The organism is Agriterribacter sp. (genome assembly GCF_035497235.1).
Lineage (GTDB): Bacteria > Bacteroidota > Bacteroidia > Chitinophagales > Chitinophagaceae > Agriterribacter.
Window position 1 is genome coordinate 1 of record NZ_DATJEB010000049.1, and the last position, 115,343, is coordinate 115,343.

Annotated in this window: 83 protein-coding genes and 1 tRNA gene (1 of these 84 running past the window's edge); 28 read left to right on the top strand and 56 right to left on the bottom strand. The window is 43.3% G+C overall.

Annotated elements, in window-relative coordinates; genetic code table 11:
* Positions 1-275: 275 nt before the first annotated feature.
* Complete coding sequence (locus VL121_RS16250) at positions 276-2,528, bottom strand: patatin-like phospholipase family protein (RefSeq protein ID WP_325407253.1); 2,253 nt, start codon at positions 2,526-2,528, stop codon at positions 276-278.
* Positions 2,529-2,767: 239 nt separating this feature from the next.
* Between VL121_RS16250 and VL121_RS16255 the strand changes: the two genes are divergently transcribed.
* Positions 2,768-4,621: an ABC transporter ATP-binding protein gene (locus tag VL121_RS16255; RefSeq protein WP_325407255.1), complete on the top strand. Its 1,854-nt coding sequence runs from the start codon at positions 2,768-2,770 to the stop codon at positions 4,619-4,621.
* A gap of 117 nt (positions 4,622-4,738) precedes the next feature.
* Positions 4,739-5,167, top strand: a complete 429-nt coding sequence (locus tag VL121_RS16260) for a DUF3276 family protein (RefSeq protein WP_325407257.1) — start codon at positions 4,739-4,741, stop codon at positions 5,165-5,167.
* A gap of 143 nt (positions 5,168-5,310) precedes the next feature.
* Here VL121_RS16260 and pgi read toward each other — a convergent pair whose 3' ends face one another.
* Entirely contained in the window at positions 5,311-6,963 is a 1,653-nt protein-coding gene (gene pgi, locus VL121_RS16265; protein WP_325407260.1) for a glucose-6-phosphate isomerase, read from the bottom strand.
* 239 nt (positions 6,964-7,202) lie between these two features.
* Positions 7,203-8,264: a threonine aldolase family protein gene (locus tag VL121_RS16270; protein WP_325407262.1), complete on the bottom strand. Its 1,062-nt coding sequence runs from the start codon at positions 8,262-8,264 to the stop codon at positions 7,203-7,205.
* A gap of 387 nt (positions 8,265-8,651) precedes the next feature.
* On the opposite strand from VL121_RS16270, the gene VL121_RS16275 reads away from it, so the two are divergent.
* The 5 genes from VL121_RS16275 to VL121_RS16295 all read left to right on the top strand — a co-directional run bounded on the left by VL121_RS16275 (position 8,652) and on the right by VL121_RS16295 (position 13,970).
* Positions 8,652-9,509: a sigma-70 family RNA polymerase sigma factor gene (locus VL121_RS16275; protein WP_152266679.1), complete on the top strand. Its 858-nt coding sequence runs from the start codon at positions 8,652-8,654 to the stop codon at positions 9,507-9,509.
* Positions 9,510-9,791: 282 nt separating this feature from the next.
* Positions 9,792-10,739 carry a thioredoxin-disulfide reductase gene (gene trxB, locus VL121_RS16280; protein ID WP_325407265.1) on the top strand — a complete coding sequence of 316 codons (948 nt, stop codon included), beginning with the start codon at positions 9,792-9,794 and terminating at the stop codon, positions 10,737-10,739.
* A 102-nt stretch (positions 10,740-10,841) separates the two neighbouring features.
* Positions 10,842-11,201, top strand: coding sequence for a dihydroneopterin aldolase (gene folB, locus VL121_RS16285; protein WP_325407267.1), 360 nt, complete (start codon positions 10,842-10,844; stop codon positions 11,199-11,201).
* 39 nt (positions 11,202-11,240) lie between these two features.
* Entirely contained in the window at positions 11,241-11,993 is a 753-nt protein-coding gene (locus tag VL121_RS16290) for a hypothetical protein (protein WP_325407270.1), read from the top strand.
* Between the two features lie 48 nt (positions 11,994-12,041).
* Positions 12,042-13,970: a M1 family metallopeptidase gene (locus VL121_RS16295; RefSeq protein WP_325407272.1), complete on the top strand. Its 1,929-nt coding sequence runs from the start codon at positions 12,042-12,044 to the stop codon at positions 13,968-13,970.
* Positions 13,971-14,281: 311 nt separating this feature from the next.
* Here VL121_RS16295 and rpsA read toward each other — a convergent pair whose 3' ends face one another.
* Positions 14,282-16,219: a 30S ribosomal protein S1 gene (rpsA, locus tag VL121_RS16300; RefSeq protein WP_325407274.1), complete on the bottom strand. Its 1,938-nt coding sequence runs from the start codon at positions 16,217-16,219 to the stop codon at positions 14,282-14,284.
* Positions 16,220-16,535: 316 nt separating this feature from the next.
* On the opposite strand from rpsA, the gene VL121_RS16305 reads away from it, so the two are divergent.
* Positions 16,536-17,000: a DUF1572 family protein gene (locus VL121_RS16305; RefSeq protein ID WP_325407276.1), complete on the top strand. Its 465-nt coding sequence runs from the start codon at positions 16,536-16,538 to the stop codon at positions 16,998-17,000.
* 36 nt (positions 17,001-17,036) lie between these two features.
* Here the strand turns inward: VL121_RS16305 and VL121_RS16310 are convergent, their stop codons facing one another.
* The 7 genes from VL121_RS16310 to VL121_RS16340 all read right to left on the bottom strand — a co-directional run bounded on the left by VL121_RS16310 (position 17,037) and on the right by VL121_RS16340 (position 29,320).
* Positions 17,037-17,198 carry a PIN domain-containing protein gene (locus VL121_RS16310; protein WP_325407278.1) on the bottom strand — a complete coding sequence of 54 codons (162 nt, stop codon included), beginning with the start codon at positions 17,196-17,198 and terminating at the stop codon, positions 17,037-17,039.
* A gap of 142 nt (positions 17,199-17,340) precedes the next feature.
* Entirely contained in the window at positions 17,341-18,540 is a 1,200-nt protein-coding gene (locus VL121_RS16315; RefSeq protein WP_325407280.1) for a M20 metallopeptidase family protein, read from the bottom strand.
* An 11-nt stretch (positions 18,541-18,551) separates the two neighbouring features.
* On the bottom strand, positions 18,552-19,448 hold the full coding sequence (locus VL121_RS16320; protein ID WP_325407282.1) for a phytanoyl-CoA dioxygenase family protein: 897 nt from the start codon (positions 19,446-19,448) through the stop codon (positions 18,552-18,554).
* Positions 19,449-19,663: 215 nt separating this feature from the next.
* Positions 19,664-23,251: a VCBS repeat-containing protein gene (locus tag VL121_RS16325; RefSeq protein ID WP_325407285.1), complete on the bottom strand. Its 3,588-nt coding sequence runs from the start codon at positions 23,249-23,251 to the stop codon at positions 19,664-19,666.
* A gap of 98 nt (positions 23,252-23,349) precedes the next feature.
* Positions 23,350-25,113, bottom strand: coding sequence for a RagB/SusD family nutrient uptake outer membrane protein (locus VL121_RS16330; RefSeq protein WP_325407287.1), 1,764 nt, complete (start codon positions 25,111-25,113; stop codon positions 23,350-23,352).
* Positions 25,114-25,145: 32 nt separating this feature from the next.
* Positions 25,146-28,436 carry a SusC/RagA family TonB-linked outer membrane protein gene (locus VL121_RS16335; RefSeq protein ID WP_325407289.1) on the bottom strand — a complete coding sequence of 1,097 codons (3,291 nt, stop codon included), beginning with the start codon at positions 28,434-28,436 and terminating at the stop codon, positions 25,146-25,148.
* Positions 28,437-28,543: 107 nt separating this feature from the next.
* Entirely contained in the window at positions 28,544-29,320 is a 777-nt protein-coding gene (locus VL121_RS16340; protein ID WP_325407291.1) for a glycoside hydrolase family 16 protein, read from the bottom strand.
* A gap of 325 nt (positions 29,321-29,645) precedes the next feature.
* Between VL121_RS16340 and VL121_RS16345 the strand changes: the two genes are divergently transcribed.
* Positions 29,646-32,558, top strand: a complete 2,913-nt coding sequence (locus VL121_RS16345; RefSeq protein WP_325407293.1) for a two-component regulator propeller domain-containing protein — start codon at positions 29,646-29,648, stop codon at positions 32,556-32,558.
* A 116-nt stretch (positions 32,559-32,674) separates the two neighbouring features.
* Here the strand turns inward: VL121_RS16345 and VL121_RS16350 are convergent, their stop codons facing one another.
* From VL121_RS16350 to VL121_RS21735, 12 genes are all read right to left on the bottom strand, one after another.
* Positions 32,675-33,901, bottom strand: a complete 1,227-nt coding sequence (locus tag VL121_RS16350) for a sialidase family protein (RefSeq protein ID WP_325407295.1) — start codon at positions 33,899-33,901, stop codon at positions 32,675-32,677.
* 42 nt (positions 33,902-33,943) lie between these two features.
* Positions 33,944-36,232 (bottom strand): TonB-dependent receptor, encoded by a 2,289-nt coding sequence (locus tag VL121_RS16355; protein WP_325407297.1) that lies wholly within the window; start codon positions 36,230-36,232, stop codon positions 33,944-33,946.
* Positions 36,233-36,308: 76 nt separating this feature from the next.
* On the bottom strand, positions 36,309-36,677 hold the full coding sequence (locus VL121_RS16360) for a hypothetical protein (protein WP_325407299.1): 369 nt from the start codon (positions 36,675-36,677) through the stop codon (positions 36,309-36,311).
* Positions 36,678-36,809: 132 nt separating this feature from the next.
* Positions 36,810-37,952: an SGNH/GDSL hydrolase family protein gene (locus tag VL121_RS16365; protein WP_325407301.1), complete on the bottom strand. Its 1,143-nt coding sequence runs from the start codon at positions 37,950-37,952 to the stop codon at positions 36,810-36,812.
* Between the two features lie 8 nt (positions 37,953-37,960).
* On the bottom strand, positions 37,961-38,935 hold the full coding sequence (locus VL121_RS16370) for a hypothetical protein (RefSeq protein ID WP_325407303.1): 975 nt from the start codon (positions 38,933-38,935) through the stop codon (positions 37,961-37,963).
* Positions 38,936-39,004: 69 nt separating this feature from the next.
* Positions 39,005-39,976: an IPT/TIG domain-containing protein gene (locus tag VL121_RS16375; RefSeq protein WP_325407305.1), complete on the bottom strand. Its 972-nt coding sequence runs from the start codon at positions 39,974-39,976 to the stop codon at positions 39,005-39,007.
* A gap of 46 nt (positions 39,977-40,022) precedes the next feature.
* Entirely contained in the window at positions 40,023-41,780 is a 1,758-nt protein-coding gene (locus VL121_RS16380) for a RagB/SusD family nutrient uptake outer membrane protein (RefSeq protein ID WP_325407307.1), read from the bottom strand.
* A 21-nt stretch (positions 41,781-41,801) separates the two neighbouring features.
* Positions 41,802-45,224, bottom strand: a complete 3,423-nt coding sequence (locus VL121_RS16385) for a TonB-dependent receptor (protein WP_325407309.1) — start codon at positions 45,222-45,224, stop codon at positions 41,802-41,804.
* Positions 45,225-45,400: 176 nt separating this feature from the next.
* Positions 45,401-46,561 carry a FecR family protein gene (locus tag VL121_RS16390; RefSeq protein ID WP_325407311.1) on the bottom strand — a complete coding sequence of 387 codons (1,161 nt, stop codon included), beginning with the start codon at positions 46,559-46,561 and terminating at the stop codon, positions 45,401-45,403.
* Between the two features lie 66 nt (positions 46,562-46,627).
* Positions 46,628-47,230: an RNA polymerase sigma factor gene (locus tag VL121_RS16395; RefSeq protein ID WP_325407313.1), complete on the bottom strand. Its 603-nt coding sequence runs from the start codon at positions 47,228-47,230 to the stop codon at positions 46,628-46,630.
* A 223-nt stretch (positions 47,231-47,453) separates the two neighbouring features.
* Positions 47,454-48,209 (bottom strand): copper resistance protein NlpE N-terminal domain-containing protein, encoded by a 756-nt coding sequence (locus VL121_RS16400; protein ID WP_325407315.1) that lies wholly within the window; start codon positions 48,207-48,209, stop codon positions 47,454-47,456.
* A gap of 6 nt (positions 48,210-48,215) precedes the next feature.
* Complete coding sequence (locus tag VL121_RS21735) at positions 48,216-48,437, bottom strand: urea transporter (protein WP_414635428.1); 222 nt, start codon at positions 48,435-48,437, stop codon at positions 48,216-48,218.
* A 91-nt stretch (positions 48,438-48,528) separates the two neighbouring features.
* Here VL121_RS21735 and VL121_RS16405 point away from each other — a divergent pair, with 91 nt between their 5' ends.
* On the top strand, positions 48,529-48,864 hold the full coding sequence (locus tag VL121_RS16405; protein ID WP_325407317.1) for a hypothetical protein: 336 nt from the start codon (positions 48,529-48,531) through the stop codon (positions 48,862-48,864).
* Between the two features lie 97 nt (positions 48,865-48,961).
* Positions 48,962-49,684: a hypothetical protein gene (locus VL121_RS16410; RefSeq protein WP_325407319.1), complete on the top strand. Its 723-nt coding sequence runs from the start codon at positions 48,962-48,964 to the stop codon at positions 49,682-49,684.
* Between the two features lie 280 nt (positions 49,685-49,964).
* On the opposite strand, the gene VL121_RS16415 is transcribed toward VL121_RS16410, so the two are convergent.
* The 7 genes from VL121_RS16415 to VL121_RS16445 form a co-directional block, all read right to left on the bottom strand.
* Positions 49,965-50,051 (bottom strand) — tRNA-Ser (locus tag VL121_RS16415).
* 39 nt (positions 50,052-50,090) lie between these two features.
* A complete protein-coding gene (locus VL121_RS16420) occupies positions 50,091-52,037 on the bottom strand; it encodes a cytochrome b N-terminal domain-containing protein (protein WP_325407321.1) in 1,947 nt (648 codons plus the stop codon).
* The gene (locus VL121_RS16425) at positions 52,030-52,776 is read right to left on the bottom strand and encodes an SCO family protein (protein WP_325407323.1); all 747 of its coding nucleotides are present in this window, start codon (positions 52,774-52,776) and stop codon (positions 52,030-52,032) included. The genes VL121_RS16420 and VL121_RS16425 overlap by 8 nt, the downstream gene beginning before the upstream one ends.
* Positions 52,777-52,853: 77 nt before the next feature.
* Positions 52,854-54,521 (bottom strand): cbb3-type cytochrome c oxidase subunit I, encoded by a 1,668-nt coding sequence (locus tag VL121_RS16430; protein WP_325407325.1) that lies wholly within the window; start codon positions 54,519-54,521, stop codon positions 52,854-52,856.
* A gap of 17 nt (positions 54,522-54,538) precedes the next feature.
* Positions 54,539-55,459, bottom strand: a complete 921-nt coding sequence (locus VL121_RS16435; RefSeq protein WP_325407327.1) for a c-type cytochrome — start codon at positions 55,457-55,459, stop codon at positions 54,539-54,541.
* Positions 55,460-55,483: 24 nt separating this feature from the next.
* On the bottom strand, positions 55,484-55,669 hold the full coding sequence (locus tag VL121_RS16440) for a hypothetical protein (RefSeq protein ID WP_325407329.1): 186 nt from the start codon (positions 55,667-55,669) through the stop codon (positions 55,484-55,486).
* A gap of 160 nt (positions 55,670-55,829) precedes the next feature.
* Positions 55,830-56,534, bottom strand: coding sequence for a Crp/Fnr family transcriptional regulator (locus tag VL121_RS16445; RefSeq protein WP_325407331.1), 705 nt, complete (start codon positions 56,532-56,534; stop codon positions 55,830-55,832).
* Between the two features lie 176 nt (positions 56,535-56,710).
* On the opposite strand from VL121_RS16445, the gene proB reads away from it, so the two are divergent.
* The 3 genes from proB (at position 56,711) to VL121_RS16460 (ending at position 60,772) form a co-directional block, all read left to right on the top strand.
* A complete protein-coding gene (proB, locus tag VL121_RS16450; RefSeq protein ID WP_325407333.1) occupies positions 56,711-57,745 on the top strand; it encodes a glutamate 5-kinase in 1,035 nt (344 codons plus the stop codon).
* A 9-nt stretch (positions 57,746-57,754) separates the two neighbouring features.
* Entirely contained in the window at positions 57,755-58,996 is a 1,242-nt protein-coding gene (locus tag VL121_RS16455; RefSeq protein ID WP_325407335.1) for a glutamate-5-semialdehyde dehydrogenase, read from the top strand.
* 276 nt (positions 58,997-59,272) lie between these two features.
* Positions 59,273-60,772 carry a tagaturonate reductase gene (locus VL121_RS16460; protein WP_325407337.1) on the top strand — a complete coding sequence of 500 codons (1,500 nt, stop codon included), beginning with the start codon at positions 59,273-59,275 and terminating at the stop codon, positions 60,770-60,772.
* A gap of 142 nt (positions 60,773-60,914) precedes the next feature.
* Here the strand turns inward: VL121_RS16460 and VL121_RS16465 are convergent, their stop codons facing one another.
* Complete coding sequence (locus tag VL121_RS16465; RefSeq protein ID WP_325407339.1) at positions 60,915-61,922, bottom strand: Smr/MutS family protein; 1,008 nt, start codon at positions 61,920-61,922, stop codon at positions 60,915-60,917.
* A 198-nt stretch (positions 61,923-62,120) separates the two neighbouring features.
* Between VL121_RS16465 and VL121_RS16470 the strand changes: the two genes are divergently transcribed.
* A complete protein-coding gene (locus VL121_RS16470; RefSeq protein WP_325407341.1) occupies positions 62,121-62,288 on the top strand; it encodes a DUF6728 family protein in 168 nt (55 codons plus the stop codon).
* Here VL121_RS16470 and lpxB read toward each other — a convergent pair.
* From lpxB to surE, 3 genes are all read right to left on the bottom strand, one after another.
* Entirely contained in the window at positions 62,263-63,366 is a 1,104-nt protein-coding gene (gene lpxB, locus VL121_RS16475) for a lipid-A-disaccharide synthase (RefSeq protein ID WP_325407346.1), read from the bottom strand. The two genes, VL121_RS16470 and lpxB, sit on opposite strands and share 26 nt — an antisense overlap.
* 97 nt (positions 63,367-63,463) lie before the next feature.
* The gene (locus VL121_RS16480; protein ID WP_325407348.1) at positions 63,464-63,763 is read right to left on the bottom strand and encodes a hypothetical protein; all 300 of its coding nucleotides are present in this window, start codon (positions 63,761-63,763) and stop codon (positions 63,464-63,466) included.
* Positions 63,760-64,548, bottom strand: coding sequence for a 5'/3'-nucleotidase SurE (surE, locus tag VL121_RS16485; protein WP_325407350.1), 789 nt, complete (start codon positions 64,546-64,548; stop codon positions 63,760-63,762). Before surE ends, VL121_RS16480 begins: the two co-directional genes overlap by 4 nt.
* A 329-nt stretch (positions 64,549-64,877) precedes the next feature.
* Between surE and VL121_RS16490 the strand changes: the two genes are divergently transcribed.
* Entirely contained in the window at positions 64,878-65,633 is a 756-nt protein-coding gene (locus tag VL121_RS16490) for an XRE family transcriptional regulator (RefSeq protein WP_325407352.1), read from the top strand.
* Positions 65,634-65,819: 186 nt separating this feature from the next.
* Here the strand turns inward: VL121_RS16490 and VL121_RS16495 are convergent, their stop codons facing one another.
* The gene (locus VL121_RS16495) at positions 65,820-65,957 is read right to left on the bottom strand and encodes a hypothetical protein (protein WP_325407354.1); all 138 of its coding nucleotides are present in this window, start codon (positions 65,955-65,957) and stop codon (positions 65,820-65,822) included.
* Between the two features lie 481 nt (positions 65,958-66,438).
* Between VL121_RS16495 and pbfA the strand changes: the two genes are divergently transcribed.
* On the top strand, positions 66,439-67,794 hold the full coding sequence (pbfA, locus tag VL121_RS16500; RefSeq protein WP_325407356.1) for a (R)-1-hydroxy-2-aminoethylphosphonate ammonia-lyase: 1,356 nt from the start codon (positions 66,439-66,441) through the stop codon (positions 67,792-67,794).
* Between the two features lie 67 nt (positions 67,795-67,861).
* Here the strand turns inward: pbfA and VL121_RS16505 are convergent, their stop codons facing one another.
* The 15 genes from VL121_RS16505 to VL121_RS16575 form a co-directional block, all read right to left on the bottom strand.
* The gene (locus VL121_RS16505) at positions 67,862-68,722 is read right to left on the bottom strand and encodes a GNAT family N-acetyltransferase (RefSeq protein WP_325407358.1); all 861 of its coding nucleotides are present in this window, start codon (positions 68,720-68,722) and stop codon (positions 67,862-67,864) included.
* 24 nt (positions 68,723-68,746) lie between these two features.
* A complete protein-coding gene (locus VL121_RS16510; protein WP_325407360.1) occupies positions 68,747-70,015 on the bottom strand; it encodes an MFS transporter in 1,269 nt (422 codons plus the stop codon).
* Between the two features lie 135 nt (positions 70,016-70,150).
* Entirely contained in the window at positions 70,151-71,881 is a 1,731-nt protein-coding gene (locus VL121_RS16515; RefSeq protein WP_325407362.1) for a PQQ-dependent sugar dehydrogenase, read from the bottom strand.
* Between the two features lie 220 nt (positions 71,882-72,101).
* The gene (locus VL121_RS16520; RefSeq protein ID WP_325407364.1) at positions 72,102-72,872 is read right to left on the bottom strand and encodes a 3-ketoacyl-ACP reductase; all 771 of its coding nucleotides are present in this window, start codon (positions 72,870-72,872) and stop codon (positions 72,102-72,104) included.
* Between the two features lie 13 nt (positions 72,873-72,885).
* Positions 72,886-74,031 carry a Gfo/Idh/MocA family protein gene (locus VL121_RS16525; protein ID WP_325407366.1) on the bottom strand — a complete coding sequence of 382 codons (1,146 nt, stop codon included), beginning with the start codon at positions 74,029-74,031 and terminating at the stop codon, positions 72,886-72,888.
* Positions 74,032-74,216: 185 nt separating this feature from the next.
* Positions 74,217-75,050, bottom strand: a complete 834-nt coding sequence (locus tag VL121_RS16530; RefSeq protein WP_325407368.1) for a sugar phosphate isomerase/epimerase family protein — start codon at positions 75,048-75,050, stop codon at positions 74,217-74,219.
* Positions 75,047-76,414: a glycosyl hydrolase gene (locus tag VL121_RS16535; protein ID WP_325407370.1), complete on the bottom strand. Its 1,368-nt coding sequence runs from the start codon at positions 76,412-76,414 to the stop codon at positions 75,047-75,049. The genes VL121_RS16530 and VL121_RS16535 overlap by 4 nt, the downstream gene beginning before the upstream one ends.
* 445 nt (positions 76,415-76,859) lie before the next feature.
* Positions 76,860-77,717 (bottom strand): lysylphosphatidylglycerol synthase transmembrane domain-containing protein, encoded by an 858-nt coding sequence (locus tag VL121_RS16540; RefSeq protein WP_325407372.1) that lies wholly within the window; start codon positions 77,715-77,717, stop codon positions 76,860-76,862.
* Positions 77,686-78,645 carry a glycosyltransferase family 2 protein gene (locus tag VL121_RS16545; protein WP_325407374.1) on the bottom strand — a complete coding sequence of 320 codons (960 nt, stop codon included), beginning with the start codon at positions 78,643-78,645 and terminating at the stop codon, positions 77,686-77,688. Before VL121_RS16545 ends, VL121_RS16540 begins: the two co-directional genes overlap by 32 nt.
* Before the next feature lie 9 nt (positions 78,646-78,654).
* Positions 78,655-80,328, bottom strand: a complete 1,674-nt coding sequence (locus tag VL121_RS16550) for a glycosyltransferase family 39 protein (RefSeq protein ID WP_325407376.1) — start codon at positions 80,326-80,328, stop codon at positions 78,655-78,657.
* A gap of 164 nt (positions 80,329-80,492) precedes the next feature.
* On the bottom strand, positions 80,493-82,637 hold the full coding sequence (locus VL121_RS16555; RefSeq protein ID WP_325407378.1) for a chitobiase/beta-hexosaminidase C-terminal domain-containing protein: 2,145 nt from the start codon (positions 82,635-82,637) through the stop codon (positions 80,493-80,495).
* 161 nt (positions 82,638-82,798) lie between these two features.
* Positions 82,799-83,824, bottom strand: coding sequence for a twin-arginine translocation signal domain-containing protein (locus tag VL121_RS16560; RefSeq protein WP_325407380.1), 1,026 nt, complete (start codon positions 83,822-83,824; stop codon positions 82,799-82,801).
* Positions 83,825-83,865: 41 nt separating this feature from the next.
* Complete coding sequence (locus VL121_RS16565) at positions 83,866-85,320, bottom strand: DUF1501 domain-containing protein (RefSeq protein WP_325407545.1); 1,455 nt, start codon at positions 85,318-85,320, stop codon at positions 83,866-83,868.
* A gap of 6 nt (positions 85,321-85,326) precedes the next feature.
* On the bottom strand, positions 85,327-87,648 hold the full coding sequence (locus tag VL121_RS16570) for a PSD1 and planctomycete cytochrome C domain-containing protein (RefSeq protein ID WP_325407382.1): 2,322 nt from the start codon (positions 87,646-87,648) through the stop codon (positions 85,327-85,329).
* Positions 87,649-87,862: 214 nt separating this feature from the next.
* Entirely contained in the window at positions 87,863-90,172 is a 2,310-nt protein-coding gene (locus tag VL121_RS16575; RefSeq protein ID WP_325407384.1) for a PSD1 and planctomycete cytochrome C domain-containing protein, read from the bottom strand.
* A gap of 442 nt (positions 90,173-90,614) precedes the next feature.
* Between VL121_RS16575 and VL121_RS16580 the strand changes: the two genes are divergently transcribed.
* The 11 genes from VL121_RS16580 to VL121_RS16630 all read left to right on the top strand — a co-directional run bounded on the left by VL121_RS16580 (position 90,615) and on the right by VL121_RS16630 (position 110,229).
* Entirely contained in the window at positions 90,615-90,842 is a 228-nt protein-coding gene (locus VL121_RS16580; RefSeq protein ID WP_325407386.1) for a hypothetical protein, read from the top strand.
* Positions 90,843-91,065: 223 nt separating this feature from the next.
* On the top strand, positions 91,066-91,611 hold the full coding sequence (locus VL121_RS16585; protein WP_325407388.1) for a dihydrofolate reductase family protein: 546 nt from the start codon (positions 91,066-91,068) through the stop codon (positions 91,609-91,611).
* Positions 91,612-91,729: 118 nt separating this feature from the next.
* Positions 91,730-92,335 carry an RNA polymerase sigma factor gene (locus VL121_RS16590; protein WP_325407389.1) on the top strand — a complete coding sequence of 202 codons (606 nt, stop codon included), beginning with the start codon at positions 91,730-91,732 and terminating at the stop codon, positions 92,333-92,335.
* A gap of 78 nt (positions 92,336-92,413) precedes the next feature.
* Entirely contained in the window at positions 92,414-93,601 is a 1,188-nt protein-coding gene (locus VL121_RS16595) for a FecR domain-containing protein (protein WP_325407390.1), read from the top strand.
* 125 nt (positions 93,602-93,726) lie between these two features.
* Positions 93,727-97,146, top strand: a complete 3,420-nt coding sequence (locus VL121_RS16600) for a TonB-dependent receptor (RefSeq protein WP_325407392.1) — start codon at positions 93,727-93,729, stop codon at positions 97,144-97,146.
* 13 nt (positions 97,147-97,159) lie between these two features.
* The gene (locus tag VL121_RS16605) at positions 97,160-98,779 is read left to right on the top strand and encodes a RagB/SusD family nutrient uptake outer membrane protein (protein ID WP_325407394.1); all 1,620 of its coding nucleotides are present in this window, start codon (positions 97,160-97,162) and stop codon (positions 98,777-98,779) included.
* Between the two features lie 76 nt (positions 98,780-98,855).
* Positions 98,856-100,004, top strand: a complete 1,149-nt coding sequence (locus tag VL121_RS16610) for a formylglycine-generating enzyme family protein (RefSeq protein ID WP_325407396.1) — start codon at positions 98,856-98,858, stop codon at positions 100,002-100,004.
* Positions 100,005-100,051: 47 nt separating this feature from the next.
* Positions 100,052-101,365 carry a fibrobacter succinogenes major paralogous domain-containing protein gene (locus tag VL121_RS16615; protein WP_152267063.1) on the top strand — a complete coding sequence of 438 codons (1,314 nt, stop codon included), beginning with the start codon at positions 100,052-100,054 and terminating at the stop codon, positions 101,363-101,365.
* A gap of 138 nt (positions 101,366-101,503) precedes the next feature.
* Positions 101,504-103,954, top strand: coding sequence for a DUF6259 domain-containing protein (locus VL121_RS16620; protein WP_325407399.1), 2,451 nt, complete (start codon positions 101,504-101,506; stop codon positions 103,952-103,954).
* 163 nt (positions 103,955-104,117) lie between these two features.
* Positions 104,118-107,048, top strand: coding sequence for a glycoside hydrolase domain-containing protein (locus tag VL121_RS16625; RefSeq protein WP_325407401.1), 2,931 nt, complete (start codon positions 104,118-104,120; stop codon positions 107,046-107,048).
* Between the two features lie 52 nt (positions 107,049-107,100).
* Positions 107,101-110,229, top strand: a complete 3,129-nt coding sequence (locus VL121_RS16630; protein WP_325407403.1) for a baseplate wedge protein 53 — start codon at positions 107,101-107,103, stop codon at positions 110,227-110,229.
* Between the two features lie 141 nt (positions 110,230-110,370).
* Here the strand turns inward: VL121_RS16630 and manA are convergent, their stop codons facing one another.
* The 6 genes from manA to VL121_RS16660 all read right to left on the bottom strand — a co-directional run.
* Positions 110,371-111,579, bottom strand: a complete 1,209-nt coding sequence (gene manA, locus VL121_RS16635; RefSeq protein WP_325407405.1) for a mannose-6-phosphate isomerase, class I — start codon at positions 111,577-111,579, stop codon at positions 110,371-110,373.
* 21 nt (positions 111,580-111,600) lie between these two features.
* Complete coding sequence (rnhA, locus tag VL121_RS16640) at positions 111,601-112,074, bottom strand: ribonuclease HI (protein ID WP_325407407.1); 474 nt, start codon at positions 112,072-112,074, stop codon at positions 111,601-111,603.
* A gap of 62 nt (positions 112,075-112,136) precedes the next feature.
* Positions 112,137-112,925 (bottom strand): PhzF family phenazine biosynthesis protein, encoded by a 789-nt coding sequence (locus VL121_RS16645; protein WP_325407409.1) that lies wholly within the window; start codon positions 112,923-112,925, stop codon positions 112,137-112,139.
* 96 nt (positions 112,926-113,021) lie between these two features.
* Positions 113,022-114,650: an acyl-CoA carboxylase subunit beta gene (locus tag VL121_RS16650; protein ID WP_325407411.1), complete on the bottom strand. Its 1,629-nt coding sequence runs from the start codon at positions 114,648-114,650 to the stop codon at positions 113,022-113,024.
* A 26-nt stretch (positions 114,651-114,676) separates the two neighbouring features.
* Entirely contained in the window at positions 114,677-115,057 is a 381-nt protein-coding gene (locus VL121_RS16655) for a Dabb family protein (RefSeq protein ID WP_325407413.1), read from the bottom strand.
* A gap of 184 nt (positions 115,058-115,241) precedes the next feature.
* Positions 115,242-115,343: the 3' portion of a peptidase associated/transthyretin-like domain-containing protein gene (locus VL121_RS16660; RefSeq protein WP_325407415.1), read on the bottom strand. The gene runs 216 nt beyond the window's last position; the window shows 102 of its 318 coding nt (coding positions 217-318); its start codon lies off the right edge, out of view — the gene reads right to left on this strand; the stop codon is at positions 115,242-115,244.

Consider the following 115,343-nt stretch of genomic DNA (forward strand, 5'->3'; position numbering starts at 1 on the left):
TTAGTTTTATAGTGCGATAACAATAAGTTTCGCAATTTGTAACAACTAAAAACATGCACTATGCCTACAACAAATTTATCAGAAACAATTGACTTTAATGGTCAGGAATTTTTTGTTGGACTTGATGTTCATAAGAAGTCCAGACTGCGTACCCAATATGTTCTTCCGGGACTCCGTCCCGAAAAGTATTAAGATGAACATGCGGTCTGACGCTCCCCTGTCGCATACCAACCGCACGCAAAGCCTTCATAAAAGCTATACAGGCCGGGTCATGATCAAAAGCTGATGCCCAGGCTAACGTAAGAGGTTACCTTCCTTAACTGGTCACTGTACATGGCGCTCACCTCAAGAGGGCCTAACGCGAAGTTATAACCGAAAGTAAGTGCATATCCCGAGAAAAAATCGGGGTTGTTAAAAAACACGCTCCTGCTCACAAAATTGGTACACAGCACATTGGCCCGCCCGGTAAGGTAGGTATTGGATAAAAACTCGTATCGTAATCCGCCCATAAAAGCCGCAACGGAGGAGGCATAGGTTGTAGCTTCGGGTAATCCTGCAAAAACAATCTGGTTATTGTATAAGGGTATCATACCCCCTATAGCAAACTCGTTCATTACATTATTGCTGTAATTGAGGTTAATGCCCGATTGCAGGGAAGTTAGCAATGTAATTTTACCTGAAACAGGATTATAGTTTTCCATATTCAGTGAAGCTCTTTGGTAAGGATGCGTAGCTATAGGATATTCCTCGGCAGGGGTGGGTTGGCCGTTTTTAAGAATGACAATATTTTCATGCTGCTTTAATACCCGGCCAACTTCCAGGTCAAGCTTCATGCCCCGGGTAGGAAAACCCGGCTTGTTCAGTGTATTGTATTTCAGGAAGGTGAATACGGTGGGGAAACTACTGCTTCCGTCAATTTCCAGTACACCGGAAATGACAGGTTTGTAATTAAAGAATTCTATTCGGAAACCCAGCCCGGTTGCCAGTTTCCTGTTAGATGAAAAAGTTGTTGTGGCGTAGAGTTTTGAATACTGCCGCTTATACAAACCCGTTTCGCGGTAAGCGTTCTTTGTTTGATACATATCATAGGCGTTAACGTCCAACCTGTCATATTGAGCCCCCAGGGAAGAAGAAAAATTTTTGTGCCGTCCTATATACTGCAGATGCTCGGCCCTGGCGCGAAAATTGTCGCCGATATTTACGGTGAGCAGGCTCCGGGAATTGGTAGTAATGAAGTTGCGGCTGGTGAAATTAACGATAGCACTGATACCGCTGAATTTATCATAATGCAAACCCAGCTTGGCAAAGGTCAGCGGGTTCTCTACCACATCAAAAACTATTTTATAACTGCCATCAGGCTGTTCATGCAGGGAATATAATATGCGGTTATAATACCGGGTGCCAAATGCATGGCGGATCATATTCGAAATATCCTTCGCCGAATACCACCTGTCTGTAAACAAATTGAGGGTATTGATAAAAAACTCAATGGTAGTATTCTTCAGTCCGCTTAATTCAAAGGAGGTTATTTTAACCTTTTGCATTTCGGGCAGCCTGTTGCGCTTAAGCGGAGTGGTACCATATACCGCGTTTAAAGAATCGGCAAGCTGTTTCAGGCGGGGATACAACTCCTTACCCTTTTTAATTCCTGCTTCTAATATATCCTCTGCCTGCCCGAAGCTGCCCATATTATATTTCTCCAAAGGATAGTTCACATAAATATCACAAAGCGGAACTTCATTGAGCTGATCTGCCGCTTCCCTGAAAAAAGCTACCTGCAAAAGTACCTGTATTACATTACGCACTTTATCGGATGCAAGGAGTCCCGTGGAAACATTACTGCCTATAACTATATCGGCCCCCATTTTTTTTACATCCTGAACAGGGAAATTGCGTACAATGCCCCCGTCTACCAGGTGCTTATCGCCTGCTTTTACCGCAGTAAAAAAAGAGGGTATGGCCATGCTGGAACGCACAGCCGAAACAATTTCGCCATTTTCCAGTACTACCGCTTCACCACTTCCCACATCGGTGGCAATGCATTTAAACGGAATGCTAAACTGTGAAAAATCTTTGATATGACTTACCGGGAAGAATAATTCTGAGAACTTCAGCCATAATTCCTGTCCTTCCAATATACCCGTGGGCAGGGTAAACCGGTGATTTACCCAGGGCAGTTCTACCACGTATTTTGAATATTCTTCCTTTTCGTCCATGAATACACTGCGAAGGGATGACTGGTTACTTAATAAAAGTTCCCAGTCAATGGTTCTTGCAATTTTTTCTATGGTATCGGCCGAATAACCAATAGCATATAAACTACCAATTACACCGCCCATACTTGTGCCGGTAATATAATCAATGTTAAGCCCTGCCGAATCTATCGCTTTTAGTATGCCAATATGAGCAAGCCCCTTGGCTCCGCCACCGCTTAAGGTTAATCCTATTGTAGGCCGGCCTGGTGGTTGCTGGGCCTGCCCCCGATTAAAGAACAAAAGAAATATGACCGCTATACAGAGGAGTCTCATAGTTTTAAAACTGCTTTTCACACAGACAAAAAATATTCCACTTTCGTTGCCGGAATAACCATAAAAAGAAATCCCCTCATTGCCGTGGCATTATGGGTTAATAGCAGCGTGTTCGTTTCAAATATACCAACATAAAATCTATTTAAGCGTAATGCCTCACATTTGATTTGTCAGCTTTGTATGCTTCTCCCGGCCGCACTAACCTCCTTTTACTACATTTGCATAAATTAAAAATTGCATTGAAGCATTTAAGAGCTGTTAACAAATATTTCGGGAAGTACAGGTGGCGTTTTTTGCTGGGCATCATTTTCGTAATCGTTTCCAACTATTTTGGCATACTGGCGCCGCAGGTAACGGGCTATGTAATGGATAAGGTGCAGATAAAAATAAGCCAGCTCAGCGAAGAAGAGCAGGTGTACACAAAAGCCTTTTCAAAAGAATACGACCCGCTTGTTAAGGCTTTCATCAACCAGGCCGAACAACGCATACAGGCGCACGATTTTACCTGGCTGGTAATGGTGTGCGGCATTACTTTACTGGTGCTGGCTTTATTAAGAGGCGTTTTTATGTTCTTTATGCGGCAAACTATTATTGTAATGAGCCGCCTGATAGAATACGACCAGAAGAACGAAGTATATGAGCATTACCAGAAGCTGGATACCGCTTTTTATAAAGCGCACAGCACCGGCGATTTAATGAGCCGTATGGCTGAAGACGTAAGCCGCGTTAGAATGTATACCGGCCCGGCCATGATGTATTTTATCAACCTTGTTGCGCTTATTGGCCTTAGTCTTTTTTATATGTTTCAAAAAAACTGGGAACTCACGCTCTATGTGCTGGCGCCGCTGCCCATTTTGGCCATAACTATTTACATCGTTAACACCATTATTCATAAAAGAAGCGAAAACATACAGGCGCAGCTCAGCACCCTTACTACCAATGCCCAGGAATCTTACTCCGGTATAAGAGTAATTAAATCATTTGTGCAGGAAAGCACCATGGAACATTTTTTTGAGCGAAATAGCGAAGCCTACAAAAAAAGCGCCGTTAACTTAGCTAAGATCGAAGCTATTTACTTTCCTTCCATAAGCCTGCTGATTGGCTTAAGCACCCTGCTTACCATTATGATAGGCGGCTTATACCATATCCGCAACCCGGATGATATTACTATTGGAACCATTGCCGAATTTGTGGTGTATATCAATATGCTCACTTTTCCGGTAAGCTCTATTGGCTGGGTGGCCAGTATGGTGCAAAGAGCATCCGCCTCGCAAAAAAGACTCAATGAATTTTTAGATACGGTTCCTGATATTCAGAACATTGCGGCCCCTTTGCCGGTTCACCTGCGGGGACATATCCGCTTTGAACATGTAGACTTTACTTACCCGCATACGGGTATCAGGGCACTAAAAGATTTTTCATTAGACATTCCAAAAGGCAACAAGATAGCCGTTATTGGTAAAACAGGCAGCGGCAAGTCAACTATTGCACAGTTGCTGCTGAGAATGTACGACCCTACTCACGGTAAAATTCTGATGGATGGAACCGATATCCGCCAAATGGATGTACGTCAAATGAGAGCGCAGATCAGTTATGTGCCCCAGGATGTTTTTTTGTTCAGCGACAGTATAGCGGGTAATATTGGCTTCGGACTAGATAAGGCTACAGAAGAAATGATTCATACAGCGGCCCGGCAGGCCGGCGTAGAAAAGGAGATTGGCCGGTTCCCGGAAGGTTTTCAAACAATGGTGGGTGAACGTGGCGTTACCCTGAGCGGCGGTCAGAAACAACGGATATCTATTGCCCGCGCCATGATCAAAGACCCTGAGATTGTAGTATTTGACGACTGCTTGAGCGCCGTGGATGCCAGAACGGAAAAGGAAATTATTGGTAACTTATACGCTTTTTTGAAAGATAAAACCGCCATTATCATTACCCACCGCATTTTCAGCCTTTTTTCATTCGACAGCATAATAGTAATGGATAATGGCAGAATCCTGGAAAAAGGTACACATGAAGCGTTGCTGATGCTCAACGGACACTATACCGAAATGTACCGCCAGCAGCAGGAACAGGAACAAAAGGAAGAATAAAAACCTGTCCAAACTGCCAATATAAGAGTTTGGTTAAAATTTTGTCAATTCAAAAACAATTTTATCTTTGTTCCTCTTAAAACAAGGAACAAGTTAAACCTTTAAAAATTTATTACTGTGGCGTACGACAACAACGACAAAAGGATGGAGAGTGTGTACAGCAAGCGCATCCGTGCAGGAAAACGCAGAACATATTTCTTTGATGTAAGAAGCACCCGCAACCAGGATTACTATCTGACCATCACTGAAAGCCGCAAGCGTTTTAATGACAACGGATATGACAGGCACAAAATTTTCCTGTACAAGGAAGATTTCAACAAATTCATTAAAGCGCTCAATGAAGCCGTGGATCATGTTAAAACCGAGTTGATGCCGGATTTTGATTTCGATGCTTTCAATCATGACACACCCTTTGGTGAGAATGAAGAAGTGGAAATTGAAACAATTACGGATGAAGCTGTAGCTGTGGTAACCGAAGTGGCTCCCGTTGCTGAAGAAGCGCCCGTTCAAAACAACGGCGCCGATGAAGAAGTAGATAAATGGTAGTTTGTTTACTGCCTTATTTTATTTAATGCACTTACATATTGAAAGACCCCGGAACTGCCCGGGGTCTTTTTTTGCTGCACTGCTGTTAAGTTGAGCGTAAAATATCATACCTTATTTTATGATGAACATAACACAGCTCCAGGTTACCCTTTCCTCATTTCCTTGTACCGGTTAATGAGGCCGTTGGTTGAACCATCGTGTGCACTTACCTGTTCGTTATGCTGCAATTCCGGCAAAATGGTGCTGGCTAATTGCTTGCCTAACTCCACGCCCCACTGGTCAAAGCTGAAAATATTCCATATTACGCCCTGAACAAAAATTTTATGCTCATACAATGCAATGAGCTGGCCTAAACTGTACGGTGTAATTTTTTTTATTAAAAAAGAATTAGTGGGCCTGTTTCCCTCAAAAACCTTAAATGGTATAAGCTGCTCTTTTTCCGCTTCCGGTAATTTGCCCAGCTCACTTTCTACCGCCTCTTTTGTTTTGCCGTTCATTAAGGCCTCGGTTTGCGCAAAAAAATTGGACAATAATTTCAGATGATGATCCCCTACAGGATTATGGCTGATGGCCGGCGCAATAAAATCGCAGGGAATAAGCACAGTACCCTGGTGAATGAGCTGGTAAAACGCGTGCTGCCCGTTGGTACCCGGCTCACCCCAAATTACCGGCCCTGTTGAATACGCGGTTTTGTTTCCATTGCGGTCAACATGTTTACCGTTGCTTTCCATATTGCCCTGCTGAAAATAAGCGGCAAAGCGGTGCATATACTGGTCGTAAGGAAGGATAGCCTCGGTTTGGGCGCCAAAAAAATTGGTATACCATAAACCCATAAGCGCCATAACTACCGGTATATTTTTTTCAGATGCCGTATGCTGAAAATGAAGATCGGCAGCATAAGCGCCTTTCAGTATCTGTTCAAAATGATTATACCCAATGGTGAGTACAATAGACAGTCCTATAGCACTCCACAGGCTGTACCTGCCGCCCACCCAATCCCAGAATTCAAACATATTGGCTTTATCAATACCAAAATCCTCCACCGCTTTTTCATTGGTAGAGAGCGCTGCAAAATGTTTGGCCACCTGTTTTTCATCTTTGGCGGTTTGTAAAAACCAACGCCTTGCCGTATGGGCATTGGTCATGGTTTCCTGCGTGGTAAAGGTTTTGGAAGCAATAAGAAACAGCGTTTCTTCCGGTGTTACTTTTTTTAAGGTTTCCGCAATATGCGTACCATCTACATTCGACACATAATAGGTTTGTATACCTTCCACCCAATAGGGCTTCAGCGCTTCCGTTACCATTACGGGGCCGAGGTCGCTGCCGCCAATACCTATATTAACGATGTATTTTATTTTTTTACCTGTATACCCTTTCCATTCGCCGCTGTGTATCCGGTTAGCAAAGGTTTTCATTTGCAGCAATACCCGCTGTACAGCAGGCATAACATCCTTACCGTCAGACAAAACCGGCTCACCCGAAAAATTACGCAGGGCGGTATGCAGCACAGACCGGTTTTCGGTTTGATTGATCTTGTCGCCGTTAAACATCGCGGCTATAGCGTCTTTCAGCCCGCACTCCGCTGCCAGGTTAAGCAGCAATGAAAATGCTTTTTCATCAACAATATTCTTGGAATAGTCGAACAATATATCTTCAAAAGCAATGGAATACTGTTCAAACCTGGCAGGGTTATCTTTAAAAAAGTCTTTTATTTTCTTGCCGCGCATCGTGGTATAATATTCGCCGAGCGCCTTCCACGCCGCAGTTTGGGTAGGATTTACATGGGGGAATGACATATATTACTGATTTGTCCAAAGATAAGAAGTCCTGCAATTACCCGGGAGAAAAGCATCAAAAAGCAAATTACAAGAACCAGATTAATACAGATGGTTCGTGCCTCACCATGAAAGGCAAAATCCGAAGCGAAATGCAACCGTAAACTATAAACCGTAAACTATAAACTAAAAAATTCAGGAGTGAGAAGTGAAAGGGCATAAGTTACAGGGATGCATCCTGAGACCTGAGACCTGCAACCTCATACCTGCCCCTCAAACCCAGTATTTATTCCGCTTTCATCTAACTGCAAACCGGCCACAACAGCACAGGTTGTGTTTACCATAGCCGGGGTAATACCGAGATGCAGCACCATACGTATACGCGTAGGCGAAATAGCGTATACCAGCACACCGTGCTCTTTTAGTTTTTGGGTAAGCAGCAGGGCGGTATAGGGAGGATTTACTTCAAAAATGATAATATTCGTTTCTACAGGCATCATACTTTTTACAAAATCCTGCACCTGCAAGGTTTCTGCTATTTGCTGCGCATGCCCGTGATCTTCGCTCAGCCTGGTTACATGATGCTGCAATGCATACAAGCCGGCAGCAGCCAGATACCCCGCCTGGCGCATACCTCCGCCTAAAATTTTTCTTATACGCCGCGCTTTATGTATACATTCCTTTTTGCCCAGCAAAATACTGCCTACCGGCGCGCCTAAACCCTTGCTCAGGCAAATGGAAATACTGTCAAATAACCTTCCGTATGCCTCCGGCGTTTCGTTGCGGGCTACTAATGCGTTAAACAGCCTGGCGCCGTCTAAATGCAATTGTAGTTTTTCGCGGTTGCATAATTCCCTGATCTTTTCTATCTCCCGAATATCGTAACAGCTTCCCCCGCCACGGTTTGACGTATTTTCAAGGCTCACCAGCCTGCTGGGCGGTTTGTGTATATCGCTGGGGTTGATGACCGCGCTGATCTCATCTGCGGTTATGCGTCCCCGGTTGCCATCAATAAGCTTTACCTGGCATCCCGAATTAAAAGCTATACCGCCGCCCTCATACTGGTAAATGTGTGACTGCCCTTCACAAATCACTTCATCAGCGGGTTGTGTATGGCATTTTATCGCAATCTGATTGGTCATGGTACCGCTGGCGCAAAAAATACCGGCTTCCATTCCGAATATACCCGCTGCAAAAGCTTCGAGGGCGTTTACCGCCTCATCTTCTCCAAAAACATCATCTCCCACATTCGCCTTCATCATGGCTTCCAGCATGCCCTGCGTTGGCCGGGTAACCGTATCTGAACGAAAATCTATGATCATACCACGAATAATATTTAAAGAAAGGATAGAATTGTATTGCTAAAGAAAAGTTAAATACGAATTCCAATCACACTATTCAACCAAGATGCTACAGGATGCCCGCAGCAACACAATCGTTTGCATTCCACGAAAATGTTAATTATACAGTTTATTTTATCTTTTTTTTGCGTCTTTTCTTATAAACATTATGAGATGAAAATTTTGCGTATTACCTTTACCGATCGTCTCAGACACAGCTCTCGGGAATAAATAACATATCGTTTGCACCCATTTTGCAACTCTTTAGCCCGCAAACCTGTCTCTATCCAGACGCACTTGGCAATTTAGCTAATTCGTTATCAATACGTAATATTTTTTATAAAATCATTTTATACTAATTAAAAGGATATGAGACAACTAAAAATTGCAACGCAAATCACTAACCGCGATTCACAGGCGGTGGAAAAGTATCTGCAGGAAATATCTAAAATTTCGATGATCACGCCGGAAGAAGAAACCGTGCTGGCACAACGCATTAAAATGGGTGATCAGAGAGCTTTGGATAAATTAGTGCAGGCTAACCTCAGGTTTGTTGTTTCCGTTGCAAAACAATACCAGCACCAGGGATTATCACTGAGCGATCTGATTAATGAGGGCAACTTAGGCTTAATTAAAGCTGCACAGCGATTTGATGAAACCAAGGGCTTTAAATTTATTTCTTACGCCGTATGGTGGATCCGCCAGTCTATTTTACAGGCATTGGCCGAACAGGGTCGTTTGGTACGTTTACCTCAAAATAAAATTGGCACGTATAATAAGGCCAATAAAGCCTATATGGCATTTGAACAGGAGCATGAACGCGAACCAAGCACCGAAGAACTGGCCGAGCTGCTCGAAATGAGCGAAACAGAGATCAACAATATTTTCCAGAGCAATACCCGCCATACCTCTTTAGATGCGCCTGTGCATGAAGCGGAAGATGTGGCAATGGGCGACCTGCTGGAAGGTGGCTCAGAAACCGATGACGATGTAATGAAAGATTCTTTACGCAATGAAATTCGCAGGGTACTGAAATCGCTAAGCCCACGGGAAGCTGAAATTGTGAATGCCTATTTTGGATTAGACGGCGAAAACGGCGTTACTATTGAACAGATTGGACAAAAGTACGACCTTACCAAAGAACGCATCCGCCAGATTAAAGAAAGAGCGATTAAACGCCTGCAAAAAGCGCGCTACAGCAGCTCACTGAAAGCATACTTAGGATAATAATTGATTTTTAGAATAAGCCAGAAAGTGTTCCCGGTATTTGAAATATTCAGATGCCGGGATTTTTTTGCATTATACCACTAAAACAATGTGCTTCTCCTTCATTCCTTATTATGCCGTATGGTAATATTTCCAGAGAAAAGGCGCCGGTTATTCACATGATATGCAACGCTTAGCACAAGGCTGCTGCCAATTGGAGAAATACAGTTAATTTTGCAGGATTTATTTTAATAAAGGATATGTGGTGTATAACACAAGACAAAATGATTAAAAGGAAGCATTATGGATAATACAGCAGCGGAAAAAGTACATTGTTTAATTATTGGTTCCGGTCCGGCCGGATACACAGCAGCTATTTACGCGGCACGCGCTAACCTGAAACCCGTTTTATACCAGGGCATTCAGCCGGGCGGACAGCTCACCATTACTACAGAAGTTGAAAATTATCCCGGCTATGCCGATGGCGTGCAGGGACCGGAAATGATGGTTGACTTTGAAAAGCAGGCCTCCCGTATGGGTGCGGATATTCGTTTTGGGCTGGCAACTAAAGTTGATTTTTCGGCACACCCGCGCAAAGTATGGATAGACGATGAAAAATTAATAGAAGCCGATGCGGTAATCATCGCTACCGGGGCCTCTGCCAAATGGCTGGGGTTAGCAAGCGAAGAACGCCTGAATGGCTTTGGCGTAAGCGCCTGCGCGGTATGCGATGGATTTTTCTTCCGCGGAAAAGAAGTAGCAATAGTAGGCGCCGGCGATACCGCTGCTGAAGAGGCGTTGTACCTTTCCAAGCTAACCTCCGTTGTACATATGTTTGTGCGCCGCGATGAGATGCGCGCTTCGAAAGTGATGCAGGAAAGGGTTTTTAAAACACCCAACATTAAAATATACTGGAATACCGAAACGGAGGAAATATTGGGTGAACATAAAACAGAAGCCGTACGTATTAAAGATATAAAGACCGGCCAAACGCAGACTATCCGGGTTAGCGGATTTTTTGTGGCCATAGGGCATGAGCCCAATTCCGCTATCTTTAAAGACTGGCTGGAAATGGATGAAGCAGGTTACATTAAAACAGTACCCGGTACCACCAAAACCAATGCAGAGGGCGTATTTGCTGCAGGCGATGTACAGGATAAAATATACCGCCAGGCGGTAACAGCGGCAGGCACCGGCTGTATGGCCGCCTTAGATGCAGAAAGATGGCTGGGAGAGAAAGGATTGCATTGAGAGGGGTGGGAGGAGAGAAATAAGAAATAAGAAATAAGAAGTAAGAAGTAAGAAGACAAGGATAGACGTTGTATTAGCTCATAGCTGAAACCTGAAACCTGTATGCTAAAAATTTCTCTCCATCACTTAAAATTTCATGCTTTTCATGGCTTGTATAAAGAGGAAAAGGCAACGGGCAATAATTTTGAAGTGAATTTAGACGTATATTTTACCGAGCCTGCGCAAATGATCACTAAGCTGCAGGATACTATTAATTATGCCGTTTTATACCAACTGGTAAAAGACAGGATGCAAATTCCGGAGCCATTGCTGGAAACCATTGCCATGGATATTGCCCGGCAAATTAAAAAGCAATTTCCCGTTGTGCGGGAAATTAACGTTTCTGTGAGCAAAATTAATCCGCCCCTGCTTAATTTTCAGGGTGAAACCAGTGTTACCTACCATAAACAATATTTTCATTAATACAACATCTATGCGCATCATCCAAAACCAGGTTTATTTATGAAATACGGCATTTTATCTGTAATAGCGTTGCTGTTTGCCTGTATAGTATATACCCAGGATATGGCGCCTCTGCTGGAGGAGGCCGCAAAGCTGGAAAAGAACTTAAAAGAAACGGAAGCATTGGAAGCGTACCAATCGGTACTGAAGATACAGCCCGGCAATATTATCGCCTTATGTAAAGCGGCAGAGCTAACAGGAAGAATAGGCGGCAGGCTTAAAGATAACGATCAAAAAGCCACCTGGTTTACCACAGCAAAGGCTTACGCTGAAACGGCGCTGAAACAAAAGCAAAATTATGCAGATGCTTTTTATGTAATGTCTTACACCGCTATGAAGCTGGCTACGGTAACAAAAGGTAAAGACAAGGCAGCAAATCTCAGAGATATGAAGTACTACGCCGATTCTGCCCTGCTGTTTAATCCCGCGTATGCCGGGGCTTTATACATATCCGGCAAATGGAATACCGAAATTTATAATTTGAATGTAGCGGAAAAAGCCGCTGTTAAAGTGCTATTTGGAGGAATGCCCAAAGCTTCTCTTGAAGCCGCCATCCGGCATTTTGAAAAAGCCCGTACTGCCAATCCGTGGATGCTGGTTAATTATCTGGACCTGGCTAATACCTACGTACAAAATCACAGCACCGGTAAGGCAATAGAAATACTCAGTAAAATGGTAAAGATGCCACCCCGCACCGGCGATGATGAATTGCTGAAAGCGGAGGGCAGAACCTTGCTGGCGTCATTACAATAACAAAACAATACGTTGATGATGAAGAAAGCTTTATTAACATGCATTACAGTGCTAACATTTTCCGGGCTAATAGCCCAGGTAGCGCCGGCAACGGGCCCGGGCTTTGATTACCATACTCTTTTCTCCCCGCTTTTTTATACTTATAACGGTAATGAATACCGTGCGGCAAATGGGGCACCCGGCGCCGCATACTGGCAAAACAGGGCCAACTACCGGATCAACGCCGCCTTAAACGACAGTAAGAATGAAGTAACGGCAACGGTTACACTCGACTATAAAAACAACAGTCCGCAGCAGCTTGCCTATATATGGCTGCAGTTAGATCAGAATTTATTTAATGATACTTCAAGGGGACATGCGAAATTACCGGCGGGCGGGCATAGCCGTTATGGCGATGCGGGCAGTGCGTTTAAAGGCGGATTCCGGTTTCAATCCGTTATGCTGGTTAACGGGCAAACAGAAACCAGGGCAAACTATCTAATAAGCGATACGCGTATGCAGGTGCGATTAGACAGGCCAGTTGCGGCAAAGGGTGGTGAACTGAAGCTAAAAATGACCTACACGTATACGATACCGCAGTACGGTGCAGACAGGACCGGCATTTTAACTACACGCAACGGAGATATTTTTTCTGTGGCGCAATGGTACCCCCGCATGTGTGTATTTGACGATATAAGAGGATGGAACACCGATCCCTATCTTGGCGCCAGTGAATTTTACTTGGAATATGGCGACTTTGACGTAAGCATTACAGTTCCTTCCGGTATGATTGTAGCAGGCTCCGGTGAATTACAGAACCCTAAAGAAGTATTAACCGCACAGCAACTGCAACGGTATAACCAGGCTAAAGAAAGCGACAAAACGATTATTATTCGTGGAAAAGATGAAGCGGCTAAAGCAAGCGCGCAGCCGGGGAAATCAACGCTTACCTGGAATTTTAAGATCGCTAACGCACGTGATTTTGCATGGGCAGCTTCCCGCTCATTTATATGGGATGCCGCAAAAATGAATCTTCCCGATGGCAAAAAAGGATTGGCCATGTCGGTATATCCTGTTGAATCAGACGGAAATAATGCCTGGGGCAGATCTACGGAGTATACTAAAGCTTCTATAGAAAATTATTCTAAGCGCTGGTTCCCTTACCCTTATTATTCCGCGGTAAATGTAGCGAGCAATGTAGGCGGTATGGAGTATCCTGCTATTGTTTTTTGCGGGGCAAGAGCTACTGCCGCAGGATTGTGGGGCGTAACCGATCACGAGTTCGGGCATACCTGGTTCCCGATGATCGTAGGTAGTAATGAAAGAAGGTACGGCTGGATGGATGAAGGCTTCAATACCTTTATCAACGGCATATCTGCATCCGACTTCAACAACGGTGAATATAAATCGCGGAAAAGAGATCCGCACCAGATCGGGTATATGTTTGGCCCGCAATCGGAAGCCATATACAATACACCCGATGCTATGAAGGAAAGAAATATCGGCAACCTCTTATACTATAAACCCGGTTATGCGATGGAGCTATTACGCAACCAAATTCTGGGACAGGACAGGTTTGATTACGCGCTTAAGCGCTATATCAGCGACTGGGCGTATAAGCATCCTGCCCCCTGGGATTTTTTCCGCAGCATGGAAAACAGCGCCGGTGAAGATTTAGCGTGGTTCTGGAGGGGCATGATCCTGAATAATTATGCTTTAGACCAGGTTATTAAAGGTGTTGAATATGTAAACGGCGATCCCAAAGAGGGGGCGTTGATCAGTATAGAAAACGCTAACCAGATGGCAATGCCGGTAATTGTGGAATATACTGTGGCAAGCGGAAAAACAGGCAGGATAACCCTTCCCATTGAGATATGGCAGAATAATAATTCATGGACGTTTAAAGTAAATACCAATGAAGCTTTAAGCAAAGTGGTTATTGACCCTGATCATGTATTTCCGGATATTGATGACTCGAATAATACCTGGGCAAAATGATTGGCGCGATGTGTGGAATGGAGACCAGTTTGTTCAAATAAAGCACATAGACACAATAGGAGCATAGGAGTACAATAGAAGATTTAAAACCTATGTGTACCTATGACCCTATGTATTCAAAGAAAAAACACATGGGTACAATAGGAAATCCCAGGGGTTTGTTGCTGCATGATGTCTCTGACCGCAGCAGACTGTAACCTGCAAGTTTTGATTTAGCGATTTACAAAATGCTTGTCTCCATAAAAAAATCCGTCATGCTTTTGAACATGACGGATTTACAATTTTATTGAAACCGTGGATAGGAGGGAGGATTACTCTGCTGCCGGTGTTTCTCCGGGAGTTTGGCTTCCACCCTGTTCCATCTTTTTCTTGAGTTCTGCCAGTACGCCAAGATCACCTAAGGTTGTTTTTTCAACTTTACCCTGTATGTCTTTAACGGCTTTTTTGGTTTTAGCAGCTTCTACTTTCTTTTCTTTGTTCTCGGCTTCTTTTTCATCGGCCTTTGCCTGTTCCCAAATGCGGGTATGGCTTAGTACGATGCGCTTCTCGTTCCTGTCGAATTCAATTACTACAAACTGGCTGGTTTCGTCAGCGCCAACTGTTTTCCCATCTTCTTTCAACAGGTGACGGTTGGGTGCAAAACCTTCGAGCCCGTAAGGCAACTGAACAATAGCGCCTTTTTCATCTTTACGGGTTACAGCACCTTCGTGAACAGAACCTACCGCGAAAGTATCCTGTAAAGCATTCCAGGGATCTTCTTCCAGTTGCTTATGTCCTAACTGAAGTTTGCGGTTGTCTTTGTCAATACCCAGGATCACTACGTCTATATCCGCGCCTACTTTAGTATATTCTCCCGGATGGTTAAAGCGTTTCAGCCAGCTCAGGTCGCTGATATGGATCATTCCGCCAATACCGGGTTCCAGTTCAACAAATACGCCATAAGGAGTGATATTTTTTACCAGGCCTTTGTGACGGCTGTCAACCGGGTACTTGTTCTCAATTTCATTCCAGGGATCGGGCGTAAGCTGCTTAATAGACAAGCTCATCTTCCTGGAATCTTTATCAAGCGTTACAATTTTAGCTTCATGCTCATCGCCCAGCTTAAAGAATTCCTTAGCATTAATAGGCGTATTAGCCCATGTAATTTCACTTACATGCACCAATCCTTCCACGCCCGGTAATATTTCAAGGAAAGCGCCATAATCTTCAATATTTACTACTTTGCCTTTCACCACTTTGCCCTCGCCTACGGCTTCAGGCAACGTGTCCCACGGATGTGGCGTAAGTTGTTTCAGTCCGAGGCTAATACGTTTTTTATCATCATCAAAATCAAGCACAACCACATTCAGCTTCTGATCCATTTTCAGTACTTCGCTTGGGTGGCTGATACGTCCCCAACTAATGTCGGTGATGTACAGTAATCCATCCAGTCCGCCAAGATCCAGGAATGCGCCAAAGTCTGTAATATTTTTAATTGTTCCTTCCAGTACCTGACCTTTTTCCAGCTTGCTGATAATTTCCGCACGTTGCGCTTCAATATCGCTTTCAATAAGTGCTTTATGAGATACAACAGCGTTTTTAATGGTTTCGTTGATCTTAACCACTTTAAACTCCATGGTTTTGCCAACAAACTGATCATAATCCGTAACGGGTTTCACATCTATCTGCGAACCGGGCAGGAAGGTTTCCATACCAAATACGTCTACAATCAATCCACCTTTGGTTTTGCTGGTAACAATACCGGTTACCACTTCACCTGTTTTATGTATTTCTACAATGCGTTCCCACGCGCGTGTAATGCGTGCCTGCTTACGGCTCAGGTGCAGGTGTCCTTCCCTGTCTTCCTTTTCCACCACCATTACTTCTACTACATCGCCAACTTTTAATCCGGATAAATCGCGGAACTCATTTAAAGAAACCAATCCATCGCTTTTAAAACCAATATTGATTACAACATCGGTTTTGGTAACGCCAACCACAATACCTTCCACCATTTCATTGTCTGAAATAGCCTTGAAAGTACCTTCATAAACGGTATCATACTTTTCCTTTTCTTCCTGGCTATAGGAAGAAACATTCCGTTTGTCAATGCTCCAGTCAAAATCATCATGCGCGGTTACCAGTTCTTCGGCTACCGCTTTTACAGGTTCATTTGTTGTCGCTGCAGGCTCATGGGCAACCTCCTGTATATCAGCGTTTGTGCCTGCCTCGCCGGTAGGCAGGTTAATAATTTGATTTTCTTCTGACATGATATAAACCCAACGGTTTTAAATTGGGTCGGCAAAGTTAGTACATAATGCTGCAACAGGCAAGGATTTTACCTTTTTTTTGGGCCCGCTTCAGATATGTGAATCATGTATATACAAGGCATTGTCAAAAGATTATTGAAAATTTGTTACTGTTTTTTAAAAAAGAAAATTCAAATTTGCAAATCCATGCCATTGCGACAAGCGCGTTAAGTAAAGCTGCTTTGCCCAAAGACATGGTACAGGATTTGATAGCGAAACACATCAAAATAAAATTTTTTTAAAACAACGACGTTTGTATCTCACAACATAATCAAGTATGATCACCAAACATCTCATCCCTCTTTTTCAAAAAGATCTCGACAAGTTAAAGGAAGAAATCAGCCTGTATCCCAAAGACGAGCAGTTATGGCAAATAAAGGAAGGGATCAGTAACAGCGGGGGTAATCTCTGCCTGCACCTCACCGGCAATCTTCAGCATTTCATTGGAGCGGTATTGGGCGATTCGGGTTATGTACGCAACCGGGACGCCGAGTTCAGGGTAAAGAATATTCCGCGCAGCAAACTTTTAGAAGATATTGATACTACCCGGTCTGTTGTAACAGATACCCTGGAACAGCTTTCTAAAATTGATTTACAAAAAGATTATATACTACCGGTGCTGGATGAAAAAACAAATACCAGCTACTTTCTGATCTATCTCCTATCCCATTTAAATTATCATATCGGACAAATTAATTACCACCGCCGGATCATAACCGGAGCTTCCACTTCAACTGTTTGAAATTAATTTGGACGCATTTTAAATTTTCGCTTTGTTTTACAAATCGTGTGGGGCAAAGATTTTCAGTTCATCAATGTTGTTAAAATCGTTATCGCTTGTAATAAGGGTAAGGTTATAGATGATGGCTGTTGCTGCAATGATAGCATCTGGCATTTTTACTTTCTTGTTCCGCCTTATTTTCACGCATTGGGCAACCACATCGCAGAAAAAAACTGCGGATATGCTGGGTAATCAGCGGGAATCTTATTTAGCAATGCAGGTTATTAAATAGTTGCGCAGATGAAAGTAACCTGCGCATCTGCTGTGCCATTCATTACAAAATAAGTAATAGTGATGGTTTTTAAATAGTCTCAGCGGCAAAGCCCAGTTGCCGTACCGCTATGTAAGCCATGAGCCCGGTACTGAGCGCCAGCGCGTTTTCGTCAATATTAAATGCCGGCGTATGAAGCGCGGAATGGATTTTCTTTTGCGCATTGCCAACGCCCAGAAAATAAAAGCAGCTATCTGCTAACTGGGAATAACAGGCAAAGTCTTCCGAAGCCATCCAGGTATCCACATCAATAATATTTTCCTCACCCAGGTAGGCGCCGGCAAACAGCCGCACCGCTTCCGTTAGCTTTTCTTCGTTAATGAGAAAGGGGTATCCGCGGTTAATCATAAATGCACAACTACCACCCATACTTTCCGCAATGCCTTCCGCTATTTTTTTCATTTGCACATGCGCTTCGCTGCGCCACTGCTCATTTAATGTACGAAATGTGCCTTCCATACGCACTGTATCAGGAATGATATTAATAGCGCCATCGGCCACAACTTTTCCAAATGACAAAACCGTTGGATTATTGGGGTTGGCTATACGGCTTACAATTTGCTGCAGGGCAATAATAATATGTGAAGCGATCAAAACAGGGTCAATATTCTGGTGAGGCTGCGCCCCGTGACCGCCTTTACCCCTTACCGTTACCAGCAGTTCATCCATTGAAGCCATGAGCTTTCCTTTGCGTATGCCTATTTTACCGCATTCAATGGAAGGCATTACATGCTGCCCGATTACCACGTTTGGCTTGGGATTATCCAATACCCCTTCTTTGATCATCAGGCTGGCGCCACCGGGAAGCTTTTCCTCACCGGGCTGGAAGATAAGCTTTACTGTTCCGCCAAATTTGCTTTTCAGGGAATATAATATAGCTGCTGTGCCCAAAAGGGACGAGGTATGGGCATCATGCCCGCAGGCATGCATAACGCCCTTATACTGTGAGGCATAATCTACAGTATTAGTCTCCGTAATGGGCAGGGCGTCCATGTCGGCACGCAGGGCAACTACCCTGTTACACGGCAGCTCCCCCTTTATAAGCGCCACCACGCCTGTGCCGGCTACCGCGTTCCAGGGTATACCCAGTTCGCTGAGCCGCGCTTTTACAAAGGCAGCGGTTTGATGTTCCTGAAATGACAATTCGGGATGTGCATGCAAATATCTTCGGTTATTGATTACCGTTTGATGCACGTCTTTAGCCAGTTGCGCTATTGCTTCCTTTAGCATACTAAAAGCTATTAACCGATAACTGCCGGATCAAAGAGCAGGGGGAAGAACTGCCCCTCCATTTTTTTGCCTTTACCCACAACAGGTACGCCCTGCAGGAGTTCTTCATCGGTATTGGATAAGGTGCCTTCCTTAAATACATTGAGTACAAAAGCCCTTCTTGACCGGTTCGACCGGTTCTCATAAGAACCATGCACCATTAGCGGGTGATGGAAAGTGGCATAACCGGCTTTTAATTCAATGGGTACAGGTTTAAAGGCTGTTTTTTGCGCTTCTGTTAAAAACTGCATCAGCCCGTTCATTTCTCCTGCCAGCTCGGGCTTTTTGAGCAAACCCCATTTATGACTACCCGGTATATAATATAAGCAACCGTTTTCCGTGGTGGCATCGTCTAATGCAGTCCAGCAGGTAAGATGCTGTATAGGGCCGGTTCGTGTCCAGTAAGAATAATCCTGGTGCCAGGCCACTACGCCGCCATGGTGAGCCGGCTTGCAAAAAAGCTGGTCGTGCCAGAACCTTACCGCCGCGTTGCCAAATAACTGGCTTGCGGCCATTACAAAAGCCGGATTCCAGAGTACATCGTGAAAGCCGGGCGTTATGCGCCAATGCCCCAATGCATGGAATAATACTGTATCGGGGTCTGCTGATTCGTTGGAATGAAATTCATGAAAAAGCCTGTTACCCGGGTGAGCCGGGTCAGTTATTTCAGCCAATTCCTTATTCAGTTGTTCAACCTGTTGGCTATCAAGCAATTTGATGCCGCTGACATAACCATATTCATTAAAAAAATCTACCTGTTCCTTCGAAAGTTTGTATGGCTCCCACCCGGAAGGTGTAGATGGCCATTTTACAAAATCTGAAACGGGCGAAGAAGTAATGGACAGGTCTTTTATAATGGCATGACTCATATTGCGGGGTTTTTATTTGTGATAACAGTATACGCTTATTTCTGCCCCTAAAATAAGCCTTTCAGGTGGAATTATACCAGTTGGTGCTGAATAGTGAATAGCTGGGCGGGCAGCAGATTGAAAACAACGGGGTATTAAAAAGAAGAAAGGCAGGGAGTGAAAAGGCAGTTTGCTTATATGCCCGGGTCTGAACTTTCATTCCTTCAGGTAAAACATTATTCCTTCCTGCTTTCTCCTTTGTTATTAAAAATAATTACCTCGGTAACCTGATCGTTTATGGTTAAAAACCTTGAGGATTGGGAAAGAAAAGAAGCTCCGTAGTTAAATTCTTCTTTACGCAACTTTCCATTCTTCAATTTTACAATAGCATATTGGTCATTGGAATGAACAGATACTAAACGTAGGATGTTTTTACATAACAAAGCCGTTAACGGACCTTTATTTTGCCCTGCTATAAGAAGATACTGGCCGGAAGCAGTTTTAAGTTTTATCAATGATTTTTCATTACCGGTAAGGAAGATGCCACTTTCTGAAATCTTAAGCGTACTAAATTCCCGGTTCCCTTTCCCTTTTAAAAAAAGACCGTTCATGGCGTCATATCTTCCCACAGATACTTCTGTGCCATAATCGTTCCCATTTACTACGATATCAAGATTGCCGTCTCCGTCAAAATCATCGGCTGCCACGCCATTTATATATGATAGCTGCGCTTCAACAGGAAGTGGTATCAACTCAAATTTACCATTGCCTTTATTGTGCATGAAACAACTGGCAAAAGTATTGGCTTCCAGCACCACAGCGTCTGTAAGTTGTTCGGGAGAAAGCAACTTACTAAAATCAGCGCTTCCAAAAGCATCATAGGTTCTGAACTTGGCTCTCATCTCTATCATCTGCCGCATAAGATCATCGCGTGTTTGTGCCGGAAATTCTTTTCTTGCGCTATTGGCATTATAGCCGGGTAAATACAGTGAAAGCAAGGCGTCATAATTTCCATTATAATCAAAGTCTTTCCCATACGCCCGAACCGGCTCTTTTTCACTTGCCCGGTAAAAGGAATTGAGACCCAGGTTGCCGAGTACATAATCCATATTGCCGTCATTATCAAAATCGCCGGACATAATACTGTTCCACCAGCCTTTTTGATGTGCAATACCTGTTGAAGCAGTTATGTTCTTAAATATTCCCTTTTCATTTTTCAAAAAAATTACGGGCATCCATTCGCCGGTTATTATAAGATCAACCCAGCCATCATTATCAAAATCCGTCCACACAGCGTCTGTTACTAATCCAATATCAATTAAATCTTTTGCAACGAACGCCGTCACGTTTGTGAACTTAGCCCTGTCTTTTCCGGAATCGTTGCGGTATATAAAAGAAGAAACAGGTTTTGGATATTCCCGGGGACTAACCCTTCCTCCCACAAAAATATCCAGCTTACCATCATGGTCAAAGTCGGCGGCCCTTACGCAGGATTTACTGGTAAAGTTATTGGGCAACGCAATGGTATCCATTTTAAAATTTCCATTGCCGTCATTGATCCATAGCCTGTCCCTGCAATTTTCACTGCCTGGCGTAAATTCATAACTGCCACTGCTGATGTACAAATCATTGTCGTAATCATTATCCGCATCAAACAGCAGGATGCCCATATCTTCCTGCCGCTTTGTTTGCTGTGTTGCCCCGGCAATGAGTTCCTTTTTTAAAAACCTGCCATCAGGTTGCTGCAGTAATATTGTGGTGCTATAGCCAAAAGCGCCGCCCATTACCACATCATCTAATCCATCGCCATTTATATCTGCGGCTGCTAAGCCGGGTCCGTACTCCGAAAGTTTATGCGGCAGGAGTTTTTGAATATTAAAATCCAGGAAATCATCTTCATGGTGCAGTATGTTGATGCCCAGCGAATCGGTAATGTCTTTAAATAAAGTATGTTGAGTTAGCAACGGCTGTAAAAAAATATGTTCTTCAACGGCACGCTCCTCCCGGAGAATTAGTAACTGATCAGCTTTTACAGAATGCAGCGTTTGTTTTTTACCGTTAGTCCATATGACCACTAACGAATCAATACCTGTATAATTTCCCAGTCCGAAATGCGCAATCGTACTTACTGAAGACAGGTATCCCCGGTAAGGCGTATGCTCATACGCCTGCGTTTTGTTTGAATCGTAATATAAATGAACTATTGCCCCGATGCCATCAGGGTTAGGGTATAGTCCTTCAAATTTTAGCTGTAAATAATGATTGAACTGGCTACCGGCATTATTGTTAAGTGTATTTTGGAATACAAAAGCGCTGTCATTAATATTGTTCATCACACAGTCTAAATCGCCGTCATTATCCAGGTCGGCGTATGCTGCGCCATTTGAATAAGAGGGTAATCCCAAGCCCCATGTATCTGACACGTTGGTAAACCTGAGATTACCATTATTCCGAAAAGCGTAATTAGGTATCTTCACTTCTGGTATCTGGTCAAGCAATTGTTGTTTTGAAACAATGGAAGAAGCCTTATCGCGATAAGTGATAAAGTCGTGATCGGAAATATCTTTACGAAAGCCATTGGTAATAATAATATCCCTCCAGCCATCATTATCAAAATCAGCTACCAAAGGTGCCCAGCTCCAGTCTGTTTCTGCTATACCACTAAAAAAGCCGATCTCACTAAATATGGGATCACCGATGCTGTCGTTTTGCAGTACCCGGTTTCCCCTGTTTAGCTGAAGCGTGTTTCTGCCATACTGATACTGGTAATTGTAATAATCAAAATACTGGTTGTTCTGATAATTGTTGGGGTTAAGCATCGTCTTCTTCCGGTAATTATCTTCAGGGTTCATATCTAATTCTATAATGTCGGCCAATCCGTCATTATTAATATCTGTTACATCATTGCCCATTGCGGAATAACTGGTATGCTTAAAGTATTCCGCGGCTTTATCGGTAAAGGTTCCGTTTTTATTATTGATCCACAGCAGGTCGGTGGTGATGTAATCGTTACTTACGAAAATATCTTTCCAGCCATCATTATTAATATCGGCAATATTTACACCCAACCCATATCCTTCAAGATTTATACCCGCTTCAAAACTTACATCGGTAAACCGGGGAACGCCATCACTGCCAATGTCATCATTGCGAAAAAGCTTATCTGTGTTGAACTGTGCTTCCTTTCTGTTTTTGGGACGATATTTATTGGGATAACTGCCTTTCGGTATTTTATCAGCGATCAGCAAATACATATCCAGGTCGCCATCATTGTCATAATCAAAAAAAGCAGCCTGGGTAGCGTAGCTGGTATCTGCCAGCCCATATCGTTCGGCTTCTTCATTAAATACAGGGAAGCCGTTTTTATCAACCCCCTTGTTAACATAGAGCATATTCCTGCGTTGTAGCGGATCACTGCTTCGTGATGCGCAAACATAAATATCCGGCCACCCATCTGCATTAATATCCGCTACGGCCACGCCTGTACACCATTTGCCCTGTCCATCTGTACCCGCTTGTTTGGTAATATCCTCAAACTTCATTTTTCCCCGGTTTAGGTATAAGCGATTACGCACCATATTACCGGCAAAATAAATATCAGGCAATCCGTCTTTATTAAAATCGCCAATACCTACGCCGCTGCCATTATACACATACTCATAATCAAGAATATTAATGCTATCGTTTTCCGAAATAGTATTGGAAAAATGAATGCCCGACTGATCAGGCAGTAACAGCCGGAATAAGCTTTGTTTTTTTGAGGCGCAGGAAAAGAACAGACCGGTACTGATGAGGCAAAGGGTAAGAGAACGGGCGAATAACATACTTCTGTATTTTAAAATAATCCCAAATCAAATATAAAAAGGAAGCATTTATTTATTAAAAAACAAATGCCTCCTTGTTGAATGTTTACCAGCAACGATTAATAACCGCTGTTTTGGGTAAGGGTGGGTGTGCCATCTTTAACGCTCAGGTCAATCTGTTCCAGAGGTATAGGGAAATATTCATTTTTATTAGCAGTGAAAACGCCACTTTGAACATCAGCAGCAAATTGTTTTTCAAATGTAAAATAGGTGTTCAGGGTTGTTGCAGCAATACCCCACCGTACCAGGTCAAAAAAACGATGCCCTTCCATCGCCAACTCAAGTTTTCGCTCAAAATAAATCATCTTTAGCGCCACCTCTTTACTCGTAAATGTGCCATCAGCATAAGGATTAATCTTATAATTTGCCGCAGGCGTGGTAGTAACTCCGTCCAATGGGCTTGAAGGATCTATATACTTATAAACAAAAGTTTCAGGCTTAGCTGCCCTGTTTCTTACTTCGTTTACATACTCCAGCGCTTTATCTAAAGATCCCGCCTGGGCTTCTGCTTCGGCAGCCATTAATAAAACATCCGCAAAACGAATAATGTTTATATTGATAGCTGATCCGGGCGCCCATGATGACTTATCCCAGTATTCATCGGCAGTTTTCTGGGGGAAGATATTTTTCTTGGGAGCATAAGGACCTGAATAGTTTTGATCACGGATCCATTTTTGACCAGGATGGTTACCCCAGTCAAGGTAAGGTATTCCCCTGCGGCCAACAGTTCTGTCTAACCGGGGGTCAAGCGTACCGCCATAGGGAGTAAAGGAGGAGTCTGACGAAATACCCATATCGTTGGTTACAACAGTTGAATTATAATTGTCTATGTAAGGAAGCCCGCTGGCATCCGTACGGTAAGAATCCACAAGGTCTACGGAGGGCTGATAAAATCCGCAACATCCGAAGGGACTATCTCCATAAGGAAAGTTCAGCATATCGCCCGCATTGGCATTACTGATACCGCCTGATCCATCTTTTGCCGACATCTGAACAGCAAATACCGATTCCTTGCCATTTTTATGTGCCGGATCAAAGTTATCTGCGAAATTATCGAACAAGCCATAGGATTCTCCCTTTGAAGTTTTACCCTGGTTGATTACATCGGAAAAGATGGTAATAGCTTCAGTGTATTTTTTTTCATACAAATAAGTTTTACCTAAATATGCAGCAGCGGCCCATTTATTAGCTCTTCCAACTGCAGGAGCTGTCTCATTTAAATGGGTATAGGCAAAATTAAAATCATCTTCAATCTTTGGCCAAATATCCTGATCATTTGGTATTTTCAAATCTTCAGTTAGTTCGTCTACGTAAGGCACCATGTTAAACATCTTTTTCAGATCAAAATAATAGTGCGCTCTTAAAAAACGTGCCTCTGCAATAAATATCTGTTTCTCAGCATCCGATATATCTGTTGCTTTTTCTACCATACGCAAAACAGAATTACAACGGGCAATCCCTTCATAGTCTGCTCTCCATTTTGCATTAAAAAATCCATTGCTCGGATCAGATTTTCCTGTACCAATAAGGTCAATGGGAGGCTGGTCGCCCGACCAGCTTCCTTTATGCGCATCGGCGCCTGCAACACTTCCGTAAATCCAGTTGTCCGGAGATGATTCCCAGGTTCCACCACCTACATTTTGTCCATCCAAAGCTGCATACGCTCCCACTAAAAGCCCCATTACTCCCCTCTTATTAGCCAGTACGTCTTCACTTAATGCGCCCAATGCCGGTTTGTCTAAAAAACTTTTGCTGCATGAATACAGGATCCCTCCCATTGACAGCAGCAAAAAAAGCATGATTTTACATTGTATTCCTTTCATCTTACTCAGTTTTAAAATAATAGATAATGTTATCAGAACGTCACATTTAAGCCAAAAAGAAATTGCTTTTGTGACGGATAGGCGCCCTCATCAATACCCAGTTCAACACTTCTTCTGTCGCCACCCTCCTGGCTAACCCCAACTTCCGGATCAATGCCTGTATATTTAGTAATGGTAAACAGATTGGCGCCCTGCACATATATTCTTACCCTGCTTATACCGGCTTTTTCCAATAAAGAAGCGGGCAGCGTATAGCCAATTTGCATATTCTTAAGTCTGAAATAAGAACCATCTTCAACGAAATAAGAATTGGGAACGCTCGTGTTGCTGAAGTTTCCCGAATTTTCAAGTATGGGCGCTTTTGCATCCTGATGATCCGGAGTCCATGAATCGTACATTGCTGTTTTACTTAATCCACCACCAAAAGAAGGGTAGAAATCGGTCCACCATCTTACCTGGTTCCATATTTTGTTGCCTGAAACACCGTAGAAGAAGGCACTCAAATCAAATTGTTTGTAACTTACACCTATGTTTAATCCATAAGTAAACTTAGGAACAGGATTTCCCAGGAATGTTCTGCTTGCAGGTGTTACAATCCCTTTCCCAAAATCATTATAACGAAACCTTCCTATTCCGGCATCAGTCTGGAATACAGCATCAGGGTTATTAGTAGCTTTCTGGGCTTCAATATTAGCCGCATCTATCTCTTCCTGGGAATCCCAGAACCCTACAATCTCATATCCATAAAATGAACTTACAGGGTGCCCTACCTGGTTTCTTATAATAGCGCTACCATTAAAGCGACGGCTTTGTCCGTCAAAATAATCAATACCATCCGACACCCTTAGTATTTCATTTTTGTTGGTCGTAAAGTTTGCTGTCAGATCAAATTTCCAATCCGTGCCCACATCAAAATGACTACCTGCGGAAATATCGAATCCGGCATTTTTCATCTGGGCTGCATTCACATAAGGAACGCCTGCAGCACCTGCAGTACCCGGAAGGTTGGGGTTAAACAACAGATCATTAATGTCTTTGCGGTAATAATCAACGGTAAGGTCCAGTTTTCCATTGAAGAATACCGCATCAAAACCAATGTTTGCATTAATATCGCTTTCCCATTTCGCATCAGGATTGCCAATCTGAAGTTGACGAAAACCCTGAACAATGCTGTTACTTGTTCCATTGATATCATAAAAAGAAGACCCTTTATCAGAATCATAAGTAGTAAATGAATTGCCGGAGCTAACGTTGAACTGATTGCCCATAATGCCCCAGCTACCGCGAATTTTTAAATCCGTTAGCCAGGTAATACTTTTCATGAAATTTTCGTCTGAGATACGCCAGCCGGCACTGATGGCAGGAAAAACACCATAGGTATGATTCAAAAACTTTGAAGAGCCATCCCTGCGTATGGTTCCGCTCAGCAGGTATTTACCCATATAGCTATAATCAATACGACCTATTAAAGAAGTAAGCGCATCTGCATACCTGCTGGAAGTATGTGTAGGATCACTCGCACCAGTGCCAAGCGTAGTGTAATTAGGGTCAAAAGAAAAATAATCCTTGGTGTTGCCTTCAAAATAATTACCGGTATTATTGTATGCTTCAGTACCTGCAACAACTTTTATATCATGACTTCCAAAAGTATGGTGGTAGGTTATAGTATTCGTCCAGGTCCAGTTATAACCAGTACCCCCATTTTCTGAATAAGAATTCGAATTACTATTCTCTGCATTTTCATAAGTTGGATAATTAAACCAACGACCTCTGAATGAATAATTCTCTCCACCGAAGCTGCTTCTTACGGTGAAATCTTTAAAAAGATCTATTTCTGCAAACACATTTCCAAATAATCGGTAACCCAGCCCTTTATTATTTGTCGTGCGCTCCCGCTGAGCTACAGCATTTACAGCCTGGCCTAATTGAGCGCCATTTGTACTAAAGCTGCCTGCATAATTACCCATAATATCATGCACCGGAACAATAGGCTGCTGACGATAGGCCATACTTACTGCATTGCCTTCACTCAATATGGTTATGCGCGGATTATCTATTACTGAATATGACAGGTTTTCGCCTACCCGTATGTTTTTTGTGACATTGTACTGGGCGTTAGAGCGGATGGTATATCTTTTATTATAAGTTTTGATCAGCGTTCCCTGCTGGTTGAAATAATTAAATGACATCAGGTAATTTCCCTGGTCTCCTCCTCCTGAAACACTGATATTATGACTTGTAATTGGGGCATTTTTAAATATTTCGTGATACCAGTCTGTTCCTGCCTTATTCGCTTTAGAAATTCTGTAAAACGTGGCATATTCATCTGAGCTTGTATAATTGGGGTTAACATTATACTTAGATTGGTCAACGCCCGGATCGCCTTCTTTCAATCCTGCGGGAGCAATATAATCCGGAAGAACAGGCGCAGCACCGGTGCCATACAATCCATCGCTATAGCTCATTGTACTATCGGGGTATAAACTGTAAAATGTGTTTGCCAAAGCCTTCCATTTAACCTCAGCCATTTCCTGTGGTGAAAGTATGTCCCAAACATTGCCACTTTTGGGAACCTGTACACCATAATACCCATCATACGATACCCTTATTTTACCTTTTCCTTTCTTCGTAGTGATGATCAGTACTCCGTTTGAAGCACGGGAGCCATAAATAGAAGCCGCGCCTGCATCTTTCAATACCTGGATACTGCCGATATCATTAGGGTTAATATCATTAATATTTTCCGTAGGCACGCCGTCCACCACATACAGTGGGGAATTATTACCAAAAGTATTGGTGCCTCGGATTCTAATTTGGGGCGCTTCTCCAGGCGAACCGGAACTTATTACATTTACACCGGCGGCCCTGCCCTGTAATAAATTGGGAACATCTGCGGTAGGCTGTTTTACCATATCCGCCACATCTACTACTGCTACGGAACCCGTAAGATCTCTTTTCTTCTGGGTAGCATATCCTGTAACGATCACTTCATCAAGAGCACCTGGTTTTTCTTTTAATGCTATTTCAAGAAAATTCTTTCCGCTTACTGAAATCTCTGTAAGATCAAATCCTACCGAAGTAATGATAAGTGTAGCCTTATCATTTGGAACAGTAATGGCAAAAGTACCTTCCTGGTCAGAAATAGTGGCAACCTTTGATCCTTTAATGTTAATAGTAGCGCCTGGTATAGGTTGTCCCCCTATACTGTTGGTAACTTTACCGGAGATTTTTCGTTCCTGGGAAAATAAAAAGGTGCTGCCCAGCAGCATCCAGGCAAGGAATAGTATCCTTGCTAACCGGGGAGTTAGTTTTGCAAGCTTCATGTTTTTGGTTTTATTTTAAAATATAAATAACACAACGCTGTACAGATCAGTAAAAGCTGCTTCCCGGATGTGCAGGAAACCTGAATTTTAAGTAATTGCGCTTTCACTTACTGGTAAACCCGCACATAATCCACTTCCATTGTTTGGGGAAAAACAAATTCATCAACACCCATCTTTCCTCCCCAGTTACCACCAACTGCAATATTCAGCAGCAGGTGGAACCTTTTGTTGAAGGGCCATTCTCTGCTGCTTTGCTTTTCATTGGCAAATTCAAAATATTGTTCCTTATCAATAAATATCCGGATGCGATCCTCATCCCATTCCATCGCATACACATGAAATGCAGACGCCAGATTTTTCCTGAACACACTTTTGGTTTTTTGCGTGCCGGTCATGTGATTATAGGCGGCGGTATGCACTGTTCCAAATACCGAGTCCGGCAAATACCCTACATGCTCCATAATATCTATCTCCCCGCTTTTCGGCCAATCTCCATATTCCCAGTCTGTAGGCAGCATCCATATGGCAGGCCATAACCCCCTTCCCTGAGGCATTTTTGCCTTAACTTCTATCCTGCCATATTTCCAGTCGCCCTTGTTTTTTGAAACCAGCCGGGCAGAAGTAAATTTTGCCTCTTTATAATCTTCCTTAATTGCTTTTATGCTTAATATGCCGTTGCTTACCAGGGCATTCTCCTTTCTTTTCGCGGTATAATACTGTAGTTCGTTATTTCCCCATCCATGATTACCGGTATCATAACTCCATTTGGCGCTATCGGGCAAGCCGGAATATTCAAATTCATCTGCCCAAATCAATTTTTTATATTGTGCCTGTATATAAAAGGGAATACCCGCCAACATTAACAGAACCATTGATCTAATCATATATTATTATGTTTAAACCATAGCTGTTTAATACTTATGTTTAGGATGAATAAGTTTGACAGACATGAAAGAATAGTCGGCCATAAAAAGCGGGGGAATTTAAAATTCATAAGCAAATCGTTTTTTTGTGGTTACAGAGGTGGAAGCCTGAAGCAAAAAATATTTATAATAATATTAACAAATTAAAATTAGCGTAATAGAAAAGCAAAAGTCAACTTTCCTCCTACATCACTACTACATCATACCCCTTAGTTTCGCAATAAATACCCACTTCAATAATACATCTAAGTATTTTTTCTTAACTTAGTTTTAACTTTTTGCTAATATGAAGCAAACGTTTGCGTTGATTTTTACTTTGCAGTTATGTGCATGGGGAGCTTGTCAAAATACCATTGGACTTCCGGATATTATCAATTATTCGAAGCAAGTTTATAAGGCAGGTACCCAAAACTGGGACATTTGCCAGGATGTAAACGGACTTCTTTATTTTGCCAATAATGAGGGTCTTTTAAGTTTTGATGGAAACTACTGGAATATATACCCCCTCCCTAACAAAACAATTGTTCGCTCCATAGCCATCGGTACTGATAATAATATATACACAGGAGGGCAGGATGAAATCGGTTATTTTTCACCTGACAGGGCGGGTACACTTACTTATCACTCCCTGAAAAATATTATTCCTGAGCAGAACAGGTCTTTTGCCGATGTATGGGATATTATATGCAGGGGTAAGCAGGTGTTTTTCCGTTCTAATAAACAAATATTTCAGCTCTCAGACAGCAGCATTACAGTATACCCGTCTGCCAACTGGCTATTTATGGGAGCCACAACAGACCTTTTTATAGCGCAGGACTTTCAAACAGGCATACTTAAGTTCGGGAAAGATGTATGGACTCCGGTTGCAGACAAAGCAACCCTGCCTCCCGGCTTCCTGGTTACTGCGGTGTTGCCTGCCGGGAAAGACAGCACTTTCATAACCAGTTTAAAACATGGCATATATCTGTACACTAAAAACCGCCTCACCCCGGTTGCATCACCCGCGCTTAAAAAAATTGCGGAATATAATATATACAGTGCCACTGCTATTGACAAAACTCACTATGCCCTTGCCACCACCACAAAGGGCTGCATCATCATAGATAAAAAAGGTAGTATCATTCAGCAGTTTTCTACCCTGGAAGGATTGCAGAATAATAACGTATTGAGTATTTTCCCGGATAAGCACAAAAACCTTTGGCTGGGACTTGACCACGGTATTGATTTTATTGCCTATAACAGCGCCATCAAACATATCTTTCCGGATATCTATAGCGGGGGAGCAGGTTATTCCTCCATTATTCACAATAAACATTTATACATTGCCACTACCAATGGATTGTACCAGGCGGCTTTGAATGAAAATGAAGACCTGAGCTTTGTAAAAGGCAGTTTTAAACTGGTTGAAAATACCAGAGGTCAGGTATGGAACCTTTCAGAGGTTAACGGGAAATTGCTGGTAGGTCATCATGAAGGCTTTCGCGAGGTTAATGGTAACAAGACCATTATTCATGATAATAGTACGGGTTTCTGGGCTTTTTTACCCTTTTATTCCACGCTCCCTTCTCCTGTTATGATAGCGGGTACTTATTATGGGATACGATTTTACAATTATCAAAACGGGCAATTCAGCAAAGCGCATATTGACGCCGATTTTGAGTCGGCCCGTTTCGTAGCCGTCTCTGGTAACAGCGTTTGGGTATCGCACCCCTATAAAGGCATATACAGGGTACAGTTGCAGCCCAGTGGCGAACCCCTGGTAAAAGCATATGGTAAAAAACAGGGTTTGGGACTAACCACTAACGGTAATTATATTTTTAAGGTAAAGAACCGGGTTGTAGCCACCACTGAAAAGGGCATATACGAATACAATGAACAGTCTGATACATTTGAACCCTCTGCGTATTTTGAACCGATTTTCGGACAAACTATTGTACGCTACCTGAAAGAAGACCCATCCGGCAATATCTGGTTTGTATTTGATAAAAATATTGGTGTAGTAGATTACTCGGCAGGCACCCCCCGTATCATTTATATCAGCGAGCTTAACAGGAAGCTGGTGAGTGGGTTTGAACAGGTATACCCTGCAGATGAGCACAATATTTTCGTAGGGTCGGAAAAGGGATATTTTCACATTAACTACGCCAAGTATAAACGTAATCATCCTGCATTACAGGTACAGTTGCGCAAAGCCATAGCCATTGGTCCAACAGACAGTCTTTTATTTAACGGCTATTTTAAAAAAGTTAACGAAGCGCAACAGCAGCACATTACACCCGTTGTTTCATACAAATGGAATTCATTTCATTTCGAGTTTTCATCGCCGCTGTATGAACAGCAATCCAATATAGAATACAGTTGCCTGCTAAAGGGATATGATAATAAATGGTCGGAATGGAGTAATAAAACAGAAAAAGAATACGTGTACCTTCCTGCAGGTACTTATCATTTTGAAGTAAAGGCCCGTAACAACCTGAGAGATCAATCGGCGGTGTACATGTATTCATTCGTTATACTTTCTCCCTGGTACCAGGCCTGGTGGGCATATATTTTGTATACCTGTGTGCTGGCATATGGATTGTATATGATTTACATCCGGCAGAAACAAAAATTCATAAGGCAGCAGCAGCGGTACGAAGAAAGACAAAAGCAATTGCGTAGCCTGCATCAGCTTGAGCTCGAAAAAAACGATAAGGAAATTATGAGATTACGCAACGAAAAGCTTGAAGCCGAAATACATCATAAGAACAAGGAAATGGCATCGGCCACTATGCACCTGGTAAAAAAAGGAGAACTGATGACCCGGATAAAAGATGAACTGACACGCCTTACTAAAAATACAGAAGAGGAGCAATTGCTGGATATCCTGAAAAAAATGATCAAAACCTTAGGTGAAGAAGATAAAGCAGATGAGGTTTGGGATCAGTTCACCGTTCACTTTGACAAAGCCCATAACGATTTTTTTGTTGCCCTAAAGCAAAAGCACAGCAATCTTACCCCCAACGAGTTAAAATTATGTGCTTACCTGCGTATGAATCTCAGTACCAAAGAAATGGCACAACTAATGAATATTTCCATAAGAGGCGTTGAAATAAGCCGCTACCGGCTCCGGAAAAAACTTCAAATCCCGGGTGAAATGAATTTATTTACTTATTTACTCGACTTTCATAGCAATGGCGAAGCAAATAAAGAAACATAAACTAAAATGAATACGGTTTTTGAATGCAAAAGAAGAACCGTGCAGGGAATGGTGAGAAGGAGCAAGATTACAAGTTGCAACCCTGTCTTCCAACCTGACACCTGATACCTGACGCCTTACTCCAGCATCACCTGCTTAAAAGCAACGTATTCATTATCCTTTATTCTTTCCGTATAAGCGATTAATGCCTTATTTGCATTAATTGGATATATAACAGGGAATGAAGCATTACTATTTTCCGGAGTGATATATGCTTTGTTAACGGGATATCCGCCTGCATTCCTTCTTTCCATACCAATTCTGCTACTGAAGCTTTCGCCCTGCTGAAAACTTTCATTCCAAACAATCACGATATCGTCATTGGCAAGAGATGTGATCTGGCAATGTTTGGAGTACTTGCCGCTTACACTGTTGCGGGTTGAAAAAGATTGTTCGTTATTAAGCGCATTGTTATAAAAAATGCCGGCGCCGGTACCGCCAGAAAACCAGGTAAAATGCAGTCCCTTTTTATTTTCCGCCATTGCCGGACCGGTATGCGGACAGCCACTGATCACCCAGTTATCTGCACTTATTCTTTTGGGTGATGAAAAGGAGTGACCATCATCTGCAGACATAATGTGTACCATATCGCGTATGCTGTCATTAATAATTGCCCTGTATAATACGTGTATGTTTTGCGCTTTATCAATAAACAAATCTGTACGGCAGCACTGGCAGCATGGCTCACTGATTAACCGCTCCTCTTCAAACCCATTATTGCCTTTCGTTAAAGCATAATATAGCCCCGAACCTTCTTTTTCAGACCGCTTCCTGTTATCTAACCAAACAATGCCCGCTTCACCACCGGGCAACAAGGCCACATCAAAATAGCGCTGATCAAAACTGGCGGTATCCTTCGTTAAACGCACTGGCTTCGTCCACGTTTTACCGTTATTAAACGACTGTGCGTAATATACTAATCCGGAATACGCGTTTTGTGGATTGGGATTGGCGGCGCCCCATACTGCAATGATCTCACCGGATGGTTTAAAAATTACTTTAGGCATGTTCTCGCCATGGGGCTGCACATCCTGGCTGCCCGGTATATCAACGGGGCTGCCAAAGGTTTTCCCTTCATCTATTGACACGGCATAACAAAAAACAGATGCGGCCGTACCCGTTTTCTTAATCCAGCTTAAAACAATATTATTGTTGTTGTCTTTTGTAAGATAAGGGCAGGAGCCCCGGGCTGTACCTGCCAGCTTTTCCTGTGAAGCGGTAACAACTGATGTGCCATTGCCGGTTTCACATCCGTATATAAACGCGGTAAACAGCACAGCTATGAATAAAAATTTCTTTTTCATGTTTTTGAATTTGAAAAGCAGCGGTTCATTCCTGAACCCTGTTTACTCTTTATTACTGAAACTATACGACAGCCCGATATTTACGGTTCTTAACTGTCCCGGCCGGTAAGCAGTACCATAGGCGCTTTTTTCCACCGTAACCGCATAAACCTTGTTGGCAACATTGAGGCAGTTGGTCCAAAGCTCAAATCCCCTGAAACCATAGCCCGCCCTTATATTAAAAACAGCAAATCCTTTATACGTAGCCGTGTTTTGAGGATCGGTATAGTAATTGCTCATACCCTGCAATTCCGCTGCTATTCTGAAGCCTTTGCAATATCGGGGCCTGTAGGTAATTTCGCTATTATAGATATAAGCAGGCGCCTGCGCCATCCTGTTACCCGAAAAGTCTTTTCCCTGCTGTATATAATTAATGTACCTGTGTTCGGCATAAGAACCCGCTGCACGAATAGCTATATCTTTTACAGGAGTATATTTTACATTTACTTCTATACCCTTGTGGCTTGTTTTTCCGGTATTTTGATTCTGATAAAAACCATCCGCAAGCCGTACGCTTACCATTTCATTTTTACCGTTCAGTTTGTATACAGAAAGTTCCGCGTATCCTTTACCGGTAGCAAACGACATCCAGCCTCCCGCTTCATAGTTATGATAAGAGGCGGCTTTTAATACGGGTACCTGAACGCCGCTGTACAGGTCGGTAATATTGGGCGGGGCAAACCCCACGCTGTAATTTATATAAGCACCTTTATTTTTTCCAAAGTCGTACGTGATGCCTAATTTGGGTGTAAAATTATCGAAGTGGTCTGTAGCATCCGGCGCACCGGTATATGCACCCGGCAGTAAATGATTATTGAACCGGTAATCCAGCCTGTCGTAACGGGCAGCGGCCACTACTTTCAGTTTTCCTGCTGGCCGATATTCCAGCTGCGTATATATGGCGCTGTTAAATAGATCCACATTGTAATGCGTGAGCAAGCTGTCTACCGCGGTATAGTTATAATACGTCCCATTTGCATCCCGGTCAATATCGGTGAACCGCGCATAATAAGTGGCAGGACTGTAATCCATACTTACCCCTGAAATAAACCTGGCATTTACAAACTTCAATGCCGCGGTATGCTGCAACACCATGCCGTAACTGCTGAAAGCATCTTCATTAATTTGCCCTTTTGCCTTTGCCGTATTGCCCGCTATATTGCTGATTGAATAGAACGGGTTTTGACCAATTGCGGAGTTCCGGTAAAAAATGGTAAGGTTCGTTTTATGATAATCATTCCATTCTTTATATAACGTAGTTCTTAGGCGCAGGGCATCCACTTTTCTATAGGTGAAGCGGTAAAAGCTGGTATAATCCTTACTGTAAAAATGGGCACTGTCCAAACCGCCTTTCTGATCTGTTTTATAACGAATGTAGTCAGCAACGGCAGTTAATTTTAACCGGTTGCTAAACCCATAATCGGCTCTCCATGTCAGCGCTGTTTTTTCAAAATCATTATGCTCCCGGGCTGGCTCATCCTGGCGGGCATAATAACCACCTGCATATAAGCCCAGCTTTTTGTGTGTATTGCTTATATTAAAATCCGTACGCTTATAACCCCTGCTTCCTGCTTCCACCTGTATTTTCCCCGACAAAAATGGAGAAGGCGCCTGCGTTATAAAGTTGATAGCGCCACCTACCGCCTCACTTCCATATAATGAAGAGGCGGGGCCTTTTATAACTTCTATACGCTGGAGTGATGCCTGGTTAATTTCTATCAGCGCATTATGATTGAAATCGCCAACGGTCCGTATCGGAATGCCATCTTCAAGATACAGGAACAGGTTTTTTGTACCCATAGGCTGGCGCATGGCCATACTATGCTGTTCATTGCCCAGGTCAACCATAAATACACCCGGAATTTTATTGACCAGCATATCAAGCCGGGTGGCTTTTGTATCATTTATGGCAGATTTGGAAATAACATGAATAGCTACGGGCACTTCCGTACGCCGCTGGGCACTCCTGCTGCCTGAAACCACAATTTCATTAAGGCTGGCGAAAGATGGCGTTAGCAAAACAAAGCTTGCCAGGTTGAATACCGGGATACTGCTGGATTCATATCCCGCCGAAGTAAATCTTATGCTATCCTGTTTTGAAGCGGAATACAGTTTGAAATTTCCCTCTTTATCTGTAACTGTTTTTGCCTGATCATTTAAAACCGAAACTGTAACACCCCCCAGCGGCTGATGCGTGGCTGCATCAATAACTTTTCCCTCAATAGCTGTTTGCGCATACAGGATATGCACTGCTATTACTAACAGCACGGTTAAGCACAATGGCTTAGTCATACCAAAGAAAATTTAAGTAAAATAATATTTCATCCTTATACAAGGAAGATGTACCGATTAGCACATGGAATGAAAACTATACCGAGGGGGGATGAAATATAGCGCGTGGAAAGGAAACGGTGAGCTTATCCTGTTCTGTATGATAGGTTGCCGTGAGCGCCATACCATCATTTGAAAAAGTGAAGGACCGGGGCAGGAAAAAAGGCTGTATATCAAACTTCTCCCATTTTGGGTTTGGCGCCTGCTGATCCTGCTTTTCCTGCTTATCTATTTGTTTTGCGAGGTAGCATTTGCCGTTACAGTGGGTTTCGGGTTTGCTTTTATTTATACAAAGCACTTCGGCTATATAGCTTTTGTTAAAAAAATAATCTGCCCTGATTACAAATGAGCTGAATGTTTGTAAAAAGATAATGGTTAAAAGCAGTATGGTAGAAAATGTCCTCAATTTGTTGCCGTAAATGAATGGAACAGGGCAAAGATAGGACAGGAAAAATTAAGAAGCGGCTTAATCGGGCTAATTAATATTTTAATACAGGGAGGAGCCAGGTATTTTTTTGACGGCAGTTCCTGCATATAATTAAGGGATCAGCAATGCGCTCACTACCTGCGCATACCACCGGGCAAGGTAATCGTTGGGATGGTTAACATTATTGCCGGTCATATCCTGGTAGGCTTTATGCCGCAATAGTTCTTCATGTATAGCCGTCATGTCGGCAATAGCAATACCCGTATGCTGCAGATGTAAAAGCGGTTGCTGATATTCTTTTTGAATTCTGCTCTGCATAGCATCAGGATTAGCAAGCATGGGAGTAATTACAATAAACTCACACGAAGGATGCGCTGTTTTTACCTGCTGCATAATATGCTTAATCTGTTCTGCAAATACATCAGGCGCAACCTTAAATGTTCCATCGTTCATGCCAAACCCTATTACCACAAGGTCTGGATTCTCTGTATTTAATAAGCTGCTGGCATTTTCTACGCCCCAGCTTGCCAGCATGCCGCCTTTGGATTTGTTTTTATATTGAATGCTCCCTCCGTATCTGCTGCGTAAGTTTTCAATAATCATTTCCGGCCAGGTAGGCAAAAAAGGCGGCTTGTTTAATGTTATACTTGAATTAGCACCGGCTTCAATACTATTACCGTAAAATAAAATATTTACGGGCGTACCCGTTTTTAGCTTTGAAAAAATATTGGGAAGTTGCTCTTCTGCATATACCGGAAGCTTTCCCTGCCACCGGCTTCCGGGGTCTTTAATATAAGTTACAGACAATTGTTTTGACTGTAACAACCCGCTCTCGCTAAAAAGAACGAAATGCCCTGCAGTGTTACTTTCCATAGAAACACCCGCTTTTTTGCCTGTAAAAAACAATTCGTCCTTTGTAAAATAGGGGATAGCCGATTTTCGGGTAAGCACAATTTTCCCATCGCGGTATTTCCAGTCTTTTCCTTTTTTATATTCCTTTTGCAAATAGCTGTCCTTTATAGCAATAATTTTTTTTGCTTTGAATAACAAACGGGCTTCAGGATGGTTATTACCACTTCCTACAGGCAAAACAGACTCATTGTAAATAGTATCCGCTTTCCAGAATGGCGTTAAATGGTTCTGCAGACTGATATACCGGGCCCAGGCGGGATTTGCTGTATTGGTTTGCGCAAAAGATACATGCACCAGGAATACAACAAAAAAGGCGATCCATGTAAATACTTTATTGTTCATGTACGTTATTAGTTTTTTACAGGCGTATAGATCAGATCAAATCCTTTAAATTCAAACCCGGCATCAAAAATACCCGGTACTTCCCAGCCAATGTTCATTCCTGTTACACCCAGTTCCTCAACCGATGACCCTACCAGGTATCCCCGTTCTTTGGCTATAGTAACCGCTTTCAGCATAAATGGCTTCAGGTCTTTTTCTATCTTAATCCATTTCTTATCGTGAAAGCTTCCTTTCATGTAATCAGCATTACCCAGGCTGTAAATAAATTTACCTGTGGCATCACCTTTGCCAACATCCCGGGCAGCGTATACCTGCTGTTGTTTATGACGGTAATCATAAAAAGGAACCCCAAACCATAGATAATCCCCATACTCAGGTGATTGCTGATTGCGGTTCTGTACAATAATAAACACCTGGAACTGGGCACTATGTAATCCCGGGTCAAAAGTATCAGCAGGCATTTTTGATACACAATCTATCAATCTGCCCTCAAAATGGAGGAACAGATTTTCCATGTCTTTCAACAATGGTTTGACTGGAAATTCCTGTTCAATTAACAGGTGCGGCCAGGGTTCATTATTTTTTCGCGGATGATCGTACTCCGCAGCGGCTTTTACATCCAGGCGGATATGTGTATCCTTTCCCTCACGCTTAAACGAAACCAGTTTACCTTTGTTCTCATACCATTTCGTTCCGTCTTTCTCTACCATGTTACTTTGATGCAACAGGTATTTACTTGTCCATTCTGCCAGCTCCCAAACAGGCTTTTGCCCTTCTCCGCCAAAGGGATACAATGATTCGCCTGCCGAAGGTATACCACTCACATCACCCTTTAAAAAAAAACCTTTTTCAAAATGGTTATCGGTAAACAGGGAAACAGCGGTAAGCGTTTCCGGTTCATTTTCGTTAACAACAGCGGTATTTAATTTATTACTGCAGGCTGCCAGGAGCATACAACCCAACGCTTTAAAAATGAGTTTCATGTTTGCTTATTTTAAAAATAATAACAGTTACCCTGTATTTATTTACAGGGCAACTGTTACATAAATATTTTATTGAATTTCCAGCGTCATATTATCGAAATAGATATCGGTGGGATTGGCTAAACCAAAGTAGTAAAAGCCCGGAACACCACCGGTGTAAGGATTACTGTCTTCAATTGTACGGTTTATTACCAAACCATTGGTACTAACATTTGTAACCTTTAATATGATCTGCCCGGGAGTAGACGAAGATAGTTCCACTTTATACGTTGTGCCGGCGGCTAACCCCTCAAAATCTCCGCTGATAAGTACAGAAACCCAATGGTCCGTTTCGGGACCGCCACTGCCAGACTTTAAAAACTGCATCAAAGTACCACTCATACGCAACAAATAAAAGCTTTTACCATCTTCCTGGGCGTTTAAAATAATACCTCCGAAAGACCCGGCAGACACGTTGATCTCGGCTGACAACTTAAAGAAATTTCCATTACCGGATTTCATATCCGCTTCGGGGTGCCTGTAAAACATATATGCCTGCATCCCTGCTGCATGGGTTGCCAGTTTTTTATTTTCCAATGCAAATTTTCCTATTCCTATTTTCCAGTGTTCACCTAAAGGATTAGGATCTGCCGAATTACCTACCAGCGGCACATTATCTCTTTCAAAATCATCGGCAAAAACTTTTATCTGCACCAGATTCAGATTCTTCTTATTGGATATCTTGCCATTACTTCTAACGGTAATGCCTGCTGTTTTTGCAGTTAACTCAGGGATGATTACTGTAATTGCCGTATCACTAACCGATTCAGCCGCAACAATGGTTTGATTAAACCGGACAATATTCTTTTCCCGGTCGGCAGAAAAATTCAGGCCCTTGATTGTAAGTAAATCGCCCGGGGCTGCATTTTCGGGTATAAACGTTAGTATCCTGGGAATGGGCGCATTATTTACAGGCAGTTTATCACCATCTTTCTTACAGCCGTAAAACAGAACCGTAAGCAGCATAAACAGTGAAATAATTTTATGATTCCTGATCAACATAATTTTCGTTTCAAAAGTGAATAATTAAAATCAATACGCTTTTCTTTTACCACCCCGGGTTTTGTTCCCACAGCGGCATCAAAATCAATTCCGTTAGCGGAATAGGGATGATCAGGTGATTATCCGTCCAGCTTTTTCTTCTTCCCGCTACAATTCTTTTACCCACAAAATCATCCTCTCCAACTTTTGTCCACTCCATGCCGGTGGTGAGCTTATCTGTCTGGCTCAATATTTCCCAGCGTCTTACATCCCATATCCTGTATTCTTCAAATGCCAGTTCTACCCTGCGTTCTCTCCTGATTCGCTCACGCATTTGTTCTTTGGTTAACCCTTCGGGCAAACCAGGCATGTGTACACGATTACGAATGGTGTTTACTGCATTGTATACTTCAGCAATTGGACCGTAGGCCTCATTCGCAGCTTCCGCATAATTGAGATAGATTTCACCCAGGCGGTACTTCTTAAATAGCGCAGTGCCTGTATTGGGATCAAGCTGCGCCGGGTTACGGAATTTTCTTAAATAGTACCCGTTTTTTGTGCGCTGCGAAATGTTAGAAATCCCATCAGCGCCACCCATGTAGGATTGAATACGATACGGCTGTCCGTTAATTTCTCCATAAAAAGCATTATTATACCAAACCGTTGCGTAGAATCTCGGATCGCGGTTAAGGTATGGATTTGCTTCATCATATCCGGAAGCCGTATTGATGATAGGATGCAACCGGTCTTCATCGGTATATCCCAGTATGGGAACTTCACCATTTGCCATATCATAAGCATCTACCAGTTCCTGCGAAGGGCTTACACCCGCTTTATCGCCACCCAGGGTTGGAATGGCATGCATTCTGAACATGAGATGACTGAACTCATGGGCCCGGTAGGGTTTAATTTCATAAATGGTTTCCCTGTCACCGGGGTTGGGGCTAAGATCCGACCTTCCATAAAAATAAGCCTCGTATTCGGGATACAGTTGATAACCTGCACCGGTAAGCGCCTCCAGCGACTGCTTTGCATCTTCGGCAGCCAATGCCCACCTGCTTTCATCGCCTTCCGGATTCCATAAGGGGCTTGCGCTGAACAATAACGCCTGGGAGCGAATGGAGTGTGCAACCGCTTTTGTAAATCGTCCTCTTTCGGGTTCGGTAACAATACGCACAGGAAAATTAGATTCTCCAATGGCTTCATCGCAATTGAGCTTTATAAAATCCACGCACGCTGTAAACGATTGCCTGGATAATGACTCAAATTTAAAATCTTCCGTAAAGGGTTTGTCCACCACAGGCATACCGCCATACATTTTAATCAGTTCAAGGTAAAAAAATGCACGCAACACTTTTGCTTCAGCAATTAAGCGGGCTTTGGTGGCAGGATTTGCATACACTGTTTTATCAATATTTGCCAGGAATATATTCGTCTGTCTGATTCCCTGCCAGTTTTTTCTGTAGTAATGTCCATTAGACGCAGGATCGGTACTGCCTACCGACCCCGGAATATCCATCGGGTTCCAGTTGGGTCTTAGTTCTCCGTTGTACCAGCGGGAAGGCGCACGTCCCATATCCTGGGGAAAGTCGTTGTCATGCGCTTCGTCAGAATAACCGGCCAGCATTGTCCAGTAATCATACGCCGTTCCATAGTGATTCATATTACCATAAATGGTATTCAGGTATTCCGAAGCCATCATTTCATCTTCAAAAACCTGGTCTAATGTAAGCCTTCCGTCCGGCATAATATCCAGCGGGTCTTTTTTGCAACTGCTTGTTATCAGTGCAGCAAGCAACAATATATTTAGAATTAAATGCTTCATATTTTTTGTCTAAAGAGATTATCAAAATGTAATATTCACACCTGTATTAAATACCTGGTATACAGGATAACTGAGTGAGTTATTTACTTCGGGATCAAAATCTTTGGTTCTCATTTTATCCCAGGTAATTAAGTTAAAACCGTTTGCATAAATCCTCACTTCGTTACTGCCAATTTTACGCACCAGTTTAGTGGGCAGTCTGTAACCAATTTCAGCGTTCTTTAAGCGTATGAAGCTGCGATCCTCAATAAAAAACTCGTTGAAATCCTGCTCACTAACGCTACCACCCAGGCTGAGGCGCGGATATAGAATTTTCTCACCCTTTGCCGCTCTTTCTGCTGTCCATGCATGAAGATGGCGCTGCCTGAAATCAGAAATACCTGTGGTGCCATAACCAGAGAGAGGTTGAGAAACATTTACATTACCCTGCAGCAGAAAGGAAACATCAAAATTTTTATACGTAATGCTGAAGGCTCCGCCAAATGTATATTCCGGTATAGCTGAATATCCAATGGGAACCTGGTCACGCTCATCAATTATTTTATCGTTGTTGATGTCAGCATATTTAAAGTCACCGGGTTTAACGGTAAAGCCCACATAATTCAGGCCTTCGGCTGCAATTTCATCGTAGCTGGAATAATAACCACCACTGAGTTTATAACCAAACACCTGCCCCAGGCGATATCCTGTCTGCCGGTACTGGTATGCATAATCCCCTGGGTATTGAAGCTCATCGGAGAACAGCACTTTGTTTCTGGCGAAATTGAAATTGAGTTTTGAAAGCACAGACAAGTCTTTATTGATCGCCTTCCTGTAATTTAATTCAATTTCATACCCTTTATTTTCTACAATTCCCATATTTACCGGTCCGAGGCGCGATGTTTGAATTCCATATACCATAGGAATGTTTTGCCTGTTGATTAAAATATTATTCCGCCGTTCCTTAAATACGTCAACTGTTAAAGTGAGCTCATTAAAGAGGCCTAACTCAAAACCGATATTCGCTTTTTTAGCCACTTCCCACTGAATGTTGGGATTGCCGATATAATTTTCCGCAATAGTGCCGCCTCTTCCTAAAGAAGAACTAAAGCCACCGCCGGCAACACGTTGTATATCGTCCATATACAGGAATCTCCTGGATCCCAGCCTGTCGCTCCCTACCTTACCGTATGATGCGCGGATTTTCAATAATGAAATCAGGTCACTCTCATTGAGGAATTTTTCATTTGATATTACCCAACCTCCGGATATTGTTGGGAAAAGACCATACCGTTTCCCTTTTATAAATTGTTCGGAGCCGTTATAGCCTGCATTGAATTCTACAAAATACCTGTTGTCATAACCATAGGATGCTCTAAAAGCTATTCCTCTAAGGTTGTAAGGCAGGCGGTCATTGGGCAACACCCGCGTTTCATCCTGTGCTAATAACATTCCGGTAAAAGCATGTTTTTGTTTAAATACCCTATGATAATCAGCAGAGAATTGAAAATTAAAAAAAGATTGAAAGTTGGAACCGCTTCCTATATTAAGTGGCGTATTTTCGGCATCCAATAACACCCTTGTATACTGTACACTATCCATGCCTTCATGATTGGGCGTATTGGGATCTATGATCTGTATCCAGCGCTGATAATTTTTGCCTGCAGTTAATGAGTAGATGGTCCTTGTATCGAAGGATGCCATGAATTTGGCAGAAAGTCCTTCGGTCAAAAAGCCAAAATCTTGTTTTAATCCCCAGGAAGCCGTGATGTTATTCCTTGTTTCCTGCCGGTAGCCGCTCCGGTTGATCATTGCCCAGGGCGACTCATTGTAGTTACCTGCCCCAATTAATACTTCTCCATTAGGAGTAAGCGGCCCGGGTAATACTACCGGGAAAAATGCATACGTTCTTCTGAAAATTTCATCTGTGTTGGCATTGGGGGAATTCACTTTTTCGAAATAGCCTGCTGCATTTAAAAACGTACTCAGCGTACCTGCTTTGTTTAGTTTGGCATCAATGTTAGACCGGAAATTATAACGTTTTAAAAAGCCCGATGGATCATAGTCTTTTACACCGGGATCAATTTTCCATTGGCCACCCTGGTCCAGAAAACCTACGTTTACAAAATACTGTACGTATTCACTGCCACCCGATAAATTGAGGTTATAGCGTTTTTGTGCCACATAATCATTAAACAGCATTTCCTGCCAATTTGTGTTAGCGTAGGCCTCCGGGTATTCCTGGAACATAAACCTATCCAGCGCATATTCGGAATAAGGAGGTTGATTAACCGGATCATTGGGGTCTACATTTGGATTATCATTAGCCCATGCTTCATTTTTCAATCTTGCCCAATCGTATGAATTTACCATGGTGGGGGAGCGGGTAAATCCCTGAAGGCCGTACTCATACGTAAACCCAATAGATGGCTTGCCACTTACGCCACGTTTGGTAGTAACCAATATTACTCCATTGGCGCCCCTCACTCCAAAAAGTGCTGTAGAAGACGCATCTTTTAATATCGTAACATTTTCTACCTCATTCGGATCGATATACGTCATTTCACGTTCTACACCATCTACCAGTATAATAGGTGCTGTTCCATTCAGTGTTCCTGTTCCCCTTAAAAACAAAGCTGTTTGATCGCGGCCTGGTTCCCCGCTTCGCTGCAATGCCGTTAACCCCGGCAATCTTCCGGCAAGTGTTACTGCCAGATTAGCCGCCGGACTTTGTTTTATTTCTTTTGTTTGAATGGATGAAATGGCACCCGTAACTGTAATTTTTTTCTGCTTTCCGTAAGCAACAACTACCACATCTTCCAACGAGCCTGCTGCAGGATTCAACACCAGGTTGATGGTTTTTTGATCGCCTACCACTATTTCCTGGTCATCATATCCTACATAAGAAAAAACCAAAACGGCTTTTTCGTTGGGCACCGCAATAGAAAAAGTACCATTGGCACCGGTAGTAGTTCCTCCCGCATTGCCTTTTACAACAACACTCACATTTTCCAAAGGCTCTCCCTCAGGATTCATTACCAGCCCGCTAATTATAATATTTTGCGACAAGGGTTCTGTACCAACGGTTAATACTGGCGCGGCAATTTCCGCGTTACGTTTTACTACAATGGTTTTGCGCACAATTTTATAACTCAGGGGCAGTCCTTTAAAGCTCATGTTCAGCACCTGTTCCACGCTGGCATTGCTTACCGCTATGTTTTTTATTCTGATATCCTTCAGTTGCAGGTTATCATATAAAAAATGATAGCTGGTTTGCTTTTCAATTAACTGTAACAGATGGGTTACGGTTATATCTTTTTCATTAATAGTCAGTTGCTGGCTATAGCTCTTTGCACTTACCTGCAAAACAGCAGCAACCAGCAGTATAACAGTTAGTTTCATAGCAAGAACAATACAGGAATACCACGGCCTTGCCGCATGCTTCCCTTTTAGTTTAGAAATCATACTTTTGCAATTGTTAAATGAAAATGTAAGGGGTTAAAATCACTATGTGTTTGCAATTCCTTATGCCGGGGGGTGACTCCCATCACTTCCCGGTTTTTAAGCATTTCTTTGTTTCTTTGTTTACTCCATCATTTATGTATGTTTTTTTGATTATCAAATTAGTTTGGTTGCCTGTTTTACTTTTTAATGGTAACGGTATTTCCATCAATAGTACATTTCATATCATCATAAAAACTCAGTATTTCCATTAGCTCGGAAAGGTTCACATTGCGGGGAATTTTTCCGTTAAATTGCTTTTCTGGAATTTTGCCCTCATATTTTACCGTGATATTATACCACCTTTCCGCCTGTTTCATTACTGTTTCTATCCCCGCATCTTTGAAAAAGAATAAACCATTTTTCCACGCAAGCTCAGCTTCTATATCTGCCTGCCGCACTACTTTAAATTCTTTTTCGTTCAACTGCAATTGTTCACCGGGGTGTAACTTAGCTATTCTGCCTTCATCCGTTACTTTTACCGAACCTTCTATAAGGGTTGTTTTAGCCACATCTTCATTGCCGTACGCCATTATATTGAAATGGGTGCCTAAAACCTCCACACGGGTTTTACCTGCAGCTACTACAAATGGTTGCTGGGCGTTATGCGCTACTTCAAAATATACTTCCCCTGTTATAGAAACAGTACGTTGCTTTTCTTTAAAGCTGGTAGGAAAATAAATAGAGGAGGCAGCGTTCAACCACACTTTTGTGCCATCCGGTAACAGTACCTGGTACTGTCCTCCTTTTGGCGTGGTGATAGTATTATAACTTACCCGGAGTTCAGCCTGGTTTTGTGTTGCAACCGAGTAGATGAGTTTGCCATCACCTGTTTTGTTTACAGCTATACCGCCTTGCTGCGCCAGGGTTCCCGTTTTGGCTTCATCGAGCAAAATAACAGAACCATCATCGAGTATAAGCGTAGCTTTATTGCCACCCGGCAAAATATCAGCAGGCTTCGCATGGGTCTGCGCTGTATCTGTATTTGTGTTTTGCTTATTTACAAATAATACCGCGGTTATTGATACCAATACTACCGCTGCTGCTGCCCATCGCCATTGGGAGAAAATGCTACGGCGCACAGGCACACTGTGATGCGCTAAGCGGGATTGAATATTTTTCCTGATGGATTGCTGTAATAATACTATTTCGGCTTCAGATAATTCGCTGTGCGCATCTATATGTTTTTCAAAAGCATTATAATATTCCTCCAGGAAAAGCTTTTCTTCGCCGGAGGCCTTTCCTGTAAGCACCTTTTTAGCCAGTTGCTCCAGGTATTTTGCTTTATTGTTTCCAGACATTCGGATGGTTTGTATCCGTATAGTCCGGAAAAAAACAAAATCTCCCAAAGGAAGCTGCACTTTATTTTAGATGAGAGAAAGAAAGCCCTGCCACAGCACATCTATATTAATAACTATAAGTGTTCCGGTGGTTGCCAGGTAATGCGCAATATGAAGCCTCAGATCCTGAAATGCCAGCAATAATTGGTTCTGTACCGTTTTCTGTGATATATTGAGATGCTCGCTTATTTGCCGGGTAGAAGCGCCTTCATAATATTTTAACCGGAAAATTTCGCGCCGCTTTTCAGGAAGGGTTTGCATCCATAAAAACAGCAGGTGTTTTATTTCTTTTTCATTAAAACTGCTGTCAGCGGTAGTGGAACTCACCAGATTTTCGAAGGGTTGTACAAAATTAATTCCTGCTTTTCCTTCAGAGAGTAAAGTATATACCTTGTATCTTACAGCAGTACTCAGGTAGGCCGCCACATTTTCAATGTGCTTCAGTGTACGCTTATTCCATAAATCGGTAAAAATATCCTGCACTATATCGCTGCAGTTCTCTTTAGAACGAAGACGTTTGTAAGCAATGTTAAACAGCGTGTACCAATGCCGGTTATATAATTCGTCAAATGCTGACCGACTGTCCTGTTTTATCAACAAAAAAAGTTGTTCATCACTAAACGCTGTCATAGAGGGATGTATTCCGGTACAGGGGCAAATATAGATAAAAACCGCGTCTGGCAGCCGGCAACTTAAATATTCTGGCTATTTCCCGATTCTTCTATTATGTAATACGCTTAGCTTAATATCAGATCGTTTTTTTTTATCGCTACAAAAGAAGGAATTGTTATACCCCGTTACCACTTGAAGTTGCCCGCTTTACATTAGAACCGGTATTGCAGGCAGTTTTACATTATTTCACTAACTCAAATCTGGCCAAAGGAGCCATTCTTGCTTTATTTAAGGATAAATTTGTTTCGTTTACACTTAAATTATCGGCTTCGGCAAGCACCTTTACTAATTCCTGTTCTATATTGTCGGGGCAGGCCATCAAGGTAGTAATGCCGGGTGTGATGATGAGCTGGTATTGATTTCTGATTTTGTAATTATTGAATATCACATTGCAGTTAGCTTTTGCTTCAATTTTTCCGTCTTTAGCATGAAAAATAATGTAGTGAGCTTCAGGCGTTCCTTTAATTGGTTTGCCGTATAATTCAATCAGTTTCCATCTCTTATTTTCTACACTAAGGTTTCCGTTTTTTATTAGCACATAATTCTTGGCCAACTGCCCTGTAATCCCGGCGCCTTTCATATCCAGTTGCCTGATTTTACCTTCTTCTACTTTATACATAGAGGGAGCGTCCCCGCTTTTGATGCCTTTCAGTTTGATCTGGTTTCCTTTCCAGTTAAATTTTCCTTTCACCGTATCTGTTACTGCTCTATCTATGTACTTACGGGTCAATACATAGTTTTGATCGCCTGTTAGCGTGAGCTCTGTCTCAATTCCCGGGCATGAAGCACAGGGCGTAACCCCATAATAGGCGCCCTGCCAGTCGAGTGAATTTTGGGAAGTGTGGCTATCTGTATTTGAACTGGTTTTTTTTACCGAATTGCAAGAAGCAAGTAATACTCCGATAAGGAACGTGGTGCCAATCAATTTTAAAGTCATATTAATTTAATTATTTTTCCCTGTATGTGTGATGAGCCAAAGTACGGCATTATACCCCATAAGTCTGGTATTGATCGCTGAAAAAGGTTCCGAAAGAAGCCATGCGGTTAAATATCCTGATACAGAAGTATAAACAGCATAGATAGCTATTAGCCTCTTGGTGCAGCAATCATTGGTAAGAAGTTTTTTTTCATCAAAAGTTTCGCTGGCTGTAAATGCTGCCGGCACCGTTCGTTCTTAAAATACTTTAAAATACAATATAGTTTTACTTAACTTTGAATCGCAAAGTACTTTTTAGTGATTACAAAAACTCAATAACATGCAGATTTCAAGGATAAAATTCGTTATTTTCTTCCTCGTTTCGGCATTTGCCTTTCAATTTATCACCAATTCGCTGTTGGGTGCCGAAGTCCGGCTCTTTCCTGTAAACGGCGAGTGGTTCCCGGGAGCTGAGTCACCGATAGCCTGGAAGAGTACCGTATCTACGATTTTATACCCCATCAAAATTGTTTTGATTGGCCCCTTGCCGCCATTATTTACAGATCCGGATCCGGCACCTCCAATTTTGGTTTTCGGGTTTGCTTTATACTGGGCTGCCATCGCATTAGTTCTTTATTATCTCCTCGGCAAACTAATCATTCGCAAAAAATCATGAATTGTAGCCGGATCAGAATATTGAACTATTGGTTATTTCGAAAGTTTGAGGTAAATACACCAAAATAATTCGGTCTTACTTCATTTAATATACATTTATGAATAGGCTTGAAGAACTATACTATGAGGCAAAGGCCGATGAATGGTTTAAACGGTTTGCTGTTTTTTGCCGCATCGCATTAGCAGCCAGCTTTCTTCCCGCGGGCTACGTGAAAATTATGGGTGAACGGTTCGCCAGTGGACTATCATCAAACAATCCTTTAGGACATTACTTCGATGCTTTACAACTCACTGGATATTACTATACCTTTATTGGAATTGTTCAAATCACAACAGCTATATTATTGCTGATTCCAAGAACTTCTCTTCTTGGTGCACTAATGTACTTTCCCATAATCATCAATATTTGTGTGCTGACTTATGCTACCCGCTTTGCAGGCACCCGGCTCGTTACGATGATGGTATTGGCAAGCTTGTTTTTACTAATTTGGGATTATAACCGGTTAAAACATCTTTTGCCATTTAAGCAACCCAAAACAGATCCTTATGTGTTAAAAAAGCCCTTGGGTAAAAGCATTAGGATCATTTTTTTTGGAAGTTCCTTTGCAGTCTTAGCCTTTATCATCATCGGCACTTTCTATTTATATGAGATCGGGCCGCAAAACTCAGAAGCTGAGTGCAAAAATCAATGTGCTTCCAGCAAAAATCCCGCGGCGTGCGAAATTTTCTGCGACTGCATTTATAAACAAGGTCAACCGCTGGATAGTTGTTTGACGACTTTTGCTAACGCGAAAGATATCCGCAAATCTGATGGGAAGTAGCTAACTGTTAATCAAATTTGTTTAAATCTTCTTTCTTTGCCAATTTAGATATTCCCGGGAAGCGTACCTTATTAATTCCTGTTAAGTAAACGGGCAGATGCCGGTAGGTTCCAGTCACTGTCTCGCTACAATAAGTAAGAGGCTGTCTCGGAAGGGCTGGTATAGCAGATATGCCACTAAGACTCAAATACATAAAATCCTGATCTTCAGGTTTTATTTTCTTCGTGTCTTAGCAACTTCGTGGCAAAATATTACTTTTTACGCAAGCCCTTATTAGTTGCGGAGAGACAGGGATTCGAACCCTGGGTACCCTTGCAGGTACAACGGTTTTCGAGACCGCCCCGTTCAACCACTCTGGCATCTCTCCTTTAATAAACAGCGCAAATGTATTTATTTCTGTTTACAATCAGTTTATTCCCGCTATTGCCAGTTTATTTTCTTTAAATACAATAAAAGTTCCATCGCCCTTTTTTAACGCTGCTTTGTTCAGGCGGAAATGTTTTTCAGGGAATGCTGTTTCCGTTAACTCAATATCCACATAATCTTCTTCAATGGTTAACTGTGTGTAAATAAACAGGGCAATATCCTGGCGGATTCCCCTTGGTGTATATTCCTTTTCATAAATCAGGGACTGGCGCTGCGATGAAAATATTTTCAAAACAACCGGGCTTCTCTTTTTAACAACCGGGCTGCTGGCCTGCATATGTTTGGCCGCGGAGCTGCCCCGCTCATATTCCTGTGGCGTGGAAATGTATTTGAAATTTACGATCAGTGTTTTTTCCGCCGGATTAAAGAACCGTACTTCAGTACTGCTTAGCGGGATCATTAATGCGAAGAAAACAGTTAGGATCAATACCGAAAGAATGGGCTTGTTTTTTTCATGATCGGCAATGCTTAGCCGGCCTTGCTTACTCCCGTTTTCATCGTTCCCTTCAAAAAAAGCAAGGAGCTTTTCCTTACTGTATTGAGTTAGCGTAAACAACTTCAGCTTAGACGCGTTATATTTTTTTGAAAAAGCAGGAGCCCTTTTTCGCAGGAATCTATTTACGGCCCATGTTTTTCCCAGGCGGTAATAACAGTCTTCACAACTCAGGAAGGCAACTTTCCGGCTGTTGTTTTCCAGTATTTGCTGCACATCCTTAGGCATCACACTGCCTATGCAGGGAACGCTATAATGTACAATATTTAGTTCCCCGGGTAGTTCGGGTTCCGGAAAGTAACTGCAACTGAAAAGCGTAATATCGGCTTTGTCCTGCGGGTGCAATCCCAGCGCAGGAAACTGCGGATGGCTAATGGCATGTTCTGCACAGGAGCCGATGCAGATGCCACAGCCTACGCATTTATCGGGTGAGAGGATCGCTTTTCTTTCCCCGTCTTTAATGAGCATGTCTATAGCTTCATACGGACAATCATAAGAGCAAAGATTACAGGCATCACATTTGTTAAGATCAATGTAAACGGGCGGCCTGTTTTTTCGTTTGAAGATATAAGGTATGATGCACAGCAGCAGCCCGGAACCTATTAAAATGATCCAGTTTTGATTAACGCTGAACAGCTTCATCAGGTAATAGCCAAAATAATAATACCAGTCGAAGGTAGTATGTACCGGCAGGTTGGATACCTGTGCGGGAGGATCGCTTTTCACCGGAAATAAAAACGATATAATGCCTAAAGCGATGGCTGAATAAATGATCAGTTTTTTAGGGGGAAATATCTTGGGCTTTGATATCCGAAGTACGTGTATCCAGATAATAATAACCGTTATCAGTGAAAAAACAATATGCCCGAACAGCGCCACCTTGAAAAAGCCGCCTACGGTAGTCAGGTCGTTTAATAAAAAAGCGCCGGCAATAGAAGGGTCAAAAATGGGTAGGCCGGAGAACAGCCTGGCAGTAAGATAGCCCGTAAGCTTGGCTTTTTGATCCCACACTAATATATAACCGGTTACCCCGATGAGGATAACGATCAGAAAAGAAATAATGCCGCTGATCCAGGAAACCAGTCGTTTAAACTTCGATGTTATTAAAGTGTGCAGCAGGTGCAGCAATATAAAAATAACCAGCAGATCTGATGAATACCGGTGGATGCTTCTTATCCAGCCGTTAAAAATATTGGCGGAAATAGCTTCTACCGAATCCCAGGCATGGCGTGGATTGATGTTGTAAAAAATAAAAATATAAATGCCGGAAATGCAGGCAATAAAAAAAAGCAGTATAGCTATACTCCCCAGGTGATACAGGGGATTTAAGCCGGTGGAATACAGCTTTCCCGGCCAGGAAGCATATTTTTGAAATAACTGGTGTCCACGGGTATGCGCTTTAATGATATTCCGGGTATCAGTTTGTTTATCCATTCTGGTTTTTTGAAACAATAAAGGATTTTATAAAAAGTCCGCTTACAAGACTGATCATCAGTAAGCCTGCCGATGTAGATATAATAAACCGCCAGTCCATTTTATAGGTTTTTAAAACAGGATCGTATCCGAAGCAGCGCAGGTAAAAGCCTTTGATGATACCTGGTCTTGTTTTTTCTGCCATAGCTTCCATAACGGCCAGCTTTATGTCTTTTTTTGAGGGATTTATTCCGTAGATGTATCTTGATATCTTTCCTCCCGGTGTTAGTACAATAAGTATAGAAGGGTGGTTGAATGTCTTTGTTACCGGATCATAGTCGTATTGGTAGTCAATAGACGACATAAACTGTTGTATGTTTTCCACGGATGCGGAAATGGTTTTCCAGTTTACGCCGTCCATCTTCCACCTGTTTTCATAGGCTGCCAGGTTCATTTGCCTGTCGCTGCTGTCAAAAGAAAAACTAACTATTGTAAAATCTTTTCCCAAACTACCCAGTTCGGTAATTGCCGTTTGAACGCCATTGCTGATTACGCCGCAAAGCGAATGGCAATTCGTGTACACAGGCGAAATAATAAGCGGCTTTTTGCCCAGTAGTGTAAACAGTTCGAAGCTGTTGCCGGCGGCATCGAACACCTTAATATTAGCCGCTTTTTGCGCGAGGAATTTTTTTTCGTTGGGAAAATTGAACCCGCTTAATAAAAGCCATACAGGCAGTATCCATGCAAATGCATATTTCATATCAACGGGGTTATAATACCGGGGTGGGGGCCCCGGTATCAATTTTTAAACATCAGGTTTATCTTCGGATATGGTATTTAATTTACGTTCCATGTTGCGGCAAGCCATTTCCAGTTCAGAAAAAAGAGCGCCAGAAAAACAAGTAAAAATATAATGGTAAGCACCAGTGTGCCGGGTGCTTCAAATCCTTTATGAGCTTTGGTTTGCGGCGCCAGTGGTGAAATGGCGAGTTGCATATCCTGCGGGCCGTTTACCTTTGGGCCAAAGAAAACGGAAATTACCACAATCAGTATCCATATTAGTGTAGACAGGAATGCCAGCGTGCCGCCCAGCATCATCAGCGCCCAGAAAAAATCAACCGCCGGGTTGAAATTATAAGTAAAAGGTCCCCCCGAGAAAGTATTATCCCAGTGCCGCCGCGGAACACCCATTTGTCCGAGCACGATCATTGAAACAGACAGCAGGGCTATTCCAGCAAAAAACATCCAGGGTTGCCATTTGGCCCATCTAAATCCTACAATTTTTCTCCTGAAGATTAGCGGTATCAGGTAATAAGTAATACCCATAAAGGTGAGGGTAGTACCAATTACCACGGTTCCTTTAAAATGGCCGGGAATGGCTATCGTATTGTGTACAATAATATTGGTTTGTTCCATTCCAAAAATAACTCCTGTGGTGCCGCCAATAAATCCAAAGCCTATTATAGCCAGTATAATGGAAGAAAAAGCAGGATTACCCCAGGGCGCTTTAGACAGCCACTGGAACAACCCCTTGTTGTATCCCCACCTTCGCTGCGCCGACTCAAACGAAGAGGGTACGGCAAAAGCGTGTATCATGGAAGCCAGCACCGCCAGGTACATGGCATAGCTGGTATTCCAAACTTTCCACGCACTGCTTACACCCGGATCTGTTAGCAGGTGGTGGGCAGATGCCAGGCAGATGAAAAGGATATAAAGCACAAAGGCTGTTCGCGATACCCTTTCATTAATAGACGTGCCGCCAACCGATAAAAAAGATACCATATACCAGATGGATACCATTGCCGCCACATTAATTTGTTGTGAGGAATGCCCCAGCCCCCACCAGATCAGCTTGTACATACCGGGGTCAATATTGTTTATCAGCCCCAGCGACCATAAAAAAGTAGGGATATAAATAAGCGCTCCGGAGGCTAATGTAATAACCGCGATGATGGCTGCCGTCATTAAGCCGTAGGTAAAAAGCGGCATGGTATCGCCGTATGCTTTTTCCCTCCTGGCGATCATGAGGTTGCCAAAGAACAATACAACTGCAAGCAGGGCGCCTACCGCAAAAAGTATCACACCTAAATAATACAGGGGGTGCGCTTTAAGCGGGGTATAGGAAGTGAGCATCACATCCGCTTTTCCCATTAAAATAATAATGTTAGACAGCACCAGTCCTGCCGCCATCAGCGCAAAAGCGATCCAGCCCAGCCGTGGTGCGCAAAACCGGGTATTGAGCACTACAGTTGAACCAAAATATAAACCGGCGATTTCAAAAAAGATGATCCAGAAAATAAGCGCGTTCAGTCCGTGAAAGGTTACCAGCCGGTAATACCATTCGGCACCCAGCAGGTGTACGGGCTGGTACCGGGTAAAAACCAGTAATATGGCGGCTATAACGGCAAGCAATAAAGAAATAACGGCAAATACCGCGTTGTAACGGATAAGCTTTTCCGATTGCAGGTCTACTTTAAACCCTGTTATATCGCAAGTACGAAACATGGTATCAGGTTTTAGGGTTAGTTTTTTAATGTTTTGATGTAGGCGATCAGTTGTTCAATCTCTTCATCCGTTACCGGGAATACGGGCATAGGCGTATTTTCAAAGCCAGCCGTTATTTTTTGTTGCGGTTTTTTAATAGATTCCCTTATATAGGCTTCATCTACCATAATACTGGCTTCCCTGCCGTTCTCTGTTACTTTTTCACTTTTCCCGAACAACCCGTTCCATGCCGGCGCTACCTGGCTGCTGCCGTCTGTTTTATGGCAGGCGCCGCAGCCTTTCAGCGTGTATACCTGCTCACCCAGTAAAGCCATTTCCGTTTCCGATAATTGTTTATTTTTTTTCTCCGTTAATGGCTCAGGGGCTTTTTTGAGATTTTCGTAGCCATATAATTTCAGGTCCTCCTCCTTCTCTATCACCACAATTTTCCCGATCATGGTGTGATGCCCGATACCGCAAAATTCATTGCATATTACTTTGTATTCACCAGCCTCCGTTGGCTTGAATTCAAGTACATAATCATACCCGGGATATACCTGAAAATTCATGTTCACCGGTTGTATGGAGAACCCGTGCACCACATCCTTCGATGAGATGTGCAGCTTGTACGACTGGTCTTTTTGCAGGATCAGAACCGGGCTCCATCGCCACATTTCGCTCATCACAAATACATCGCTGTTGTGCTGGGGCCTTACTACCGGAATACCGTTGTCTGCGCCTATCATATTTTGTTTGGTATAAGCTTCGCTGAGCTTCGAAAACTCTGCCGTGCTTGTACGGTAAGTAATGTTGGAAGGATTCTGTTTCCCGTATACGTGCCACATGATCATCCACACAAAAAGCATGATGCAAAGCAGAAGGGCAATAATCATCCACATTTTTTCATCTTTGGATACTTTTTTGTCGTACCATCCTTCTGCCGGACTGAATAAACTCATACGTAGCGTTTTTAGGTAAAGAATTTATTTGATCAGGGCTTCTTTGATTTCCTCCGGGATAGCCGGCAGGTTGGCAAGTTCCATTACACCCCACAAAAGGTAAAAAATAGCGTAGATGGTTACCCCTAAAAAAAGCAATAACATATAATCATCCATTATCATTCTTCCAAACGGGGTTTTTTCTCTTTCCTGTTGCTGATTATTTTCCATAAATAATAATTTGTAGTAAAAACAGCGTAATATCAGCCTAAAGCTAATGGTGATAAAATGCACTAAGATGGAAACTGGCTGATAAATATGCCGGTAAATACGGTTTCGTATTTTTTTTGAAACGGAATTGTTTATTTTACCCTGCGGGATGGCTATTGGGTTAATGATTAGCGCCGGAGATCATTCTGAGTGCTTCGGTATCGAGGTAAATAATTTTTTTAGCGACACACTTTACCAGGTTTTCTTTTTCGAAATCGTTTAAAGTTTTAGAAACCTGTTCTTTGGTGGTACCCGTTAAATCGGCAATATCCTGGCGGCTGAAATGTATGCGGAAAGGACACCTTTTTGCTTCGTAGTTATACACCCGTGCTAGTATTAAAAGAGCTTCTCCTATTTTTTCCCTAACGGTTTTATGTGCCAGGTTAACGGATTTTTTTTCTGCGAGTTCCAGTTCAGTAAGAAGCTGATTAATGACCTGTTGCTTAAGTACGGGGTTCTTTTCAGCAATGTCATCAAATAACGCTAACGGAATATAACAGTATTGGATATCGGTTACCGCGGTTGCAGTGCAGGCATGATAGGGATGAAATGAATTTGTTCTATGCCCAAAAATTGCCCCCTGCCCGGCAATATGAAGTATGAGCGGCCTACCCTGTTTTCCGTTCAGCTCTACCTTAAGAAACCCTTGCTTAATAAAATAAATACCCTGAACAGGGTCACCTTCATAAAATAGCTTCTCCCCTTTGTTTAAAGACTTTGCTATTTTAAAAGTACTGATGGCAATAAGCGTAGGCGTATCACATGCCTTTAAAATAGAGCAGTTTTTAATTTTGCAGGTAATACAATCATACCTTATTATCGCCATAATGGGTTGTTTATGCTGACAGGAATAAATGTAAAATCAGGTTTTCTACCTGATTGTTATATGATAATGCTTAGCCATTTACCTGATTTTTGTTCTGCCCCACACAAAAATTTTGGATGGCTAAATCTTCCTTCTCCTCCGTATTTTTGCAACTATTCTAAAAGGGGGCTGCATTCATGTTAAAAAAGGTGTTGGTCATTAAGTTAGGCACGGCTGTTATTACAGATGAGGAAGGAAGGATAGATGAGTTTGTTATAAAAAAAATAGCCGGGCAAATTGCTACGCTCAGTAATGAATATAATATCGTGCTGGTATCCAGCGGTGCGGTGGGCAGCGGCAAATCATTTTTTAAGAAATACAAGGGCACATTAACGGAAAGAAAGGCGGCGGCGGCTGTGGGCAATCCTATGCTTATTCAATTGTATCATAAGTATTTTTCGGCATATGGTATAACGGTGGCGCAGGCCTTGTGCGAAAGACATCATTTCTCCAACCGCAAACAATTCCTGCAGCTCAAAGAAACCTTTGCCGAATTCTGGCAAAACGATATTCTGCCGGTGGTAAATGAAAATGACCTGGTAAGCAATATTGAGCTCAAGTTTTCCGATAATGACGAACTGGCAACATTGATTGCCATTGGCTTTGACGCCGATACGCTGATCCTTTGCACTTCAGCCGGCGGATTGATGGATGCTGAAAAAAACATCATCCCCACCGTACAAAAAATTGACGCTACCATACTCGGCTATGTAACCAAAACCAAGTCCAGTCTTGGATTGGGCGGCATGCTATCCAAGCTCACTTCCACTAAGCTGGCTGCTTCGCTGGGAATAAGCGTGATCATCTGTGGTTTAAGCGGAAAGGATACCTTAATTTCGGCGCTGCAGGGCAAAAGCGGCACCACCTTTATTACCCAGGCCTCCAATCTCAAAGCCCGGCAGAAATGGCTGGCCAGCGGTTCTATCACTATTGGCGGCGTATATGTAGATAAAGGCGCATCAAAGGCCCTGCATGCGCGAAAGAGCTTGCTTACCGTAGGCGTTAAAAAAGTAAAGGGTAACTTTGTTGCAGGTGAGGTTATTCAGCTCATTGATGAAGATGAAACCATAGTGGGTGTTGCCAAAGCAAAACTCAGCGGGGCCGAGATCAGCAAACAAATTGCACATAAAAATATTATAGCGGCGCACGCCGATGACATTGTGATTTTTTAATAGCAGCAGATGAGTACTACAATTGCACAAATAAAGAAAGCCTCCGGGGCGGCTCCCCAATTGCGGGCAATGGCCGATAAACAGTTGAAGAAGATTTTGCTGATGCTGGCAGATGAGCTCGAAAAGCAGCAGCGTTCCCTGCTGAAAGCGAACCATGCGGATGTAGTAAAACAGGATCCCGGCAATCCGCGTACGGATCGCTTAAGATTAGACGAAAAAAGGATAAAAAGTATCGCGCAAAGTATCCGTAAGGTAAGCCGGCTGCCTAACCCATCGGGAAAAGTTCTGGAGAAGCGTACACTGAAGAATGGTTTATTGCTTGAAAAAATAGCCGTTCCTCTGGGTGTGGTGGGCGCCATATATGAATCAAGACCCAATGTTACATTTGATATTGCCGCTTTATGCATTCGCAGTGGCAATGCCTGCGTACTCAAAGGTAGTAGTGAGGCGGAAAATTCCAACCGTGCAGCCGTGCGTATCATACAGCAGGTACTCAAAAAGAACGGGTTGCCCGGCGCTGTAGTAACTTTACTCTCTTCGGAAAGAGCAATCGTACAGGAGTTGTTTACCGCCACCCGGTATGTGGATGTACTGATACCACGCGGTTCGGATGGTCTTATCCGTTATGTGCGTCAGAACAGCCTGGTGCCGGTTATTGAAACAGGAGCAGGCGTGTGTCATGTATATGTGGAAAAGAAAGCAGACATCAGTAAAGCTGTGCGTATCACGGTAAATGCAAAAGTGTCCCGCCCATCGGTATGTAATGCCATGGACGCGTTACTGGTAGATCAGTCTATCGCCCCTGCTTTTTTACAAAAATTGCAGCCGGAACTGGAACAATATAAAGTAGAAATTTTCGCTGATCCCGCTGCTTACAAAATGCTGAAGGGATACCCCTATCTCCGGAAAGCGCAACCTGCCGATTTTGGAAGAGAGTTCCTCGATTTGAAATGCGCCGTTAAAGTGGTGAAGGATTCCGTTGAAGCAGTTAATCATATCCGTGAGTATTCCACCAAACATTCGGAAGCAATTGTAACGGAAGATAAAAAGCAGGCCGAATATTTTTTACATGAAGTGGATGCCGCCGCGGTTTACCATAATGCCTCCACGCGGTTTACCGATGGGGAAGAATTTGGTTTAGGTGCCGAGATTGGCATATCTACTCAAAAATTGCATGCCCGCGGACCTTTTGCACTGGAAAAATTAGTAACAGAAAAATGGGTGATCAGGGGTAACGGGCAGGTGAGGTAATTTGAGAATTTGGGAATGTGAAAGTGTGAGAATGTGGGAATTTGAAAATTTGAAAATTTGAAAATGAGAGCAGTCGGTACGCGATGAAAGAAGCATCAGACGGAGGAGTATGTGGGGAATTTTAAAATGTGGAAATGTGTACCCTGTACCTTGTAACTTGTACCCTGCAACCCGGCTGGTCTTTCTTTTCGGATTTTAGATTTCGTGCTTTGAACTTTATTTGGTTCCTGGGGCTTTCTTCGGATTTAGGATTTTTTACTCTTCGAATTTTTTAATATGGTATTAAACAAAAGCAATCTTTCAGTCATCAAAAGCAACGCAGTACAAAAGCCGGAAGCCAATGTGTTTGAATTGCCGGAGAAGGTATTGCAATTTGGCACCGGTGTATTACTAAGGGGCTTACCGGATTATTTTATTGATAAAGCCAACCGGCAAGGCATATTTAACGGCAGGGTAGTAGTGGTAAAATCAACCAACACCGGTGGGGCCGATGCCTTTGATACACAGGATGGATTATATACTTTATGTGTGCGTGGCATAGATAAAGGAGAAAAAGCAGAAGAGAACCGTATTTGTTCGGCCATAAGCCGGGTATTATCGGCACAACAACAGTGGAATGAAATTTTACACTGCGCCCATAACCCTCAACTCCAGATCATTATTTCCAATACCACGGAGGTTGGAATAACATTGGTGGAAGAGGATATTCGCCAGAAACCGCCGGCTTCATTTCCTGCAAAACTTTTGGCCTTTTTATATGAAAGGTATAATGCCTGTGGGGGCAAGGCAGATGGAGGTATGGTTATTATTCCAACGGAATTAATTGTTGGTAATGGAGATCGCCTTGCCGAAATTATTGTGACCCTTGCCCGGTATAATAAGCTGGAAGACGGTTTTATGGCATGGCTGAAAATGCATAATACTTTTTGCAATTCACTGGTAGACCGTATTGTGCCGGGAAAGCCGGCTGCTGAAGTAAAACAAAAAATTGAAGATGATCTGGGCTATACCGATGAATTGCTCATTATGTGTGAAGTGTACCGCTTATGGGCCATTGAAGGGGATGACAAAGTAAAAAAGACGTTGTCTTTCGCATCTGCAGATAGCGGAGTAGTTATTGCGCCGGATATAGAAATGTATCGTGAGCTCAAACTCCGGTTACTCAATGGAACGCATACGCTAAGTTGCGGACTGGCATTTTTGTCAGGACTTAATACCGTGAAAGATGCGATGGAAGACCAGGCGTTCGGACAGTTTGTGCATGATGTTATGCTCAAAGAGATTGCTCCCGCCATTCCCGCTACAGTAGATGCGGCGGAGGCCGAACGGTTTGGTTTGCAGGTGTTAGACAGGTTCCGCAATCCTTATATCAGGCACCAGTGGATCAGTATAACCATGCAGTATACTTCTAAAATGAAGATGCGGGTGGTGCCGGTGCTGAAAAAGTATGTTGCTGATCATAATTCAGTTCCCCCGCATATTGCTTTGGGCTTTGCCGCTTATTTGCTGTTTATGAAAGTGGTAAAAAAGGAAGGCGACAGGTACCTGGGTGAAAGGAATGGAAAACCCTATCCCATTAATGATGACAAAGCGGGTTACTTTTTTGAGCAATGGAAAAAATATGAGGCAGAAGGGCTGGTACAGCAGGTATTAAGCGATGCCGGCTTATGGGGCACTGATCTTTCCGCGCTGCCCCTGTTTGTGCAAACCGTGCAAAATAAGCTTAAGACTTTGATGAAAGAAGCACCGGTAAACCTTATTGCCGGTTTGAAATAGCGGGCATGCCGTTTGCTTGATGAGGGAGCGGTCATACTGCGCTTATCTTCTAATGTGAAAAAAATAAATATGGACTTACATTTAAAAGATAAAACCGCATTTATCAGCGGGTTAACGGCAGGTACCGGTTTTTGCAGACGGGTTAAAAATAAATTTCGGTAGCGCCGTAGCCAAAAGAAGGGTGAAATTGGTTAACAAAGGATTTTACTTCTTTTTTATGGCGGAGCAGGGCATGAATCTCGTCCCGCAGTTTGCCGGTGCCAACCCCATGCACAACAATCAGCATAGACTGGTGATGCTGCAGGGCAAGATCGTAGTATTTCTCAAAAGTTTTTAGCTGCAGGTCTAACTTTTCGGCCTTGCCCATTTTTTCCCAATGGTCGGTGAGCTTTTCAATATGCAGGTCTACTACTGTGCGTGGAGGAGCACCTGCTTTTGTTTTTGCGGATTCGTATATTTTATATCCGGCGGCCGATAGTTTATCTAAGTCGGGTTTTTCTTCTATGATACGATCGGGATATTTTTCAAATAAAGGGTATGAAAAACTGGCTTCCTGCTTCAGTTTCATTTCTTCAATTTTCTGGAACACCTGTTTAGCCCGTAGCTTTAAAAAGGTTTCATAGTATTCTGCTTTGGTTTTATCCGGCTTTGTTAATGAAAATTCAAACCAGAATTTTGGTGTATCGTTCAGGTTTTCAAACGGCACATCGTGCAGGTAAAAATCGCTCAGTGGCAGCACTTCATTTTTTAATTTGAAATCTGCTTTCCCGGCAAGCGACAACTCATAGGTAAAAGAAAAAGTAGTTGCTGTTTGGTTAATAAGATACAATTTGAATTGCTCCACAATATCATCGTCAAATACATCTTTATCAAATACAGGCAACAGGGCAAGCCATACGCCATCACCTACCTTGTATTTCGCGTTATTCTTTTCCTTTTTTATATCCTCAGCATATTGTTTCGGTTTTTTAAAATCTGTTTTCTTTTGAGAAAACCTTTTGAAATAAGGAAAATCAATCTGGTCGAGGTACGCCGGAAACTTAACGCCTTTCACATTTACCATTACCATTTTTTCATTGATGATATCAATGATCTGTCCTTCCTCATCCGAATGAAGCAGTAAAACCGTATCGCCTAACTGGTATTTCATAACAGGCAAAAATACGAATAATGAGGGTTGCAGTTTACAGAAAGAAAAGCGAAGTGAACGAAAAAGAAAAAGCTATGCAAAAACTGCATTACTTGTCATGCTGAAGTTGACAAGCAGTGATAGATTGACATGCTTTTGTTCGAAAATTCAATCTTTCCATTTTATGTAGCTTTGTGGTCCAAAATTAAACGCAATGTTATGGGGGTATGGCAACAAATAGCGCAGTATCTCTTTCTCAAAAAGAAAGATAAGGATGAAGCACCCGGTTCATTGATAAAGTTTATGCATGGCATCAACCGCATTTCCATTTTGCTTTTTCTTTTTGCCATCATTGTAATGATCACCCGTTTTGCAAAAAGTTGCTGATGGCTTTTGCCGCATTGGTGGAAGCATGGCCTCCCTGGCTGAGTAATGTTTTTAGCGCGCTGTAATCTTCCCGCAACTGTTCAATACGCTCCTTGCCGGTAAGCAGTTCCTGCAATTCTTTTTTAATATTGCTTACCGTAAGTTCATGCTGTATCAGCTCTTTTACCACGGGCTTATCCATGATAAGGTTCACTAATGAAATGTATTTTATTTTAATAACCCGTTTGGCAATTTCATAAGAAACAACGCTGCCTTTATAACAAACTACTTCGGGTACGCCAAACAATGCCGTTTCCAATGTGGCCGTACCGGAGGTTACCAGCGCTGCCGTTGCCCGCATTAAAAGATCGTATGTTTTTCCCGACACGGCCTTTACATTGCTGTAACCGCGGAGCATGTTGTTGTAAAATTCCTTATCTAATCCCGGCGCCATAGCTACTACAAATTCGTAACCGGTAAAATGTCTGCTCACTTCAAGCATAACGGGTAGTTTTTTCAGGATCTCCTGTTTACGGCTACCGGGGAGCAGAGCAATGATGTTCGTTTTTACTGTATTAGGGTGTTGTGCCTGCCATTCATCCACTACTTCCACCAGCGGATGTCCTACATATTCTACTTCGTAGTTCCATTTTTCGTAAAAATCTTTTTCAAAGGGAAGGATCACCAGCATCTTGTCTACACATTTCTTAATAGCATGCACCCTGTTTTCCTTCCAGGCCCAAACCTGCGGAGAAATATAGTAAATAATTTTAAACCCGTTTGCTTTTGCCCATTGGGCAATACGAAGATTAAAGCCGGGGTAATCAATAAGAATGATGGCGTTGGGTTTAAAGCCGGTAATATCTTTTTTACAAAAAGAGAGATTCCGAAAGATAGTGCGCAGGTTTTTTACCACTTCAATAAATCCCATGAAGGCCAGCTCGCGGTAATGTTTTACCAGGTGAGCGCCGGCAGCCTCCATCATATCGCCGCCCCAGCAGCGAATATCGGCCTGTGCATCCTGTTGCTTCAATGCTTTAATAAGATTGGAGCCATGCAAATCGCCCGATGCCTCTCCTGCTATAATGTAATACTTCATTTTTTGTTTTCCGTTGAAGCGGAATAAAAGAAAATCCTGCAACCATCTTTATAAAAAAGTTTCACCACCTTCTCACTCACCACTCACCATTCACTGCTTATCCCCAAAACTTAAACAACAAAGCCGCAATAGCATATGCCAGGGTTACCGCAAAAATCCCTTTTGCCGTTTGGTCCTTACGGGAATTGATATATAAGGTAAAAATAACGATATTCAAAAACAGACAGGGGATGCTGATGGCGGTAACCAGCCTTTTATTTTGATGAAAGGCATCAAACATTTCACCCATGCTGTATAAAGGATAAAATTTAACATAGTAGTAAATAATAAGGCTCAGTAAAGGCCCTATAAATCCTAAGATCAGTCCGAACACGAGGTCATCTTTTTTAAAAATCACTGTTTAAAGGTTTTTTCGAGTTTGGTTTTTAAAACGTAATTGGTAAGGTCAAATTGTACCGGCACCACGCTCACATAGTTATTCGACAAGGCCCACACATCGGTATCTTTTCCTTTATCAAAATTTACAAATGCGCCGGTAAGCCAGTAGTATTTTTTGCCGGCAGGGTCTTTTCTTTCATCAAAATCCTCTTCATATTTGGCATAGGCCTGCCTGCATACTTTTATACCGTTGACTAAGCTTTCGTCAATAGCGGGAAAATTTACATTGAGGCAAAGATGCTTATCTGCTTTGCGTTTCATGATGGCTTGCACAATTATCCTGGCGTATTTACGGGCTGCTGTAAAATCCGCTTCCATGCTGTAATCGAGCAGCGAAAAGCCAATGGAAGGAATGCTTTCAATGGAAGCTTCTATAGCCGCACTCATGGTGCCGGAATAAATAACGTTAATGGAATGATTGGGTCCGTGGTTGATGCCACTGATGCATATATCCGGCTTCTGACCTAATATTTTATCTACAGCCAGTTTTACACAATCTACAGGTGTGCCGCTGCAACTCCATGCTTCCGCTCCTTCCGTTAAATGCACCTGCTGCAGCCGGAGTGGTGAACCAATGGTAATGGCATGTCCCATACCCGATTGCGGCTTATCGGGCGCTACTACTACTATTTTGCCCAGGCCTTTTACCGCTTCCACTAAATTACGGATACCCGGCGCCATTACGCCATCATCGTTGGTAACCAGTATAATGGGTTCTTTTTTCTTACGTTTAGCTATTGCCATTTAAAAGCGTATGTTTATTTTGTAAAAATCATGATTATTTAGTTGCTGCCCAAATTGCAGTGAAATAAACAGACAGGTAGGCAAAATCAATTTCTTTATGTTATTGTGAAAGAGGTGAATGGTGAAATGGTGGAAGGTGTGCGCTTTACTTCTCCCGTTTGGCACAGTTCCGGTTTTTGTGCAAAGACGTTCTCAATGAACATGTACAGAAGCGTAGCATGGTCTGAAGATATTTCTATAAAAGATTTTAAGAATATCTGTAAATTTTTAGCAAAAATATTTTGTTATAACTAATAGTATTAGTATTATTGTGTACTAAAATAATTAGTATGGCACAATCACTTGCAGGGCAAAACCTGAAATACCTTCGCAAACTGCGCGGCTGGACGCAGGAAGAGTTTGCTAATAAATTAGGCATTAAGCGTTCTTTGGTGGGCGCTTACGAAGAGGAGCGTGCTGATCCGCGCATTGATGTACTCGAGAAGTTAGGTGATATGTTTAAGCTCACCCTGGATGATTTGCTACGAAAAGATTTGAGTGAGGTAAAGGGTAACTACTTAGTTAAACGCAGGCAGCAGAAGCTGATGTCGGAAAATAATCTTATCCACTTTGTGCCGGTAAAGGCCGCTGCGGGTTACCTGGCGGGTTATGCGGATACAGAGTTCATTGATGAGCTGAATACTTTTACGTTGCCCATGCTGGCAGGAGGTAACTACCGTGCTTTTGAAATTATTGGAGACAGTATGCTACCCACACCCAGCGGTTCTGTTATTGTGGGCGAAAAAATAAACAGTCTTGATGATGCTAAAAGCAGCAATGCGTTTATTGTAATATCGCGTAATGAAGGGATCGTATATAAGCGCGTTGAAAAAAACAACCGCAATAAAAGCAAAATTACCCTGGTAAGCGATAATCCTTCTTACCAGCCTTACCAGGTAAATGCGGAAGATATTTTAGAATTATGGCAGGCTCAAATGGTGATCGCTAAAGTAGCCAGCCAGCAGCGCTGGGATGTAAACCAGTTGGCTTCCCTTGTTAGTAACCTGCAGGAACAGGTAACTGTGCTGAAGAAGAAATACAATTAATTGGTTTGCATTTTGACAGGCTGGAAGCGTTTACAGATAGAAAATAATTCCCCTCTTGTGTCGAAATCAATTTATGTTTTCGACACTGAATTTAACTCATGTCGGAATGAGCACCCTGATTGTAGGATAAAGCGGAAACTCAACTGTATCACATTTCCTTTCACTTGCATTGATTGGCATTTACATTCATGCTGCACAAACCGCAACTTCTCCTCTTTCCAGGTCAAGGTACTGCAAATACCGGCGGATAATGTCTTCATCCAGCGTTATAAGTAATACAATAGCCATAATCAGGCTCAGGTAAAACGGAAAATGGTCCGGCATGTATTATTAGCATTTAACGGTACTCAAAAATAGGGGTTGAAATATCCTGGAATAACGCTACGGCAATAGTTTTTCCTATATAAACTCTGGTGAAGCGTGTTGAATCCGTCCTTCCCATTTTATCGTATCAGATAACGGGAAGCATTTTTGACCCTTCCCCTCCAATGATGGCGTTTTTACGGATACTGCCCCAATGGTATTGCCCGATTTCACCGGTATTTTCAACAATGTTTCCCCAGCCTTAATCTGGAAATCAGTTCCCTTTAAATGTAATTTGATCTTTTATATGCAAAACTACCGTTCAGTTACTATTGTTACAACCCGGTATTTGCTATGATCTCCGGATTAATAAAACATTGTGATGTTGTACCTTTTATTAAGTGAAGGAAAATGATTTTATGGCAGGATTGATGTATTTTTTTGTAAGAAACTTTATATACAACGTATATTAGCTCATCAACACAGGATTAATTTTTTTCTTATGGATCAGACCGTTTCAAAAGAACAGGGCGATATCAATACAGGCAGCTTAAGAGCTCAATATGTTAACAGCCTGGATGAAGAGACCCGGCATTGGCTGGAAGAAGATGAAAAATATTTTTTGCATCAGGCATTGTCTACACCGGTGATGAATATACTGGCAAAAACCGAGGGGGCATGGATTGAAGATATGCAGGGCAGGCGTTACCTCGACCTCCACGGCAATGGCGTGCATAATGCCGGTTTCTCCAACCCGGAAGTAATAGCTGCGGTACAAAAGCAATTGCAGGAAAAGCTGGCGTTTACCCCGCGGCGTTATACCAATATCCCGGCTATTGAACTGGCAAAAAAGCTGGTTGCCATAACCCCGGCGGAGCTTACCCGTGTATTGTTTTGCCCCGGCGGTTCTGAAGCTATAGAAATGGCTGTTGCTTTGGCCAAACATATAACAGGAAGATGGAAAACAATTTCTTACTGGGATTCCTATCATGGCAATGGGTTTCAGTCGTCCAGCATCGGTGGGGAAGAGCATTTTTCTATTGGTATGGGACCCATGATGCCGGGCGCATTTCATATTGAGTTTCCAAACTATTACCGGAACCCGTGGAATATGGAAGATGAGGAGGCGGTTGACGAACAATACCTGCGTCAACTGAAGATCATCCTGCAAAGAAATCCCGACATAGCGGCTATTGTGGCCGAACCCATTTCTTCCACGCCGGTAGTGCCATCGCAGAGGTACTGGCAGCAGATCAGGGAAATTTGCGATACCCATGGCATCTTCCTCATTTTTGATGAAATTATTGAAGGACTGGGAAGAACGGGCAAATGGTTTGCCTGTGAACATTATGTAACACCCGATGTGCTGGTGCTGGGCAAATCGCTTGGCGGAGGGCTGCTGCCCCTTGCCGGCATAGTAACCAAAGAAAAATATAATGTTTTGCAGCACCGTTCCATCGGTCATTTTACGCACGAAAAAAATCCTTTGTCGGCCGCAGCCGGGCTTGCGGCTATTCATTATATTGAATTGCATGAACTGGTAAAAAATGCGGCCACGCTTGGACGTTACTTACTCGAACAGCTTCTTGAACTAAAAAAGCGCTTCCCTGTTATGGGTAATGTAGCCGGCAAAGGAATGCATCTCGGTATTGATCTTGTTAAAGACCCGGTTACCAAAGAGCGGGCAACTTTATATGCAGAACAGATCATGTACGATTGTTTGAAACAGGGTGTTGCATTTAAAGTAATTGAGGGTAATATCTTAACCCTGCGGCCTTCATTGGTTATTACAACAGATGACTGCGACCTGATTGTGCGTACGCTTGAAATTGCATTTGGGCGAAATAAAGTGTACTAACGTTAAGTTAACCTAATATGCTGTATGTTCTTTGTGAGAGGCGAGAGGACAAAGGTGAGCATTTCTTTTACCCAAACTCAGGTCCGCATATCGCGTAGAGCATGCTGCTGGTTCCGGGAAAATGGTTTTCCGCTTTGTACATTCTTGTAAAATAGCGCTGCGTGCTAAAGCCAATAGCAGTTAATGAATGCATCAGTTCTTCTTTATCACACAATACATCCGCAACAACCGGTTTGCCTGTAAGTTGATTCAGCGCATGCAACATAAGTAAATTTGCATCCGACTGCGTTTGTGCTATTACGGGTCCTATGTGATGGTATTTGCTTCCGTCTCTTCCCAGTGAAAACCCTGTAACCTGATTATTTTGTAATAGTACCCATGCTTTATGAGGATGGGTTCTTATCAGCATTTCAATTAGCGGCGTTCTGTTAACGCCAAAAACAATTTCATCCAGGGCAATGATTTCCGGAATATGTTCTAACCGGATTGGTTCCGGCAATACACCACCAGGAATGGTTATTTTTTGGGGGGCTGTATTCACCATTCTTGCAATACGGTATTCGTTTTTGAAGCCAAATTTTTTATACACCTGTTGCCCCTGCGCTGTGGCATCAAGTTTAACCGAAGGGAAGGATTCAATTTTTTTGAAAACATGTTCAAGCAGTAATTTGCTTATTCCCCTTCCCCTGTATTCTTTATTTACCAGCACCATTCCAATCCAGGCAAGCCTGTTGGAATAATGAATGGCAGTGGTTGTTGCAATGATATCTTCTTCACATACAGCGGCAATACAAATATTCCGGGGATCTGCTATTAAAAAATTCCAGTCGTTTGCCGTTTGGTTCCAGCCTTCTGCGGCAGACAGTTTCATTGCAGCCGCAGCATCACCCGTTTGCAGGGTTCTCAATGTGATCGTAATTGTTTTCATTACAATAAATACAGTGCCTGCATATTATTCCGCTTCATTGTAATTCATATCTTTTTTAAACGTTTCTTCAAGATAAAAAAGTGCAACTATCGCCAAGGCATAAGCGATCAATCCTACGATTAAAGCGCCGTAAATGATTCCTGCATAACTTTTCATCAGTATAAAAAGAGCAGTTAGCGGTATAACGGTAGCTCTTACAAAGTTAGGTATGGTGGTGGCAACTGTTGCCCTGAGATTGGATCCGAAAAGCTCGGCTGCAACGGTTATAAAAAGCGTCCAGTAACCACTTGAAAAGCCAAGGCATGCGCAAATTACATAAAACCATGTGGCGGAATGAAATGGCGCCAATAAATAAATAAGTACCAATGAAACGGAAATGAGTATAAAGAGTAAAATCGCCTTTTTACGGCTCTGCAAATACTGGCTTAAAAAACCGCTGGCGAGGTTCCCTGCTACCTGTCCCGAAAAAGCAAGCATCACGGCTTTGCCCGCGTCAATAGGTTCATTGAGTCCCAGCGCCTGTCCAAATTCCGGCGAGAATGTTATAAGTATGCCTACAACAAACCATATGGGCATTCCAATAACAATACCGTTGATATATTTGAATAGTCTTTTTTTGTTGTTCAATAACATGAGTACATTTCCCCGTTTAATTTTCTTCTCTTTCAACTTAAGGAAGATGCCCGATTCAAAAACCCTGATCCGCATCACCATCAGTAACAGCCCGAGTCCGCCGCCAATAAAATAAGATATCCGCCAGTCGAAAAAATACGATACCAGGTAGGCGAGCAAGGCGCCCATTACCCCCATTGTGGCTACTAACGTTGCGCCATAACCGCGAATTTTATTTGGTAAAATTTCCGATACCAGTGTAATGCCTGCGCCCAGTTCACCGGCAAGGCCAAAGCCGGCAATAAACCGCAATACGGCATAGGCGCCCACAGAAGTTACCAGCCCGTTGCCGATATTGGCTAAAGAATAAATTAAAATAGAACCGAACAAAACAGACAATCTGCCTTTCCTGTCGCCCATAATACCCCATACAATTCCGCCAATCAGCATGCCCGCCATTTGGAGATTCAGCAACATGAGCCCGTCTTTCAAGATACTTTCTCCGGAGAGGTTCAGTGATTTTAAACTGGGCACACGAACAATGCTGAATAGAAATAAATCGTACATGTCTACCATATACCCAAGTGCCGCTACTAAAACAGGAAGGCGTAACAGATGCTGGATGGTTGTTCCGGAAGCTATGGAGATAGCTGCACTTGCTAACGGGTCTTTTATTATCATGTTGGATAGTTGATTTCTATTTTGCTTTAAAGAGGTATCAGGCTTCAGGTGTGAGGTGTCAGGTATTCTATACCCTGAGCCTTGCAACCTGCCCCCTGTAACTTATAAACCGTAAATCTCCAAACCACAAACTTCTTATTCCTGTGTTTGTTCGGCGCTTGTTAGCTTATACAATTTTCCATCCGCTTTGGTTAGTATATATAATTCACCTTGCGCGTCCCTGCCAAAATGCAGATCAACGCGGCTGCTTTCGCAGGCTTGCGCAAGTGTGGCAGAAGCGCTGCCTATTGTAATGCTCCATTCCCTGATCATTGCCTGTTTTCCCTGTTCTATATCTGATACGTTTATATAGTACAACCTGCCTGAAGGAATATCCCCAAAAAAGTACTTTCCCTTTAATTGAGGAATAGCATCTCCCCAATATTCCAGTCCGCCAGAAATGGCAACGCCTTCGTCATGATCAAATTCAGCAACGGGGTAGGTGATCTTATACACGCTGTCATTTGCCGGCAACGGGTATACGTTATTGATATCTCCATGAGGGTCTATTACAAAGCTGCCTTCCCTGGTGGGCCAGCCATAATTATTGCCCGGACGCACCAGGTTTACTGATTCAATATGATGCTGACCGATATTACAGGCCAGCATTTTCCCATCCCTGGTCCAGCTAATGCGGTGCGGGTTCCTGAAACCAAACGCATAAATTTCGCCCGGTATTTTGCCGGTATGTTCCCGGGCAAACGGGTTATGCGCCGGAATGCCGTATTGCCCATTGGCACTGTTGCGGCCCAGGGGATCTATACGAAGAATGGTACCCCATATTTTTTCTTTGCTTTGCGCTAAAAAAGAATAACCGTTTTCAACAGAGCCGCCATCTCCCACACCAATATACAATAGACCATAATCTTCATCGCCTGGTTTGGCAAGCGGGTTAAAAGTAATTTCCTGTACGCCGTGAATGCCGCCCACCATATCCGCCCTGAATAATTCGCGGCTTGTTCCTGCAAAATGATCAGTGGTAGTGTTGCTAACTTTCCATTCTGTTAGCACCCATTGCACTGTTGCTTTAATAGAATCATCGAAGCCAAATATTGCTTTTGCTGTATAAGGAGGTTCGGTATGCGTGGTATAAAAGAGACCGTTTGCGGCGAAATTGGGATGAAAAGCGAAGCTGCCCAAACCCGTTGCCAGTCCCGGCTGGTGAATAAACCTTGGTTTTAGTTTAATAATATCCATATAGAGCACAGGCTGCCCGTTCTTTATTTTATATAATTTGCCGTTAAGATCATCCACAAATAAATCGCCTGTATTGGGTTGAAAGTCGAGCTTGGTAATTCTTGCCAGTGGTTTTTTGCCGTCATCAGCCGTAACCGGAAATGATGTAACCGCTGTAAGGTTTACCACCAGCCCGCTAAATTTTATCCGTTCAGGAATAGGGTCTGCCAGTCCTTTATTGGTTTCTTTTCTGGAGTTGGCGGATGGCTGATGTGCATTCAAAAAAGCGATCAGTGCATTTACATCGTTGTCTTTTAACGTGGCAAATGAGGGCATCATGGTTTTGTATTCCTTAAATAACCGGGTTGCCCGTTCATCGCCCGATGCAATGGTTTGTTCGGGGCTGAGGATAAAATGACGCAACCATTCTGCAGGAACTTCAGTGGTTATGCCCGCCAGCTTTGGCCCAATGCCGTTTTGCTGCATATTATGGCAACTGGCGCAATATTGATTAAACAGGGTTTTGCCGGATGCAATGACAGTAGAGTCCGATGGTATCGCATCCGCGTGCGATGATGAGCCCGGATGACAGGAGCAGAAAAGCAGTAACAAAATCATCGCAGTGTGTATGGGCAATAATCTTTTTGGCATTATAGATAAATATAGTAGTGTATAATATTCATTATTTTTTTTATAACACATAGAATCACAGGCACATAGGTTCACATAGATGTAGTCTTCCAATATTCTTTACATAAATAGTTTTCTTTTTATTGCGTTTCTATGTTCCTATTTTGTCTATGTGTTAGTGTATTTTTTCAACACATAGGATTATAAGGCACATAGGTTCACATATTTCTTTTATACTCATTTATAATCTCGGGATCGTTAATCCCCCGTCTACCATAATTACCTGCCCGGTTGAATACATAAAATCTCCTTTTGCAAGTGATGCCACGGCTTTGCCCACATCTTCCGGCTTGCCCCAGCGCTGTTGCAGGCACAATCCTTCATTAATCATTTTGTCGTATTTTTCTTTCACACCTGCTGTCATATCGGTGAGAATAATGCCAGGCCGCACTTCAAAAACAGGGATATTAAATTCGCCCAGCCTTACGGCAAATAACTGTGTAGCCATGCTGAGCCCCGCTTTTGAAAGACAGTATTCTCCCCGGTTTACGGAAGCTACTGTGGCCGACAGGGAAGAAATGTTGATGATGCATCCGCTGAATGCTGCGTCATTTTTCTTTTGTTCAATCATCCAGTTGGCGGCTTTTTGCATCAAAAAATAGCTGCCCTTTAAATTGGTGTTCATTACCTCATCATAACTTTCCTCCGTTGCTTCCAGTATATCATTGCGCTGCCCTGGCGCTATACCCGCGTTGTTTACCAGTATATTGAGCCTGTGATAATGATCTTTTACTTCACTGATGATCTGCTCCCTGCCGGCAGATGAAGCAATGCTCCCGCGGCAATAGATAACATCGTTACCAAAGCTTTTTAATTGCTTTATCGCATCTTCCACATCCCCTGCGGAACGGATGCCATTAATGGCCAAATCAAAACCATTTGCTGCCAGTTGTGTGGCAATGCCCAAACCAATACCTCTGCTGCCGCCTGTTACTAATGCTATCCTTTTCATTGTAATGAATAATTTAAAGTTCGGGAATAGCTACCCAGCATCTTTTGCTCCAGCTCTCCAATCCCTTTTCCGCAAGCTGCACGCCTTTCACCCCTTCCCCTAAATCCCAGGCAAAGGGTTCATCCTTTACAACATGTTTTAAAAACAGTTCCCACTGCGCTTTAAAGGCATTATCGTAAACCTCATGCTCAGGCACTTTCGACCAACCCTCAAAAAAATTAATAGACTGTGCTATGTCCGGGTTCCATACCGGTTTGGGTGTGTTGCCATAATGCTGAATATAACATTCGCGTAAACCTGCTACAGCAGAACCTTTGGTGCCATCCACCTGCAGCGTCAGCAGGTCATCACGTCTAACCCTAACCGCCCACGAAGAGTTAAATTGCGCAATAATGCCGTTTTCCAGTTCAAATGTAGCATAGGCCGCATCGTCTGCTGTACATTTATATAGTTTACCTTGCTCATCAATCCTTTCGGGAATATGCGTGGCGCCGAGGCAGGATACCGCTTTCACTTTTCCAAACACATTGTCGAGCACATAACGCCAGTGGCATAGCATATCAACAATAATACCGCCGTCATCGTCTTTCCTGTAATTCCATGAGGGTCTTTGTGCAGGAATACTATCACCTTCAAATACCCAGTAACCGAACTCGCCGCGTACAGAAAGTATTTTACCAAAGAAGCCTTGCTGAATCAGGCGCTTAAGTTTTATAATACCGGGTAGCCAGAGCTTATCCTGCACTACACCATTTTTTACACCGGTATGTTTACACAACGCATATAATTCCATTGCTTCTTTTGTGTTCACCGCTATGGGTTTTTCGCAGTAAATATGTTTGCCTTTTTTTACTGCTTTGCGTACCGCGTCTGCACGGCGGCCGGTAGTTTGCGCATCAAAGTAAATGATATTGTTTGTATCCTCCAGCACCTCGTCTAAGTTGGTACTCATTTTACTGATGCCGGATAATGCACACAGGTTTTGTAATTTGTTTTCATCGCGGCCAACCAGCACAGGATCGGGCATAATGACCTCATCGGGGCCAATTTTTACGCCGCCTTGTTTTATGATTTCGGCAATGGAGCGCAGCAAATGCTGGTTAGTGCCCATGCGCCCGGTAACGCCGTTCATAATAATACCTATGTTATGCGCTTTCATATTGTAATTTGTTATCGGTTTGTTCAGCTATGAGCTGTCAGCAGTCAGCTTTCAGCTATGAGCAAAATACAACTAATGATGGACCTGATACTCCTTTCCTTTCACCTTTTACATCTCCCGTTTCCCCTCGTGAAACGATAAACTTTCACCTTTCACGTCTCACTTTTGACTATTCACTACTCACCTTAAGCATTTTCCACGTACGCTTTAATGATCTTCTTTAAAAATTCCGCCTGGTCTTCTTTCCAGAAAGTATTGGAAAAAATTTCCACTTCATTGAACCCGTTAAAACCTGCGGCTTCCACCCATTCCCTGATCTGTTTCACCGGAATGCAGCCTTCTCCCATCAAGCCCCTGTCGAACAATAAATCTGTTGTTGGTGTTTTCCAGTCGCAGATATGAAAAGCCAGGAGGTGTTCATTCTGTCCGCATCGTTTTATTTCCTGCTCAAGGTGCGGATCCCACCACAGGTGATATACATCAACCGCCACACCCACCCAGGGAGAATGCAACGCTTCCGCCATATCATTTGCCTGCGCCAAAGTGTTAATAGCAGAACGGGTGTTAGCATACATAGGATGAAGCGGCTCAATGGCCAGTTTTACACCGGCGGCTGATGCATCGGGAATTACAGCAGCAATGCCATCGTGGATCTGTTTCCTGGATTCTTCTAAAGATTGGGATGGATCGGCTCCGCAAACCAGCACGATCATAGCTGTTCCCAGTTCAGCGGCTTCGGCTATCGCTTTCCTGTTGTCATCAATCGCCAGCTTTCTTTTGCCTGCATCTTTATCAGCAAAAAATCCTCCGCGGCAAAGTGATACGGTTGTTAAATCATGCTCACGCAGCAGGTTGCCGGTTTGTTTTATATTTCTCCCTTCCAGCGCATCACGCCAAACGGTAATACCCTTAACACCCGCAGCCGAATAATGCTTTGCTGCTTGCTCTATGTTCCAGGGTTTGGTAGTAATAGTGTGGATGCACAAGCGGGAAAGGCCGGTATGTTCCTGTATACTCATTGAATATTAAAAAAAGTATAGTACGTTTCGTTATTGATTACTCTTTGCAAATAAAGTGCGGCCTCGCGGGCATGATAATCGCCCCACATGCTCGATTCTCCGTATGGAATTTTACTGCCTTGGGGTATATGATCCCACCCGTTGGGCCGGTGATAAATGGAATGCAGGATCAATCCCTGGTGATTTTTGTTAGTGCTGAGATAGGGTTCATCAAGCAGGGTATGCAGCACCGTGAGTCCTGCCTGCCAGTAGCGGTTGCCGTTTACTGTATCGTCTTTGCTTTGCAGGTATTTCCCTAAGCGCAGCAATCCCTGGGCGGCAATGGCAGCAGCCGAACTATCCACAGGCTCAAAGTTATTAAAGGGGTCGGCAGGTTTGTTCAAATAATCGCCTAAGTTGTTCAACCCCGGTGCGCCGGTATCCCAATACGGAATGCCATTGGCGGGGGTATGGTTAATGTAAAAATCGCAGGTAGCCTGCGCACCTTTGAGCAGCAGCGTAATAAGGCTTTTCTTTTCGGAAAGTTCTTTTTCGTTTAATGTATCAAACCATTCCAGTTCTTCCGCAAACCCGCACATGGCCCAGGCCAGTCCTCTTGTCCAGGTACTGAAACCGGTATAACCTTGCTGGGAACCGGAACAGCGGAAGTTCCCATCCTTTACGTTAAAAACGCTTTCATGTGCCGTGCGGCCCCAAACATCATATATATCGCGGTCTTCATTATAGAATATGGAATATTTGGCTGTGGCTGCAAGATGCTGAATGGCACGATCCTGCAGGCTGATTTTGATATCTCCTTCCGCCTGCAGAAAATGACCGAGACAGTGACTGATCACCAGTACCCGGACAGAACGGATAGTGTCTACAAAAAGAGAATGGGGTCCGTTGAAGGAATGAATAAATCCCCCGTTCTTAATGATCGTCCAGCGCCCCGCCTGAACCGCCCCGGAAATTTTAAGGGCCAGGGTATAGAAATTCTTTTCCCATTCATTGTAAGGTATGCTGCCTTCATGCATGAGGCGCAGTAAATTGCCGTAGGTGCTTACATTATTAAACCCGTGGTCGTGTACGCCGGTATGACTGATATGGGGAGACATTACCGTTACCGTTTTATTTCGCGCCAGTTCCAGTGCCTGCTTTTCCCCGGTAGCATCATATTGTAATATAGCCGAGCCGTATTGGAAGCCCTGGGTCCATTCCGTCCATCCCCTGGTTGTGTAGCTGCCATTAACAGTGAAGACCGGGGAACCTTTGGATGCGTTGTAATTCTTTTCAATAAGGGCGATCTTCTCTCCCGAAATCTCCCAGAATTTTTTTAGCTTACCGCTTAGTTCCGATGCCTGGACACCTGTTTGTATTTTCATGATGGGTAATCGCTGGTATTTTATTTTTCTTATTCTTAAGAGCAGCAGTTGCTGCAGGACTCATTGTTTTTTGTAATTTATTTATCTTGAAAAGGTATAATTTTTATACCGGAAATACAAAATGGGTTGGAATGCCCAATAAATGATAAAACCCGAAGACTTAAACTTCAAAATTCGATGGAATACAAAGCATCAGGAACTAAATAAAATACAGATCATTCGTTCCTCACCACTGACACATTGCCTGTCGTTAGCAGCTACTCAACTGACGGCTGACACCTGAAAGCTTTTTTAGCATTCTCCGCTTCTTTGCATGAAATAAATCCGGGGCGGAATGCAACCGTAAACCACAAACGATAAGCCCGGATTGAAACGATATTCCCTGCAACAGGCCTGTAACTTGCACCCGCAACCTGAAACTTGTACCCTGCAACCAGTATCCATCTCAACTTTTCTTTGAATAAAATACAACGGATATGCCCATCAGGGAGAGGATGGCTGAAATGAAATAAAAGCAAAGGCTTACGGAAACCGACATATCATTGTTGAGCTGAAGTATGGGAGCTGCCCAAACGATGACAATTTCGCGGGCGCCCAAACCGCCAATGCTGAAAGGGAAAAGCGTAGCCAGTGAGGATAGCAGGAATATTATAAAATAAGCGGTGTACGATTCCTGGCAACCCAGGGCTTTTAAAATAAACGCAACGGTAACCAACTGGCAGCTTTGCACCAGCAGGGCTAAAAGATGCGTTTTGAAGAACCTTATGCTGTGCGGCTTAAAAAAATAACGGATCACAAAGTAGTATAGTACAGTGCCTGCCACAAAAGCGCCGGCTACCAGCCATGTATAATCGCCGAAGAGCGGTACCACTAATGAAAGCAATACCATCAGAAAGCTGAGCGCCCATAACCCGCTGAGCCGGTCAAAAAAAACAGCGCCAAAAATTTGTTTACGCGGCTTATTATATTGCCTGTTCAGGGTAAGTATTTTATATCCGTCGCCGCCAATGCCGCCGGGTAAAAAAATATTGTAAAACATGCCCTGTATATACAAAATGATATTGTTTTTAGCGGGTATGGGGAGTTGAATATTCCTGAAAAAATTCAATAACCGGAAGGAAGAAATCAATTGGGAAACCGCGAAAAACAACAGGGCAGGAACAAACAGCCATACAGCCGCATTGTTCCATATACGGGACAATGCATGCAAATCAATTTTTGTATAAACCACCCATAGGGTAATACCGGTAACCGCTATTTTTAAAAAAAGCTTACCGGTATTCCACATCTTTTTTTTGTCCATGTACAATGCGCCTGATCTGGTACGTTTTTTTATTTCCCGATTCAAAATAGATGCGGATACTGATCTCTGCCAGGAAACCAATGGTTATTAACTGTATTCCGCCCAGTAGAAAAATTAATCCTAAAATCAATAAGGGCTTGCCCCATATATCGTGTCCCGATAATTTTAAAATCAGCAAATAAATATTCGTTATGATTCCAATGAAAAGCATGACGAAACCAATACCACCAAAAAGGTGCATAGGTTTTTGAATATATTTTCTGAAAAAAACCATCGTAATTAAATCCGACATCACTTTAAATGTGCGTCCCAGCCCGTATTTTGATTTTCCGAACCGGCGGTGATGATGTTTTACATCTACCTGCACAATGCTGGCGCCCTGCAACTTGGCCAGTACAGGTATAAAGCGGTGCATTTCGCCATATAAGCCCAGGTCGTCTGCTATTTCTTTTTTAAATATTTTTAATGTGCAGCCATAATCTTTAATATGCACCCCGGTTAATTTCCTGATCAGGTAGTTGGCAATGCGGCTGGGCAACTTGCGCAACAGCAATCCGTCCTGCCGGTTTTTGCGATTGCCTGCCACCACATCCCAGTCTTCGGTTTTGAGTGTATGGAGCATGTGCGGAATATCGCTGCTGTCGTTTTGCATATCGCCGTCTAATAATGCCACGTACCTGCCTGTGGCATGTTCTATTCCCGCAGTCATGGCGGTACTTTGCCCGTAATTTTTTCTTAGCTCAATTAATGTGGTTCTTTCATCGGCTATGGTTTTGATTGCTTTTTGCGTGCCATCTGTAGAGCCGTCATCCACAAAAATTACTTCATAATCAATACCTGATAAGTCAACCCGGAGTTTTTCTACCAGGTGGTTAACATTTTCTACTTCATTTAAAACCGTTATTATTATGGAGAGTTCAGGTATCATAACTGTATTTTAATGTAAAACCTTTAGCAGGTATAAGGTATCCAACTGGTTTTGCCTGGTAGCCGGGTTTAAAAATGATGCATTCAAACGGCTGATGCGAAAATGCTTACCCTCATATACTTCGGCAGGGGAAATGGCAGCCAGCTTTAATGAATCCATACCTTTTGTATCAGTAAGCAGCCAGAATGCATCACCTTGTTTGTTTTTAATATCATCTAAAAAGAGGGTAGGAGAGAGGTGGTTGTTTTTGAAATCAAATGCAAAATTATAGGTATTGTAAAAGTAAGTCTTTGAAAGATCAATTTGTTTTTCTTTTGCAATAGCGGCCAGGTTTAAACCTCCTTCATACCGCAGCAATTGCGGGTAGAAGAAAGAAAAAAGTATAAAGTTCACCAGGGCAATTCCGGTAACGCTAACCGTGGCCATTTTCAGCAGCGGCTTTTTGTTGCTCAACGCCCACCAGCCTATATACAAAATGGCTGCCAGGGCCGGTAAGCCTATAAGAACAATATTGGCGGAGAAACTCCATACACATAAAATAACTACGAGGATAACGATAAGGAGGGCAATGATGGTTTGAAGCCAGGTAATAACGCGTAAAGACCTGGTGCGGGATTGCGCATCCAGCTTTACCAGTTTAGCCGCAGTTAATATGGCCAGGAAGGGAAAAAGAATATTCAGATAATGCGGAAGCTGAAACTGTGAACCGGAGATTACTATAAAAACAAATACAACGGTTCCAATAGTAAACGCTTCGGTATGGTGTAGAAATGCCAGCCTGGTTCTCAACAGATCTTTTAACCGGCTGCCTGCGGCATAATAAGCCAGGAGCGACCAGGGCAGGAAGGCCCATAACAGCGTATGAAAATAAAAGAAATAATCTTTTTTACCGCCTCCCCAATTCTTTCCATCCAGCCGTTCAATGTTTTGTCCCCATAAAATAAATTTTACACCCGAAATATGGGTCATTCCCCTGATCTCTTTTTCGGGATGCAGATCAAACTGCAGGTAATAGCAATACAGCACCGGGAGCATGAAAACAAGCGTAAACAAGGCTGTGGCTATCCATTTGATGTGAAATATGCCGGTAAAATTGCGTTTATACAGCAGGTAAAAAAACAAGGCGGCGCAGGGAATAATAATACCGGCCATGCCTTTGGTGGAGAAACCCAGCGCCATAAATAAGGCAGCGGCAACTATATTGTACCATTTCCCTCCTGTTGCAGCTTCCAGCAATTGCCAGGCTGCCAGGATGATGCAGGCCGTGAGTATGGCATCCATGCGCACATCCATGCAGGCAAGAATAAAGGCCTGGGCAGAAGCCAGTATTAACGCGGCCAGCCTTCCTGCTTCCGCATTGTACAGGCGTTTACCTGTTTTATAGGTTGCCCAAACAGCGGCAATGCTAAACAGTAAAGAAGGCAGTTTATAAGCAAAAGGGGTTACACCGAATAAGTGATAGCAGGCAGCAGCAAGCCAGAACAGTACATGTGGTTTATCTAAATAATCTTTTCCACGATCAATCAGATCTACATAGTTATTATTTTGGTACATGTGAAGGGCAATATTGGCATGGTGCGATGCATCGCCGTTCATCAGGGGAACAAATAATCCTACAACATAGCAAATGCTTAGTATAAAGCATAAAAACAGGTATTGCTTTTTATCCTGGAAAGAAAACATGATTGTAAAATATAAGGTTTACCTCCCCATATAATGTCTGAAAACGGGGGCAATTGTTCAATAGCCCGCAAAATTACCTTATTCGTGAAATAAGCAAAACATAATTGGGGCTTTCAGCATAAAGCATAACGGCCGGGGCGTTACTTATATAATTTGAGGTATTTTTAATTTACCACAATTTCGCTTAAAAATATCCAGCCGGGCTTTCCTTTGCTATTATGCCACAACGGGAGCGAAGCAACAGGATGAAGTATGATCTTCAGGCAATGCACTTCTGCTGCTGTTAAAGGAATATTTTCCTGGAGTGATTTTGCAGGTTCGTTTTTTTCGGGTATGCCGGGGGCGAGTTTACCCAGTAATTGCATATGCCCTTCATCCATTCCGCCCCACACTTCTATTTTTGAGGGAGGAAAAATATGTCCGCCTGTATTTTGCAGCATCTGCAGCAGTATATTCCGGGGAGCAACCTTTTTATTAAAGAATAAATAGTATGCTGCTTCATTTTTTTGATAACCCAGCCATTCTCCGTTAGAGAAATTGGCATAATCGCCCAATACGCCATCTGTAAGCAAACCGGGTGTTTCCGCATTGTATTTTGGATCGGGTTTAGTGATGAAGGATATGGAATCGGGTGCAAATCCCTGCTTAATAAAAGCGGCCTGTACCGGTGTACTTCCATACCACCCTTTTTTGTAGGCATTGGCAATCAGCGTAACCGATTCGTTAATTGCAATAGGTTCGGTATATAACAGGCCGCTCGCGCTGTCGGGCTGCGTTCCGTCTAAAGTATACCGTATATCCACTCCTTTAAAGGGATGGCGGATTTCGATGGTTGTTGCTTTATTAAAAATACCCTGCGGCGTTTTTATAACAGGAGGACTCAACGCTACAATTATGTCTCCTTTATCTACAAAGCCCGTTTCAATAGATATGTTTGAAAACTTAGCCTTAAGCGGCTGAAGCTGTACGCTGTCTATTTTAGTGTCCCATACAAACAGTGATTTCAGTTCCGGGAGCGGTAATATTTTTTCTAATGCCGGGGCCGTAACAGCGGTACCCGACAGCGTTAGTTCACGCAGTTTGGTTAAAGTACTTAATTGTTCAACCCCCTTAGCTGTAACATCTGTGTAATTAAGGTTCAGCTTTTCCAGGTTAGTGAGCTGCCGGATCACTTTCATGTCTTCATCCTTCACCGGCAGGCGGGAAAGGTTCAGTTCAACGATTTGTTGTTTTAAGGGCAGGAGTTCTTCTAATGCTTTTGAAGAAAATATATTACGGCCATACAAATTAACCGAAAGTGCGGGTGAGTTTTTTCCCAGGGGTACTACCACACGGTAGTTATTATTTAAAGCCAGTACTTTCTTTTCATCCGCCGCTTTAAAATCATATACAGGCTGCGTAGGCGCAGCAGGCTGTAAATAACCGGTGGCCAGTATACGGAAGGTATCCTGTTCGGGGAGGCTGAATAATTTATCTTCCGTTACTGCGCCTCCTTTGATCCAGGCGTATAACAGCGCAGATTCCGTTTCTGTTAACTGGGGCTTGGCTGCGGGGGGCATATGTTTCTTATCATCAGCCGGTAAGTGCAGGCGCCGGATCAGCAGGCTGGTGTCTGGCTGACCGGGGATGAACAATGCTCCCGATTTACCACCTGCCAGAACGCCCTGCAGGTTTTCAAGCAGCAGTTCACCCTTGAGTTTTGATGTACTATGACAGCTTGTACATTTGCTTTCCAGGATGGGTTGTATTACATCTGCAAACACAACGGCTTTATCGGGAGGCGTCAAATCTCTTTGCTGCTTTTGAATGGGCGCCAGTACATAATCTTCTCCATGCGTTAAGTTAGCGCCCCAATGTCCTGTTATTATAATGGCAAATGTGGCGGTAATGGTAAACAGTTTCGTAAATACCATGTGCTTCACCAAAAAGTGGTGATATGAATAAAAAAGAAAACCCAGTATGGCAATGGTAACGCCGCCCCATTTGTGCAGGAGCAGTACATTTCCTTCACCGGCATCTTCCAGCGATAATAACATGCCTAAGATAGCGGTAATGACTGCCGATAACGCGGCCACAAACCGTAATAAAACAAGCCACTCATTTTCTGCCTCCTTATTTCCGGGAATCCACATGGTAAAAAAGGAGATCAGCAGCAAAACGATGGGAAAGTGAAGTAACATAGGATGCAATCTGCCTGCTACGGCAAGCCATGAGGGGATATGCAGGAAACTTTCAAATACTACTAAAAAAAGAAGAAAGACCATGCTGCCGAATAATACCCCACCACCAATTCTTTTAACTGTTTGCATGTATGTTGCTATAATTTTAAAATTGTTGTATATATCAACCTGCTTCGCTTGTTTAAATCAACAAAACACCATTAGTGTTGCGTGAAACAAATGAGAAACGTGAGAAGTGAGAAATAGTGGATAGCGAGCGGTGAAATTCACTATTCACTTCCACACCCTCACTATACCCTGCTAAACTTGTATGGATATACTTTGTTTGACGCCCATTGCGATACATAAATACTTCCTTCCTCATCAACACATACATCATGCGGATGAACGAGTATTTTCTCCGCCTGCGACATGGGTTGTAGTTTGCCCTCTTTATATACCGGTGCTGTTCCGCCGATATTGGAAACCACTTTATTGTTTTTATCTAATATGGTTACAAAGCCGGTTCCGGGGGCGTTTAAGTCGGGTGAGCGTAATACCGCGGCATACAGGTGATCGCCGTGTATAACCGGCCGGCAAACACAGGCTCCGGGTAATTCAATTACTTCAATCAGCTTTCCGTCTAATGAAAATCTTTTAAAGCAGTTGCGGGTGCGGTCGGTGATCAGTAAAGTAGGCGTTCCCTGCCTGCTGTCAACCGTTATACCATGTGCGTTATCGAGGTTGGCGGTAGTATCTCCCTTGCCTCCGAAGAAATGCTTCAGTTTTCCTTTCTCATCATAATGCATTATATACTGCGCGCCATAACCATCGGCAATATAAAAATCTCCGTTATCAAGCACTGTTGTTTCTGTAGGAACAAATGCCGCTTTGTTTTTATACACGCCGGTTTCTTCGGGGTAGTCTATAGTAAATAGCAGCTTGCCATCCAATGTGGTTTTATATACCTGGTGCTTACTGGTGTCGGTAATAAACAGGTACTCTTCTCCTCCCGCGCGATGGAGCGTTAGTCCGTGTGCGCCGGGAAATTCATGCCCCCAGCTGCCTTTAAGTTTGCCCGACTTATTGTAGATAAGAATATTGTTTTTTGTTTCATTTGTAAGCAAAACAATACGCCCTTTTTTATCCTGTATCATTTCATGGCAATCATTTACAGGATGTTTTTCCGGGTTTAAAGCGCCCCATTTTATATTCATGCGGTAGCGCATATCATTGTGGCCATACACGGGATCATTTTTCCCGGCAAACATATCATTGGTAATAGCCATGGCGCCTGCTGCAAAGCCGGCGTTTTTTAAGAATTTTCTTCTGTTCATAAAAGCGTAAAAATAAATTGAGTATAATGATAGAATAGTTATTATGAAATGATGTCTCTGACTACCGTGCCTGATACATCCGTTAACCTGTATCTTCTTCCCTGGAAGCGGTAGGTGAGCCTTTCATGATCAAAACCCAGCTGGTTTAAGATAGTAGCATGAAAATCGTTGATGTGTACGGGGTTTTTAACAATGTTATATCCAAACTCATCCGTTTCCCCATATACCATTCCGGGCTTAATGCCGCCTCCCGCCATCCATATGCTAAAGCAACGGGGATGGTGATCTCTGCCATAATTATCTTCACTCATAGCGCCCTGGCAATAATTAGTTCTGCCAAATTCGCCACCCCATATTACTAATGTTTCATCTAATAATCCTCTTTGTTTGAGATCGGTGATCAAAGCGGCTGATGACTGATCCACATCTTTGGCCTGTCCTCTCATTTCATTAGGGAGGTTGCCATGCTGATCCCATCCCTGGTGATATAATTGTATGAAGCGAACGCCATTTTCCGATAGCTTGCGTGCCAGCAGGCAATTAGCGGCGTAGGTACCAGGTACAAGGCATTCCGATCCGTAAAGTTTTACAATATCATCCGGTTCTTTAGACACATCCATAATTTCCGGAACGGCGGTTTGCATGCGGTAGGCCATTTCGTACTGCTGGATTTTAGTAGCGATTTCGGGGTCGCCAAAATTTTTGAGCTGTATTTCATTGAGCGCCGCAACCTTGTCTAACATTTTACGACGGGCTTCCCGGTCCATGCCATCGGGGTCCTGTAAATATAAAATAGGGTTTTCACCGCTGCTGAACTGTACGCCCTGGTGAATGGAATCTAAAAATCCGTTCGACCATAATTTTGAATATACACCCTGCCCGTTTCCTTTACCGCGGGATAGCAGTACGCAAAACGCGGGAAGGTTTTTGTTTTCCGTTCCCAATCCATAGCTCACCCACGAACCCATGCTGGGGCGGTTGCCCTGCTGCGCGCCGGTTTGAAAAAAGGTTAAGGCCGGATCGTGGTTGATGGCTTCCGTATGTAATGATCTTACGATACAAAGATCATCTACCACCTTAGCCATATGCGGGAATATTTCGCTTACCCACGCACCTGATTGCCCGTGCTGGTTAAATTTATAGTAAGAGCCTACCAGCGGAAATGATTTCTGGCCGGAAGTCATACCTGTCAGGCGTTGTCCCTGGCGTATAGATTCAGGGAGGTCCTGCCCCATCATTTTATTGAGTGTAGGCTTATAATCAAAAGTTTCTAACTGAGAAGGTGCGCCATTCTGGAACAGGTAGATCACCCTTTTAGCTTTAGGCGCAAAATGCGGAATACCAGGTATAAAGCCTGCCTCTTCTTCAGCGGTCCCGTCAAAAAGCCCGGGAATGAGGAGGGAACCGAGGGCAGCGCTGCCCAGCCCGATGCTCATGCGCGATAAAAACTTACGTCGGTTAATATTTAACCCGTGTTGTAATAATTCTTTGTCCATCACACTTTAGGTTTTTGTAATTGCTTCATCCATATTATATATCACCTGCACCAGCCGTGCAAGGGCAGCTACTTCGGGAGCAGGGGTACTCTTCATTTTGTATTCTCCCACTTTGGTAACTTTTTCTATAGTGGCCGGGTTCGCTTTAAAGTAAGCCTGCTGCTCATTGAAATAGGCCAGTAAAATATCCTGCTCCTGTTTATCGGGATGCCGGTTAATGATGCGTAAAAAAGCATCGGAAACGGCTGCTTCAGGTTTCTCTTTCTTTTGCGCTAAATGATCTGCCAGTGCAACCGATGCTTCTAATATCGTGGGGTCATTCATCATAATCAGTGCCTGCAAAGGCGTATTGGTCCTTGATCTTTTTACTTCACACTGATCGCGGTTGCTGGCATCAAAGATCATCATGGCAGGCGGCGGAACCGTTCTTTTAATAAAGGTATACAGGCCTCTCCTGTATAGTTTGTCGCCATGATCCTGCTTGTAAGTAGCCAGCAAACCCCTGCCGGATGTTGCCAGTTCCCACAGCCCCGGTGGCTGGTAGGGTTTAACGCTGGGTCCGCCTATAATGGGCTGTAACAAGCCGCTGCTTGCCAGTGCCATATCGCGGATCATTTCTGCATTCATACGAATACGCGGCGCATAAGATAAATAAATATTCTGGGGATCCGCTTTTAGTTTTTCAGGTGATATGGTGGAAGACTGACGGTAAGTAGCCGACAGGTAGATTTGCTTCACCAATCTTTTGATATTCCACCCGTTCTCCCTAAAATCTACTGCCAGCCAGTCTAATAATTTAGGATTAACAGGTAACTCGCCCTGCATGCCAAAGTCGTTGGATGATTTTACAATTCCTCTTCCAAAAATTTCCTGCCATATCCTGTTTACGAAAACCCTGGCGGTAAGTGGGTTTTTTGCATTAAAAAGCCATTCAGATAATCCCAAACGATTTTTTGGAAGACCGGAAGGGAAGTCCATGATGGATTTGGGCGTACCGGGTTGCACTTCTTCGGCATGCTGATCATATACGCCGCGGGAGAGAATGTAGGTTTTTCTTGCCGTGTCCATATCCTTCATTACCGATACCTGCAGTCCTGCCGTATCGGAACTGGTAATAAAGTTCAGTACGCCTTTGAGATCTTCCTGTGTAATGTCTATCCGTGGGTTTTTGGCAAAAGTTTGATGTCCGCCAACAGTAGATTCCAGCCCTACTTCTTTAATGCTGTTAAAGAAAGCGGAGAGCTGGAAAAAATCTTTTTGTGAAATGGGGTCATATTTATGATCATGACATTTGGCGCATTCAATGGTCATGCCCAGTATGGCCGTACCCAGTGTATTGGTTCTGTCTACTACGTATTCCACGCGGTATTCCTCATCAATTACACCGCCTTCTTCGGTGATCTTATGATTGCGGTTAAAACCCGTGGCCAGTATCTGCTCCTTTGTAGCATCAGGAATTAAATCGCCCGCTAATTGCCAGGTAACAAATTTATCGTAAGGCAAGTTTTCATTAAACGCGTGAATAACCCAATCTCTCCATGGCCATTGCGATCTGTAGTTATCATCCTGGTAACCATGCGAGTCGGCATAGCGGGCCACATCTAACCAGGGAATGGCCATACGTTCTCCGTATGCCGGTTGCTGTAACAGCGCATCAATCATTTTTTCATACGCGCTGGGGTCTTTACTGTTTACGAAACTATCTACCATACCCGGTGTTGGAGGCAAACCTGTAATGTCTAATGCAATTCGCCGGAGCAGCCTTTCTTTATCGGCTTCCTCATTGGGTTCAAGACCATGTTCCTCCATCTTGCTTAACACAAAATGATCAATTTCATTTTTGGGCCAGGTTTTATTTTTAATTGCGGGGAGTGGCGATTTTTGCGGAGGCACAAAAGCCCAGTGCGGCTCATATTTAGCACCTTCTTCAATCCATTTTTTGATAATGCGAACTTCCGCTTCGGTAAGTGTGGGTAAATTGCTTGAAGCAGGAGGCATCAGGATGCTGGTATCTGTAGTAGAAACACGGAGATAAACTTCAGACAGGTTAGGTTTGCCGGGTACAATGGCATGGGCCTGGGGATTATCTTTCAGAGCTTTGTAGGCTTCTTCTTTGATATCTAATCTTAAGCCGGCTTCTCTTTTATTGGCATCGGGTCCATGACAGGCATAGCACTTATCTGAAAGAATAGGGCGTACCTGGAAATTATAGCTGATGGTTTCCCCACCCGCACCATCGTTTGTTTTTTCGCCTCCGAAATACATGAACGCAAACAGCACTATTGCACTAACCAAACAAAAAAGTGCAACGATATAAAACTTCTTCATATTGCAAGTTTAACAACCGGTTGATGAGTTGCTTAAAGAACTTCCCTTATTATGGTAGTATTCTTTATTTATTAATGTTTAAGGATGAAATATTCTATAACAGACGGTACTTTACAATGAAGCCTAAAGTTAAAGAAATCTTTGGAGTATCGTTAAGATATTTCAGGTAGCATATGCTTATCTGAACGCATTGAAATAATCCATTATCTGTTGCCTATGTTTTTGTAATAGCTTCTTCCATATTATATATAACCTGTACCAGCCGTGTTAATGCGGCTACTTCAGGGCCGGACTTCTGTTTCATTTTATATTCTCCCGCTTTGGTAACTTTTTCTATAATGGCAGGATTGGCTTTAAAGTAAGTTTCCTGTTCTTTATAATACTGCATTAAAATATCCAGTTCCTGCTTACCGGGTTGCCGGTTTATGATGCGTTTAAAAGCGTAGGTAACTGCCGCGTTTGAAGCCTTTTTCTTTGCGGTCAGTTCATCTGCAAGCGCTACAGATGCTTCCAGTACAGTGGGGTCATTCATCATAATCAAAGCCTGTAAAGGTGTATTGGTTCTGGCTCTTTTTACTTCGCACTGATCGCGGTTGCTGGCGTCAAAGATCAGCATGGCAGGTGGGGGCACGGTTCGTTTTATAAAAGTATACATTCCCCTGCGGTAGAGTTGTTCGCCATGATCCTGTTTATATACTGTTAGTGTACCTCTGCCCGCCGTAGCCAGTTCCCAGAGGCCCGGTGGCTGGTAAGGCTTAACGCTTGGCCCGCCTATTATGGGTTGTAATAATCCACTGCTGGCCAGCACCAGGTCGCGGATCATTTCGGCATTCATACGGATACGCGGCGCATACGATAAATAAATATTTTGCGGGTCGGCTTTTAATTTTTCAGGTGTTATTGCCGATGACTGGCGGTAGGTAGCCGACATATAGATTTGCTTCACTAACCTTTTTATATTCCACCCATTTTCACGGAAGTCTACAGCCAGCCAGTCCAACAATTGGGGGTTGGTGGGTAATTCGCCCTGCATGCCAAAGTCGTTGGACGATTTTACGATACCTCTTCCAAAAATTTCCTGCCATATCCTGTTTACAAAAACCCTTGCGGTAAGCGGGTTTTTTGCATCAAAAAGCCATTGGGATAAACCCAGCCGGTTTTTAGGAAGGTTGGCCGGGAAAGCCATGATAGATTCGGGTGTGCCATGCTGCACTTCTTCCGCATGCTGATCATATGCGCCTCTTGAAAGCACATATGTTTTCCGAACCGTATCCATATCCTTCATTACAGACACCTGTAATCCTGCCGTATCTCTAAAAGTGGTAATAAAGCTCAGCACGCCTTTCATATCTTCCGGGGTAATATCCATCCGTGGATTTTTGGCGGGAGCTATAGCGTCCAGTCCAACTTCTTTAATACTATTAAAGAAAGCGGAGAGCTGGAAAAAATTCTTTTGTGAAATGGGATCGTATTTGTGGTCATGGCATTTGGCGCATTCAATGGTCATCCCTAAAATAGCTGTTCCAAGGGTATTGGTTCTGTCTACTACATATTCCACGCGGTATTCTTCATCAATTACGCCACCTTCATCGGTAATTTTATGGTTGCGGTTAAATCCTGTTGCCAGTATCTGTTCTTTTGTAGCTTCAGGCATTAAATCGCCCGCCAGTTGCCATGTTACAAACGCGTCATAGGGTAAGTTTTTATTAAAGGCATAAATCACCCAATCTCTCCATGGCCATTGCGATCTGTAAAAATCATCCGTGTAGCCGCCCGAATCTGCAAAACGCGCCACATCTAACCAGGGAATAGCCATACGCTCCCCGTAAGCCGGTTGCTGCAGCAGGCTGTCAATCATTATTTCGTAGGCCCGGGGATCTGTGCTTTTTACAAAACCGTCTATTTGAGCAGGTGTTGGCGGAAGCCCTGTAATATCTAATGCTATACGCCGGAGCAGTCTTTCCTTATCCGCTTCTTCGTTTGGCGCAAGCCCGTGTTCTTCCATCTTACGCGCTACAAAATGGTCAATTTCATTTTTGGGCCATGCTGTATTTTTTATTTCAGGAAGCGCTGGTTTTTGCGGAGTCACAAAAGCCCAGTGAGGCTCATATGTAGCGCCTTCTTCGATCCATTTTTTTATAACAGCTACTTCGGCTGCTGTAAGCGTGGGTAAATGGCTGGATGCCGGTGGCATAATTACGGCGGTATCTGTAGCGGATACCCGTATAAAAAGTTCAGATAAATGGGGTTTGCCCGGAACAATGGCATGTGCTTTGGGGTTATCTTTTAAACTTTTGTAAGCCTCTTCCCTGATATCTAATCTTAACCCCGCTTCCCGTTTATTGGCATCGGGGCCATGACAGGCGTAGCATTTGTCGGAAAGGATAGGACGCACCTGGAAATTATAGCTGATGGCGTTTTCATTATTAGTACTGCCGGATTTTTTGCCGGACTGGTACATAAAAGTGAACAGCGCTATTCCGCTGACCAAACAAAATAGTACAACTATATAAAATCTTTTCATAATGCAATTTTAACAATCGTTTGTAAGTTGTTTTAAGGATTACCCCATTACAGGATTCCTTTAATGATCATTGTGATCATTGTTTAGGATGAGTTATTGTGTACTTTATTGTGTTTTACAAAGCGCGCCTAAAGCTAAAGAAATCTTTGCAGTATCCTTACGCGCTTCATGCAACACTCTTCGGTTAAAGGTTGTCAGAAAAAATGCAGTATGATTTTTAAAATATGAAAAAATCAACTTAAAGTCCTGATTTATCTGAATGATAGTTTGCGGGAGGAATGGAACAGTAATTGTTGAAAAAAAGTAAGTCCTCCTTTTACACTGCCATAGGGTTGTCAGTAGCCCGTTTTAAGTTTGCATGCATGCAAGGCAGTTGCGCATGCAGGCTGCCAGTAAATACAGTCCAGGAGCATATTTTATCTGATTTAAAAACTACTAAAAAATGGAACAGTTGGTAGAGGTATTCAAAACGAATGTTGAACTGGAAACACAGGCGGCTAAATTGCTGGAGGCGCTTGTTGACTATTTTCCGGCGTATAAGATCAATTTCGATCTGGATGATTGTGATAACATTTTACGCGTGGAAAGCCCCAATGGAATAATAGACAACAGCCGTATAATGGAAGCCATTGGCGACTTTGGATATACGATTGAGGAGTTGCCGGATTAAGCGATAGGATTTGAGATTTGAGATTGCATTCCGCTTCGGATCGTTTCACGCCGGGTGCGCAAAGAAGCGGAGAACGCAAAGAAAGCTTTCAGATTCTGTGTCAGCCGTCAGTTGAGTAGCTGCTAACGATAGGCTGAATACTCCTTCTTTTACTTCTCTCTTTTCACCTTTCACCACGCTCTTGATTGGATCTCGCTTCAAATTTGAATTTTATTTACCGCTTATGTTATACAGAAAAGTAATTTTATACATCGCAATGAGTTTGGATGGGTACATTGCAAAAGATGAAGATAATCTTGATTTTCTTTCGGTGGTGGAAGTTCCCGGGGAAGATTATGGTTATGCTGCTTTTCAGCAAACAGTTGATACGCTGATCTGGGGCAGAAAAACATATGATAAGGTCTTGTCTTTCGGTATTGATTTCCCGCACAAAAACAAAAAATGTTATGTGTTGTCCAGTTCTAAAACCGGTCATGATGAAAATGTAGAATATTACAACGGGGATATTAAGAATTTGATAGAGCAAATAAGGCAGAAAGACGGGAAGAATATTTATTGCGATGGGGGAGGGGAGCTGGTGTATGAACTGCTGAGGCATTCGCTGATTGACCAGATGATTATTTCTGTAATACCGCATTTAGTGGGTAATGGTGTAAGGCTGTTCAAAGACAAACTACCAGAGCAGGCGTTGAAATTAACCCAAAGTGTAACATTTCCATCAGGGCTGGTGCAGCTTGGGTATGAGAAAAACAGCAAGGGAGCAGTGTAGTTTTTGGGTGGAGCGTAAAACCGGGATACGCGTGCATTTTACAAATAGAAATTTATTCTTAATCATTAATCAATTATTATTGTTTGATTATTTTTGATTCTAAAACCCAGGGGAAAGAATGTATAACCCATCACTATATGATGAGAAAGTTGTTCTTTTGGCGGTGGCGAAAGGCGATGAGGAAGCTTTTACAAAAATTTATCACCATTATCGCAACAAAATCTTTACTGTTGCCTTTAAACTTATAGAATCGGAACAGGCCGCAGAAGAAATCGTTCAGGATGTATTTCTGAAAGTATGGCTTAAACGCAGTTATCTGAAGGAGGTAGAGCGGTTTGACTCCTGGCTTTTTATCATTGCACGCAATATGGTGTATTCTTTTCTCAGAAGTGGCGCCAATAATGTGAAAACGCTAACGCCGGAAAATGTTGATCCGGGATTTGGGGATTTATCCCAGGCAAATGCAAACCGGCTGGATGAAAAGGAGTTACGGCAGGTATTGGAACAGGCCGTCTGCAGACTAACTCCCCAGCAAAGACTGATATACCTGCTCAGCAAAGAAGAAGGATTAAAGCAAAAGGATATCTCAGAAAAAATGCAGATCGCCCCTGAAACCGTGAAGAAGCACCTGCAGTATGCGATGCGAAGCATCCGGGCCTATATTCTTTCCAGGACGGATATCAGCCTTACTATCTTTATTTTATGGGAGTTTTATAATATTTAAAATTCTCTTACCCCCTCCATCATTTTTGCGCGTCTTTAAGTACAGTGCCTTTTGCACTTAAGGACTAATTCGATCGTTATGGCTGTATCAGCACTGGCATATCTATTCAAGAAAAAACTGGCAAAAACAGCATCTGCTGAGGAAAAAGCTGCCCTGAAGCAATTGCTTCAGGATTCGCGGAATGAACCGGAGTTTAAAAGGTTACTGGATGAGGCATTTCGGGAAACAGGAGAAGAGCTTAAGATGAATGAAGTGGCTGCTGACCAGGTATTGGAAATAATTTTCAATGCTGAAAATAAGACCGATGGTAGCGGAAAGGTTGTGCGGATGGCTTCCCGGAAACGCAGAAACATCGTTGCGGCTGCAATAGCATGCATGCTCATCGTGAGCAGTCTTTGGATTATGCGGGAAATCAGGCAAGGCCGGAATACGGAACTGGTGCAAAATACAATACAGCATGATCTTGCTCCACCCGCATCACCAAAGGCGGTGCTTACCCTTTCTTCAGGAGCTAAAATCTTCCTGGATAGTGCCGGTTTGGGATCAATCGCAAAAGAAGGAAATGTAAACGTGGTGAAAATGCCCGATGGCCAGATCGTGTATAAAGGGCAGGGAAAAGAAATCAGCTACCATACCATCAGCCTCCCAAGAGGTAGCAGACCGATGCAGCTTACCCTTTCTGATGGCAGCCATATCTGGCTTAACGCAGCATCTTCCATAACCTATCCTGCAGCATTTCCCGGAGGGAAAAGAAATGTAACCATACAGGGAGAAGTTTATTTTGAAGTTGCTAAAAACCCTTCAGCCCCTTTCACGGTGCAAACCGGTCAAACAACCGTGGAGGTACTCGGTACTCACTTTAATGTTAATAGCTATGAAGATGAGTCGGGTGTAAGCATAACCTTGCTGGAAGGAAGTGTAAAGGTAGAAAAAACAGGTGCCGGTAAGGTATCACGTATCCTCACACCCGGTCAGCAGGCAATTGTTACCCAATCCATAGCGGTGATGGATAAGGTAGATACAGAAGCTGTAATGGCCTGGAAAAACGGTTATTTTTCTTTAAAAGGAGCAGACCTTACCTCCATTATGCGACAGGTTTCGAGGTGGTATGATGTGGAAGTAAGCTATGAGGGGGAAATAACCGATAAAAGATTTGTAGGTGTAATAAGCAGGGACGTTAGCTTGTCTGATCTGCTTAAATCGCTGCATGAATTTGGTATCAGCGGACAACTGGATAATCAAAAGCTGACCATACGGAGTAAATGATTTTCAGGTTGCTGAAAGAAAACAGGGAAGTGTTTGCATCACTCCCCTGCGCTTGATTCGGTTAACCTTCTAAATACAGGTCGTGGACGACTGCTTTATTTATTAACCAAAACCATAACAAAGTTATGTTAAATGCTCTTTGTTCCTGCACCCATATTTACTGGGGCGCCGGATTTACCAAAACACTGCGAATTATGAGAATTACGGTGCTGCTATTATTTGTCGCCTGTATGCAGGTGAGTGCCACGGGATTTACGCAAAGCATTACACTTTCTCTGAAAAACGTCTCACTGGAAAAAGTATTCAATGAGATCAAAAATCAAACAGGCTATTCCTTCCTGATTGATCAAAAAGACATCCGGAAAACCAATGCCGTTGATATAGAGATCAAAGATGCTTCGTTGCCTGAAGTATTAGACGCCTGTTTAAAAAACCAGCATTTGAACTATAAGATAATAGGTAAACTTATCGTTATCACCCCCTTGCGGGTTGGTCCGGAACCTCCGCCGGTAATGGAGCCGCCGGTTGAAGTAAACGGCAGGGTAACGAATGAAAAAAATGAACCGCTTGAAGGAGCGAGTATCATTGTTAAAGGCACAGGCACAGGAGCCAATACCGATGATAAAGGCATGTTCATGCTGAAAAATATTGACGGGGATGCCGTATTGGTGATCAGTATGGTGGATTACCAGTCGCAGGAAATAGCGCTTAATAACAGAACTACCATCAATATCAGTTTGAAACCTTCACTGAAAGGGCTGGATGAAGTGGTTGTAGTTGGATATGGTACACAAAAAAAGGTGAATCTCACCGGAGCAGTTGAAACAATAGATGTGGAAGGGATAGGCACAAGGCCGTTAAGTAACGCCAGTATTGCCCTGCAGGGTAAGGTGGCTGGTGCATTTATATCTCAGAATTCCGGTCAGCCTGGTCATGATAATGCGAGCATACTCATTAGAGGTGTGGGAACATTTAATAATACTTCTCCGCTCGTTATGATAGACGGAATGGAAGGCAGCTTAAGTGATGTTAATCCAAAGGATATAGCTTCCGTCTCAATTCTTAAAGATGCTTCTTCTTCCGCCATTTACGGCAACAGGGCAGCCAACGGGGTAATCCTGATCACTACCAAACGTGGCCGCCAGGATAGAATGAACGTAGAGTACACTGGCTATTATGGCGTTCAGAAAGTAACCTCCATGCCCGAAGTACTGAAGGGGCTGGATTATCTTGACCTGAGTGCAAAAGCCTATTACAATATCAATGGGAGAAACCCTTCCTGGTATACAGACGAATACATGGATAATTTCCGCAACAATGTAGATCCGGTTGTATATCCTTTGGATTTTGATTGGGGAGATTTCCTGCTCCGTCCCGCACGTATGCATGATCATTATGTATCGGTATCCGGCGGATCAAAAGCCTTTCAGTATTCCGCATCCGTTGGTTACCTGGATCAGGATGGGGTAGCGATCGGTAACAATAGTAAGAAGCTGACCTTCCGGTCAAATTTATCTTCGCATTTTCTCAACGACAAACTGCATATTAATATCCTGGCATCCGGTCATGAGCAATCTGTCAACGACCTGGTTGACGGGATGACCTCGGCCTTTTATTTTGCCTATGTTGCTCCTCCCACGGTAAGAATGGTGATACCCGGTGTTGGTTACAGCAATTATGCGTATGGCTATGGTGCTAAGGAAGCCGGTGGTATCAATACCATTAAAGCCGGGCCGCTTAATCTGAGGGGTGTCATCACACTGAATCCTTTCAAAGGACTTGAGCTGAATGCTTCTTACGGCATCTATAAAAATTTTTATGAGCAGAAAATATTCCGGCCTTCCGTACAATTGCAATCACTGAACCCGGATGGAACCGTGGTGTTGCCTACACCAAGTGTCTCTAATTTATCTTACGTGCGTTCAGAATCTCTCACCACCATATTCAACGCCTATGCTACGTATGCATTCAGCCTGCAGGGTGTGCATAATTTTTCTGCTATGGCCGGAATGGAAGCCAGGGAATATGATAACCAGGGCTATGAAATGTCAAGGGCCAATTTATCGGTCAATATTCCACAGTTCGGATTCGGCGACCCTGTTACGCAAAAAAACAACAGTGACGCTTCCGGGTTATCCTGGCTTTCACAGTTCGGAAGGTTTAATTACAATTATAAAGGAAAATATCTTTTTGAAACAAACCTCCGCAATGACGGCAGTTCAAGGTTCCAGGATAAATGGGGGCTTTTCCCCTCCGTTTCCGCAGGATGGCGGTTGTCTGAAGAAACCTTTCTCCGGGATCGTGTGAACTGGTTGTCTGATCTGAAGATCCGCGCTTCCTGGGGCAGGCTCGGTAATGAAAGTATCGGTCAGTCCTATGCTGCTTCCGATGAACTCAGCCTTAACCTCCTGTATAATTTCAATAATACACTCTACCCCGCAGGCGCTGTTACCAAGCTCGCTAACAGGAGTACTTCCTGGGAAACCGCTGAAATGACAAACCTCGGTATAGACTTCAGCCTCTTTGATAAAAAGCTGGGGGGTAGTGTTGACTATTTTATAAAGAAAACCTACGATATCCTGATGCAGATTCCCGTGTCCAGTACGCTGGGGCTTACCACTATTCCTTACCAGAATGCCGGTAAAATGAAAAACCATGGGATAGAGATGTCATTAAAATATAATGACCGGATTGGAAAAGTTGGCATTGGGGTAAATGTAATGGGTTCACGTGTTACCAACCGGGTTACAGATCTGGCCGGCAGAAGTCCCATCATTAATGGTAGCCTGGTATGGAAAGAAGGAAGTTCCTATAATTCATTGTATGCGTATGAAACAGAAGGCATCTACCAGTCGCAGGACGAGATCAACAAACACCTGATCCTTACTGATAAAGATGGCAATTCAACCAATCCCTATGTAGGACTGGTTCCTGCACCGGGAGATATAAGATTCAAAGATCAGATTACGGTGGATCGCGACCACGATGGTATTGCGGAGTCAAGAGACGGTGTGATTAACGAAGATGATAAAGTAATCATCGGCAGATCCTATCCTGACTGGACCTTTTCGTCCACCATTTCAGGCGACTGGAAGGGAATTGATCTGACAATATTTTTCCAGGGTGTATATGGGGTTAACTCACTGAACCAGGGATTTGTTACTTCACCCTTCCACGGGGGGGCTGCCAATACCGGCGCCTGGTATAAAGATTCCTGGACGGAAGAAAATCCAAGTAAAACCATACAGCGTGTGTATTCAGATCCATCCCGCTATGATATTGTCTCTGCTTACTATATGGAAGATGCCTCCTATATCCGGTTAAAGAATGTAGAAATAGGGTATACGTTGGCCGACAATATTATACGACGTACGGGGCTCAATCCCGCCAATACAAAACTGAGAATTTTTGCCAATGTGCAAAACGCTTTTACCTGGACAAAAATGCGTTTCGGTTACGATCCTGAAAAACCTTCAACGATCATTAATTCTCTTCAATACCCCCAGGTTAGAATATATTCCTGCGGAGTGAATGTTAAATTTTAAAGCGCTTCTTTTTATGAAATATACGTTTCACCTCATTATAGCTTTCCAGTTGCTGTTCGGTTTATCCTGCAGTAAAAGTTTCCTGGAAAAAAAGCCACTGGATTTTATTTCACCGGATAATTACCTCACCAATGATGCGCAGGCTAAGATATTATTGAATGGTGTGTATACCAGTCTTGACTTTATCGGAACCAGCAATGAAAATCAAAAAATGTTTCCTTTTCAACTGGAGACCACGACCGATGATGTGTATGATTCCCAGCCCTGGCACAATACTACAGAATGGGCAAGAGGCCAGGGAAACAGCAACAGTCCCTGGGCAAGGTGGAAATGGGACCTGGATTTCCAGGGTATTTCCCGGGCAAATGTTTTTCTGGCTGGCATGACAGCAGCAACGTTTGAATCGGCTGACAGGAAAAGGTATATCGCAGAAGCTAAATTTCTCCGGGCCTGGTTTTACCATGACCTGGTTGTGTATTACGGAGGGGTGCCACTGATCCTTACACCCGGCGACCTGAGCAACAGCTTTCCTACCCGTAACAGCAAGGAAGAAGTAATCGGACAGATCCTAAAAGACCTGGATGAGGCGATCCCTGATCTGCCCAGGGAATATGCTGCAGATGAAGACCGCGGAAGGATAGCCAAAGGAACAGCCATGGGATTGAAAGCGCGGGTATTGCTTTATAATGAGCAATGGGAAGCTGCTGCTGCCGCTGCCAAAGCCGTGATTGACCTGGGCGTATACAGCCTGTTTCCCGACTACCAGGGATTGTTCCTTGAGAAGAATGAAAACAGTACAGTACAGGAAATTATGCTGCAGGTATATTATACGCCTGATATCATGCCTTCTTTCATATATTATCCTATAGGTGTGTATCCTGCTTTTGCACCAACGCTCCAGTTCGTGAATGCCTACTATATGAAAAACGGGTTACCCATTGACCGGACTGGTTCAGGGTATGATCCCGAAAATCCATATATGAACAGGGATCCAAGGTTAAATGCTTCCATCTTTTATCCCGGTTCTAAATACGTAAATTATATTATAAAAACGCCGGATCCTGTCATTTCCAAGGACTCCGTAACCATCCCTTCCTGGTTACTTAATGAGAGCGGTTTCCGGGCAAAGAAACACTTTGACGGAACCCTGATGAATATCGAAAAAGAAGGCCATAACAAATGCTTTATGCGGTATGGAGAAATTTTACTTACGTATGCTGAAGCGCAGAATGAAGCCCAGGGTCCACAGGATTGTTATGATGTGATTGACCAGTTGAGAAGAAGGGTTGGAATGACGACTTTGTCGGATGCTATGCCGGGATTATCTAAAGACGATATGCGAAAGGTGATCCGCAACGAACGCAGGGTTGAACTGGCTTTTGAAGGTACGCGGTGGGCAGATATCCGTCGTTGGAAAATAGCAGAACAGGTAATGGTGGATGCAATGGGATACGATAATACAAAACTGGTGGCTTATCCCGGAGATGGATTAGGCACTTCGCCCGACTGGAAATATGAGCCGATGGTCATTGATCACCGTTCTTTTAATGCCAACAGGGATTATTTATGGCCTATACCGCAGAAAGAAATCAATGCGAACCATAACATGGTGCAGAACCCCGGGTATAATTAAGGGTGTTATTACCTGCAGCCAGCTTAAAACCATTTACCATCCGGTCTGTTAACAGGATCATTAAACGTTTACAATAATGCGCAAACCAAATAGTTTATTATATTTTATACTGGCAGTCGTGCTGCCGCTGATGCACGGGGCGTGCAAAAAAGACACAGCCCTTCCCCAGCTTTCGAAAACAACACTCAAAGCAGTGGGGCCCACCTTCGCTGATATCCAGGGCCGCGTGTATGTGGAAGGTAGTTCCGCCATTATTCAAAGAGGCGCCTGCTGGGAAATGAAAACCAGTGCAGGTGATTCCAAAGTAGTGCAGTTCCCTACTATTCAGGCTGATACCATGCACGCAGAAGGAGGTACTGGTCTGATCAATTTACGCGTTACGGGATTACAGCCAGACACTGCTTATTATGTACGCTTTTTTGCTATTAACGGCGATGGCGTTCAATACAGTTACCCGGTACTGGCCCGAACTCCCCCCATACCAGCCGGTGGTGTTTTTGTAGAGGGTTTCCTCACCGGGCAAACATTCAGCATGGGAAGTCTTGTTGGAGCGCCGGACGAAACACCGGTTCATGAAGTAACACTTCCCAATTATTTTATTGCTACACATGAGGTTACCAACACCCAGTATTGCAAATTCCTGAACAAGCTGGATAGCGCAGGACAAATTTCCCCGGAAGGCGCCGTAGGAAACCTCGAATATATTGATATGGATGATGAGGATGTGCTGATCGTGTATGATAACAATGCGTTTCGTCCTAAAACAGGATTTGAAGATTATCCCGCAGTAGAAGTATCGTGGTATGGTGCAAAAGCATATTGTAACCTGTTTGGTTATACGCTGCCAAGTGAAGCGAGCTGGGAATTTGCGGCAAGGGGTGGATTATTAACCAACAAATATATCTATGCAGGCAGCGATAATGCTGCTGACGTTGCATGGTACAACAGCAATGCAGGCGATCAGTTACACCCTGTTGGTCAAAAACAGGCGAATGAACTGGGTGTGTATGATATGACCGGCAACGTATGGGAGTGGTGCGAAGACTGGTACGGCGCCGATTATTATGCAAACAGTGGCATTGATAACCCTACCGGTCCTTCTTCAGGAGAGTATAAAGTACTGAGAGGAGGTTCCTTTGCGGAGGAAGCTTTTAGCAGCACCAAACGGTATTCCGTTTCTCCCGATGCCACGGAAGCTAATATTGGTTTCCGGGTAAGGTACTGACAACATCGTAATTGAACATTCAGCATCACAAATCATTCTACATTGTTATGAAAAAAATATTCCTTCTTCTGATACATGTCATGCTGTTCGCAGCCTGCACAAAAAAAATGGATTACAATCCGGCAGTAACGCCTGCCGTTGAAACCAAATATCCTGTGAATGTAACGGCTTCCACTGCGGAACTCGTAGCAGATGCACCTGATGGCGGCGGGGAGGTCCTTTCTCGCGGATTTTACTGGATATATCAAAGCCCGGAGATGTTAAATACAGATGGCTCTGTAAATATGTCTCTCGCAGATAGTCTTATTATTAAACAGGGTACAAAAACGGAATCGGATCCCAAAGGAGACTTTAAAAAGAAAATAGAAAACCTTGTAAAGGATACGGCGCTGTTTGTAAAAGCCTATGCCATTAATGCAGCAGGAACCACGTATGGAGAAGTTGTTGCTTTCCGTTCCTCCAAACTGGTGGCTCCAACCGTTACCATCAACCAGGAATATGAAAGCATCGGCGATACTGCCGTAATAGCTGTAGGCGAAGTAACGGCTGTGGGTGGAGACCTGGTTACCGAACGGGGGTTAATATGGGGAACACATGAAGACCCGCTGCTCAATACAAACAAAATGTTGTTGGGTGAAGCACAGGGTAGCTTTACATATACCATTCCATCGCTCGAATTATTTGTGAAATATTACATCACTGCCTATGCCGTGAATTCATTGGGTACTTCTTATAGCGAACCTTTGATCATTGTATTTATTCCGCCAACCTTTACCGATGCAAGAGACGGTGAGGTATATACGGTAAAACAATATGGTGGTGTGATCTGGATGACACAGAACTTCCGGCATCTTCCTGATATAGGCAATGCCGCAGGGATATGGGTACAGGAATATATGGGATCCAGCATCCCGGAAGCGAAGGCCACGCAGGAGTATAAAACCTACGGCGCATTATATAATCTTCAGCAGGCTACCGACCTGGCGCCGGAAGGGTGGCATTTGGCCACCGATGAGGAATGGAAAAAACTGGAAATCATCTCTTCGAACGGAGCATTAACTCCGGAAGCGGCTAACGCATTGGAATGGAGAGCCGCCGGTGGTGGCAGGCTGAAGGGATGGGATGGTGCAAACAATGATATGGCGTTCAATTTAATGCCCGGCGGTAAACAATGGTGTGGTGGGGCTTTCCAGGAGCTGGGCGTATGGGCGCACTACTGGGCGGCTAAAGAGGGTCATCCTTATGACTCCTTTTTCCGCAGGATGCTGGCAGGCTGGGATAATAATATTTTCCGGCAGGATTCTAACGTTGATGGATACCCTGTGTGTGCCGGTATGTCGGCCAGGTATGTAAAAGATTAAGGTTTCCATAAACAACTAGCATGTATTAATGTATTACCTGTTAACCGGATGCCTGTATTATGGCAGGTATCCTGTTACATTTCATCCGGAGAACCTGGGTAGAAACTTCAATTGATTCAAACAACACTTTTATCCTGTATGCGCCTTATCATCATTTGCGTTTGTTTATTATCTATTTCTTTGCCTGCATCTGCACGCCACCCCGTTGAAAAAGCACAAAAAATTATTCAACTGGAAAACAGGCAACTGGCATTGGCATTTGATCCAGCAACCGGGGCGTTGACTAAACTGATCAATAAAAAAACCGGCGATAATTATATCAAACATCCCGCAGGCGGAAACCTGTTCAGGTTATACCTCAACGCAGGTAAAATGCCGGATCTTTCAGCAGGACCGCATAATGGAAGCGATGGAGGTGTGCTTGTGGATCCTTCCGGTTGTATCCTGGAGCACTTTTTCCTGAACAAAAAAAAGGATGTTACGGAGCTCATTTTACAGATCCGCCCGAAAACATTTGCTGTTAAGGTAAAGGTTACCATCACGCTCTCCAATGCCGCGGATTATTTTGATTGCTCGCTGGCCGTTACCAATGGTTCAGATGCGTCCTGCCGCATATATTCAGCTTTACCTTATTTCTCAGGCATCAGTCTTGGAAATACAGCCGCGACAAATCTCGCCGTGAATATGTGGGACAGGGGTTATCCCGGCATTAAAGCATGGGAAAAAAACAGTGGGGGGGTGTACGGCAGGGATGTTTCCATGCAATGGCAATGTGTATATGAGCCTGCGTTGGATGAGGGATTGGCATTTATAACCATGGATACTGCTTTCAGCAATAAAATCCTTACCTGTTTCCCGGGTGGGGGGATGCAGTCCTTATACTTTGATACCAAAGAGATACAACCTGGTCTTTCCTTTCAATGGCCAACCGCCCGCGTGGTTGTTTTTAATGGCAACTGGCGCACCGCTGCGAAAGTATACCAGGGTTGGGCCAATGAATATCTCAAACCGAGACCCGTGCCCCGGTGGTATACCAATGAAGTTGTCATACGGGGAAGTAGCTGGATTCCTACGCGGGAAGCTGTAGAAAAGAACAAATCAACTCAACAACCCCATAGTTTTACTTCTTTCCGTAATCTGTTGCATTTATATCAGGGTGGTTATTCGGATTGCCTGGAAATGGCCATGTGGAATGAAGGGGTGAATCTTTGGCCGGAAACCTATGGTCCCTGGATGTCTTCCGGATTTCTTGACTTCCGCTCAGACCTTGGTGGAAAATCAGCTTTTGAAGAAGGTGTAAAAAATGTGCATCGCTTTGGCCGAAAAGTAGCCATGTACGTTGCCGGATATGGCATCAGAACAACCAGCCCGTTGTTTAAGGATGGTGACTGGAAAAAGTGGGCGATCGTTAATAATAAGGAAGGCGAAATCAATTTTGGTTACCGCGGTGAAAAGGAAACGGAGATCTTCGGCATTTTTAACTGCCTGGGATATAAACCCTGGCAGGATAACATCATACGGGTCTGTACCATGCTTGCCAGGGCAGGCGTTGATGAAATACGACTTGATGAAATCGGCTTTCCGTTCAAGCCCTGCTTCAACCAGGAGCACCATCATGCCAGCCCGTATGATAGCCAGGTATGGACGCGGGAATACCTGAGAAGAATCCGGGAAGCGGTAGATCAAATCAATCCACAAATGGTGATCTCCACCGAATTTTTCATGGACTATTTCCATACTTATACCAACGGCGCCCTGGTAATGGACTGCAGCGGTAAGGAAATTGATGCGATGAAAGTGGCCCTGCCGCAGTATATGGCCATGTCTTACCATGCAGGCGCTGCAGAAGCTGCTATCACAGGTGCCATCATGGGTAAGCCCGAAGCATACCGGCTCAACTGGGCCTGGACCGATAAAGGAACAGAACGGTCCGATGATTATCCTTCCGGACCCGGCATCCGTTTACCCTTTTACGAATTGTATCCAACATTTGCAGAAACGCTGGTGAAAGCGGATATCACCGACCAGGATCCGACCGCCGCGCAGGACCCCGCATGGATGGGACATCTTTGGAAGAACAAAGATTACTGGCTTTTAATAGGAGGGCATGATGATATCAGTGCGCTGTCCGCGGGCGAAATAGATGTGATGCTTCCGGAACTGCCTGAAAAATTTAAGTATGCTTTTGAATTTAATGTGCAGACCCTTGAGATGAAACCAATACCCATAACGCGCAGTAAAAAAGGGATATCTATAAAACTGCATCACCCATTGTCGTTGGTATTTTTCCCTGCTGTGTCCTGCCCGCCGCTGCCGGTCATAGAACCACTGAACCGGATGCTAAGTGCCGGATCAGGGATGCAGGTGGCTGTAAAACTTTTCGCTCCCTGGAATCCGCTATCTGAAAAAAGAAATATTTCATCGCTTGTATTAAAAGCACCTGGCTTTGAGGTGAGCAAAGGAAAAGTAAAAGGAAATACTGTTTATTTTGATATTCAAAGTCCTGTGGGTATTGAACCCAATAATTATTTTTTACAGGTACAAAACAATCATTGCATGCCACGCAGGCAATGGTTCCAGGTAGAATAAATCAGTGATCTTTAATTATACTTATAAAACAATATAAACGCTTTGGTTCGGGGCTATTTATAATAAGGGAGAGGATTTCCTCTTCCTTTCTTTACATTTTCTTTCCATAGAGAAAATGTTCATCCATTCAACCCGGAGTATTCCATATGCATCAATTATTATCATGAAAAAAATTACCTGCTTCGTTTGTGCCTTATTTGTAATGTGGAGTACACAAGCCCAGAACAAGGATATTACCTATACTGTGCCTGCCGCTTCCTGGCCGGAACAATTCGGAAATCACCGGGCGGTTATCAACATCAAAGAGCCTGCGGATGCCGTCCATATTAATTTCCTGTGGAGAAGGCATGATAAGGATCCTGAAACAAGAAAAATGCAGATCGTATCTGCTGCAACAGGAACGGAAGTGCCTAATATTCACAGGGTGTATATTGATAAGGAAAGATGCGAGCTCGTTTTTGGTCCTGTAAAAGAGCCGGGAGAATATTACTTTTATTATCTTCCTTATACACCGGAACTTAAGCAATACAGTCCAGGATACTATCTTGATCCTGAAAAAAAACCTGCTGCTTCATGGACGCAGCAACATGCATTGGCTGACAATCCCTCCGCTTTCCATAATGTACAGGAAGCTACGGTTAAGCAAATACAGGCGAGATCATCTTTTGATAGTTTCTACCCCATGGAAGTCACCGCCACAGCCAAGGAAGTAGATAGCTTTCTGCACAGGAACACCGCAGATTTTCTTGTTTTTGCAGAAGACAGAACTTATCCCATCCGAATGCCGGATGCCTTGCCCCTACGCTGGATTGAAAAGCAACCATCGCTAGCCTTCACCGGGCATGCACTGAAAAATGAATATTATGCTTTTCAACTCGGCGTAATCGCAGCACATAAAAACATTGAAAATATTAAACCGGTATTCTCCGATTTAAAAGATGCCAAAGGCAACACGATTCCTTTATCGGCAATTACCTGCTTCAATACCACCGGTGTGGATACGAAGGGGAAGCCCTTCACCAAAAAAGTACATATTATACAGGGAAAGGTGCAGCCACTCTGGATCGGGATAGATATTCCTGCAGGGGCAGCACCGGGTAATTACCAGGGTATGATTACTTTGGCTGCTGATAACGCGAAGGAACAAACGATAAAACTGCAGCTCAGTATTGCTGATTCAACCCTGCCCGACCGGGGCGACGGTGAAACATGGCGGCATTCAAGGCTCCGGTGGCTGAATTCCACCCTGGGCATCAATGATAATCCAACGTTACGTTATAAGGCGCTGCAAGCAACAGGTAACCGCATTGAAGCTACCGGGAAATCCGTGTTGCTGGATTCCTATGGATTACCCGCTCAAATCAATATCACGGATAAAAGTATTTTAGCTGCTCCCGTGCAATTTGCTGTGGAAATCAACAACAGGGTAGTGGTTTTTCCGGCAGGAAAATTTTCTATTACAGAAAAAAAGCCTGGTATTATCAAATGGAAAAGCAGGATTGAAAATGACAGCTTGTTGCTTGAATGCAATGGAGAAATGGAGTTCGATGGAAGGCTTAGCTACAAATATCGCGTGCAGGCAAAGATCCCTGTGCATATCCAGGATATCCGTATCGCTTTTCCCATGAAAAAAAAATTTGCTACCTACCTGGTAGGTATGGGCAGAATGGGCGGTTATACACCCAAAAATCATATCTCCCGCTGGCTGAAAACAGAAGACAGTTTCTGGATAGGCGAAACAAGCGGCGGACTCCAATGTGAACTGAGGGGTGGCCGCTACCATGGCCCGTTGCTGAATTTATACCAGCCCAATCCGCCAGCCAGTTGGTTTAATGGCGTGAATGGCGGTTTCAGGATTGACAGTGATGAGCAAACCGTTACCGCATCTGCATATAGTGGAGCAAGAAAAATGAACGCGGGTCAATCCGTTGATTACGAGTTTGCGGTATTGCTTACGCCAGTAAAAGCAATGGACATGAAAAAACAGTTTACAGAACGGTATTTCCATAGTCCGTATCCTACTCCCGAGGTGATTGCAAACGGAGGGAATGTGATGAATATTCATCATGCCAACCCATACAACCCTTTTATCAATTATCCATTCATCGCGCAAAAAGAAATGAAAGGCATTACGGAGCAGTGGCATGCAAAAGGATGGAAGGTCAAAATATATTATACGGTCAGGGAGCTGAGCAATCATCTTACCGAAATATGGGCCTTGCGCAGCCTGGGCAATGAAGTATTGTCCGGTGGAGACGGTGGTGGTTACCAGTGGCTGCAGGAACATCTCGTAACGGATTATTCACCGCAATGGTATACGCACCTGGGTAATGGGGTAGTGGATGCCGCTATTCTGAACGGCAGTGAATCGCGCTGGTATAACTATTATATTGAAGGATTAAACTGGCTGGTAAAAAACATGGATATTGACGGGCTGTATCTCGATGATGTTTCCTTTGACCGCAATATCATCAAAAGAATGCGCAAGGTAATGGAGCTTACCAAACCCGATTGCATGATTGACCTGCATTCCAATACCGCATTCTCCCTGGGTTCTATGAACCAGAACCTGGAGATGTTCCCTTTTATAGATAAAACATGGTTCGGCGAAGGATTTAATTTTGACCTGATGCCGGCCGATTTCTGGTTGACCGAAGTAAGCGGAATACCATTTGGCATTGGCAACGATGTATTGATGCACATGAGTGTAAACAACAGGAGAGGGATGAGTTTTGGAATGACCCATCGCGGGTTTGTTCCGATGTGGAAACTTTGGGATGAATTCGGCATTGCTGAAGCGCAGATGAGAGGTTATTGGGAAAAAACGCCCGTAGTTACTACAGATCACAAAAACATCGTTGCCACCGCATATGTGAAAAAAGGGAAGACGCTGATTGCAGTGGGTAGTTGGGAAAATAAACCGGCTACGGTACACTTAAAACTGAACTGGAAAGTACTGGGCTTAGATCCTGCGAAAGTAAATATTACAGCACCTGCCATAGATGATTACCAGGTGAAGAGAACCTATAAACCAGGGGAACCGATTTTAATAGATGCCAAAGGAGATTGCCTGTTAATCGTTTCTGAGCGATAAGCGCTTACCTGCTTTTTTATTACTTACAAACAAGTCCTCAAAATTGTATACGATGAAGTATGTCATGAGTTTTTGTGCATTGGTTTTTTTTTCAGTCATATCTGTCGCGCAGCAGCAGGCGCAGCTTACGGAGAAAACGATGTCCATGCCAACGTATCCTTTTTCTGACCCTAATCCGATTGCATCTCCCGTTGAAGCCTATCCCAATATGTATCCTTATTATAGATTTGATGGGTATACCAACGAAGCCGTTCCTAAAAACTGGAAGGTCGTGGAACTGGAAAATCAATTTATCAAAGTGCTGATTTTCCCGGAGATCGGGGGCAAGATCTGGACCGCCATCGAAAAGAAAACCAACCAGCCTTTTTTATATTATAATCATGTGGTTAAGTTCCGTGACATTGCTATGCGTGGTGCATGGACCAGTGGCGGTATTGAATTTAATTACGGCATCATCGGGCATACGCCCAACTGTTCAACACCCGTGGACTACAGCACCCGAAAAAATGAGGACGGAAGCGTGAGCTGTTTTGTAGGCGCCCTTGATTTGATCACCCGGTCTACCTGGAGAATAGAGATCAACCTGCCCGTTGGTAAGGCCTATTTTACCACACGGTCTTTCTGGCATAATTCTAATTCTATCACCCAGCCTTATTATCACTGGATGAATGCAGCTATTCCTTCCGCAGGTAACCTGGAATTTATTGCACCGGGAAATCATTATATCGGCCATGAAGGCGAAGTGGGAAATTGGCCGATAAATACAAGCAATGGAAAACAATTGTCTTTTTATGAACAGAATGATTTCGGGGAATATAAGTCCTATCATGTGATGGGAAAACAGGCTGATTTTTTTGGTGGCTACTGGCATGACAAAAATTTCGGGATGGCGCATTATTCCCACAAAGATGATAAGCCTGGAAAAAAATTATTTATCTGGGGATTGTCTGAGCAGGGGATGATCTGGCAAAATATTTTATCTGATCATGACGGGCAGTATGTGGAAGTACAGGCCGGGCGACTGTTTAATCAGAATGTGGAAACCAGTTCCTTTACCCCTTTTAAGCAAACAGGTTTTGCACGTTATGGCACGGATACCTGGTCTGAATACTGGTTCCCCGTGCTACAAACAAAAGGGATCTCTGTGGCTAATCCATACGGTACCCTGCATGTTCAAAAAGACAGCGGTAAACTCGCGCTGTATTTTTCACCCGTTGCCGCCATCTCCGATTCCATCCAGGTTGAAGCAGCCGGAAAAACGCTGTACAGCCGGTTTGTATCCCTGGCGCCGCTGGATTTTTTTTCAGACTCAATTTCAAGCCCTGACCTCAGCGGAAATATAGTGGTTAAGATCGGTAAGCATAAAATGGTATATGATGAAAAAGAAGAGAAGGATACTTTGACGCGTCCTTTATATGCTCCCGCGGGTATAGATAACAGTGCGCATCATCTGTACCGGATTGCTACCGACAGGCTGCAACAAAGATTTTACGGCGAAGCGGAACGTTACCTCAGGCTGGCAATTCAAAAAGACAGCTTTCATGTTCCTTCCCTAACCGCTATGGCATGGCTGAAGCTGGAGTCTATGCTATATGATTCGGCTGCTTTGTATGCCCGCCACGCGCTGGCAATCGACACATACGATGGTGCTGCCAACTATTATTTTGGATTGGCCAGCCTTTCACTTCGCAAGAATGGCGATGCGTTGGATGCGTTCAGTATGGCAACGCAGTCAACGGAATTCCGGGGAGCTGCTTATACGGAACTGGCGAAAATACAGCTCAGGAATAAACAATATGCGGAAGCTGTGGCATACGCCGATAAGGCGCTTGCATACAATGCAAAAAACAATACAGCTCACGAAATCAAAGCCATCGCCTTCAGGCACCAGCATTCCATGCAGCAGACATCAGCCTTGCTGGGCGAATTGTTACAGAACGATCCGCTTAATCATTTTGCCCGGTTTGAAAGATATTTATCGGATAGCATAAAGTATCCTTATACCTATTTCAGTATGCTTATCCGGAATGAGATGCCTTCCGAAACAATGCTTGAGCTTGCGATAGCCTATTATATCAGAGGTTGCACAAAGGAGGCAGAACAGTTGTTGACCAGAATATCCGGTCATCCCGAAGCGATGTACTGGTTGGCCTGGATATGCCATCAAAGCCAAAGACCATATACCCCCTGGATCGAAAAAGCAGAAAAGCTTTCACCCGCATTCATCTTTCCGTTCCGCCATGAAACTGCACGCATTTTGGAACAGCTTGCCCACGAAAGCCATTCCTGGAAAACCAAATATTACCTGGCACTTATTTACAGAAGCCATAACAGGATCAATGACGCAGGCGAGCTGTTTCATGCCTGTGGTACAGCACCTGATTATGCCCCGTTTTATATTACCAGGATGAACACCACTCCGCACGATGCCCCGGTCACACTGAATCATCTCAACAAGGCGATAAGCCTTGATCCATCCAACTGGAGATACCATAAACTCCTTACTGAATTTTTTATCGGGCAGCAACGGTATAAGGAGGCATTGGATGCTTGTGAAGCATATTATAAAAAACATGCTTCCGATTATAAAATGGGCATGCTGTATGCGAAAACACTCCTGCTCAACCAGCAGTATACCAAAGCGGATAAGGTGTTGGCCGGATTGTATATCATTCCCTTTGAAGGCGCTACAGAAGGACATGAGCTTTATCGCGAAGCAAAACTGATGCAGGGCGTTCAGGCACTCCATCAAAAAAAATATGTAAAAGCGCTGGGTTTTCTTAAACAATCGAAAGCATGGCCCACACAGCTTGGATCAGGCAAACCATATGAACAGGATATGGATCAGTTGGTACCCGATTTTCTCGAAGTGATCTGTTATGAGGCATTGGGGAAAAAGGCGGCATCGGAAAAAATCATCCAGACCATTGTTCAGCGTCCGGCGACATATAAAATAAAAAACAGCAGTCTGCTGGTAAAAGCCTGGGCAATAGATAAGAGTGGACTTGGAACAGGTAGCGGCCTGGAATTTTTGACAAGCCAATTGAAAAAACATCCTTCACAAAAAATTATACGATGGAGTTTTAATATGTACACCGCACAGGCTTTTCCGGAGCTGTCGGTTCATGAAAAAGATGCTGATATAAGGGTGCTGGAAGCTATTGCATCAAAAACTGAATAATTAAAATAAAGGGCCACTTTAAAATTTGGGGGAGTAGTTTATAGTTGATCCAAAAAGAGTGTTGGATCAGTGAGTATTTACTTGGTGCTTTATATTTCTCCGGATTTCGGGCTTCCGGTTTTTCAATTTGTAGTTTATGGTTTATGCATGCTGCTTTGGTACACCCGCTTTATATAATACTGCCCTTGTGCCGGCGCTTATGGTATAGGTTTCGGAAGCGCCAACCAGCACAGCTTCTCCTTTTTTTAAGTGAAGTGTTTGCATACCGCTTGTAATGACTGCTTCACCTTCTGTTATCAACAGTATTTCCGCGGAAAAAGCAGTGTGCCTGTATATGGATTGTTTGTTAACCGTAATGCTGCTTACAATAAAATCGGGTACCGGGCAATGATAGATGGTTTCCTCGCCGGTTTTTTCTCCATTCATAACCTGCGGAACAATACCTTCGAACAAAGTATGTTTTAAAAGTTCAGCTACATCTATATGCTTGCTGGTTAACCCGCCGCGTAATACATTATCAGAATTAGACATCAGCTCCATATTCTGTCCTTCTAAATAAGCATGGGGCACCCCTGCACCCTGGAATATGGCCTGTCCGGGGTGTAACTGTACGATATTAAAAAAATAAATGGAAAATATTCCCCGGTCAATACCGGTATTATTGCCATTATGCGATGTTAATGTTTTACAGGCCCAGTATGCCGGGTCAGATTTTGATAACCGGCCGGCTTTATATAATAGTTCAGCTTTTTGAAGTAACGGTCTCAGCATGTTATTTACGTCAGCCTGGGGCAATTCCATTACCTGTTTATATAATCCGTAATAACCTTCTTTTTCAAATACGGGCAATAATGTTTCAAATGCATCTGTTTGCTGTAAAGTTTGCAACAGTAATTTCTTTTCTTTGAAACCATGCAATAACCAAAACTCGCTTAAAGCCAGCATTACTTCGGGTTTGTGATTATCGTCTTTATAATTGCGATGGGGCGCGTTAAGCGGAATGCCTGCTTCATTCTCCCGGGCAAAACCTTTTTCAGCTTCTGCTTTGGAAGGATGTACCTGTATAGAGAGCATATCCTTTACATCCAATACTTTAAACAGGTAGGGTAATCTGCCAAACCGGGCAGCAGTTTTTTCTCCCAGCCATTGCGCCGGATTATTCCCGATCAGTTCATTTAAAGCGATGTTGTGGTTTGTATTTTGTTCAACAAAGGAAGGCGCGCTGGCATGTGCGCCCATCCAGTATTCGGCATAAGGTTGTTGTGGAGTATTGTCTATTCCTAATAATGCCGGTATATATGCTGTTCCACCCCATGCATAGTGCTGTACTTTGCCTGTGAGTTTATACATAATTTATTTATTTAATTATAATCAGTCATTGATCCCGTTTTCATACATATCATCTGCTACCAGGTTTTTTCCATCTGCAGCAGCAGTAGCCAGTTCATCACAACGGTTATTGTAAGGATTGTCGGCATGTCCTTTTACCCACACAAATTGTATATTGTGTTTTTGTGAAAGCTGGTAAAAACGTTTCCAGAGATCTTTGTTTTTTTTGCCGCCTTTAAAATCGGTTGCGATCCATTTTTTCAGCCAGCCTTCTTTTACCGCCTTTACTACATACTGGCTGTCCGAATAAATGGTAACGGGCATATTGCCTTTGGTTAATGCTTCCAGCGCCGCAATCACCGCCATCAGTTCCATACGGTTATTGGTAGTGAGCCGGTAGCCCTGTGATAGTTCTTTTTCGGCTGTGCCCCATTTTAAAATGGCGCCGTATCCTCCCCGCCCGGGATTACCCCTTGCCGCGCCATCGGTATAAATAATTAGTGTTGGTTGAGACATAGTTGTGTTGCCGGAAGCCCGAAGAAGTTAATTTCGAAATCCGGATTTAACTTCTTCTGATTTTATAATATTATTTCTCCTTTCATGTAGGTAACTGCATAGCCGCTCATTAAAACCCTGTTGCCCGATAGTTCACAATCCAAATAGCCCTTTCTTGCGGAAAGCTGGATGGCTGTCATTTCCTTTTTACCAAGCACTTCAGCCCAATATGGGGTAAGCAGGGTATGCGCCGATCCTGTAACAGGGTCTTCATCAATGCCGCTTTGCGGAAAGAAACACCGCGAAACAAAATCCGCATCGTCTCCACGTGCAGTTACGAGTACACCTCTGCTCTTAATAGTAGCCAGTGTTTTAAAGTCGGGTTGTAATTGTTCAATCGTTTGCTGGTTGTTTACCACCGCCATGTAGTCAAACTTTCCTTTGTATACTTCATTTATCCTTATCCCAAGACCTTCGTTTATGGCTGCAGGTATATCGGTTATGCTTTCAAAACGGTCTGCCGGAAAATCTAAAGTAAGCTGCCCGTTTTTTTTCCGGGTAACTTTTAGCAGTCCGCTTTTTGAATGAAAGCCAATCTCTTTTTCCGTATGTTGTAAATGATTGAAAAAGATATGAGCTGCGGCCAGCGTGGCGTGCCCGCAAAGATCTACTTCAACGGTTGGCGTAAACCACCGGATATGGTATCCGTCATTTTCGGGAACAATAAATGCTGTTTCAGCAAGATTGTTTTCGAGTGCTATGTTTTGCATTATCTCATCCGTTAGCCATTCTTTTAACGGGCATACGGCAGCGGGATTTCCTCCAAACATATTTTGTGTAAATGCATCCGCCTGGTATATGGGAACTGTCATATGAACTTGATTGATTGGTTAAAGACTGACTGCTTACTGCTGACCCCTGATACCTGACTGCTGATACCTGACTGCTGATACCTGACACCTCATCCCTCACACCTGAAAAACACCGAGGCTAAAGCTGTCTGTTATTTTTTTGTGGTTGGCTGCGGCTATGCCTTCCGCAATCAGTTTCCGGGTATCTGCCGGGTCAATAATATCGTCTACCCATAACCGTGCAGCGGCATAAAATGGAGTGGTTTGTTTTTCGTAGCGGTTCTTTATGTCATCTAATAATTTTTTCTCAGCCGTAGGATCAATGGTTTCTTCTTTTGCTTTTAGCGCATTCACCTGTATTTGTAATAAGGTTTGAGCGGCCTGCCCGCCTCCCATTACCGCTATTTTTGCAGAAGGCCACGCATAAATAAACCGCGGATCATAGGCTTTGCCACACATGGCATAATTGCCCGCTCCGTATGAGTTACCAATAATAATTGTGATTTTGGGTACAACAGAATTGGCTACGGCATTCACCATTTTTGCGCCGTCTTTAATAATGCCCGAATGTTCGCTGCGGCTGCCCACCATAAAGCCGGTTACATCCTGCAAAAAAACCAAAGGAATATTTTTTTGGTTGCAGTTCATTATAAAACGGGCGGCCTTATCCGCACTGTCGTTATAAATAACGCCACCCATCTGCATTTCCCCGCGTTTATTCTTAATTATTTTACGCTGGTTGGCCACTATGCCAACTGCCCAGCCTTCAATACGGGCATAGCCGCATAAAATAGTTTGTCCGTAATCTTTTTTATACTGATCAAAATCAGAATCGTCTGTTATCCTTTCAATGATCTCAAGCATATCATAGGGCTTCGATGCATCTGAAGGCAGAATACCATAAATTTCCGCAGGGTCTTTTTTCGGAACTTTGCTTTTTATCCTGTTGAATCCTGCGGTTTCTTTTGTACCCAGTTTAGCACATATCTTTTTTATCTCATCTAAGCATTGCTGTTCAGTGTCGAATTTATAGTCGGCAATACCGCTTATTTCTGTATGGGTTACCGCGCCGCCCAGGCTTTCCGCATCTACTTCCTCTCCAATAGCTGCTTTCACTAAGTAAGGTCCGGCAAGATAAATAGAACCCTGGTTGTTTACGATCAGTGTTTCATCACTCATTACAGGAAGGTAGGCGCCACCTGCAACACAGGCGCCCATTACCGCGGCAATTTGGGTAATGCCCATGGCGCTCATGCGGGCGTTATTGCGAAAGATGCGGCCAAAATGTTCTTTATCCGGAAAAATCTCATCCTGCAGGGGCAAAAAAACGCCGGCACTGTCTACTAAATAAATTACCGGCAGATTATTTTCCATGGCAATTTCCTGCATGCGCAGATTTTTTTTTCCTGTAGCCGGAAACCACGCACCGGCTTTTACGGTTTGGTCATTGGCTACAATTACGCATTGTTTTCCGCTTACATACCCTATGCCGGCAACCGTTCCGCCTGCGGGGCAACCACCGTATGCTTCATACATTTCATAGCCCGAAAAAACGCCAATTTCTACAAAAGGCGCACCCCTGTCTGTCAAATATTCAATTCGTTCCCGCGCAAGCAGTTTGTTCTTTTCTTTTTGCTTTTTTATTGCTTTTTTGCCACCGCCTGCATAAATTATCTCACGCTCCTGCTTTACATGGCTTAACGCCAGCTTCAGGGCGTCCTCATTTTTATTATTTTCTATATTCATTTAAGCAGCGTATTAATAATAACCATTTAATCCTTTGCCCAGTAGTCTATTACTAAAACTTTATCTAAGTAGGGTGTTAGCACGTCTACAAATGCCTTATGTGCAACATGCGGAAGATATATAGCCCTGTCTTTCTCACTTGTAAAGCTAACAAAAAAGCAATGCGTAAATCCCTGTGCAAGGTTTTCCGGGCTATTGTTGGTCCCCCATTCTAATGCCTTAATTTCTTTGATTTTTGATGGCAGCGCCCGGAATGCATTTTCTACTTCCTTTACCTGCCGGGCAGTAGCGTCATCTTTAAATTTAAATAAAACAACGTGTCTGAGCATTTTCTGTTCTTTGTTTGTGGCTGAAATAACCGCGCCTGCAATAATGCAGATTGCGATGATAGCAATTAAATTTTTCATTTGCTTTGTTTTAGGTATAGATATTTTAAGTATTCTTTAAATACCGGTCAAATATAAACTATAGATCACATTTTTTCCTTTTCACTTTAAAATACAAAAGCGATATGCATATGCATACCGCTCCTGTATTTTTTACAGCATCAACTACTAATACATCATAATAAATGGAATTAGCAATTTGCTACTACTGTTCTAATGCAATTTCTCCAACGTCTGTTGATTCTCCGTCCTTAACTTCTACACCTTCTTTAGATGCATTTTTGTAAGGAGCGTTAGCTTCAATGAT

What these genes read in the sequence shown, in the direction of transcription:
- VL121_RS16250 (WP_325407253.1), bottom strand. Translation starts at nt 2,528, where the DNA reads ATGAGACTCCTCTGTATAGCGGTCATATTTCTTTTGTTCTTTAATCGG.
- pgi (WP_325407260.1), bottom strand. Translation starts at nt 6,963, where the DNA reads ATGTCATTCCCCCATGTAAATCCTACCCAAACTGCGGCGTGGAAGGCG.
- VL121_RS16270 (WP_325407262.1), bottom strand. Translation starts at nt 8,264, where the DNA reads ATGATCATAGATTTTCGTTCAGATACGGTTACCCGGCCAACGCAGGGC.
- VL121_RS16275 (WP_152266679.1), top strand. Translation starts at nt 8,652, where the DNA reads ATGAGACAACTAAAAATTGCAACGCAAATCACTAACCGCGATTCACAG.
- trxB (WP_325407265.1), top strand. Translation starts at nt 9,792, where the DNA reads ATGGATAATACAGCAGCGGAAAAAGTACATTGTTTAATTATTGGTTCC.
- folB (WP_325407267.1), top strand. Translation starts at nt 10,842, where the DNA reads ATGCTAAAAATTTCTCTCCATCACTTAAAATTTCATGCTTTTCATGGC.
- VL121_RS16290 (WP_325407270.1), top strand. Translation starts at nt 11,241, where the DNA reads ATGAAATACGGCATTTTATCTGTAATAGCGTTGCTGTTTGCCTGTATA.
- rpsA (WP_325407274.1), bottom strand. Translation starts at nt 16,219, where the DNA reads ATGTCAGAAGAAAATCAAATTATTAACCTGCCTACCGGCGAGGCAGGC.
- VL121_RS16305 (WP_325407276.1), top strand. Translation starts at nt 16,536, where the DNA reads ATGATCACCAAACATCTCATCCCTCTTTTTCAAAAAGATCTCGACAAG.
- VL121_RS16315 (WP_325407280.1), bottom strand. Translation starts at nt 18,540, where the DNA reads ATGCTAAAGGAAGCAATAGCGCAACTGGCTAAAGACGTGCATCAAACG.
- VL121_RS16320 (WP_325407282.1), bottom strand. Translation starts at nt 19,448, where the DNA reads ATGAGTCATGCCATTATAAAAGACCTGTCCATTACTTCTTCGCCCGTT.
- VL121_RS16325 (WP_325407285.1), bottom strand. Translation starts at nt 23,251, where the DNA reads ATGTTATTCGCCCGTTCTCTTACCCTTTGCCTCATCAGTACCGGTCTG.
- VL121_RS16330 (WP_325407287.1), bottom strand. Translation starts at nt 25,113, where the DNA reads ATGAAAGGAATACAATGTAAAATCATGCTTTTTTTGCTGCTGTCAATG.
- VL121_RS16335 (WP_325407289.1), bottom strand. Translation starts at nt 28,436, where the DNA reads ATGAAGCTTGCAAAACTAACTCCCCGGTTAGCAAGGATACTATTCCTT.
- VL121_RS16340 (WP_325407291.1), bottom strand. Translation starts at nt 29,320, where the DNA reads ATGATTAGATCAATGGTTCTGTTAATGTTGGCGGGTATTCCCTTTTAT.
- VL121_RS16345 (WP_325407293.1), top strand. Translation starts at nt 29,646, where the DNA reads ATGAAGCAAACGTTTGCGTTGATTTTTACTTTGCAGTTATGTGCATGG.
- VL121_RS16350 (WP_325407295.1), bottom strand. Translation starts at nt 33,901, where the DNA reads ATGAAAAAGAAATTTTTATTCATAGCTGTGCTGTTTACCGCGTTTATA.
- VL121_RS16355 (WP_325407297.1), bottom strand. Translation starts at nt 36,232, where the DNA reads ATGACTAAGCCATTGTGCTTAACCGTGCTGTTAGTAATAGCAGTGCAT.
- VL121_RS16365 (WP_325407301.1), bottom strand. Translation starts at nt 37,952, where the DNA reads ATGAACAATAAAGTATTTACATGGATCGCCTTTTTTGTTGTATTCCTG.
- VL121_RS16370 (WP_325407303.1), bottom strand. Translation starts at nt 38,935, where the DNA reads ATGAAACTCATTTTTAAAGCGTTGGGTTGTATGCTCCTGGCAGCCTGC.
- VL121_RS16375 (WP_325407305.1), bottom strand. Translation starts at nt 39,976, where the DNA reads ATGTTGATCAGGAATCATAAAATTATTTCACTGTTTATGCTGCTTACG.
- VL121_RS16380 (WP_325407307.1), bottom strand. Translation starts at nt 41,780, where the DNA reads ATGAAGCATTTAATTCTAAATATATTGTTGCTTGCTGCACTGATAACA.
- VL121_RS16385 (WP_325407309.1), bottom strand. Translation starts at nt 45,224, where the DNA reads ATGATTTCTAAACTAAAAGGGAAGCATGCGGCAAGGCCGTGGTATTCC.
- VL121_RS16390 (WP_325407311.1), bottom strand. Translation starts at nt 46,561, where the DNA reads ATGTCTGGAAACAATAAAGCAAAATACCTGGAGCAACTGGCTAAAAAG.
- VL121_RS16395 (WP_325407313.1), bottom strand. Translation starts at nt 47,230, where the DNA reads ATGACAGCGTTTAGTGATGAACAACTTTTTTTGTTGATAAAACAGGAC.
- VL121_RS16400 (WP_325407315.1), bottom strand. Translation starts at nt 48,209, where the DNA reads ATGACTTTAAAATTGATTGGCACCACGTTCCTTATCGGAGTATTACTT.
- VL121_RS16405 (WP_325407317.1), top strand. Translation starts at nt 48,529, where the DNA reads ATGCAGATTTCAAGGATAAAATTCGTTATTTTCTTCCTCGTTTCGGCA.
- VL121_RS16410 (WP_325407319.1), top strand. Translation starts at nt 48,962, where the DNA reads ATGAATAGGCTTGAAGAACTATACTATGAGGCAAAGGCCGATGAATGG.
- VL121_RS16420 (WP_325407321.1), bottom strand. Translation starts at nt 52,037, where the DNA reads ATGGATAAACAAACTGATACCCGGAATATCATTAAAGCGCATACCCGT.
- VL121_RS16425 (WP_325407323.1), bottom strand. Translation starts at nt 52,776, where the DNA reads ATGAAATATGCATTTGCATGGATACTGCCTGTATGGCTTTTATTAAGC.
- VL121_RS16430 (WP_325407325.1), bottom strand. Translation starts at nt 54,521, where the DNA reads ATGTTTCGTACTTGCGATATAACAGGGTTTAAAGTAGACCTGCAATCG.
- VL121_RS16435 (WP_325407327.1), bottom strand. Translation starts at nt 55,459, where the DNA reads ATGAGTTTATTCAGTCCGGCAGAAGGATGGTACGACAAAAAAGTATCC.
- VL121_RS16440 (WP_325407329.1), bottom strand. Translation starts at nt 55,669, where the DNA reads ATGGAAAATAATCAGCAACAGGAAAGAGAAAAAACCCCGTTTGGAAGA.
- VL121_RS16445 (WP_325407331.1), bottom strand. Translation starts at nt 56,534, where the DNA reads ATGGCGATAATAAGGTATGATTGTATTACCTGCAAAATTAAAAACTGC.
- proB (WP_325407333.1), top strand. Translation starts at nt 56,711, where the DNA reads ATGTTAAAAAAGGTGTTGGTCATTAAGTTAGGCACGGCTGTTATTACA.
- VL121_RS16455 (WP_325407335.1), top strand. Translation starts at nt 57,755, where the DNA reads ATGAGTACTACAATTGCACAAATAAAGAAAGCCTCCGGGGCGGCTCCC.
- VL121_RS16460 (WP_325407337.1), top strand. Translation starts at nt 59,273, where the DNA reads ATGGTATTAAACAAAAGCAATCTTTCAGTCATCAAAAGCAACGCAGTA.
- VL121_RS16465 (WP_325407339.1), bottom strand. Translation starts at nt 61,922, where the DNA reads ATGAAATACCAGTTAGGCGATACGGTTTTACTGCTTCATTCGGATGAG.
- VL121_RS16470 (WP_325407341.1), top strand. Translation starts at nt 62,121, where the DNA reads ATGGGGGTATGGCAACAAATAGCGCAGTATCTCTTTCTCAAAAAGAAA.
- lpxB (WP_325407346.1), bottom strand. Translation starts at nt 63,366, where the DNA reads ATGAAGTATTACATTATAGCAGGAGAGGCATCGGGCGATTTGCATGGC.
- surE (WP_325407350.1), bottom strand. Translation starts at nt 64,548, where the DNA reads ATGGCAATAGCTAAACGTAAGAAAAAAGAACCCATTATACTGGTTACC.
- VL121_RS16490 (WP_325407352.1), top strand. Translation starts at nt 64,878, where the DNA reads ATGGCACAATCACTTGCAGGGCAAAACCTGAAATACCTTCGCAAACTG.
- VL121_RS16495 (WP_325407354.1), bottom strand. Translation starts at nt 65,957, where the DNA reads ATGCCGGACCATTTTCCGTTTTACCTGAGCCTGATTATGGCTATTGTA.
- pbfA (WP_325407356.1), top strand. Translation starts at nt 66,439, where the DNA reads ATGGATCAGACCGTTTCAAAAGAACAGGGCGATATCAATACAGGCAGC.
- VL121_RS16505 (WP_325407358.1), bottom strand. Translation starts at nt 68,722, where the DNA reads ATGAAAACAATTACGATCACATTGAGAACCCTGCAAACGGGTGATGCT.
- VL121_RS16510 (WP_325407360.1), bottom strand. Translation starts at nt 70,015, where the DNA reads ATGATAATAAAAGACCCGTTAGCAAGTGCAGCTATCTCCATAGCTTCC.
- VL121_RS16515 (WP_325407362.1), bottom strand. Translation starts at nt 71,881, where the DNA reads ATGCCAAAAAGATTATTGCCCATACACACTGCGATGATTTTGTTACTG.
- VL121_RS16520 (WP_325407364.1), bottom strand. Translation starts at nt 72,872, where the DNA reads ATGAAAAGGATAGCATTAGTAACAGGCGGCAGCAGAGGTATTGGTTTG.
- VL121_RS16525 (WP_325407366.1), bottom strand. Translation starts at nt 74,031, where the DNA reads ATGAAAGCGCATAACATAGGTATTATTATGAACGGCGTTACCGGGCGC.
- VL121_RS16530 (WP_325407368.1), bottom strand. Translation starts at nt 75,050, where the DNA reads ATGAGTATACAGGAACATACCGGCCTTTCCCGCTTGTGCATCCACACT.
- VL121_RS16535 (WP_325407370.1), bottom strand. Translation starts at nt 76,414, where the DNA reads ATGAAAATACAAACAGGTGTCCAGGCATCGGAACTAAGCGGTAAGCTA.
- VL121_RS16540 (WP_325407372.1), bottom strand. Translation starts at nt 77,717, where the DNA reads ATGGACAAAAAAAAGATGTGGAATACCGGTAAGCTTTTTTTAAAAATA.
- VL121_RS16545 (WP_325407374.1), bottom strand. Translation starts at nt 78,645, where the DNA reads ATGATACCTGAACTCTCCATAATAATAACGGTTTTAAATGAAGTAGAA.
- VL121_RS16550 (WP_325407376.1), bottom strand. Translation starts at nt 80,328, where the DNA reads ATGTTTTCTTTCCAGGATAAAAAGCAATACCTGTTTTTATGCTTTATA.
- VL121_RS16555 (WP_325407378.1), bottom strand. Translation starts at nt 82,637, where the DNA reads ATGCAAACAGTTAAAAGAATTGGTGGTGGGGTATTATTCGGCAGCATG.
- VL121_RS16560 (WP_325407380.1), bottom strand. Translation starts at nt 83,824, where the DNA reads ATGAACAGAAGAAAATTCTTAAAAAACGCCGGCTTTGCAGCAGGCGCC.
- VL121_RS16565 (WP_325407545.1), bottom strand. Translation starts at nt 85,320, where the DNA reads ATGGACAAAGAATTATTACAACACGGGTTAAATATTAACCGACGTAAG.
- VL121_RS16570 (WP_325407382.1), bottom strand. Translation starts at nt 87,648, where the DNA reads ATGAAGAAGTTTTATATCGTTGCACTTTTTTGTTTGGTTAGTGCAATA.
- VL121_RS16575 (WP_325407384.1), bottom strand. Translation starts at nt 90,172, where the DNA reads ATGAAAAGATTTTATATAGTTGTACTATTTTGTTTGGTCAGCGGAATA.
- VL121_RS16580 (WP_325407386.1), top strand. Translation starts at nt 90,615, where the DNA reads ATGGAACAGTTGGTAGAGGTATTCAAAACGAATGTTGAACTGGAAACA.
- VL121_RS16585 (WP_325407388.1), top strand. Translation starts at nt 91,066, where the DNA reads ATGTTATACAGAAAAGTAATTTTATACATCGCAATGAGTTTGGATGGG.
- VL121_RS16590 (WP_325407389.1), top strand. Translation starts at nt 91,730, where the DNA reads ATGTATAACCCATCACTATATGATGAGAAAGTTGTTCTTTTGGCGGTG.
- VL121_RS16595 (WP_325407390.1), top strand. Translation starts at nt 92,414, where the DNA reads ATGGCTGTATCAGCACTGGCATATCTATTCAAGAAAAAACTGGCAAAA.
- VL121_RS16600 (WP_325407392.1), top strand. Translation starts at nt 93,727, where the DNA reads ATGTTAAATGCTCTTTGTTCCTGCACCCATATTTACTGGGGCGCCGGA.
- VL121_RS16605 (WP_325407394.1), top strand. Translation starts at nt 97,160, where the DNA reads ATGAAATATACGTTTCACCTCATTATAGCTTTCCAGTTGCTGTTCGGT.
- VL121_RS16610 (WP_325407396.1), top strand. Translation starts at nt 98,856, where the DNA reads ATGCGCAAACCAAATAGTTTATTATATTTTATACTGGCAGTCGTGCTG.
- VL121_RS16615 (WP_152267063.1), top strand. Translation starts at nt 100,052, where the DNA reads ATGAAAAAAATATTCCTTCTTCTGATACATGTCATGCTGTTCGCAGCC.
- VL121_RS16620 (WP_325407399.1), top strand. Translation starts at nt 101,504, where the DNA reads ATGCGCCTTATCATCATTTGCGTTTGTTTATTATCTATTTCTTTGCCT.
- VL121_RS16625 (WP_325407401.1), top strand. Translation starts at nt 104,118, where the DNA reads ATGAAAAAAATTACCTGCTTCGTTTGTGCCTTATTTGTAATGTGGAGT.
- VL121_RS16630 (WP_325407403.1), top strand. Translation starts at nt 107,101, where the DNA reads ATGAAGTATGTCATGAGTTTTTGTGCATTGGTTTTTTTTTCAGTCATA.
- manA (WP_325407405.1), bottom strand. Translation starts at nt 111,579, where the DNA reads ATGTATAAACTCACAGGCAAAGTACAGCACTATGCATGGGGTGGAACA.
- rnhA (WP_325407407.1), bottom strand. Translation starts at nt 112,074, where the DNA reads ATGTCTCAACCAACACTAATTATTTATACCGATGGCGCGGCAAGGGGT.
- VL121_RS16645 (WP_325407409.1), bottom strand. Translation starts at nt 112,925, where the DNA reads ATGACAGTTCCCATATACCAGGCGGATGCATTTACACAAAATATGTTT.
- VL121_RS16650 (WP_325407411.1), bottom strand. Translation starts at nt 114,650, where the DNA reads ATGAATATAGAAAATAATAAAAATGAGGACGCCCTGAAGCTGGCGTTA.
- VL121_RS16655 (WP_325407413.1), bottom strand. Translation starts at nt 115,057, where the DNA reads ATGAAAAATTTAATTGCTATCATCGCAATCTGCATTATTGCAGGCGCG.